Annotated in this window: 84 protein-coding genes, 15 pseudogenes and 1 riboswitch (2 of these 100 cut by a window edge); of the genes and pseudogenes, 57 read left to right on the top strand and 42 right to left on the bottom strand. The window is 55.1% G+C overall.

Annotated elements, in window-relative coordinates; all coding sequences use genetic code 11:
- The 3 genes from dnaK to nhaA form a co-directional block, all read left to right on the top strand.
- Positions 1-667: the 3' portion of a molecular chaperone DnaK gene (gene dnaK, locus O1V66_RS14650; RefSeq protein WP_045048443.1), read on the top strand. 1235 nt of this gene lie to the left of the window's left edge; 667 of the gene's 1902 nt are visible here — the last part of the coding sequence; its start codon lies beyond the left edge, outside the window; its stop codon occupies positions 665-667.
- A 115-nt stretch (positions 668-782) separates the two neighbouring features.
- Entirely contained in the window at positions 783-1919 is a 1137-nt protein-coding gene (dnaJ, locus tag O1V66_RS14645) for a molecular chaperone DnaJ (protein WP_045048444.1), read from the top strand.
- 141 nt (positions 1920-2060) lie between these two features.
- Entirely contained in the window at positions 2061-3233 is a 1173-nt protein-coding gene (gene nhaA / locus O1V66_RS14640; RefSeq protein ID WP_045048445.1) for a Na+/H+ antiporter NhaA, read from the top strand.
- Positions 3234-3299: 66 nt separating this feature from the next.
- Here nhaA and rpsT read toward each other — a convergent pair whose 3' ends face one another.
- Positions 3300-3563, bottom strand: coding sequence for a 30S ribosomal protein S20 (gene rpsT, locus O1V66_RS14635; RefSeq protein ID WP_045048604.1), 264 nt, complete (start codon positions 3561-3563; stop codon positions 3300-3302).
- Between the two features lie 489 nt (positions 3564-4052).
- On the opposite strand from rpsT, the pseudogene ribF reads away from it, so the two are divergent.
- The 5 genes and pseudogenes from ribF (at position 4053) to ispH (ending at position 9798) form a co-directional block, all read left to right on the top strand.
- Positions 4053-4987, top strand: a pseudogene (gene ribF / locus O1V66_RS14630) (bifunctional riboflavin kinase/FAD synthetase).
- A gap of 82 nt (positions 4988-5069) precedes the next feature.
- Positions 5070-7886: an isoleucine--tRNA ligase gene (ileS, locus tag O1V66_RS14625; RefSeq protein ID WP_045048447.1), complete on the top strand. Its 2817-nt coding sequence runs from the start codon at positions 5070-5072 to the stop codon at positions 7884-7886.
- Positions 7886-8392 (top strand): signal peptidase II, encoded by a 507-nt coding sequence (gene lspA, locus O1V66_RS14620; RefSeq protein WP_045048448.1) that lies wholly within the window; start codon positions 7886-7888, stop codon positions 8390-8392. Before ileS ends, lspA begins: the two co-directional genes overlap by 1 nt.
- Before the next feature lie 4 nt (positions 8393-8396).
- Positions 8397-8867, top strand: a complete 471-nt coding sequence (gene fkpB / locus O1V66_RS14615; protein ID WP_045048449.1) for an FKBP-type peptidyl-prolyl cis-trans isomerase — start codon at positions 8397-8399, stop codon at positions 8865-8867.
- Positions 8848-9798, top strand: a complete 951-nt coding sequence (gene ispH / locus O1V66_RS14610; RefSeq protein ID WP_045048450.1) for a 4-hydroxy-3-methylbut-2-enyl diphosphate reductase — start codon at positions 8848-8850, stop codon at positions 9796-9798. The genes fkpB and ispH overlap by 20 nt, the downstream gene beginning before the upstream one ends.
- A 78-nt stretch (positions 9799-9876) precedes the next feature.
- Here ispH and O1V66_RS14605 read toward each other — a convergent pair whose 3' ends face one another.
- Together O1V66_RS14605 and O1V66_RS14600 are read right to left on the bottom strand one after the other, a co-directional pair.
- Entirely contained in the window at positions 9877-10743 is an 867-nt protein-coding gene (locus tag O1V66_RS14605; RefSeq protein ID WP_045048451.1) for an SMP-30/gluconolactonase/LRE family protein, read from the bottom strand.
- Between the two features lie 138 nt (positions 10744-10881).
- Entirely contained in the window at positions 10882-12042 is a 1161-nt protein-coding gene (locus tag O1V66_RS14600) for a porin (protein ID WP_045048452.1), read from the bottom strand.
- A 597-nt stretch (positions 12043-12639) separates the two neighbouring features.
- Between O1V66_RS14600 and dapB the strand changes: the two genes are divergently transcribed.
- The 5 genes and pseudogenes from dapB (at position 12640) to kefC (ending at position 20915) form a co-directional block, all read left to right on the top strand.
- A complete protein-coding gene (dapB, locus tag O1V66_RS14595; RefSeq protein ID WP_045048453.1) occupies positions 12640-13461 on the top strand; it encodes a 4-hydroxy-tetrahydrodipicolinate reductase in 822 nt (273 codons plus the stop codon).
- 499 nt (positions 13462-13960) lie between these two features.
- Positions 13961-15109, top strand: a complete 1149-nt coding sequence (gene carA, locus O1V66_RS14590) for a glutamine-hydrolyzing carbamoyl-phosphate synthase small subunit (RefSeq protein ID WP_045048454.1) — start codon at positions 13961-13963, stop codon at positions 15107-15109.
- Between the two features lie 16 nt (positions 15110-15125).
- Positions 15126-18350 (top strand): carbamoyl-phosphate synthase large subunit, encoded by a 3225-nt coding sequence (gene carB / locus O1V66_RS14585; protein ID WP_045048455.1) that lies wholly within the window; start codon positions 15126-15128, stop codon positions 18348-18350.
- A 160-nt stretch (positions 18351-18510) separates the two neighbouring features.
- Positions 18511-19068, top strand: coding sequence for a glutathione-regulated potassium-efflux system oxidoreductase KefF (kefF, locus tag O1V66_RS14580; protein ID WP_045048456.1), 558 nt, complete (start codon positions 18511-18513; stop codon positions 19066-19068).
- Positions 19061-20915 (top strand): annotated as a pseudogene (gene kefC, locus O1V66_RS14575) (glutathione-regulated potassium-efflux system protein KefC). The gene kefF and the pseudogene kefC overlap by 8 nt, the downstream one beginning before the upstream one ends.
- Before the next feature lie 82 nt (positions 20916-20997).
- On the opposite strand, the pseudogene O1V66_RS14570 reads toward kefC, so the two are convergent.
- Positions 20998-21611, bottom strand: a pseudogene (locus O1V66_RS14570) (LysE family translocator).
- Between the two features lie 422 nt (positions 21612-22033).
- Between O1V66_RS14570 and folA the strand changes: the two are divergent.
- Positions 22034-22522 (top strand): type 3 dihydrofolate reductase, encoded by a 489-nt coding sequence (gene folA, locus O1V66_RS14565; protein WP_045048459.1) that lies wholly within the window; start codon positions 22034-22036, stop codon positions 22520-22522.
- A 79-nt stretch (positions 22523-22601) separates the two neighbouring features.
- On the opposite strand, the gene apaH is transcribed toward folA, so the two are convergent.
- The 6 genes and pseudogenes from apaH to lptD form a co-directional block, all read right to left on the bottom strand.
- Positions 22602-23456 carry a bis(5'-nucleosyl)-tetraphosphatase (symmetrical) ApaH gene (gene apaH, locus O1V66_RS14560; protein WP_045048460.1) on the bottom strand — a complete coding sequence of 285 codons (855 nt, stop codon included), beginning with the start codon at positions 23454-23456 and terminating at the stop codon, positions 22602-22604.
- Between the two features lie 21 nt (positions 23457-23477).
- Positions 23478-23855 carry a Co2+/Mg2+ efflux protein ApaG gene (gene apaG, locus O1V66_RS14555; RefSeq protein ID WP_045048461.1) on the bottom strand — a complete coding sequence of 126 codons (378 nt, stop codon included), beginning with the start codon at positions 23853-23855 and terminating at the stop codon, positions 23478-23480.
- Between the two features lie 13 nt (positions 23856-23868).
- Positions 23869-24723 carry a 16S rRNA (adenine(1518)-N(6)/adenine(1519)-N(6))-dimethyltransferase RsmA gene (rsmA, locus tag O1V66_RS14550; protein WP_045048462.1) on the bottom strand — a complete coding sequence of 285 codons (855 nt, stop codon included), beginning with the start codon at positions 24721-24723 and terminating at the stop codon, positions 23869-23871.
- 65 nt (positions 24724-24788) lie between these two features.
- A pseudogene (gene pdxA, locus O1V66_RS14545) lies at positions 24789-25787 on the bottom strand (4-hydroxythreonine-4-phosphate dehydrogenase PdxA); the annotation flags it as partial.
- Positions 25777-27072: a peptidylprolyl isomerase SurA gene (gene surA / locus O1V66_RS14540; protein ID WP_045048463.1), complete on the bottom strand. Its 1296-nt coding sequence runs from the start codon at positions 27070-27072 to the stop codon at positions 25777-25779. The pseudogene pdxA and the gene surA, both read right to left, overlap by 11 nt.
- 74 nt (positions 27073-27146) lie before the next feature.
- Positions 27147-29471, bottom strand: a complete 2325-nt coding sequence (lptD, locus tag O1V66_RS14535; RefSeq protein ID WP_269127844.1) for an LPS assembly protein LptD — start codon at positions 29469-29471, stop codon at positions 27147-27149.
- Positions 29472-29701: 230 nt separating this feature from the next.
- On the opposite strand from lptD, the gene djlA reads away from it, so the two are divergent.
- On the top strand, positions 29702-30523 hold the full coding sequence (gene djlA, locus O1V66_RS14530; protein WP_045048465.1) for a co-chaperone DjlA: 822 nt from the start codon (positions 29702-29704) through the stop codon (positions 30521-30523).
- 104 nt (positions 30524-30627) lie between these two features.
- Here djlA and rluA read toward each other — a convergent pair whose 3' ends face one another.
- The 3 genes and pseudogenes from rluA to O1V66_RS14515 form a co-directional block, all read right to left on the bottom strand.
- Positions 30628-31314: a bifunctional tRNA pseudouridine(32) synthase/23S rRNA pseudouridine(746) synthase RluA gene (gene rluA / locus O1V66_RS14525; RefSeq protein ID WP_045048466.1), complete on the bottom strand. Its 687-nt coding sequence runs from the start codon at positions 31312-31314 to the stop codon at positions 30628-30630.
- A complete protein-coding gene (gene rapA / locus O1V66_RS14520) occupies positions 31311-34208 on the bottom strand; it encodes an RNA polymerase-associated protein RapA (protein ID WP_045048467.1) in 2898 nt (965 codons plus the stop codon). The genes rluA and rapA overlap by 4 nt, the downstream gene beginning before the upstream one ends.
- 209 nt (positions 34209-34417) lie before the next feature.
- Positions 34418-36813, bottom strand: a pseudogene (locus tag O1V66_RS14515) (DNA polymerase II).
- Between the two features lie 389 nt (positions 36814-37202).
- On the opposite strand from O1V66_RS14515, the gene O1V66_RS14510 reads away from it, so the two are divergent.
- On the top strand, positions 37203-37970 hold the full coding sequence (locus O1V66_RS14510; protein WP_045048469.1) for a DedA family protein: 768 nt from the start codon (positions 37203-37205) through the stop codon (positions 37968-37970).
- Between the two features lie 76 nt (positions 37971-38046).
- Here O1V66_RS14510 and thiQ read toward each other — a convergent pair whose 3' ends face one another.
- The 4 genes and pseudogenes from thiQ to sgrR form a co-directional block, all read right to left on the bottom strand.
- A complete protein-coding gene (thiQ, locus tag O1V66_RS14505; protein WP_045048470.1) occupies positions 38047-38748 on the bottom strand; it encodes a thiamine ABC transporter ATP-binding protein ThiQ in 702 nt (233 codons plus the stop codon).
- Positions 38732-40351 carry a thiamine/thiamine pyrophosphate ABC transporter permease ThiP gene (gene thiP, locus O1V66_RS14500; protein ID WP_269128361.1) on the bottom strand — a complete coding sequence of 540 codons (1620 nt, stop codon included), beginning with the start codon at positions 40349-40351 and terminating at the stop codon, positions 38732-38734. The genes thiQ and thiP overlap by 17 nt, the downstream gene beginning before the upstream one ends.
- Positions 40346-41305: pseudogene (gene thiB / locus O1V66_RS14495) on the bottom strand (thiamine ABC transporter substrate binding subunit); the annotation flags it as partial. The gene thiP and the pseudogene thiB, both read right to left, overlap by 6 nt.
- A gap of 56 nt (positions 41306-41361) precedes the next feature.
- Positions 41362-41483, bottom strand: a riboswitch (TPP riboswitch).
- Positions 41484-41522: 39 nt separating this feature from the next.
- Positions 41523-43184 (bottom strand): HTH-type transcriptional regulator SgrR, encoded by a 1662-nt coding sequence (sgrR, locus tag O1V66_RS14490; protein ID WP_045048472.1) that lies wholly within the window; start codon positions 43182-43184, stop codon positions 41523-41525.
- A 321-nt stretch (positions 43185-43505) separates the two neighbouring features.
- On the opposite strand from sgrR, the gene O1V66_RS14485 reads away from it, so the two are divergent.
- Complete coding sequence (locus O1V66_RS14485) at positions 43506-44675, top strand: MFS transporter (RefSeq protein ID WP_045048473.1); 1170 nt, start codon at positions 43506-43508, stop codon at positions 44673-44675.
- Between the two features lie 40 nt (positions 44676-44715).
- Here the strand turns inward: O1V66_RS14485 and leuD are convergent, their stop codons facing one another.
- The 5 genes from leuD to leuL all read right to left on the bottom strand — a co-directional run bounded on the left by leuD (position 44716) and on the right by leuL (position 49616).
- A complete protein-coding gene (gene leuD, locus O1V66_RS14480; protein ID WP_045048474.1) occupies positions 44716-45318 on the bottom strand; it encodes a 3-isopropylmalate dehydratase small subunit in 603 nt (200 codons plus the stop codon).
- 41 nt (positions 45319-45359) lie between these two features.
- A complete protein-coding gene (gene leuC / locus O1V66_RS14475; protein ID WP_045048475.1) occupies positions 45360-46760 on the bottom strand; it encodes a 3-isopropylmalate dehydratase large subunit in 1401 nt (466 codons plus the stop codon).
- Positions 46760-47851: a 3-isopropylmalate dehydrogenase gene (gene leuB / locus O1V66_RS14470; RefSeq protein ID WP_045048476.1), complete on the bottom strand. Its 1092-nt coding sequence runs from the start codon at positions 47849-47851 to the stop codon at positions 46760-46762. Before leuB ends, leuC begins: the two co-directional genes overlap by 1 nt.
- Positions 47852-47853: 2 nt before the next feature.
- Positions 47854-49443 (bottom strand): 2-isopropylmalate synthase, encoded by a 1590-nt coding sequence (gene leuA, locus O1V66_RS14465; protein WP_045048477.1) that lies wholly within the window; start codon positions 49441-49443, stop codon positions 47854-47856.
- Positions 49444-49532: 89 nt separating this feature from the next.
- Positions 49533-49616 (bottom strand): leu operon leader peptide, encoded by an 84-nt coding sequence (leuL, locus tag O1V66_RS21930; RefSeq protein ID WP_152623640.1) that lies wholly within the window; start codon positions 49614-49616, stop codon positions 49533-49535.
- A 481-nt stretch (positions 49617-50097) separates the two neighbouring features.
- Here leuL and leuO point away from each other — a divergent pair, with 481 nt between their 5' ends.
- From leuO to lpxC, 21 genes and pseudogenes are all read left to right on the top strand, one after another.
- The gene (leuO, locus tag O1V66_RS14460; protein ID WP_045048607.1) at positions 50098-51018 is read left to right on the top strand and encodes a transcriptional regulator LeuO; all 921 of its coding nucleotides are present in this window, start codon (positions 50098-50100) and stop codon (positions 51016-51018) included.
- A 591-nt stretch (positions 51019-51609) separates the two neighbouring features.
- The gene (gene ilvI / locus O1V66_RS14455) at positions 51610-53328 is read left to right on the top strand and encodes an acetolactate synthase 3 large subunit (protein WP_045048478.1); all 1719 of its coding nucleotides are present in this window, start codon (positions 51610-51612) and stop codon (positions 53326-53328) included.
- A 2-nt stretch (positions 53329-53330) separates the two neighbouring features.
- Positions 53331-53822 (top strand): acetolactate synthase small subunit, encoded by a 492-nt coding sequence (ilvN, locus tag O1V66_RS14450; protein WP_045048479.1) that lies wholly within the window; start codon positions 53331-53333, stop codon positions 53820-53822.
- Positions 53823-53987: 165 nt separating this feature from the next.
- Positions 53988-54993: pseudogene (cra, locus tag O1V66_RS14445) on the top strand (catabolite repressor/activator).
- Positions 54994-55697: 704 nt separating this feature from the next.
- The gene (mraZ, locus tag O1V66_RS14440) at positions 55698-56156 is read left to right on the top strand and encodes a division/cell wall cluster transcriptional repressor MraZ (protein ID WP_045048481.1); all 459 of its coding nucleotides are present in this window, start codon (positions 55698-55700) and stop codon (positions 56154-56156) included.
- 2 nt (positions 56157-56158) lie between these two features.
- A pseudogene (gene rsmH, locus O1V66_RS14435) lies at positions 56159-57099 on the top strand (16S rRNA (cytosine(1402)-N(4))-methyltransferase RsmH).
- Positions 57096-57416, top strand: coding sequence for a cell division protein FtsL (gene ftsL, locus O1V66_RS14430; RefSeq protein ID WP_045048483.1), 321 nt, complete (start codon positions 57096-57098; stop codon positions 57414-57416). The pseudogene rsmH and the gene ftsL overlap by 4 nt, the downstream one beginning before the upstream one ends.
- 59 nt (positions 57417-57475) lie before the next feature.
- A complete protein-coding gene (locus O1V66_RS21925) occupies positions 57476-58108 on the top strand; it encodes a hypothetical protein (RefSeq protein WP_414058391.1) in 633 nt (210 codons plus the stop codon).
- Positions 58029-59242 (top strand): annotated as a pseudogene (ftsI, locus tag O1V66_RS14425) (peptidoglycan glycosyltransferase FtsI). The gene O1V66_RS21925 and the pseudogene ftsI overlap by 80 nt, the downstream one beginning before the upstream one ends.
- A pseudogene (murE, locus tag O1V66_RS14420) lies at positions 59229-60716 on the top strand (UDP-N-acetylmuramoyl-L-alanyl-D-glutamate--2,6-diaminopimelate ligase). Before ftsI ends, murE begins: the two co-directional pseudogenes overlap by 14 nt.
- Positions 60713-62074 carry a UDP-N-acetylmuramoyl-tripeptide--D-alanyl-D-alanine ligase gene (murF, locus tag O1V66_RS14415; protein ID WP_045048486.1) on the top strand — a complete coding sequence of 454 codons (1362 nt, stop codon included), beginning with the start codon at positions 60713-60715 and terminating at the stop codon, positions 62072-62074. Before murE ends, murF begins: the two are co-directional and overlap by 4 nt.
- Positions 62068-63151 (top strand): annotated as a pseudogene (mraY, locus tag O1V66_RS14410) (phospho-N-acetylmuramoyl-pentapeptide-transferase). The gene murF and the pseudogene mraY overlap by 7 nt, the downstream one beginning before the upstream one ends.
- 2 nt (positions 63152-63153) lie before the next feature.
- Positions 63154-64470 carry a UDP-N-acetylmuramoyl-L-alanine--D-glutamate ligase gene (murD, locus tag O1V66_RS14405; RefSeq protein ID WP_045048488.1) on the top strand — a complete coding sequence of 439 codons (1317 nt, stop codon included), beginning with the start codon at positions 63154-63156 and terminating at the stop codon, positions 64468-64470.
- On the top strand, positions 64470-65684 hold the full coding sequence (gene ftsW, locus O1V66_RS14400) for a cell division protein FtsW (protein WP_045048489.1): 1215 nt from the start codon (positions 64470-64472) through the stop codon (positions 65682-65684). Before murD ends, ftsW begins: the two co-directional genes overlap by 1 nt.
- A complete protein-coding gene (gene murG, locus O1V66_RS14395; RefSeq protein ID WP_045048490.1) occupies positions 65681-66748 on the top strand; it encodes an undecaprenyldiphospho-muramoylpentapeptide beta-N-acetylglucosaminyltransferase in 1068 nt (355 codons plus the stop codon). Before ftsW ends, murG begins: the two co-directional genes overlap by 4 nt.
- Positions 66749-66823: 75 nt before the next feature.
- The gene (murC, locus tag O1V66_RS14390) at positions 66824-68299 is read left to right on the top strand and encodes a UDP-N-acetylmuramate--L-alanine ligase (RefSeq protein WP_045048491.1); all 1476 of its coding nucleotides are present in this window, start codon (positions 66824-66826) and stop codon (positions 68297-68299) included.
- On the top strand, positions 68292-69242 hold the full coding sequence (locus O1V66_RS14385) for a D-alanine--D-alanine ligase (RefSeq protein ID WP_045048492.1): 951 nt from the start codon (positions 68292-68294) through the stop codon (positions 69240-69242). The genes murC and O1V66_RS14385 overlap by 8 nt, the downstream gene beginning before the upstream one ends.
- Before the next feature lies 1 nt (position 69243).
- Positions 69244-70134 (top strand): cell division protein FtsQ, encoded by an 891-nt coding sequence (gene ftsQ / locus O1V66_RS14380; RefSeq protein ID WP_045048493.1) that lies wholly within the window; start codon positions 69244-69246, stop codon positions 70132-70134.
- On the top strand, positions 70131-71387 hold the full coding sequence (ftsA, locus tag O1V66_RS14375; protein ID WP_009634688.1) for a cell division protein FtsA: 1257 nt from the start codon (positions 70131-70133) through the stop codon (positions 71385-71387). The genes ftsQ and ftsA overlap by 4 nt, the downstream gene beginning before the upstream one ends.
- A 72-nt stretch (positions 71388-71459) precedes the next feature.
- Complete coding sequence (gene ftsZ, locus O1V66_RS14370; RefSeq protein WP_045048494.1) at positions 71460-72614, top strand: cell division protein FtsZ; 1155 nt, start codon at positions 71460-71462, stop codon at positions 72612-72614.
- Between the two features lie 110 nt (positions 72615-72724).
- Positions 72725-73642 carry a UDP-3-O-acyl-N-acetylglucosamine deacetylase gene (lpxC, locus tag O1V66_RS14365; protein ID WP_045048495.1) on the top strand — a complete coding sequence of 306 codons (918 nt, stop codon included), beginning with the start codon at positions 72725-72727 and terminating at the stop codon, positions 73640-73642.
- A gap of 12 nt (positions 73643-73654) precedes the next feature.
- On the opposite strand, the gene O1V66_RS14360 is transcribed toward lpxC, so the two are convergent.
- A complete protein-coding gene (locus O1V66_RS14360; protein ID WP_045048496.1) occupies positions 73655-74200 on the bottom strand; it encodes a DUF721 domain-containing protein in 546 nt (181 codons plus the stop codon).
- Between the two features lie 27 nt (positions 74201-74227).
- Here O1V66_RS14360 and secM point away from each other — a divergent pair, with 27 nt between their 5' ends.
- From secM to O1V66_RS14340, 4 genes are all read left to right on the top strand, one after another.
- On the top strand, positions 74228-74773 hold the full coding sequence (gene secM / locus O1V66_RS14355; RefSeq protein ID WP_045048497.1) for a secA translation cis-regulator SecM: 546 nt from the start codon (positions 74228-74230) through the stop codon (positions 74771-74773).
- 226 nt (positions 74774-74999) lie between these two features.
- Positions 75000-77717: a preprotein translocase subunit SecA gene (gene secA, locus O1V66_RS14350; RefSeq protein ID WP_269127824.1), complete on the top strand. Its 2718-nt coding sequence runs from the start codon at positions 75000-75002 to the stop codon at positions 77715-77717.
- A gap of 81 nt (positions 77718-77798) precedes the next feature.
- Complete coding sequence (mutT, locus tag O1V66_RS14345; RefSeq protein ID WP_082051031.1) at positions 77799-78200, top strand: 8-oxo-dGTP diphosphatase MutT; 402 nt, start codon at positions 77799-77801, stop codon at positions 78198-78200.
- 206 nt (positions 78201-78406) lie between these two features.
- A complete protein-coding gene (locus O1V66_RS14340) occupies positions 78407-79537 on the top strand; it encodes a hypothetical protein (protein ID WP_045048499.1) in 1131 nt (376 codons plus the stop codon).
- Between the two features lie 136 nt (positions 79538-79673).
- Here the strand turns inward: O1V66_RS14340 and yacG are convergent, their stop codons facing one another.
- The 3 genes from yacG to coaE are packed head-to-tail and all read right to left on the bottom strand — an operon-like array spanning position 79674 to position 81258.
- A complete protein-coding gene (gene yacG, locus O1V66_RS14335; protein WP_045048500.1) occupies positions 79674-79874 on the bottom strand; it encodes a DNA gyrase inhibitor YacG in 201 nt (66 codons plus the stop codon).
- 9 nt (positions 79875-79883) lie between these two features.
- Positions 79884-80636, bottom strand: a complete 753-nt coding sequence (zapD, locus tag O1V66_RS14330; protein ID WP_045048501.1) for a cell division protein ZapD — start codon at positions 80634-80636, stop codon at positions 79884-79886.
- Positions 80629-81258: a dephospho-CoA kinase gene (coaE, locus tag O1V66_RS14325; protein WP_045048502.1), complete on the bottom strand. Its 630-nt coding sequence runs from the start codon at positions 81256-81258 to the stop codon at positions 80629-80631. The genes zapD and coaE overlap by 8 nt, the downstream gene beginning before the upstream one ends.
- 268 nt (positions 81259-81526) lie before the next feature.
- Here coaE and O1V66_RS14320 point away from each other — a divergent pair, with 268 nt between their 5' ends.
- Positions 81527-82567 carry a GMP reductase gene (locus O1V66_RS14320; RefSeq protein WP_045048503.1) on the top strand — a complete coding sequence of 347 codons (1041 nt, stop codon included), beginning with the start codon at positions 81527-81529 and terminating at the stop codon, positions 82565-82567.
- Positions 82568-82753: 186 nt separating this feature from the next.
- Here O1V66_RS14320 and hofC read toward each other — a convergent pair.
- From hofC to nadC, 4 genes and pseudogenes are all read right to left on the bottom strand, one after another.
- Positions 82754-83951 (bottom strand): annotated as a pseudogene (gene hofC / locus O1V66_RS14310) (protein transport protein HofC).
- Positions 83932-85386: a type II secretion system protein GspE gene (gene gspE / locus O1V66_RS14305; protein WP_045048609.1), complete on the bottom strand. Its 1455-nt coding sequence runs from the start codon at positions 85384-85386 to the stop codon at positions 83932-83934. The pseudogene hofC and the gene gspE overlap by 20 nt, the downstream one beginning before the upstream one ends.
- Before the next feature lie 2 nt (positions 85387-85388).
- Complete coding sequence (gene ppdD, locus O1V66_RS14300) at positions 85389-85895, bottom strand: prepilin peptidase-dependent pilin (protein ID WP_152623636.1); 507 nt, start codon at positions 85893-85895, stop codon at positions 85389-85391.
- Between the two features lie 202 nt (positions 85896-86097).
- Entirely contained in the window at positions 86098-86991 is an 894-nt protein-coding gene (gene nadC / locus O1V66_RS14295; protein ID WP_045048505.1) for a carboxylating nicotinate-nucleotide diphosphorylase, read from the bottom strand.
- A 91-nt stretch (positions 86992-87082) separates the two neighbouring features.
- Here nadC and ampD point away from each other — a divergent pair, with 91 nt between their 5' ends.
- Together ampD and ampE are read left to right on the top strand one after the other, a co-directional pair.
- The gene (gene ampD / locus O1V66_RS14290; protein ID WP_045048506.1) at positions 87083-87664 is read left to right on the top strand and encodes a 1,6-anhydro-N-acetylmuramyl-L-alanine amidase AmpD; all 582 of its coding nucleotides are present in this window, start codon (positions 87083-87085) and stop codon (positions 87662-87664) included.
- Positions 87661-88515, top strand: coding sequence for a beta-lactamase regulator AmpE (ampE, locus tag O1V66_RS14285; protein WP_045048507.1), 855 nt, complete (start codon positions 87661-87663; stop codon positions 88513-88515). The genes ampD and ampE overlap by 4 nt, the downstream gene beginning before the upstream one ends.
- A 10-nt stretch (positions 88516-88525) precedes the next feature.
- Here ampE and O1V66_RS14280 read toward each other — a convergent pair whose 3' ends face one another.
- The 3 genes and pseudogenes from O1V66_RS14280 to O1V66_RS14270 form a co-directional block, all read right to left on the bottom strand.
- The gene (locus O1V66_RS14280) at positions 88526-89482 is read right to left on the bottom strand and encodes a glycoside hydrolase family 43 protein (RefSeq protein ID WP_045048508.1); all 957 of its coding nucleotides are present in this window, start codon (positions 89480-89482) and stop codon (positions 88526-88528) included.
- Positions 89475-90909, bottom strand: a pseudogene (locus tag O1V66_RS14275) (glycoside-pentoside-hexuronide (GPH):cation symporter). The gene O1V66_RS14280 and the pseudogene O1V66_RS14275 overlap by 8 nt, the downstream one beginning before the upstream one ends.
- A 214-nt stretch (positions 90910-91123) precedes the next feature.
- A pseudogene (locus tag O1V66_RS14270) lies at positions 91124-92501 on the bottom strand (amino acid permease).
- A gap of 437 nt (positions 92502-92938) precedes the next feature.
- Here O1V66_RS14270 and pdhR point away from each other — a divergent pair.
- The 4 genes and pseudogenes from pdhR (at position 92939) to lpdA (ending at position 100183) form a co-directional block, all read left to right on the top strand.
- A complete protein-coding gene (gene pdhR, locus O1V66_RS14265) occupies positions 92939-93709 on the top strand; it encodes a pyruvate dehydrogenase complex transcriptional repressor PdhR (RefSeq protein WP_045048511.1) in 771 nt (256 codons plus the stop codon).
- 209 nt (positions 93710-93918) lie between these two features.
- Positions 93919-96581 (top strand): annotated as a pseudogene (gene aceE / locus O1V66_RS14260) (pyruvate dehydrogenase (acetyl-transferring), homodimeric type).
- A 14-nt stretch (positions 96582-96595) separates the two neighbouring features.
- Positions 96596-98521, top strand: coding sequence for a pyruvate dehydrogenase complex dihydrolipoyllysine-residue acetyltransferase (aceF, locus tag O1V66_RS14255; RefSeq protein WP_045048513.1), 1926 nt, complete (start codon positions 96596-96598; stop codon positions 98519-98521).
- A gap of 237 nt (positions 98522-98758) precedes the next feature.
- The gene (gene lpdA / locus O1V66_RS14250) at positions 98759-100183 is read left to right on the top strand and encodes a dihydrolipoyl dehydrogenase (RefSeq protein WP_187329820.1); all 1425 of its coding nucleotides are present in this window, start codon (positions 98759-98761) and stop codon (positions 100181-100183) included.
- A gap of 57 nt (positions 100184-100240) precedes the next feature.
- On the opposite strand, the gene O1V66_RS14245 is transcribed toward lpdA, so the two are convergent.
- Both O1V66_RS14245 and O1V66_RS14240 read right to left on the bottom strand, forming a co-directional pair.
- Complete coding sequence (locus tag O1V66_RS14245) at positions 100241-100756, bottom strand: hypothetical protein (RefSeq protein ID WP_269127807.1); 516 nt, start codon at positions 100754-100756, stop codon at positions 100241-100243.
- Positions 100665-101078, bottom strand: coding sequence for a glycosyltransferase family 32 protein (locus tag O1V66_RS14240; protein WP_269127805.1), 414 nt, complete (start codon positions 101076-101078; stop codon positions 100665-100667). The genes O1V66_RS14245 and O1V66_RS14240 overlap by 92 nt, the downstream gene beginning before the upstream one ends.
- Before the next feature lie 626 nt (positions 101079-101704).
- Here O1V66_RS14240 and acnB point away from each other — a divergent pair.
- On the top strand, positions 101705-104302 hold the full coding sequence (gene acnB, locus O1V66_RS14235) for a bifunctional aconitate hydratase 2/2-methylisocitrate dehydratase (RefSeq protein ID WP_045048515.1): 2598 nt from the start codon (positions 101705-101707) through the stop codon (positions 104300-104302).
- A 100-nt stretch (positions 104303-104402) separates the two neighbouring features.
- A complete protein-coding gene (gene yacL / locus O1V66_RS14230; protein ID WP_045048516.1) occupies positions 104403-104768 on the top strand; it encodes a protein YacL in 366 nt (121 codons plus the stop codon).
- A 66-nt stretch (positions 104769-104834) separates the two neighbouring features.
- On the opposite strand, the gene speD is transcribed toward yacL, so the two are convergent.
- From speD to O1V66_RS14215, 3 genes are all read right to left on the bottom strand, one after another.
- Positions 104835-105629, bottom strand: a complete 795-nt coding sequence (speD, locus tag O1V66_RS14225) for an adenosylmethionine decarboxylase (RefSeq protein WP_045048517.1) — start codon at positions 105627-105629, stop codon at positions 104835-104837.
- A 1-nt stretch (position 105630) separates the two neighbouring features.
- Positions 105631-106533, bottom strand: a complete 903-nt coding sequence (gene speE, locus O1V66_RS14220; protein WP_045048518.1) for a polyamine aminopropyltransferase — start codon at positions 106531-106533, stop codon at positions 105631-105633.
- 188 nt (positions 106534-106721) lie between these two features.
- Positions 106722-107069, bottom strand: coding sequence for a YacC family pilotin-like protein (locus O1V66_RS14215; RefSeq protein ID WP_045048519.1), 348 nt, complete (start codon positions 107067-107069; stop codon positions 106722-106724).
- A 266-nt stretch (positions 107070-107335) separates the two neighbouring features.
- On the opposite strand from O1V66_RS14215, the gene cueO reads away from it, so the two are divergent.
- Together cueO and hpt are read left to right on the top strand one after the other, a co-directional pair.
- Complete coding sequence (cueO, locus tag O1V66_RS14210; protein WP_045048521.1) at positions 107336-108931, top strand: multicopper oxidase CueO; 1596 nt, start codon at positions 107336-107338, stop codon at positions 108929-108931.
- 154 nt (positions 108932-109085) lie between these two features.
- Positions 109086-109622, top strand: a complete 537-nt coding sequence (hpt, locus tag O1V66_RS14205) for a hypoxanthine phosphoribosyltransferase (protein WP_072045092.1) — start codon at positions 109086-109088, stop codon at positions 109620-109622.
- A 144-nt stretch (positions 109623-109766) separates the two neighbouring features.
- On the opposite strand, the gene can is transcribed toward hpt, so the two are convergent.
- Positions 109767-110420, bottom strand: coding sequence for a carbonate dehydratase (gene can / locus O1V66_RS14200; RefSeq protein ID WP_045048523.1), 654 nt, complete (start codon positions 110418-110420; stop codon positions 109767-109769).
- A 136-nt stretch (positions 110421-110556) separates the two neighbouring features.
- Between can and O1V66_RS14195 the strand changes: the two genes are divergently transcribed.
- Together O1V66_RS14195 and O1V66_RS14190 are read left to right on the top strand one after the other, a co-directional pair.
- Positions 110557-111480, top strand: a complete 924-nt coding sequence (locus O1V66_RS14195; protein ID WP_045048524.1) for an ABC transporter ATP-binding protein — start codon at positions 110557-110559, stop codon at positions 111478-111480.
- On the top strand, positions 111480-112250 hold the full coding sequence (locus tag O1V66_RS14190) for an ABC transporter permease (protein ID WP_045048525.1): 771 nt from the start codon (positions 111480-111482) through the stop codon (positions 112248-112250). The genes O1V66_RS14195 and O1V66_RS14190 overlap by 1 nt, the downstream gene beginning before the upstream one ends.
- Before the next feature lie 91 nt (positions 112251-112341).
- Here O1V66_RS14190 and panD read toward each other — a convergent pair whose 3' ends face one another.
- Genes panD through panB form a run of 3 tightly spaced genes read right to left on the bottom strand, consistent with a single transcriptional unit; the run spans position 112342 to position 114456 of the window.
- Positions 112342-112722 (bottom strand): aspartate 1-decarboxylase, encoded by a 381-nt coding sequence (gene panD, locus O1V66_RS14185; protein WP_045048526.1) that lies wholly within the window; start codon positions 112720-112722, stop codon positions 112342-112344.
- A 56-nt stretch (positions 112723-112778) separates the two neighbouring features.
- Entirely contained in the window at positions 112779-113633 is an 855-nt protein-coding gene (gene panC, locus O1V66_RS14180; RefSeq protein WP_045048527.1) for a pantoate--beta-alanine ligase, read from the bottom strand.
- 28 nt (positions 113634-113661) lie between these two features.
- Positions 113662-114456, bottom strand: a complete 795-nt coding sequence (gene panB / locus O1V66_RS14175) for a 3-methyl-2-oxobutanoate hydroxymethyltransferase (RefSeq protein WP_045048528.1) — start codon at positions 114454-114456, stop codon at positions 113662-113664.
- 181 nt (positions 114457-114637) lie between these two features.
- Here panB and qseB point away from each other — a divergent pair, with 181 nt between their 5' ends.
- Entirely contained in the window at positions 114638-115318 is a 681-nt protein-coding gene (gene qseB / locus O1V66_RS14170) for a quorum sensing response regulator transcription factor QseB (protein WP_045048529.1), read from the top strand.
- A protein-coding gene (gene qseC / locus O1V66_RS14165) for a quorum sensing histidine kinase QseC (protein WP_414058390.1) crosses the window boundary here: on the top strand, positions 115315-115343 show its beginning. The gene runs 1366 nt beyond the window's last position; 29 of the gene's 1395 nt are visible here — the first part of the coding sequence; it begins with the start codon at positions 115315-115317; its stop codon lies beyond the right edge, outside the window. Before qseB ends, qseC begins: the two co-directional genes overlap by 4 nt.

Raw genomic sequence — 115343 nt, 5'->3', positions numbered from 1 at the left:
CACCAAGAACACCACTATCCCGACCAAGCACAGCCAGGTGTTCTCTACTGCCGAAGACAACCAGTCTGCAGTAACCATCCATGTGGTGCAGGGCGAGCGTAAACGTTGTGCCGACAACAAATCTCTGGGTCAATTCAACCTGGACGGTATTCAGGCAGCACCACGCGGCATGGCACAGATCGAAGTGACCTTCGACCTGGATGCCGACGGTATTCTGCACGTGTCTGCGAAAGACAAGAACACCGGCCGTGAGCAGAAGATCACCATCAAGGCTTCTTCTGGTCTGAGCGAAGAAGAAATCCAGAAAATGGTTAACGACGCGGAAGCCAATGCCGAGTCAGACCGTAAATTCGAAGAGCTGGTCCAGACGCGCAACCAGGCGGATCACCTGATCCACGGCACGCGCAAGCAACTGGAAGAAGCGGGCGACAAACTGCCGGCCGAAGACAAAACTGCTATCGAAGATGCGCTGAAAGCACTGGAAGTCGCTGCGAAAGGCGAAGATAAAGCCGATATCGAAGCGAAAACCCAGGCACTGGTACAGGTTTCCGGCAAACTGATGGAAATGGCTCAGCAGCAGGCACAAGCTGAAGGCGGCGACGCCAATGCGCCGAAAGACGACGACGTTGTCGACGCTGAGTTCGAAGAAGTCAAAGACAAAAAATAAGCCCTTGAGGCACAGTAATCAATAGGTTGCCGCAGCTTGCGGTCACCGGTTGATAATTAGCACGGGCGTCGGGGAAACTCTGCGCCCGTGCACGCATGTTGAGGGTAGCAAAAGCATGGCGAAGCAAGATTACTATGAGATTTTGGGCGTCTCCAAAACAGCGGACGAGCGCGAAATCAAAAAGGCTTATAAGCGCCTGGCGATGAAACATCACCCTGACCGCAATCAGGGCGATAAAGATTCCGAAAGCAAATTTAAAGAAATTAAAGAAGCCTATGAAATCCTGACCGACGCGCAAAAGCGTGCGGCCTATGATCAGTACGGTCACGCAGCCTTCGAACAAGGCGGCATGGGTGGCGGCGGTGGGGGTTACGGCGGCGGCGGTGCAGACTTCAGCGACATCTTTGGTGACGTCTTTGGCGATATCTTTGGTGGTGGCCGTCGTCAACGCGCCAGCCGTGGCGCTGACCTGCGCTACAACATGGACCTGACTCTCGAAGAGGCGGTGCGTGGCGTAACCAAAGAAATTCGTATTCCTACGCTGGAAGAGTGTGACGTCTGCCACGGCAGCGGCGCGAAAGCGGGCAGCAAGCCTGTGACCTGTAGCACCTGTCACGGACAGGGCCAGGTGCAGATGCGTCAGGGCTTCTTTACCGTACAGCAGGCGTGTCCGACCTGTCACGGTCGCGGCAGCGTTATCAAGGATCCTTGCAGCAAGTGTCACGGCCATGGCCGCGTAGAGCGCGCCAAGACGCTGTCGGTGAAAATCCCGGCAGGTGTCGACACCGGCGACCGTATTCGTCTTGAAGGTGAAGGCGAAGCAGGCGAGCAGGGGGCACCGGCAGGCGATCTGTACGTTCAGGTTCAGGTCAAGGCGCACAAGATTTTCGAGCGCGAAGGCAACAACCTGTACTGCGAAGTGCCTATCAACTTTGCCATGGCGGCGCTGGGTGGCGAGATTGAAGTCCCGACGCTGGACGGCCGCGTAAGTCTGAAGATTCCTTCGGAAACGCAGACCGGCAAAATGTTCCGCATGCGTGGACGCGGTGTGAAATCCGTTCGCGGCGGTGCGCAGGGCGATCTGCTTTGCCGCGTTGTGGTCGAAACGCCGGTCAGCCTCAGCGAGAAGCAAAAGCAGCTGCTGCGTGATCTCGAAGAGAGCTTTGGCGGCGCATCGGGCGAGAAAAACAGCCCGCGTTCCAAAAGCTTCCTCGATGGCGTGAAGAAGTTCTTTGACGACCTGACGCGCTAATCTTTCAGGCGCAAACCGAACAGGCAAAATCCCCGACCGAGAGGTTGGGGATTTTTATTTGTGCACATTATCAGTACACTTCAGCACTCATTCCGCGCGAATGTTCTTTGCGGACCTTGTCTTCAAAAGGAGTGTTAAAAAGTGACAAACTTGATTCGCCAGTTCCTGCGTATGGAAGCGTCGGGCGGGATCGTCTTAATCGTGGCAGCCCTTGTAGCGCTCATCATGGCCAATACCTCGCTAAGCGGCCTGTACCTCGAATTTCTCAATACTCCCGTCTCTCTGGGGATCGGCCAGCATGGCCTCGACAAACCGCTGCTGCTGTGGATTAACGACGGTCTGATGGCCATCTTCTTCCTGATGGTCGGCCTTGAGGTTAAACGCGAATTAATAGAAGGCGCGTTGTCGAGTCGCGAGCAGGCGCTGTTTCCGGCGATTGCCGCGCTTGGCGGCATGATTGCGCCTGCGCTTGTCTATCTGGCCTTCAACGGCGCGGATGATGTGGCGCGTCAGGGTTGGGCGATTCCGGCGGCCACCGACATCGCCTTCGCGCTCGGCGTGATGGCACTGCTCGGGTCGCGCGTGCCCACCAGCCTGAAAGTGTTTCTGCTGGCGCTGGCGATTATCGATGACCTTGGCGCTATCGTTATCATTGCGGTCTTTTTCAGCCACGATGCGTCCGTGACCGCGCTGGTGCTGTCTGCGATCTCGATTCTGGCGCTGGGCTGGCTCAACTGGCGCGGCGTCACGAATCTGACACCCTATGTGGTGCTCGGGATTTTCCTATGGGTGTGCATTTTGCAGTCCGGCATTCATGCCACGCTGGCAGGCGTCATCCTCGGCTTCCTGATTCCGTTGCGCACTCGGGGAACATCACCGGCGCGGCGCGTCGAGCACGGCATTCATCCCTGGGTCGCCTGGCTGATTCTGCCGCTGTTCGCCTTTGCCAACGCGGGGGTATCGCTACAGGGGGTCTCGAGCGAAGGGTTGTTCTCGCTGTTGCCGATGGGCATTGCGGCCGGGCTGCTGTTTGGCAAGCCGATAGGCATCATGCTGTTCTGCTGGGGCTCGATGAAGCTGAAAATCACCCGACTGCCAAAGGGCGTGAGCTTTAAACAGATTGCGGCGGTGTCGGTGTTGTGCGGTATCGGCTTTACGATGTCGATCTTTTTGGCGTCGCTGGCCTTTGGCGATGCGGATGCCTCGATGATGGTGTATGCCAAGATAGGGATTTTGCTGGGATCGGTGCTGTCGGCCGTATTGGGCTATCTGCTGCTGGGAAGCGTGCTCCCGGTGAAGCGGGTGAAAGGCTAGGCAAAAAATGGAAATAAAAAAACCGGCAGATGCCGGTTTTTTTATCAAGCTCTCAACAAAATGCGATTATTGCATTGCGTTGATTTGCGCAGTCAGGTTTGACTTATGACGCGCAGCTTTGTTCTTGTGGATCAGGCCTTTGCAGGACTGACGGTCCACAATTGGTTGCATTGCGTTGAATGCATTTTGTGCAGCTTCTTTGTCACCAGCTGCAATAGCCGCGTGTACCTTCTTGATAAAGGTACGCATCATTGAACGACGGCTAGCATTGTGCTGACGGCGTTTTTCAGATTGTACGGCGCGTTTCTTAGCTGATTTGATGTTAGCCAAGGTCCAACTCCCAAATATTTTTCTATTGAGGACAATTCGAAGGCCGAGGAATATGCCTTTTCGGACTTCTTTTGTCAACGGATTTGTGCAAATAAGCGCCGTTTCTTTGCTCGAACTTCATCCGAACTTCAAGCGACGCTTGTTACGTTGTGATGGCGCAGGATTTTAACAGCTTCCCGCCTCGGAATACAGTCCATCGCAATAAAATTCAGTTAAGAAGTGATTATTCTTCCAACAGAGATTGTTAAAGCCGAGATTTTTTGAGAAAACAGAAGGGATTGGCGAAAACGGGGTTTCGATGAAGCCTCACTGTTTTACAGCGCCGAGTATAGAGATAATCTACGGCCAAGTCGCCCTGATACCAAAAAAACACCGGTATCGATAAGAGATTCCTGCGATCCCATGAATCGCTGGTTAACCTTATGGGCTGTACAAGGTATAATCCGCCGATTTCCTCAGTTTTGAGCCAGCTATGGATTTGAGCCTGTTATGGAGCTAATTCGCGGGATACACAATATTCGGGCACGTCACCACGGGTGCGTGCTCACTATTGGTAATTTTGACGGGGTACACCGTGGCCATCAGGCCTTGATCGAACAGCTGAAACTGGAAGGTCGTCGCCTGGGTCTACCGACCATGGTGATGGTTTTCGAACCTCAGCCTCTTGAGCTATTTTCGGCAGAAAACGCCCCGGCACGGTTGACCAACCTGCGCGAGAAGGCGAAGTATCTGGCCGAATGCGGTATCGACTACCTGCTGTGCGTGAAATTCGATGCCCGCTTTGCCGCCAACAGTGCAGAAGCTTTTGTCACGCATCTGCTGGTCGAAAAGCTCGGCGTAAAGTTTCTGACCGTCGGCGACGACTTCCGCTTTGGTGCGGCGCGCCTCGGTGATTTTACGCTCTTGCTGCAGGCCGGCGTGGAGTACGGTTTCAATATCGTGAGCACCCGCACCTTCCGCGAAGGCGGGCATCGCATCAGCAGCACCGCCATTCGCGATGCGCTGCGCGATAACGATCTGGCACTGGCCGAAACCCTGCTGGGTCACCCTTACTGCATTTCGGGAAGAGTGGTTCATGGCGACAAACTGGGCCGCACGATAGGCTTTCCGACCGCCAACGTGCCGCTCAAGCGCCTCGTAAGTCCGGTAAAGGGGTTTACGCGGTCGAGGTGGCGGGGCTGGGTCCCGATCCGCTGCCTGGTGTCGCCAACATTGGTACCCGACCCACGGTCAACGGGGTACGCAAGCAGTTGGAAGTTCACCTGCTCGACACCACATTGGATCTATACGGGCGCCACATTGACGTGGTGCTGCGCGCGAAAATTCGCGACGAACAGCGTTTTACATCGCTCGATGCGTTGAAGCAGCAAATTGCCAACGACGAGCAAACAGCCCGCGACTTCTTCGGGCTGAAACCTTTTTGAGCTAAAACCTAGCTTTACGCTAACACCTAGCGCAATACCCAAGTAGCCCGGCTTCTAGCCGAAAAACGGAACCGAGAATCTTATGAGTGACTTTAAGAACACCCTGAACTTGCCGGAAACAGGGTTCCCGATGCGTGGCGATTTAGCCAAGCGTGAACCTGCGATGCTGGACAACTGGTATAAGCAGGATCTGTACGGGATTATCCGCGCTGCCAAAAAGGGCAAAAAATCCTTTATTCTGCATGACGGCCCTCCGTATGCGAACGGCAGCATTCATATTGGTCACTCGGTCAACAAGATTCTCAAAGACATTATCGTCAAGTCCAAAGGGATGGCCGGTTACGACTCGCCTTATATTCCCGGCTGGGACTGCCACGGTCTGCCTATCGAGCTGAAAGTCGAGCAACTGATCGGCAAGCCGGGCGAGAAAGTCACTGCCGCCGAGTTCCGCGCTGCCTGTCGCAAATATGCGGCCGAGCAGGTTGAAGGGCAGAAAGCCGACTTCATCCGTCTTGGCGTGCTAGGCGACTGGGATCACCCGTACCTGACGATGGACTTCAAAACCGAAGCCAACATCATCCGCGCGCTGGGTAAAATCATCGGCAATGGTCACCTGCACAAAGGCGCGAAGCCGGTGCACTGGTGTACCGATTGCGGCTCGTCTCTGGCCGAAGCCGAAGTGGAGTATTACGACAAGGTATCGCCAGCCATCGACGTCGCCTTCAAGGCCGTAGACGCCGAAGCGGTCGCCGCGAAGTTTGGTGCGACTGCATTCAATGGCCCTATCTCGCTGGTTATCTGGACCACCACGCCGTGGACCATGCCGGCCAACCGTGCTGTCGCGCTGAACGCCGAATTCGCCTATCAGCTGGTACAGATTGACGGCCAATGCCTGATTCTGGCGACCGATCTGGTGGCCAGCGTGATGAAACGCATCGGCGTAACCGAATGGACCGTGCTGGGCGAATGCAAAGGCGCCGACCTCGAGCTGCTGCGCTTCAGCCATCCGTTCATGGGCTTCGACGTGCCTGCCATTCTTGGCGACCACGTCACGCTGGATGCCGGTACCGGTGCCGTTCACACTGCGCCGGGCCACGGCCCGGACGACTTCGAAATAGGCAAGAAATACGGCCTCGAAGTGGCGAACCCTGTGGGGCCGAACGGCTGCTACCTGCCGGGCACTTATCCGGCGCTCGACGGCAAGTTCGTGTTCAAGGCCAACGACATCATCGTCGAACTGCTGCGCGAGCACGGCGCACTGGTGCATTTCGAGAAATTCACCCACAGCTATCCATGCTGCTGGCGTCATAAATCGCCGATCATCTTCCGCGCGACGCCACAGTGGTTTGTGAGCATGGATCAAAAAGGTCTGCGTGCGAAATCGCTGGAAGAGATCAAAGGCGTGCAGTGGATCCCTGACTGGGGCCAGGCGCGTATCGAAAACATGGTCGCCAACCGTCCTGACTGGTGTATCTCCCGTCAGCGTACCTGGGGCGTGCCGATGTCTCTGTTCGTGCACAAAGAGACCGAGCAGCTTCACCCGCGCAGCCTCGAGCTGATGGAAGAAGTCGCAAAACGCGTTGAAGTCGACGGCATTCAGGCGTGGTGGGATCTCAACCCCGAAGACATTCTGGGTGCGGAAGCAGCCGATTACGTCAAGGTGCCCGACACCCTGGACGTCTGGTTCGACTCGGGTTCCACCCACTCATCCGTGGTTGACGTGCGTCCTGAATTCAACGGTCACGAACCGGACATGTATCTGGAAGGTTCCGACCAGCACCGCGGCTGGTTTATGTCATCACTGATGATTTCTACCGCCATGAAAGGCCGTGCGCCTTACAGGCAGGTGCTGACTCACGGCTTTACCGTCGATGGCAACGGCCGCAAAATGTCGAAATCCATCGGCAATGTTGTCAGCCCGCAGGAAGTCATGAACAAGCTCGGCGGCGATATTCTGCGCCTCTGGGTGGCTTCTACCGACTATACTGGCGAGATGGCCGTGTCGGACGAAATCCTTAAACGTGCCGCCGACTCTTATCGTCGTATCCGTAACACCGCGCGCTTCCTGCTGGCGAACCTCAACGGTTTCGATCCGGCGCTGCACAGCGTGAAACCGGAAGAGATGGTCGTGCTGGATCGCTGGGCCGTGGGCCGCGCGAAAGCCGCACAGGACGAGATCATTGCCGCCTACGAGCGCTACGATTTCCTGGGTGTGGTGCAGCGTCTGATGCAGTTCTGTTCGGTCGAGATGGGCTCCTTCTACCTGGATATCATCAAGGACCGTCAGTACACCGCGAAAAGCGACGGCAACGCGCGTCGCAGCTGTCAGACCGCGCTGTATTACATCTCCGAAGCGCTGGTGCGCTGGATGGCGCCTATCATGTCCTTCACTGCCGACGAGATCTGGGGCTTCCTGCCGGGCGCGCGCGACAAGTTCGTGTTCACCGAAGAGTGGTATGACGGTCTGTTTGGTCTGGAGCAAAGCCAGCCGATGAACGACGAGTTCTGGGCAGAGCTGCTGAAAGTGCGTGGCGAAGTCAACAAGGTCATCGAGCAGGCGCGTAACGACAAGCGTCTGGGCGGATCGCTCGAAGCTTCCGTGACGCTGTATGCCGACGATGCGCTGGCGGCCAAACTGAACAGCCTGGGCAACGAACTGCGTTTTGTGCTGCTGACCTCGGGTGCGAAAGTTGCGCCACTGGCCGACGCCGACGACACAGCCGTTGCCAGCGAACTGCTGAAAGGCCTGAAAATCGGTCTGGAAAAGGCGCAGGGCGAGAAGTGTCCGCGCTGCTGGCATTACACCACCGATGTCGGTCACAACGCGGCGCATCCGGAAGTGTGCGGTCGCTGTGCCACCAACATCGCCGGTGACGGTGAAGAGCGTGAATTTGCATAATGGGTAAACCTATCTGTTCTACCGGACTCCGCTGGCTTTGGCTGGCGGTTGTTGTGCTGGTGCTGGATCTCGGCAGCAAAGTGTTGGTAATGAATCATTTCCAGCTCGGCGAATCGATGCCGCTGATCCCGTTCTTTAATCTGACCTACGCGCACAATCCGGGCGCGGCGTTCAGTTTCCTGGCGGACAAGGGAGGCTGGCAGCGCTGGTTCTTCGCCGCCATCGCGCTGGTTATCGTCGTCGTGCTGATGGTACTGATGTATCGCAGCAGCGGCCGTCAGAAGCTGAACAACATCGCCTTTGCGATGATAATCGGCGGGGCGCTGGGTAATCTGTTCGATCGTATGGTTCACGGTTTTGTCATCGACTTTATCGATTTTTACGTCAATGACTGGCACTACCCCATTTTCAACCTGGCCGACAGCTTTATCTGCGTCGGCGCAGTGTTGGTCGTCCTTGAAGGTTTCATGACTTCTTCGGACAAAACGGCAAAAAGTAAGGGATAAGAGAATGACCGAGCAGGTGACACACGACAGCGCGGTATTGGTGCATTTCACGCTGAAGCTGGAAGACGGCTCCACGGCGGAATCGACGCTGAGTCACGGCAAGCCGGCGTTGTTCCGTCTTGGTGACGGCAGCCTGTCCGATGCGCTGGAAAACCAGCTGCTGGGTCTGCGCGTCGGCGACAAGAAAGCATTTACGCTGTCGCCCGAGTCGGCCTTTGGAGCAAACAGCCCCGATCTGGTTCAATTCTTCCCGCTGCGTGATTTTATCGAGACGGGCGTGCCGGATGTCGGTACCATCATGCTGTTCACGACCCGTGACGGCAGTGAAATGCCGGGCGTAGTGCGCGAAGTTACCGAAGGTTCGGTTACCGTTGACTTCAACCATCCGCTTGCCGGTCATGATATTGATTTTGATATCGAAGTATTGAAAATTGACCCTGAATTGGAGGCGTCTGATGCAAGTCCTGCTGGCTAATCCACGTGGTTTTTGTGCCGGTGTCGACCGCGCCATTACTATCGTAGAACGCGCGCTCGAGCTTTACGGCGCGCCGATTTACGTCCGTCACGAAGTGGTACATAACCGCTATGTGGTCGACAGCCTGCGTCAGCGCGGCGCGGTATTTATCGAGCAAATCAGCGAAGTGCCGGACGGCTCCATTCTGATCTTCTCGGCGCACGGCGTTTCCCAGGCGGTCAGAACGGAGGCGAAATCTCGCGACCTGACCGTTTTCGACGCCACCTGTCCGCTGGTGACCAAAGTGCATATGGAAGTCGCCCGCGCCAGCCGTAAAGGCACCGAGGCGATTCTGATTGGTCACGCCGGTCACCCGGAAGTCGAAGGCACGATGGGTCAGTACAACAATCCGACGGGCGGCATGTATCTGGTCGAGTCGCCTGCCGATGTGTTGAAGCTCGACGTCAAAGATCCCGACAATCTGTGCTTCATGACGCAGACGACCCTGTCTGTCGACGACACCTCGGAAGTGATCGACGCCCTGCGCGCGCGCTTCCCGAAAATCGTCGGACCCCGCAAAGACGACATCTGCTATGCCACCACCAACCGTCAGGAAGCGGTGCGTAATCTGTCAGACGATGCCGACGTCGTGCTGGTGGTCGGTTCGAAAAACTCGTCCAACTCCAATCGTCTGGCCGAACTGGCACAGCGTGTCGGCAAGCCTTCCTACCTGATTGATTCGGCAGCGGATATTCAGGAAGAGTGGGTGAAGGGCGCGGTCAGTGTGGGTGTGACGGCCGGGGCTTCTGCGCCAGACGTTCTGGTTCAGGAAGTCATCGACCGCCTGAAAACGCTGGGGTGTCTGGGCGTTGTGAACATGGACGGACGCGAAGAAAACATCGTGTTTGAAGTGCCGAAAGAACTGCGTATCGACATCAAAGCCGTAAGCTGACGCTATTGCAGTCAACAATAATCAGGCTCTGCCGCACACTGTGCCGCAGAGCCTTTTTTATCTTTCAGATGCCGAGAATCAGAGTTTGAACTGATATTGCCCTGCGCCGCGCGTCGTGGTTTCCACCTCGAGCAACGCGCCTTCGAGGGAGTGCGGGTCTTTCAGCCCTTTTCGTGCCGAGGTAACAAACAGCTGGTTCATCTGCGCGCCGCCAAACGCACAGCAACTCGGTTGAGTCACGGGCAGCTCGACGGTGTCGAGTGTCAGCAACTCGCCCTGATTGATCTGCTGGCGCAGCAGTACGCCGTCGCCGAAGCAGGCAGTGATCAGCATGCCATCTTCGCTGAGTGTAGAGCCGTCCGGGGTCTTGTCACCGGATGAGAAGCACGAAAGCTTAAGCGGATTAATCCGGCGTGCATTGCCCGAATAAAAGCGCTTTTGCATGCTGTCGGCAAACCACACACGTCCTTCGTACCAGGCGAGCGTATTGGGCGTGCCGACATTGTCCATCATCAGCTGCGCTTGCGCGTCGCCTTTTTCGAAGCGATACCAGGCACCTATTTTGTCTTTCTCCTGCAAATCCATACTGCCGAACCACAGAGAACCGTCCGGCGCGATCGCCGCTTCGTTGGGGCGCGTGCCCGGCGCACCCGGATAGGGGCAAAGCGGAATGCGGGTTTCGGCGTGGTACTCGTAGAGGAAAATGCCGTCCTGCGCGGCGAGCAGGAAAACGTCCTGCTGATCGGTCAGCAGGGCGGCGCTGGTCAGCGAGGGCAGCTCGCGATGCTCGACGACTTTCGTTTCCGGCCAGTAGCGCAGCAGGCGCTGATTATCGATATCCATCCACAGCAGTGACTGAGTACGCTGGCACCAGACCGGCGTCTCACCCAATGTGGCGCGGTAGTCAGTCACCGGCGTAAGTGCGGACTTTAAAAATGCAGGCATGACTTTTCTCCCGGAGGTAAATAATTATTTCAGTGAGATGAGTTTAGCCGCGCAGAGAGGGAACGGGGGAAGGGCAAGGTTTTAAAAGCAAAAAAAGCCTGCCGGGAGAGTCGGCAGGCTGCATGGCACTTGGCAGAATCAGAAATCGTAGGTCAGACGAACGCTGTTGATATCGCCAAGGTTATCGGACGAATGAATAAACATATGTTCGTAGTTGATGCTGAAGTTATAGGCCAGCTTGAACTGGATACCCAGGCCATTGTCGGTACGCGAGTAGTCACGGCCCGTGGTGTATTTCAGGTAATCGCCCATGACGTAAGGCTTGACGCTCTTGACGGCAAAGGTGTCCACCGGAATGCTGTAACTTGCAAAGTACTCTATCCCGTAGGCATCGCCTGCAAAATAGTTCTGCTCGTTGGTGACCTTGTTGCTCAGGAAATTATGATACCAGCCGCCGCCAGCCGAGAAGTTCCACGGACCCGGCGCCCACGTCAGCGCGGTACCCAGAATATGCTGGTCATAGTCTCTGGAATCGCCTTTGGCGCGGTTCTTCACTTCGGCGCTGGTGTAGTTGTACGCCGTACCCCAGCTTAAATCCTGGGTGATGTGCCAGTTGGCTCCCACGGAACCGCCGCCTTTACGCTTGTAGGCGAGGTTGTTGCCCGTGCTGCCCACGTAATAGTCGTCGTCGGAGAACAGGTAGGCAGCGTACAGGTCGACCGGACCCGCCGCATACTTGTATTTCAGCATCTTGCGCGAACGGTAGGACCCATCGTAGTCGCCGTTGATCCCGTTGCCGGGTGCCTGCGCGACCATATCATTGTTCCAGTTATCGGTCTTGATGCCGACCACATCATAGTAAATGCTGTTCTGCTGACCAAAGGTCAACATGCCGTAGGTGTTGCTCTTGAAGCCGGTATACAGCTGACGACGGGTGGTGTTGTTTGCGCCGTTGGCGTGATGATGATCCCAGTCCAGCACCTGCGGAATGTTCACGCCCAGCTCGTAATACCCGACCCAGTGAATGTCATCAAACAGGAAGTAGTCGGCGGTAAAACGAAAACGGGTTCCGGCATCGTAGCCGTTGTTCTTGTAGGAGCCTCTATCCGAATCGCCCATGGTGTTGGACACCTGCGGACGAATACTGCCGCCTATCTTGAAATCCAGACGGCTTAGAGGATAGTTGGGCTGGGGATCCTGTTTCAGCAGGGTAATTTCTGCCTGTGCTGCAAAAGACGCGCTACCCAAAACCAGAGCCGCAACGACCGTTTGTGAAACCCTGTGCATTTTAAAATTCATAACTACTCCAGACACCAATACAATGTTGGCGTCTCTATATTCCCTGATTCAAAAGGGTGATTGACGGGCATTTATTACCGTTGGCACGCTGTCTCTTTTGAATGTCGACTTTTGTGCCTAACCGTTTGTTTATAAATGATTAATTAAATAGCCAATTCAATAACTTATCGCAATTATATTAAAGTATCGATATATATGCTTTTGCAATAGTTCATCGACTTAAAATTAGCTGGCTATTTATTAACATAACCTTTTGGCAAAATCCAATAACCAAAACGGAATAATTTATATCAATACTCATCACTGGATGCGTTTGGACACAAAGGGAAGCAATTCGGCGGGGGAGAATAACGAGTCAAATGAATGCATGATTATTCATAAACTGCATATTGACCATTTATTGAGCGGTTACAACGATTTGTCTTGTCGATGCAGGGTAAAATCCGACATTATCGCGTTCAGGGTAATAGATTTTACTGATACAGGCACGCCTCTATCATAATTTTCTAATTATGAGGCAATTTCACTGGCCCCAATAGGGCAGGGTCGTTAACCTGCTTCTGTTTCTGGCAGCATACATTAATAAAGAGAGAAATTATGAGCAAAGCTGATATCCGCATGGCGATTGCCGGTTCCGGTGGGCGCATGGGTCGCCAGCTGATTCAGGCCGTACAGCAGGCCGAAGGCGTGGTTTTGGGCGCGGCATTGGAGCGCAAAGGGTCTTCACTGGTCGGCACCGATGCCGGTGAATTGGCTGGCGTCGGCGTCCTGAACGTCAAGGTCAGTGACGATCTGCACGCCGTCGCCAATGATTTCGATATTCTCGTCGATTTCACTCGTCCCGAAGGCACGCTGGAACACCTGGATTTCTGCCTCAAGCACGCCAAGGGGATTGTTATCGGCACGACGGGCTTTGATGATGCAGGCAAGGCCGCGATTCAGCAGGCCGCCAACGAAATTCCTGTGGTCTTCTCCGCCAACTTCAGTGTCGGCGTAAACGTCGTGCTCAAGTTGCTGGAAAAAGCCGCCAAGGTCATGGGCGACTACACCGATATCGAAATTGTCGAAGCGCACCATCGCCACAAGGTCGATGCGCCATCCGGCACCGCGCTGGCCATGGGTGAAGCTATCGCCGGGGCGCTGGGTCGTGACCTCAAAGATTGTGCCGTTTACGCGCGCGAGGGTTACACCGGCGAACGCGACCCGATGAGCATCGGTTTTGCGACTATCCGTGCTGGCGATATCGTGGGTGAACACACTGCCATGTTTGCCGATATCGGCGAGCGTGTCGAGATAACCCACAAGGCCTCAAGCCGCATGACCTTCGCAAATGGTGCCGTTCGTGCCGGAAAATGGGTATCTTCCAAGAATAATGGTCTTTTCGACATGCGCGATGTGCTCGGTCTAGAAGATTTATAAGTTTACCTTACAACTGTGATGTGGTTGTTTTGATCATAATGTTTTGATAAAAGGGCATAAATTTTAATGCCCTTTTCTTTTGCCTATAAAATTAGGGTTATCTTTTACTTTTGTATTGTAATGCCTATTTGTCATTGTTTTCTGCCTTTGGATTACCGTATTGGTTAAAATGTCACCGCCCAATATCTATTGGTTCAAGCAAAGTTAATGAAAAAATGAATTTTCCAGACAATCCCCTTCGCAAACGTTTACTATGCCCACTTATCCTGTCCTTTTATCGCTATTCGTGACTCATTTCGCTGAGTGCAGCAAAAAACAGTAAAATAATGGTGCTTTTGGTAGACAAAATCGGCGCTCATCATTAGAATGCGCGCAATTTGCCAAAAATTAGCTTTGGGCCGAAAAAAATAACCGCTCCGAGTGCGATTTTTGCATTGATCAGGTCACCGGATCTGAATTAATATGCAAATATAATGATTGATTATTCTTGGAGGATGCTTTGATAAAGTCAGCGCTATTGGTTCTGGAAGACGGAACCCAATTCCACGGTCGTGCCATCGGGGCAGAAGGAACGGCAGTGGGGGAAGTGGTCTTCAATACGTCGATGACCGGTTATCAAGAAATCCTCACTGATCCCTCCTATTCCCGCCAGATAGTCACCCTTACTTATCCTCATATCGGCAATGTCGGCACCAACGCCGCTGATGAAGAATCCTCTGCAGTACACGCCCAAGGCCTGGTTATCCGCGATCTCCCTCTTATTGCCAGCAACTACCGTAATGAAGAGACCCTGTCGGATTACCTGAAACGCCTGAACATCGTCGGCATTGCAGACATCGATACCCGTAAACTGACTCGCCTGCTGAACGAAAAGGGCGCGCAGAACGGCTGCATCATCGCCGGTGATTCGGTAGATGCCGCACTGGCGCTGGAGAAAGCCAAAGCGTTCCCTGGCCTGAAAGGCATGGACCTGGCGAAAGAAGTGTCTACCCAGGAATCCTATAGCTGGCAGCAGGGCAGCTGGACGCTGGAAGGCGACCTGCCGGAAGCCAAAGAGGCCGAAGCGCTGCCCTATCACGTAGTCGCCTACGATTACGGCGTGAAACGCAACATCCTGCGCATGCTGGTTGACCGTGGCTGCCGCCTGACCGTGGTTCCGGCGCAAACGCCTGCCGAAGACGTGCTGAAACTGAATCCGGACGGTATCTTCCTGTCCAACGGACCGGGCGACCCGGAGCCTTGCGATTACGCCATCGAGGCTATCCAGACTTTCCTGACTACCGAGATCCCGATTTTCGGTATCTGTCTGGGCCACCAGCTGCTGGCGCTGGCCTGCGGTGCCAAGACCTCCAAGATGAAGTTTGGTCACCACGGCGGCAACCATCCGGTGAAGAACATGGACACCAACACCGTGATGATTACCGCGCAGAACCACGGTTTTGCCGTAGACGAAGCGACGCTGCCTGCGACATTGCGTACGACGCACAAATCACTGTTCGACGGTACCCTGCAAGGTTTGCATCACACCACCAAGCCGGCGTTCTGCTTCCAGGGTCATCCTGAAGCCAGTCCAGGCCCGCACGATGCAGCCCCTCTGTTCGATCACTTCATTGAACTGATCGACGTCTACCGTAACAGCGCGAAATAATTAACAGGAGCAGATAATGCCAAAACGTACAGACATAAAAAGCATTCTGATTCTGGGCGCAGGTCCGATCGTTATCGGACAGGCCTGTGAGTTTGACTATTCGGGTGCCCAGGCGTGTAAAGCGCTGCGCGAAGAAGGCTATCGCGTCATTCTGGTGAACTCCAACCCTGCGACTATCATGACCGACCCGGAAATGGCCGATGCGACCTACATCGAACCCATTCACTGGGAAGTGGTGCGCAAGATCATCGAAAAAGAGCGTCCGGATGCGGTTCTGCCTACCATGGGCGGCCAGACTGCACTGAACTGTGCGCTTGAGCTCGAGCGTCAGGGCGTGCTTGCCGAATTCGGTGTGACCATGATAGGCGCGACCGCCGATGCCATCGACAAGGCCGAAGACCGTCGTCGTTTCGACATCGCGATGAAGAAAATCGGCCTGGGTACTGCGCGTTCCGGCATTGCCCACAACATGGAAGAAGCGCTGGCGATTGCGGCCGACGTCGGCTTCCCGTGCATCATTCGTCCTTCCTTTACCATGGGCGGAACCGGTGGCGGCATCGCGTACAACCACGAAGAGTTCGAAGAGATCTGTACCCGCGGTCTGGATCTTTCCCCAACCAAAGAGCTGCTGATTGACGAGTCGCTGATTGGCTGGAAAGAGTACGAGATGGAAGTGGTGCGCGACAAGAACGACAACTGCATCATCGTGTGTTCTATCGAAAACTTCGATGCAATGGGGATTCACACCGGTGACTCCATTACTGTCGCACCGGCGCAGACACTGACCGACAAAGAATATCAAATCATGCGTAACGCCTCGCTGGCGGTACTGCGTGAAATCGGCGTGGAGACGGGCGGTTCCAACGTTCAGTTCTCCGTGAACCCGAAAGACGGCCGTCTGATAGTCATCGAGATGAACCCGCGTGTTTCCCGTTCTTCTGCTCTGGCCTCGAAGGCGACCGGTTTCCCGATTGCCAAGGTGGCAGCCAAGCTGGCCGTAGGTTACACCCTCGACGAACTGATGAACGACATCACCGGCGGCAAGACACCGGCTTCGTTCGAACCGTCCATCGACTACGTGGTGACCAAGATCCCTCGTTTCAACTTCGAGAAATTTGCCGGTGCCAACGACCGTCTGACTACGCAGATGAAATCCGTCGGTGAAGTCATGGCGATTGGCCGTACCTTCCAGGAATCCATGCAGAAAGCCCTGCGCGGTCTGGAAGTGGGCGCAAGCGGCTTCGACCCGGTTGTCAGCCTGGAAGACCCTGAAGCGCTGACCAAAATTCGTCGTGAACTGAAAGACGCAGGCTCCGACCGTATCTGGTACATCGCCGATGCTTTCCGCGCCGGTATGACCGTCGAAGGCGTCTTCAGCCTGACCAACATCGACCGCTGGTTCCTGGTGCAGATTGAAGAGCTGGTCAAGCTGGAAGGCGAAGTGGCGAAAGGCGGCATCAATGCCCTGAACTACGATTTCCTGCGTGTCCTGAAACGCAAAGGCTTTGCGGATCTGCGTCTTGCCAAACTGGCGGGCGTGTCCGAAAGCGAAATGCGCAAACTGCGCCACAAGCTGCATCTGCATCCGGTCTACAAGCGTGTTGATACCTGTGCGGCGGAATTCTCGACCGACACCGCGTACATGTATTCCACCTATGAAGAAGAGTGCGAATCCAACCCTACCAATGACAAGCCAAAAATCATGGTGCTGGGCGGCGGTCCGAACCGTATCGGTCAGGGTATCGAATTCGACTACTGCTGCGTACACGCCTCGCTGGCGCTGCGCGAAGACGGTTTCGAAACCATCATGGTCAACTGTAACCCTGAAACGGTTTCTACCGACTATGACACCTCTGACCGCCTGTATTTCGAGTCGGTAACGCTTGAAGACGTGCTGGAAATCGTGCGTATCGAGCAGCCGAAAGGCGTGATTGTCCAGTACGGCGGCCAGACTCCGCTGAAACTGGCGCGCGAGCTTGAAGCCTGTGGCGTGCCGATTATCGGTACCAGCCCGGACGCTATCGACCGTGCAGAAGACCGTGAACGTTTCCAGCAGGCGGTTATCCGTCTTGGCCTGAAACAACCGGCAAACGCCACCGTGGCGACCATCGAGCAGGCGGTAGAAAAAGCCGTCGGCATCGGTTATCCGCTGGTGGTGCGTCCTTCCTACGTGCTGGGCGGCCGTGCAATGGAAATCGTCTATGACGAAATCGACCTGCGTCGCTACTTCCAGAACGCGGTGAGCGTTTCCAACGATGCACCGGTGTTGCTTGACCGTTTCCTCGACGACGCGGTGGAAGTGGATATCGATGTCATCTGCGACGGCGAGCGTGTGCTGATTGGCGGCATCATGGAGCACATCGAGCAGGCGGGCGTTCACTCCGGTGACTCTGCATGTTCACTGCCAGCCTATACGCTGAGCCAGGAAATTCAGGACGTTATGCGTCAGCAGGTCGAGAAGCTGGCCTTCGAACTGTCTGTACGCGGTCTGATGAACGTGCAGTTTGCGGTTAAAGACAACGAAGTGTACCTGATTGAAGTCAACCCGCGTGCTGCGCGTACCGTGCCGTTTGTTTCCAAGGCGACCGGGATTCCGCTGGCGAAAGTGGCCGCGCGCGTGATGGCCGGTCAGACTCTGGCCGAGCAGGGCATCACCGAAGAAGTGATCCCGCCTTACTACTCTGTTAAAGAAGTGGTGCTGCCGTTCAACAAATTCCCGGGCGTTGACCCTATCCTCGGCCCTGAAATGCGCTCGACCGGCGAAGTCATGGGTGTTGGCAAAACCTTCTCCGAAGCCTTTGCCAAAGCGCAGCTGGGCAGCCTTTCCGGCATGAAGAAAAGCGGGCGCGCACTGTTGTCCGTTCGTGACGGCGACAAGGCACGTGTCGTGATTCTGGCGGGCAAGTTGCTGGAACACGGTTTCGAGCTGGATGCCACGCAGGGTACCGCAGAAGTCCTGACCGCCGCAGGCGTTACCGTGCGTCAGGTCAACAAGGTGCACGAAGGACGTCCGCACATTCAGGACCGCATCAAAAACGGTGAATACGCGTATATCGTCAACACCACCGCAGGTCGTCAGGCGATTGAAGACTCCAAGCTGATTCGCCGCAGCGCGCTGCAATATAAAGTGCATTACGACACCACCATGAACGGCGGTTATGCCACTACCATGGCGCTGTCTTCGGACCCGACCGAGCAGGTGATTTCAGTTCAGGAAATGCATGCACAAATTACAGGTTAATCGCGAAGATTAATCCAGCAGGCGATTGAGAACTGACAAAAGGCGCGGCATCATGCTGCGCCTTTCTTTTTTGTTTTTTTATTTATAACCTAAGTGACTGGTTTTTCCTCTGGCGCAAGTTGCGTATGCTGAACAAAATACGTTTTAAAATGGAAGTTTTATGATCCTGATTATCTATGCTCATCCTTATCCCCGGCATTCTCATGCCAATCGGCGCTTACTCGAAGAGATTAACGATCTCCCTGATGTAAAAATCAGATCTCTCTACGATCTTTATCCGGACTTCAGCATTGACATCAAGGCTGAACAGGCGGCGGTTGAAGAGGCCGATCTGATTGTTTTCCAGCATCCCATGCAGTGGTATGGCTTGCCTCCCTTGATAAAACTGTGGATAGACAAGGTGCTGGAGCACGGCTGGGCCTATGGTCAGGACGGCGACGCGCTCAAGGACAAGGGGTGCCTGTGGGCGGTGACGACCGGCGGCAACGAAGCGCATTTCGAGCTGGGTCAATTCCCGAACTTTGCCGCGCTGGGTCAGCCTCTCGAGGCAACGGCGCTGTATTGCGGCATGAAGTGGCAGCCGTATTTCTCGCTGCACAATACCTTCACCTGCGATGAAGTAACGCTGAAAGCGGGCGCGCAGGCCTATCGCCAGCGTCTGATTGACTGGCAGACCGCGAATCCGGTACAGATCATGGAAGGGCAAGCCAATGGATAATCACAGCATGATGATTGAGGGGCTGATTTATCTCGGCTCTGCGGCGCTGTTCGGTTCCTATCGCCGTGCGTTTCGGACTCGGCTCCGTGCTGGGCTACCTGATTGCCGGCTGTATCATCGGCCCGTGGGGACTCAAGCTGGTCTCCGACGCCGAATCTATCTTGACCTTCGCCGAAATCGGCGTGGTGCTGATGCTGTTTATCATCGGCCTCGAACTTGACCCCAAACGCCTGTGGACTCTACGCGCCTCCGTGTTTGGCGGCGGCAGCATCCAGATGGTCGGCTGCGGGCTGGTGCTCAGCGCCTTCTGCGCCGCGCTCGGGCTGGACTGGAAGATTGCCCTGCTGATTGGTCTGACGTTGGCGCTGTCTTCCACCGCGATTGCCATGCAGGCCATGAGCGAACGCAGCCTGACGCCAACGCCTATCGGTCGCAGCACCTTCGCCGTGCTGCTGTTCCAGGATATCGCCGCTATCCCGCTGGTGGCGATGGTGCCGCTGCTTGCCAGTACCGGTGAGTCGACCACGCTGATGGCCTTTGGTCTTTCGGCCGCGAAAGTCGTGGGCGCGCTGGCGATGGTGATTCTGCTCGGCCGCTATGTCGCCCGTCCGGTGCTGCACTTTGTGGCCCGTTCCGGCATGCGCGAAGTGTTCAGCGCCGTGGCGCTGTTCCTGGTGTTTGGCTTCGGCATTCTGCTGGAAATGGCCGGGCTGTCTATGGCGATGGGCGCGTTTCTGGCGGGCGTTATGCTGGCAAGCTCTGAATACCGCCACGCGCTGGAAAGCGATATTCAACCCTTCAAAGGGTTGCTTCTGGGGCTGTTCTTTATCGGCGTCGGGATGTCTATCGACTTCGGCACGCTGATTCATCATCCGCTGCTGATTGCCGTATTGCTGTTTGGTTTTATGGTATTGAAGGCGGCGCTGCTGTGGATTGTGGCCCCGTGGCTCAATGTGCCTAAACGCCAGCGCGGCATGTTCGCCATTTTACTGGGGCAGGGCAGTGAGTTCGCCTTCGTTATCTTCAGTGCCGCGCAAACGGCGGGCGTGCTGCCAGCCGACTGGGCCAAGGCGCTGACGCTTGCGGTGGCGCTGTCGATGGCGGTGACGCCGGTGCTGCTGGTTATCGCGAGCCGTCTGGAGCGCAACGCGCCGAAAGACGATCGCCCGCAGGATATCATCGACGACGAACACGCCAGCGTGATCATTGCCGGTTTCGGCCGTTTCGGACAGATAGCCGGTCGTTTGCTGCTGGCCAACAATGTGCATACGGTGGTTCTGGATAACGACCCGGATCACATCGAAACCTTGCGCAAATTCGGCACCAAAGTGTTTTACGGTGATGCAACGCGCGCCGATCTGCTGGAATCCGCAGGCGCGGGTCAGGCCAAGGTGCTTATTAATGCTATCGACGACGTGGAAGCCAACCTCGAGTTGACCCGACTGGCGAAGGAGAACTTCCCGAACCTGAAAATCATCGCCCGTGCGCGTGACGTTGACCACTGGTATCAGCTGCGTCAGCTGGGCGTCGAGGCGCCGGAGCGTGAGCTGTTTGAAGGTTCGCTGCGCGTAGGACGTGAAACGCTGGAGATTCTTGGCCTGGATCCGTACGAAGCGCGTGAAAAAGCCGATCTGTTCAAACGCTACAACCTGAAAATGCTCGAAGCGACGCTCGAGAATTACGAGGATACCGAGTTCCGTCTGGCGTCTATCCAGCGTGCTCGCGATATGCTGTCTGCGGCCATCGAGCAGGATCAGGAACGTCTGGGCGAACAGCAGCAGAGCTGGCGCGGCAGTATCGACGGCAAAGCGCCTGAACACGAGGTAATCGAGGCCAAAGAGGGCTAACGCCTTTTGAAAGGTTTCAATAACAAAAAAGCGCATTCAGTGAATGCGCTTTTTTTATGGCGAAACGGCGGGCTTGAGAAAATCAGCTCAGCGCAACCTTGATGCCCAGCGCTATCAATACGCCGCCGAGCAGTTTATCGATAAGCTTCTGTGCCTTGGCCAGCCCGCGACGAACCGGACCGCTCTGGATAAGAATAACCAGCATCGGCCACCAGATAAGGGAGAGTCCGACGATAATCGAGGCATAACCCAGTTTCTCGCTCAGGGTCGAGTTAATCTGCAACACCTGAGTGAACATCGCCAGAAAGAACAGCGTCGCCTTCGGGTTCAGCAGGTTGCACAGATAGCCCTGCACAAACGCCTTGCGCAGCGTGACCTGCTGCGGGGCGATATTCTCGAGGTTCATCTTGCTGTTGGTACGGGAAAACAGCGCCTGAATGCCGACCCAGATAAGGTAGGCGGCACCCACGTATTTCAGCAGATCAAACAGCCACGGCGTCTGGGTTATGACAACTGCCAGACCGGCCACGCAGTAGGACATATGGGTGATAACGCCGCAGATAACGCCCGCAGAGGTCATCAATGCCGCCAGACGCGGATAGCGCGCGGCATTCTTGATAACCAGAAAGAAATCGGGGCCGGGGAGATCATCCCCAACGCGGCGATAGTGGCGACAAACAAGGAGGTTTCGAGCATTAAACTGACCGTCATCAAGGAGCAGGGAAAATTATGGCGGCATCATACGCCAACTGCCGATTTTTAACAGGGGCTGCGCGTAATGGCTTATTTCGTTTGTATACTTTCTCGACCAGAATGTATTGAACAGTTTACATGCGTGACAATCTGGCAGGACGCCCTAGCAGGATCCGCTGGTTATCGGTGTGAGAGTGATGCGTTGGCGCTTGCTCGCAGAGCCGCGTTGGTGCTTTGTGCTGACTAACTGCGCACCCGCTAAGAGGTCTCTTATATCTTTAGCGGAGTATCGACGGCGGAATGGGCTTTCCGTATAGTGTGGCTCTTTTCTGCCCCGACATAGAATGTGTTCCTGGTCTGCTGTATGTCGTCTGCCGGCGGAACCACGAATATGTTCTTATTAGCTCTTCACCAAAGGTTTCATGATGATTATCAGCCTGATCGCTGCAATGGCAGCGGATCGCGTTATTGGTATGGAAAATGCCATGCCCTGGCATTTACCGGCTGACCTGGCCTGGTTCAAGCGCAACACGCTGAACAAACCGGTTATTATGGGGCGCAGGACATTCGAGTCTATCGGCCGACCGTTGCCGGGCCGTCTTAACATTGTTATCAGCAGCCAGCCCGGAAATCACGAAGGCGTTACCTGGGTAACCTCCGTTGACGATGCGCTGCTCGCGGCCGGTCAGGTCGAAGAAGTGATGATCATTGGCGGTGGCCGTATCTATACTCAACTGCTGAGCCGCGCCAACCGTCTGTATCTGACCCATATCGATGCCGAAGTCGAAGGCGATACACAGTTCCCTGACTACGAGCCTGACGAATGGGAAAGCGTGTTCAGCGAATTCCACGATGCAGATGACGCCAATACGCACGGTTACTGCTTTGAAATCCTTGACCGTCGCGGCGAATAATCGCCTCTGACCCTCAAGCAAAAGGCACCCGGTGGGTGCCTTTTTTGTTTAGGACAGTAGAGAGATGCGAAGGGGGACACTACACCGCTTTCGGCACCGCCTCCTGTTCCCTGTCTTTCCTGCGGTTGGAAGGCTGGGTGAAATACGCCTTGTCTTCCCAGCGCAGCAGCGTCATCTCGCCGCCCCAGCAGCAGCCGGTATCCAGTCCGTAAACCCCTTCCGGCGTGCCTTTGCCCTCGAGCGAGGCCCAATGCCCGAAGATGATGCTGTAGCCTTCTTCGCGTACCAGACTCGGCACGTCGAACCACGGTTTCAGCGGACGCGGCGCATCTTCCGGCGCATCTTTGCAAATCATGTCCAGCTGGCCGTTCGGGAAGCAGTAACGCATGCGGGTGAGGGCATTGGTGCTGAAACGCAGACGCGCCAGCCCTGTCAGTTCTTCCGACCAGTTGTTCGGCATATCGCCGTACATGGCGTTGAGGAACAGCGGATAGCTGTCGCTGCACAGGATGGCCTCAACTTCACGGGCGCACATTTTTGCAGTTTCGACGTCCCATTGCGGCGTGATGCCGGCGTGACCCATGATTATCTTGTTCTCTTCATCGACCTGCAACACCGGCTGACGGCGAAGCCAGTTGATCAGCGTATCGGCATCTTCTGCCTCAAGCAGCGGCGTCAGCTTGTCCTTGGCTTTATTCGGCGTAATTCCGGCGTAAATGGCCAGCAGATGCAGGTCATGATTGCCCAGCACCATACGCACGGCATCGCCCAGTCCGCTGACAAAACGCAGAACCCCCAGCGAATCGGGACCGCGCGAGACAAGGTCCCCCGTGAGCCAGAGAATATCTTGTTCGGGGTTGAATTCCACCTGTGCCAGAAGCGCTTTAAGCTCGTCGAGACACCCGTGGATATCCCCGACTAAATATGTCGACATTTTACCTTCTTACGGAACGGCTTAGTTGATAAGCGTAGGGAGTGCGAGACGGAAAACGGGGATGGCGACACGGAAGGCTTCTCCGTTGTGATCGACCATCTCGTAGTGACCTTCCATCGTACCCATCGGCGTCTCGAGGATGGCACCGCTGGTGTAATGGAATTCGCCGCCGGGAACAATCAGCGGCTGTTCGCCAACGACGCCTTCGCCCTGAACTTCGGTCTTGTGGCCGTTACTGTTGGTAATCAACCAGTAACGGCGCAGCAGTTGTACGTTGAAGCGCCCGAGATTGCGGATAGTAATGGTATAGGCGAAAACATATCGCTGTTCTTCAGGTATCGACTGGGACTCGATGTAGATACTTTGGACCTGAATACTGACTCGCGGCGCATCAAGCATAGCGTGACTCCGGTTAAGGTTGCTGGTCGTTGTTGGGCTGCTCTTTACTCTGCTGTTCGTTGAGTTTACGCACTGAAAGCCAGTTTGCCAGTTTGCAATACTGTTCAACGGAGATGTTTTCGGCGCGCATCGACAGATCCAGACCCAGTTCGGTCATCTGTTCCGGAGTAAACAGGTGGCCCAGGCTGTTGCGAATGGTCTTGCGACGCTGGTTGAAAGCATCGGTGGTCAGACGCGCCAGAATGCGGATGTCGGAAACCGGATACGGAATTTCGGCGTGCGGCGTCAGGCGAACCACGGCGGAGTCGACTTTAGGTGCAGGCGTAAAGGATTCCGGCGGCACTTCCAGCACGGGAATAACGTTGCAGTAATACTGCGCCATCACGCTCAGACGCCCGTAGGCCTTGCTGTTCGGCCCCGCAACCAGACGGTTGACCACTTCTTTCTGCAACATGAAATGCATGTCGCTGATAGCGTTGGTGTAGGTGAACAGGTGGAACATCAGCGGCGTCGAGATGTTGTAAGGCAGGTTGCCGAACACACGCAGCGGCTGGCCCAGCTCCTGCGAAAGCTCGCCAAAGTTGACGGTCATGGCATCGGCCTGAATGATCCGCAGCTTGTTGCCGAGCTTTGGATTCACTTCGAGACGGGCCGCCAAATCGCGGTCAAGCTCGATGACGGTCATGCTGTCAAGACGTGCCGCGACAGGCTCGGTCAGCGCCGCCAGACCCGGACCGATTTCAACAACGGCCTGGCCGGGCAGGGGATGGATAGCGGAAACGATACTGTCGATGACAAACTGATCTTTTAAAAAGTTTTGTCCAAAACGTTTACGGGCGAAATGGCCTTGGTGGACTCGATTATTCATTGCTGTGTTTTATCACTACTGTTGTTGTCGGTGCTGACAGGGGTTGTCATGGCAGACAAGGTATTGTCATTACTGACTGAGGCCATGTTAATGGCAAGATTTAAGGCGGTAATAAAGCTGCCTACATCGGCTTTGCCGGTGGCAGCGAGATCCAGCGCGGTACCGTGATCCACCGAGGTGCGAATAAACGGCAACCCCAGGGTGATATTCACGGCTCGGCCGAATCCCTGATATTTTAACACCGGAAGGCCCTGATCGTGATACATGGCGAGCACGGCATCGGCATGTTGCAGATATTTCGGCTGAAAAAGGGTGTCAGCGGGCAACGGGCCAATCAGGTTGATGCCTTTTTCACGCAGGGTATCGAGCGCGGGCGTGATGGTGTCGATTTCTTCACGTCCCATATGACCGCCTTCACCCGCGTGGGGGTTGAGGCCGCACACGTAGATTTGCGGAGACGCGATACCGAATTTGGTTTTTAGGTCGTTATCAAGGATGGTGATGACTTCATGCAGGCTCTGCTGCGTGATGGCATCCGACACGTCTTTCAGCGGCAGATGCGTGGTGGCCAGCGCCACGCGAAGCTCTTCGGTTGCCAGCATCATGACTACCCGCTCGCAATGGCTGCGATCGGCAAAGAATTCGGTGTGTCCGGTAAACGCAATACCGGCATCGTTGATAATACTTTTCTGCACGGGGCCGGTGACCAACGCGGCAAACTCGCCGTTCATTGCACCATCGCAGGCGCGTGCCAGCGTTTCTACAACGTACGGGCCGTTCGCGACATTCAACTCACCCGGCGTCACCGACTCGGCAAGCTGGACGGGCAGTACGGTCAACGTACCGGCCGCCTGCGGTCTGGCCATGCCCGGACGATAGTCGAGCAGGCGAATAGGCAGACCCAGCGCCTTGGCGCGGGCAAGCAGCAAAGACGGACAGGCACAAACGACAAGCTCAACGGGCCAGTCCCGTTGAGCCAGTGCGAGGACTAAATCGGGTCCAACCCCGGCAGGTTCGCCGGGGGTAATGACCACGGATTGCGTCACGTAGGAATTATTGTCCATTGCCATCCAGAATCTTCACGTACGACTGGGCACGCTGTTCCTGCATCCAGGACTGTGCCTCTTCGGCAAATTTGCGGTTGAACAGCAGGCGGTAAGCCTTGTCCTTCTGCACGGCATCGGTTCTGTCGACCTGACGGGTGTCAAGCAACTGAATCAGGTGCCAGCCGAAGGAAGAGCGCACCGGTGCACTGATTTCGCCTTTCTTCAGTTTCAGCAGCGCATCGCGGAAGGCCGGGTCATACATGTCAGGTGAAGCCCAACCCAGATCACCACCCTGATTGGCAGAACCCGGATCCTGTGACAACTGCTTGGCTTCGTCGGCAAAGTTGGCGCGACCGCCACGGATTGCCGCGGCTACCTGTTGAAGTTTAGCCTGTGCCTGCGCATCTGTCAGAACCACGGAGGTTTTCAGCAGAATGTGGCGGGCATGGACTTCAGTCACGGAAACTTTCTGGTCAACGGCACGCATGTCGTTCACTTTCAGAATGTGGAAACCGACACCTGAACGGATTGGACCGACAACCTGGCCTTTCTTCGCGTTGGCCAGCGCCTGCGCAAACAGAGAAGGCAGACCCTGAAGTTTGCCCCAACCCATTTTACCGCCGTCCAGCGCGTGCGGGTCAGCAGAGTAGGTCATGGCGGTCTTGCCGAAGTCCGCGCCGTGGTTCAGATCGCTCACCAGTTTTTTCGCCAGCATTTCAGTCTGGTTGACCTGATCCTGCGTTGGATTCTGCGGCAGTGGCAGCAAAATGTTGCTCAGATTGTACTCGGCTTCATTACCGGTCTGGGCTGCGAGCTGTTTGGACAGCGCATCGACTTCCTGAGGCAGAATGGTCACGCGGCGACGAACTTCACCGTTACGCACTTCGGAAATCAGCATTTCCTTGCGGATCTGGGTGCGGTAGGTGTTGTAGTTCAGGCCTTCGTAAGCCAGACGGCTACGCAGTTGATCGACCGTCATGTTGTTTTGCTGGGCGATGTTGGCAATGGCCTTGTTGACGTCGTCGTCAGTCAGCGTGATGCCCATTTTGGTCGCCATCTGCAACTGGATGTTATCCATAATCAGACGATCGAGGATCTGGCGACGAAGGGTTGTCACATCGGGAAGCTGTTGCTTCGCTTCCTTGGCCTGCTGCTGCACGGACTGCAGCATGTCATTGACTTCGCTTTCCAGAACGACGCCGTTGTCCACAACGGCGGCGACTTTATCAACCTCTTGAGGTGCTGCGATCGCGGTGTTAGCACAAAGCACCACGCCGAGGAGAAGTGTTCTCCAGTTCTTCATACTTTTTCCATTTATTTAATCCGCAAATGCGGGTTCAAGTTTCAAGTCTACTGAATTCAACGTGCTACAGAACATCAGAAGGCACGTTGGTAAGGCAGTATGCCACTGGCCAACATTTCTTTCGTACCCAGGGTTTGATTGCTGCTTAGGCCACGAAGTTCAATGTTAAATGAAATACGGTTGTCATATTCACTGCCTGGATTTTCACGGGTGTAGTCCCATTCAGTGATTCGACGTTCGTACCCGAAGTTAACCGCCCAGCAACAGGTGCTGTATTGCACGCCCAGAAGCTGATCGGCCGTCTGCTTGGCCTTGGTGTCATAGTAGTAGGCGGCGACCACGGCCCAGCGGTCGGCAATCGGCCAGCTACCAATGATACCGGCCTGCGAAATACCCTGCTGATAACCCGGATTGGTCAGGTTAGGCAAGGTTGCCTTGATATATTCAGGGCTGGCATAACGGTAGCTCAACTGAATCATTTTTTCCGCTGCGGAACGGTATTCCAGCACGGCATCGCCAACGGCGAGGGAATCAAGACGCGCGTCGTACTGCAATCCACCGCGGAAAGCCAGCGTATCATTGATTTTATAGTAGGTGTCGCCCGCCCACACCATGCTGCCTGTGTCGTCGTTCTTGTCCAGCGTACTGTTCTCGTCGCCGGTACGCGGAGGCGTGAAGTAGTAAATCTGGCCCGCAGACACGTTGAAGCGCTCAACCAGGCTGTCATCGTAGATACGCGTCGTGACACCGGAGGCCAGCTGGTTGGCTGACGCGATACGGTCAAGGCCGCTATAGCTTTGATCGCGGAACAGGCCGGTGTAGTCGGTCTGCAGCAGCGTCGAGTCATACTGTTGCACGCCGCTCTGATCACGATAAGGAATATAGAGGTACTGCAAACGCGGTTCTAAAGTCTGCGTGTAGCCGGGGTTCCAGTCCATGGCGCGATCGAAGACCATTTTCGCGTCACTCTTGAACTCGGGCATCACACGGTTGTAGGAACTCTTGAGTCTGGAGTCCGGCACCAGATCATAATAGCTGTTCGGGATATCCTGCTCGTAGTGGGTCGCCATGAGCTTGACTTCGTTATCCCAGCTTCCCCAACGGTTGCTCAGCGGCAGATCAAGCTGCGGCGCGATGTGCCAGCGCGTCGCTTTCGGATACGCCGGATTGACGTTGGTGAATTTCGCTATCTGTCCGTAGGTGTGGAAATTAAACGGACCGAGATCGTCTTTATAGTAGTTCATGTCCAGCTGCGGCATGGCGCGATAGACATTGGTCGCCGACGACGTGGTCTGCGGGAAAATCTGGAACTGCTTGGTAGAAAGCGTCGCATCCCAGTTTTCGTCGGCATAACCTACGCTGAATTTCTGGGTCGCGTAGCCGTCGGTCGTCGATCCGAATTTGGAATCCAGATCGTTGAAGTAGTAAGGATCGCTGACCTTGGTGTAGTCGATGTTGAAACGCCACACCTGATCAAAGACGCCGTTATGATTCCAGTAGAACAGCCAGCGCTTGGTTTTGTCCACGCTCGGGTGATCGTCTTCGACCAGCTTGTCATTGGTCAGGAAGTCGAACTCCATCACACCGGCACCCGCAACGGTCAGGTAGCGGAATTCGTTCTGCAACTGGGTACCGCGCTTGCTCATGTAATGCGGCGTAATGGTCGCATCGTAGTTCGGCGCAATGTTCCAGTAATAAGGCAGCATCAGCTCGAAGCCGTTGTTGCTGCCGTATTTTGCATTCGGGATAAGGAAACCGGATCGACGACGATCGCCGATAGGAAGCTGCATATACGGGCTGTAGAACACAGGAACCGGACCGATATGGAAACGGGCATTCCAGATTTCGGCGACTTCTTCCTGACGGTCTTCGATGACCGTTGTACCGACAACGCTCCAGCTATTGTCACCCGGCAGACACGACGTAAAGGTACCGTTGTTCAAAATGGTGTAGCGGTTGTTGTCGCGCTGCTTCATGACATCCGCCGTACCACGACCCTGACGTCCTACCATCTGGTAGTCGCCTTTCTCGACGTCGGTATCTTTGGTATTCAGGTTCGAGAAAGCTTTGGGGCCTTTCAGTTTGACCTGATTGTCGAAGTACAGCACATCGCCCGTAGCCGTTACGGTTCGCAGTGGCGTAGGCTCGTTCGGATGGGTAATCTGATTCAGTTGAACCTGATCGGCTTTCAGGGAACTATTCCCCTGATCGACCGTCACATTACCGGAATACAACGCGCTATCGGGATAGTTACCCTGAAGATTGTCGGCTTGAATCTTGACAGGAAGGTCATTCGGATCGCCCTGTACCAGCGGTTTATCATAGGTCGGCACGCCGAGCATACACTGTTCAGCGAGATCGGCCAGAGCGCCCTGGCTATAGAGTGCCGTCCAAATCATTGTGGCCAGCAGGGTGGGGAAGCTTTTTTCATACGTCTATTTTTCATACGTAAAATGTGTGTTCCGTCATCAGAGGCGTCATGCCGGCAAACGGTCAGAGACTATCTTACTCATCATCGTTGCGCTAGTGTTAAATCCGCAGCGTTAACGCTGTCGCAGTTAGTCACGGCGGTAAATGCCGGTTATGATAAAGCAAATCTTACGCGACGGCATTGTGAATTGAGGAGTATATGCAGTATTGGGGAAAGCTGCTCGGACTTATATTGGGCTACATGTCCGGCATAGGCTTCTGGGGAATCGTATTGGGGTTACTGATTGGACACATGGTAGACAAGGCTCGCGCCGTGAGAAGCCGTGGGTTTTTCTCCGATCAGCAAACGCGTCAGACCATTTTTTTCCGCACCACCTTCGAGGTGATGGGACATTTAACCAAATCAAAAGGAAGAGTGACAGAAGCAGATATCCAGATTGCCAGCCTGTTTATGGACCGCATGCAGTTGCACGGCGCTCAGCGCGAATCGGCACAGCAGGCGTTTCGCATCGGCAAGGGCGGCAATTACCCGCTGCGCGAGAAGATGCGCGAGATGCGCAGCGTCTGTTTTGGACGATTTGACCTGATACGGACTTTTCTGGAAATCCAGATTCAGGCGGCGTATGCCGATGGTTCACTGCATCCGAATGAACGGCAGGTATTGTATGTCATCGCCGAAGAGCTGGGCATTTCACGCCATCAGTTCGACCAGTTCCTGAGCATGATGGAAGGCGGCCAGCATTTTGGCGGCAGCCAGCAGCAGGGCAACTATTCTCAGGGCAGCTATCAGCGCGCGCCGCATGGCCCGACGCTGGCCGATGCCTGCAAGGTGCTGGGCGTGTCGGCGACCGACGATGCCACCACCATCAAGCGCGCCTATCGCAAGCTGATGAGTGAGCACCATCCAGACAAACTGGTGGCAAAAGGCCTGCCGCCGGAGATGATGGAAATGGCCAAGCAGAAGGCGCAGGCGATTCAGGCTGCCTATGACCTTATCAAACGCGAGAAAGGGTTTAGATAACCTGCTGGCTTAAAAAACGTGGCTGTAAAAAAACGCCGTGACTCACATCACGGCGTTTTCTCTTTATAGGTAGGCATTAAAGACGCTATTGGCGGGCAGACGGCCTAAAAATCCGGATCGCAGCTAAACGTCATCGGCTCGTCGGTTATCGGGTGATAAATCGACAGCTCCTGCGCGTGCAGCTGCAGGCGCGGCGCCATGGCCAGCGCTTCGGGGTGGGCGTAAAACTTGTCGCCCAGAATCGGATGGCCCAATGCCAGCAGATGCACACGCAACTGGTGAGAACGGCCCGTCACCGGACGCAGTTTGACCCGCGTGGTGCCGTCTGCATCCCAGGAAAGCACTTCATATTGCGTCAGTGCTTTTTTACCCGTTTCGTGACACACCTTCTGCTTCGGTCGATTGGGGTAGTCGCAGATCAGCGGCAAATCGATAATGCCGTAATCTTCCGCCATGTGTCCCCAGACCCGCGCGATATAAGCTTTCTTGGTTTCGCGCTCGCGAAACTGGCGTTTCAGCTCGCGCTCTGCCTCTTTGGTCAGCGCCACGGCAATCACGCCGCTGGTCGACAAGTCCAGACGATGCACCGATTCGGCAATCGGGAAATCGCGCTGGATACGGGTCATCAGGCTATCATGATGCTCGGCGGCCTTGCCCGGTACGGAAAGCAGCCCGCTCGGCTTGTTCACCACCATCAGATGTTCATCCTGGAACAGCACCCGCAGCCACGGATCGGTCGGCGGATGGTAGTTTTCAAGCGGCAGAATGTTCGACGGTGGTGGCGTTATCATTGATGGCTCACCACGACCAGACGAATGGCATCGAGACGCCAGTTCGCATCATTCAGGCTGTTGAGTACCTGCTGACGGTTTGATTCCACCGACTCCAGCTCGTCATCACGAATATTCGGGTTGACCTCTTTCAACGCTTTCAGGCGTTCCAGTTCCTGCGTCAACTGCTGATCGGCTTCGAGCTTGGCCGCTTCGATAAGCGACTGCGCTTCCACCGCGACCAGCGGTTCGGCCTGTTGCAGCATCGCGTGAACGTCTTGCTGCACGGCATTGACCAGTTTGCTGGAGTTATGGCGGTTGATGGCGTTCAACTGACGGTTGAAGCTTTCGAACTCGACCTGCGCCGCCAGATTGGTGCCATTTTTATCCATCAGCATACGCACCGGCGTTGGCGGCAGGAAGCGGGTCAGTTGCAGATGCTTCGGCGCCTGACACTCCACCACATACAGCAGTTCAACCAGCAGCGTACCGACCGGCAACGCCTTGTTTTTCAGGATCGACACGGCACAGCTACCCGTATCGCCGGAAAGGATGAGATCCAGACCGTTGCGAATAATCGGGTGTTCCCAGCTGATAAACTGCGCGTCTTCACGCGACAGCGCCTGTTCGCGGTCGAAGGTGACGGTACAGCCATCCTGCGGCAGGCCGGGGAAATCCGGTACCAGCATGTGGTCAGATGGTGTCAGAACGATCAGGTTGTCACTGCGGTCTTCCTGATTGATACCCACGATATCAAACAGGTTGAGTGCGAAGTTCACCAGATTGACGTCGTTGTCTTGTTCGCCAATCGCGGTTGCCAGCGCCTGCGCCGGTTCGCCGCCGTTGGAGTGCATTTCAAGCAGGCGGTCACGGCCCTGCTCGAGCTGCTGCTTCAGCGCATCGTGCTGTTCGCGACAGGTCACGATAAATTCGTCGAGGCCTTCCTGCTCGGCAGGCGTGGCGAGGAAACCGATCAGCGCCTGATAGCTGCCGTCATAAATGGTGCGACCGGTCGGGCAGGTATGCTCGAACGCGTCCAGACCTTCATGGAACCAACGCAGAAGAATGGCCTGCGCGGTGTTTTCCAGATAAGGCACCATGATTTCGATGTCGTTTTGCTGGCCGATACGGTCCAGACGGCCGATACGCTGTTCAAGCAGATCGGGGTTGAACGGCAGGTCGAACATCACCATCTTGCTGGCAAACTGGAAGTTGCGGCCTTCGGAGCCGATTTCGGAACACAGCAGCACCTGCGCGCCGTCTTCTTCGGAAGCAAAGTAGGCGGCGGCGCGGTCGCGTTCGATAATCGACAGACCTTCGTGGAACACGGCGGCACGAATAGCCTCACGCTCGCGCAATACCTGCTCGAGCTGCAACGCCGTGGCGGCCTTGGCGCAGATAACCAGCACTTTCTTGTCGCGGTTGGCGGTCAGATAGCCCAGCAGCCACTCGACGCGAGGGTCAAAGTTCCACCAGGTCGCGTTGTCGCCTTCGAATTCCTGATAGATTTGCTCCGGGTACAGCATATCCAGCGCGCGCGCTTCCTGTGACTTCTTGCTGCCCATGATGCCCGAAACCTTAATGGCGGTCTGGTACTGGGTAGGCAGCGGCAGCTTGATGGACTGCAAATGGCGCTGCGGGAAGCCTTTTACGCCATTACGGGTGTTACGGAACAGCACGCGGCTGGTGCCGTGGCGGTCCATCAGCATCGCGACCAATTTTTTGGCGGCGTCTTCATCGCCCTTGTTGGCGGCCGTCAGCAGATTATCGACGTCGGCATTGCCCACGCGCTCGCCAAGCAGCGCCAAGGCGTCCGAGGTTAGCGGCTGCTTGTTGAGCAACAGGGTCACGGCGTCGGCGACAGGCTGATATTGCTGCTGTTCTTCGATAAATTCTTCGTAATCGTGGAAACGATCGGGATCCAGCAGGCGCAGACGGGCAAAGTGGCTTTCCTGACCCAGTTGCTCGGGGGTCGCGGTCAGCAGCAGCACGCTCGGGATAGTTTGCGAAAGCTGCTCGATAACCATGTATTCGCGGCTTGGCGCTTCTTCGCTCCATACGAGATGGTGCGCTTCGTCGACGACCAGCATGTCCCACTCGGCTTCGCCCAGCTCTTCCAGACGCTGCTTGTTGCGGCGCACGAAGTCCAGGGAACAGATAACCAGCTGCTCGGACTCGAACGGGTTGGTCGCGTCATGGCGAGATTCCGCATAACGGTCATCATCAAACAGAGAGAAACGCAGGTTGAAGCGGCGCAGCATCTCGACCAGCCACTGATGTTGCAGCGTCTCGGGCACCACGATAAGCACGCGTTCGGCGCGACCGGACAGCAGTTGCTGGTGGATAATCATCCCGGCTTCGATGGTTTTGCCCAGACCCACTTCATCGGCCAGCAGAACGCGTGGCGCATGACGCTGGCCTACTTCATAGGCGATGTGCAGCTGATGCGGTATCAGGCTCGCGCGCATACCGCGCAGACCGCCGAACTCCAGACGGAACTGTTCACGCTGATATTTACGCGCGCGAAAACGCAGGGCGAAACGGTCCATGCGATCGATTTGACCGGCAAACAGACGGTCCTGAGGTTTGCTGAAAGTCAGCTTGCTGTCGAGCAGCACCTCGCGCATCGTCACACCTTCTTCCTCGGTGTCCAGACGTGTCCCCACGTAGGTGAGCAGACCTTTGTCCTCAACGACTTCTTCAACTTTCAGCTGCCATCCCTCATGACTGCTGATGGTATCGCCCGGGTTAAACATCACGCGGGTGATGGGTGAATCATTTCTGGCATACAGGCGGTTTTCACCAGTAGCGGGGAAAAGCACGGTAACCATACGCGCATCGACCGCGACGATAGTACCTAAACCTAATTCGCTTTCCGTATCGCTGATCCAGCGTTGACCAAGTGTAAAGGGCATAATGTCTCTCTGTGTCTGACTGATTGGGGCCACCTTCGTCTAGCAGGTAATCGGGCCCTTACTGTTAGTACTTAAATTTATGTAATAGCGTTTCTGTCCCCGCCTAAAAGGCGTGGAGTCATTAATTTTGTGAGGTTAGACAAGAAATGGGAAAGGGCGCTATGTTAATTGAAGGTAGGCCGTTCGTCACCTGTCATTGCGCCTTCTGGTCAAAACAATCCCATTTGCCCCGTAATCAGTGTAGCAAAATCGTCATGCAGGAACGGTAAAATGCCGTCCGCGACCGGTTCCAGCTGCTTCTCGATATAGTGATCGTAATCGATGGGCGAAAGCCGATTTTCGAGCGGCTCCGGGCCTGACGTGGTCATCACATAGCTTATCCAGCCGCCGTTCTGGTACTGCAAGGCGCGGCCGTTCGCCTGATTGTACTCATCCGCGAGCCGTGCCGCGCGTACGTGGGGCGGCACATTGCGCTCGTATTCGGTAAGGCGGCGACGGAGGCGTTTGCGATAAATCAGCCGATCGTCAAATTCGCCGTTCATCGTGCGGATTACGTAGTCACGAATGTAGTCCTGATACGGCCGATGATGGAAAATGCGCTGATACAGTTCCTGCTGAAACGTCTGCGCCAGCGGCGTCCAGTCGGTTCTTACCGTCTCAAGCCCTTTATAGACGATATGCTCGCCGTCCTCCTTGACCACCAATCCGGCATAACGCTTCTTGCTGCCCTGATCGGAGCCACGAATCGTGGGCATTAAAAAGCGCTGATAGTGCGTTTCAAACTCCAGTTCAAGCGCACTTTGCAGACCATACTCCTGGTCGAGATGGGTCTTCCACCAGCGGTTGACCTTCTCCACCAGACGCCCGCCGATGTCGTTGGCTTCTTCTGGTTGGTGCGCCCGTTTGAGCCACACAAAGGTCGAGTCGGTATCGCCGTAGATAACGTCAAACCCTTCTTCTTCAATCAACTTGCGCGTCTGCTGCATGATGTCATGCCCGCGCAGGGTAATGGACGAAGCCAGCCTGGCGTCGAAAAAGCGGCAACTCGGTGTGCCCAGCACGCCATACAGCGCGTTCATGATAATCTTCAGTGCCTGCGAAAGCGGCTGATTTTTCTGCTGTTTGGCGGCTTCGCGGCCTTGCCAGATTTGGCGAACGATTTCGGGCAGACAATGCCGTGTTCGTGAAAAGTGGGCACCGCGATAGCCCGGAACGGACTGCGCCTCGTCGGGGTGCTCCAACCCTGTCACCAGCCCGACAGGGTCGATTAAAAAGGTACGGATAATCGACGGATACAGACTCTTGTAATCCAGCACCAGCACCGAATCATACAGGCCGGGACGAGAATCCATGACAAATCCGCCCGGACTGTTCTCTTCGGGGCGATCGCCGCGATTGGGTGCCACAAACCCGATACGGTGCATACGTGGCAGATAGAGATGAGTGAATGCCGCGACCGAGCCGCCGTTGCGATCCGCAGCCAGACCGGTCACTGACGCCCGCTCCAGCAGGAAGGCGAGCAACTCGGTTTTGGCGAATATGCGTGTCACCAGTTCGCAGTCTTTCAGGTTGTAACGGGCCAGCGCAGGCTTGTCCTGACGAAAGCGTTGCTCAATTTCTGCCAGACGCTGATAGGGGTTGTCAATCGCCTTTCCTTCGCCGAGCAGAGTTTGCGAGACGTATTCCAAACTGAAGGAGGAGAAGTTCCAGGTTGCCGATTTTAGTGCTTCAATGCCGTCGACTAACAGACGGCCCGCGGCCAGCGCGAAAAAGTGCCCCTGTTTGAAGCCGTGCTCTCGCCACTCCAGCGCACTGCCATCACGACCAAAGCGTAACGGAATCTTGTAACGGTCGGCGTGTTTCTGCAAAACGCGCAGATCAAATTGCACCACGCTCCAGCCAATGATCGCGTCAGGGTCATTACGTTCGAGCCATTCATTGAGCTTTTGCAGCAGCAGGGGGCGGCTGTCGACGTATTCCAGATTGAAGTCGCCGTGGCTGCCCGGTTTGCCATTTGCAGGCCCGAGCATGTAGACGTCACGCTGGCCACAGCCTTCAAGACCAATGCAGTAGAGTTCGCCGTTGCCGCTTGTTTCGATATCCAGCGAACACAGCTTTAGAGCAGGCCGGTAGTTTTCGGCAGGTTTCATCTTGCCGTTGACCAGCGTTCCGTCGGCGAGGGGGTGCCGGTGAACCAGACGGGCGCGGTTATGTAGCGCTCCATCAGAAAACGCTCCGGCGGGCGGATATCGGCTTCGTAGAGACTAAGACCCCCGTCTTTCAGCGTTTTTTCCATGCGCATGAGCTGGCGATGACTTTGGCAGTAAAGGCCTAAAACCGGACGCAGGCTGAAATCCTTGAGAGGTAACGGACGCAGACTATAATTTCTTTCGCCCGCCAGCAGCTTCTCGGCCGCAGACTGCTGCTCGATTGGCAGAAAGGCAACGGACTCCTGCGGCGGCAGGCGAACCTTTTGCGGGCCAGCGTCTGTCGCCAGCCAGAATTCGACCTCTGTCCCCTGCGGCGTATCGCGCCAGTGGCGGGTCAGTACGAATCCCTGACGTGGTTCAGGTTGCGGGGGCGTTGGGTCTGTGACGTGGTTGATAGCAGCCTCGATAACGGTTGGCTTTGCAGAATAACGGAAACGGAATAACAGCTAAAGCCTGACGCGAACCCGCAGAATGTCGCGGTGCGAATAAAAGTGGATGCACTAAATATAGCATGGTTATTTATACAGTTCGCGCTTTGATAGCGGCTTGCGAAACGAAGGTCGGCGCGGCAGGCGAATAAGATACGCATACAATTGGCGGGTTGACTCGTCTTTACCATTTACCGACAATTCGGGCTCTTTCATTTTTGCTTGAGCCATCAGGGATAATCCATTTGCTATCCTGATACCGTGTCATTCGTCTGTTGTGCATCGACAGTTTTAACCTTGAAAATATAAGGTTTACCGTGCTGTAAGCTGAGTGCGTACCTTTACTCTGGAATTATATGGAAGCCTATCTACAACATTTGGTCGCTCAGTCAGTGGGTTTCGCGCTTGCTCTTGTGTGTGTCGTCGCGTTTTTCGAATCGTTGGCGCTGGTGGGATTACTGCTGCCGGGTACGGTAATGATGGCGACGCTGGGCGCGCTGATCGGCAGTGGTCAGGTTGGGCTTTATGAAGCCTGGCTGGCGGCGGGCGTAGGATGTTTCCTTGGTGACTGGGCCTCCTATTTCATCGGCCGTGGTTTTAAGGAACCGCTGCACAACTGGTCGTTTTTAAAACGTTATCAGGCGTTGCTGGACAAAACCGGCAATGCGCTGGAAAAACACAGCTTCGCGACGGTCATTCTGGGCCGTTTTATCGGTCCTACGCGACCTTTGGTCCCGCTGGTGGCGGGCATGCTGAATCTGCCGCCGTACAAGTTCGCGCCGCCGAATATCGTAGGCTGCATTACCTGGCCGCCAGTCTATTTCCTGCCGGGCATTTTGGCCGGTGTAGCAATAGATATCCCGCACAGCAGTGACAGTACCCTGTTCAAATGGCTGCTGTTTACCACGGTAGTGCTGATTTGGTTAAGCGGGTGGCTGGTATGGCGCTGGGTGCGCTCGAGCAAGGCAAAAGCGGATGCCATGACGAAATGGCTACCGCTGGCAAGACTGCGCATAATAACGGCGATAAGCCTCGCCGCGACGGCATACAGTATTTTCATGCTGAGCAAGCAGCCGCTTATGCCAATCTACGCGCATCTGCTTCACCACGTCATCACCCGCTAACCCGCGTCGTCATTGACGCGATAGCTGCGTTGGCGGCATTCACTCGCCCGAATGACTAACTGATTGTTCGGGCTGCCTATTTCCGGTTGATCCCGAGTATGGCGGCTTCGGGGGCGGTGCCGTCGAGCAGGGCCTGAGTGGTGCCGTCATAATATACGCGGCCATCGACAATGAGCAGGGTGCGTTCGGCGATGCGGGCGGCATCGTCGAGGTTGTGGGAGACCATCAGCAAGGTGAGTTGCTGCTGTCTGCAGACATTGTCGAGCAGGGAGAGCATCTCGTTGCGCAGCGCAGGGTCCAGCGCCGAGAAGGGTTCGTCGAGTAACAGCACCGGTTGGCTGCGCAACAGGCAACGCGCCAACGCAACCCGCTGACGCTGGCCGCCCGAAAGCTGGGAAGGCAACCGGTCCAGATATTCCGCCAGTCCAACCTGTTCCGCAATCTGTTCAAGCCGCTGTTTCTGTTCTTTCGTGAGTTTAAGCCCCGGATGCAGCCCCAGCCCCATATTCTGTCGCACGGTCAGATGCGAGAACAAATTGTTCTCCTGAAACAACATCGACACGGGCCGTTTGGCGGGCGGCGTAAGGGTATGATCCTGCTGATTAATGACAATTTGTCCCATGCCCGGTGAAAGAAAACCGGCTATCAGACTCAGCAGCGTACTTTTACCCGCGCCGCTTGGGCCAAGAATGGCGACACGTTCCCCGGCGGCGATGCGCAGGTCGAAGCGCATGGGCAGATGTTCATATAAATAAGTGACTTTATTCAGTGTCAGCATGGCGACCCGGTAATCTTTCGATAAGCGTAAACAGCAGGAAACACAGGAAAAGCAACAGCATGGCGGTAACGGCACCTTGCTGGCTGCGGTATGACCCCATCTGCTGATAAAGATAGAACGGCAACGTGCGGAAGTTTTCGTTGCCGAAAAGGGCTATCACGCCGAAATCGCCCAGAGACAGCACGCAGGCAAAGGCCAGCGCCTGCGTCATGGGGCGTTTTAGCGCACTCAGCTCAATCCAGCGCAGCCGATGCCAGCCGCGCATATCCAGCGACAGGCACAGCAGCGAATAGCGCTCGGCCACGTCGCGCATCGGGTTTTCCAGCACTTTCAGCGCGTAGGGTATCGCCATCAGCGCGTTGGTGAGAATCACCAGCATCCACGGCGACTGCGGCAGTCCCAGGGTATCGCTGAGCAGCAAAAAGAAACCGGTCGCCAGCACGATGCCCGGCATGGCAAGGATAAGCATGCCGGAGAGTTCCAGCCCCTGGCCCCAGTTCTGCCGCTGGCGAAGACGCAGTTCACGACTGCTCCACAGCAGCATCATGGAAAGCAGCAGACAAAGTAATCCGCTGCCGAGCGCAAGCCGTACCGACATCCACAGCGCCTGCCACAGTGCCGTCTGGTGCAGCACGTCGAGCAGGGAGGGGTTGATGCCGCTCACGACGACGGCCGCCAGCGGCGGTAAAATAAGCAACAAGGCCAGCGCAATCAGCACGGCATCGAATATTTTGCGTAAAAGGGAATCGGCAGGATCGCGCCAGCGTTGGGCATGCGTATGGCCGACCGGCAGAGCCTGACCGAGTTTCTGGCTGAGTAGCACGAGGCCCAGACAGCACACCAGTTGAATCAGCGCCAGCAGCGCCGCGCGCCCGAGATCATAGTCATAACTGAGCGCCTGATAGATAGCGAGTTCGATAGTCGTGGCTTTCGGCCCACCTCCGAGTGAAAGCACGGTGGCGAAACTCGCGAAGCACAGCATGAAAATCAGCGCGCCGGCAGGCAGAATCTGCCTTCTCAAAGCGGGCCATTCAACAAAGCGGAACAGTTGCCTGCCGTTCATGCCAAGTTGCGCAGCGAGTTGGCGTTGCTCGATGGCAATATTTTCAAGAGATTGCAGTAAGAGTCGTGTTGCCAGCGGCAAATTGAAAAATACGTGGGCGAGCAGAATGCCCTGTAGGCCATAGGGTGAAAACTGATAATGCAGGCCGAGCGCGGCGCAGATCTGCGACATCCAGCCCTCGCGGCCATAGACGCCAAGGATGCCGAACACGGCGACTAATACGGGCAAGACCAGCGTCATGGCGCAGAGTCTGAGCAGCCACTCGCGGCCCGGAAAACGCCGTCGATACAGGCTGCGGGCGAGAAAAATGGCAGGCAGCACGGAACACAGCGCCGAAAGCAGCGCCTGCCAGAAAGTAAAACGGATCACGTGCCATAAGTAGCTGTCCTGCCAGACCGCGCCGGGCGACAGCGTGGGCGCGTGACGCAGCAGCGAGCCCAGCGCCAGAAAGGCGACCAGCAGGATGAGCGTTGCAGCAACGACGCCCGGCCAAAGCCAGGCGGGGATTAATGGCTGACGGCGTTTCTGCCATGCCTGAATCCATTTCGTGCGGTTCTCGGCGACCGTTTTGGCGCTGTATTGTAGAGAGATTTTCGGCACCGTGAGTTTGTCATAGCCTGCCGGTAATGCGGTGTTCACCACTGGATACATCCAGTTGCCGGCCGGAATCGCGTTCTGGAAGCCGGAGGTAGTAACAAATTTCATGAATTTGGCCGCCAGTTCAGGCTGTTTGCTGGCCGCGAGTTGGCCTGCCACTTCCACCTGCATATAGTGACCTTCGGAGAAATTCGCCGCTGCGTAGTTGTCTTTCTTCTCTTCAATGATGTGGTAGGCCGGTGACGTGGTGTAACTCAGCACCAGATCGCTTTCTCCTTTCAGGAAGAGACCATAGGCTTCGCTCCAGCCTTTTGTAACGGTAACGGTTTTCTTCGCCAGCTTCTGCCAGGCTTCGGGGGCCTTGTCGCCATAGACTTTCTGCATCCACAGCAGCAATCCCAGACCCGGCGTGCTGGTACGGGGATCTTCATAGATAATTTTCCACGGCTGTGGGCTATCCACCAACTCCTGAAGGCTCTTCGGCGGAGTCTTCAGCTTGTCCTTGTTATAGACGAAAGCAAAGTAGCCGTAGTCATAGGGCACAAAGGTGGTGTCAGTCCAGCCGCCCGGAATGGCGAGCGTCGTCTTATTGACGGCAGGTTTGGCGAAAAGCCCGGTCTGTTCGGCGGCTTGCAGCAGGTTGTTGTCCAGTCCGACCACCACATCGGCCGGGCTGTTTTTTCCTTCCATGCGCAGGCGGTTAAGCAGCGAGACGCCGTCTTCCAGCGGCACATATTTCAGCTCGCAGCCGCAGTCGGCTTCAAAGGCTTTTTTGATGGCAGGGCCCGGGCCCCAGTCGGCAGAGAAGGAGTCATAGGTATACACGGTCAGAACCGGCTTGGCGGCCAATGCGGGCGCCGAGACAATCAACAGGCAGGGCAGTAATTTTTTAAACACTTTGCACTCCAACTTTTACCTTGAAAAGGATAGGCGTGGCAAAGGAGTTTGAGTCAGCAAGGTACTCTCTCAAATCCCTTCGCCGGTATTAACCGGATCAGGTTCGACGGGTTTTTTCTCAGCCTTCCAACCCCTATGCCTTGGCACGTCGAGTCAGTCAGCACCCCGTTGAGAACGCCATTATTGTAGAGATTAAGTCGCAGCGTTGAAAGCAGGTTTATGCATCCGGAGGCGCAAACCAGGCAGATTTAAAGTCAAACCAGCCAAGGGTGTTCATTCTGACTCCGCGCATGCTTCGCTGACCTTGCAGTAACAGCCAATGATGGAAAAGAGGGTGTATATAACCGCCGTTGACCAGCTTTTGCGTCCATTCCGCCAGCGGTAACGCCCCGCTGCGCCACAAGGCTGCCGCGTTGTGAAGCTTGTCGCCCAGACAATATTGCATCAGCGGCAGCTCATACAGCGTGGCAAACAGGGAAAACTCGACCGGCAGGGTGAAGTTGGCGCTGCCGAGCCAGATATCGCTGGTCGCCTCGCCTTTATGCCAGCGGGCATAATCCACGATCTGTACATTCAGTTTAACACCGTGTTCGGCAAGCAGCGGGGTCATGGCCTGACAGATGTCCTGATACTCAGAGTGATCGCTGTAAAACGTGATGGTAATTTCATGAAGAGGAACAGGTTTAGGTTTCTGTACCTGCGGACGGCGATGGTGCCAGCGCGGCAGCAGGCCATAGGCGGGAGACCAGTAACGCTGGTAGGCGGGCGCAGAGGCGTTGAGCAGGGCGATAGGATTGAAGATTTCACACAGCCACTCGCGAAGCTCCGCATTGTTGCCCACCGCCGAACGCTGGTCAAACAGCACGAAATAGCAGCCCTCTTCAAGCCGACTTTCCAGCTCGTCGTTGTCGGTATCGTCGGCTTGAAGCTGCACGCCCGAGTGCACCAGATCTTCGGTCAGTTCTGGCAGCACCCAGATATTCACCTCGTCAATCAGGGCGCGGTATCCAAAATAGTCATCGAAGGCGCGGATTTTTAACTGCGTTGGCTGATTATGCACTACGGCATAGGGGCCGGTGCCGACGGGATGGCGGGCGAAATCGGGCAGCGTTTGCCACTCCTGCGGCAGAACAAGCGCATGAACGCTGCCGAGCAGCCACGGCAGCCAGTTGTCCGGCGTATGCAGATGAATGTCGATCACGTTGGCGGTCGGCGTATTCACCGACGCGACGTGCGCAAACAGCGGATGCGCTTTCAATCGCACAAAGGTGCCTATCACGTCGGCCATTTCCAATTCCCGACCATGATGGAAATGAATAGCGGGACGCAGATAAAAACGCCAGTGCAGCGGTGTAATGACCTGCCAATGGTGCGCCAAATCGCCACGCAGTTCCCCATTTTCCTCTTTTATGCCGACTAGCCCGCTAAAAATCTGTTTGGCGAGATGCGTCTCGGAACGGCGAAGCGGGGTGCCCGGCAGCAGATTGAACAGCGAGCGATAATAGAGCACACGAAGCAGGTGTTTGCCCTGACGAAAGCGGCGGCCCAGCTGGGACAGCAGCATCTGGCGCACCACGGTTTTATCGCCGACCAGTTGCACCAGTTGATCCACCCGATCCTGCTCGATAAGCTCTTCGGCACGTAGGCGCTGGATGGCCAGACCGGTCAGCAGGAAGGTCAGTCGCGAACGTTTGCCTCTGCCGACTTCGGCTTCCCATTTCAGCCAACCTTCACGCTGCATGCTGGCGAGCAGCGATCGCACATGTCTGCGCGAGCAGGTCAGCACTTCCGACAGCGCCTGTAGCGTGGTTTCGGTAGGCTCGCCCCGGCAATATTGCCAGAGACGTAAGAACTGGTGCTGTAGACGCGGTGAGGTCATAAAAGAGGAACTCCGAAGCGTAAAGCCATCAATTTATCTTTCCTCATATTATGCGCATAATTTCCGACATCAAGCGGTTCTGCCAATCGGTGAGGGAGTTTCTCCAGGGCTTTGGCCGTCACGGTTCTACCGCGACGCTGTCCTTACCTGCAAAGTCAGGGCGACATCGGCGTAACGATTTTCTGAGTAATGGTGAAATGTCGCCAGCCAGTGAGGCAACTCACTGGTTTTTTTGTCTTTGCTATCTTGGGCTTTGAGCAGGTACGCTACGCACTTCGCGCTTGCCGCACCACATTGCTTCGCTGTTATCAGGGATGGTTTATGTCTGCTTCTTCACGCCGTTTATCCTTTATTTTTGCCACTTTCTTGCTGGTGTCGTTTTTGACGGGTATTGCCGGTGCACTTCAGGCACCGACGCTGAGCCTGTTTTTGTCCCATGAGGTCAAGGTCAGGCCGCTGTGGGTCGGGCTGTTTTATACCGTCAATGCGCTGGCCGGTATTGCGATAAGTTTCCTGCTCGCCAACTATTCCGACAAGAAAGGCGATCGCCGCATTCTGCTGTTCTTCTGTTCGCTTATGGCTATCGGCAACAGTCTGGTCTTTGCCTTTAGCCGGGATTATTTGGTGCTGATTAGCGTGGGCGTGTTGCTGGCGGCGATTGGCAATGCCTCCATGCCGCAACTGTTTGCTCTGGCACGGGAATATGCCGACCGTTCGGCGCGTGAAGTCGTGATGTTCAGCTCAATGATGCGGGCAACGCTGTCGCTGGCGTGGGTATTGGGGCCGCCGGTGTCCTTTATGCTGGCGCTGAATTATGGCTTTACCTTGATGTATCTCTGCGCTGCCGCAGTGTTTGTCTTCAGCGCGGCCATGGTGTGGTTCTTCCTGCCGTCGGTCGCCCGTATCGAACAACCGGTTGATACCGTTGTGGTTCACACCAGCGCCTGGAAAAACCGGGACGTGCGGCTGCTGTTCTTTGCCTCTCTTCTGATGTGGACCTGTAATATCATGTATATCATTGATATGCCGCTGTATATCACCACCGATATGGGGTTGCCCGAGGGGCTTGCCGGTCTGTTGATGGGGGCGGCGGCGGGGCTGGAAATTCCGGTGATGCTGATAGCCGGTTATCTGGTGAAGCGGACGGGAAAACGCAAACTCATGATCTGCGCAGCCGGATTCGGCGTGCTGTTTTATCTGGGTATGGTGTTTTTCCAGTTCAAGGCGGCGCTGATGATCCTGCAACTGTTCAACGCGATTTTCATCGGGATTATCGCAGGTATCGGCATGCTCTATTTTCAGGATCTGATGCCGGGCAGAGCGGGATCGGCGACGACGTTGTTTACCAACAGTATTTCGACCGGGGCAATTCTCGCGGGCGTATTGCAGGGCAGTATCGTCGAGAATTTTGGACATTTTCCGGTGTATTGTGCGGCGTTGGGGCTGGCGGTTATTGCCTTGATTCTGATGACGAGAGTGAAAAATGTTTAACCCGCCAACGGCGGGTTAAAGGTGAAGCGACATACTGCGGTTATTTCATGAAGGCGGGCTGTTTCTTCTCGTAAGTCGAGATGTTCTCTTCATGCTGTAACGTCAGTCCAATGCTGTCCAGGCCATTCATCATGCAATGGCGGCGAAAACTGTCTATCTCGAAAGGATAGTCTTTGCCGCCGGCACGCACGACCTGATTCTCGAGATCGACGTCGAACTGCATTCCTTCATTTTCTTTTGCCAAGGTGAACAGCTCATCTATCTGTTGTTCACTCAAAGTTACCGGCAAAAGCTGGTTGTTGAAGGCATTGTTATAAAAAATATCGGCGAAACTGGGGGCGATGACGGCGTGAAAACCATAATCGGTCAATGCCCACGGCGCATGCTCACGCGAGGAGCCGCTGCCGAAATTTTCTCGTGCCAATAATATGCTGGCACCCTGATATTCAGGTTTATTCAGAATAAAATCAGGATTCGGCGTGTAACCTTGCCCTTCCAGATAGCGCCAGTCATAAAACAGGAACTGGCCAAAACCGACGCGTGTGACCATTTGCAGGAACTGCTTCGGCACGATGGCATCGGTATCGACATTGGCAACGTCCAAAGGCACAACCAGACCGGTATGGGTAATAAATTTTGCCATGGGCCTTCCTTAATTCAGCGGCGAACCGTCGTTCGCCACGGTTAATTCAATTCACGAATGTCGGCGAAATGGCCGGTGACCGCAGCGGCTGCGGCCATCGCCGGACTCACCAGATGCGTGCGTCCACCGCGCCCCTGGCGACCTTCGAAATTGCGGTTGCTGGTCGAGGCGCAGCGCTCGCCCGGATTCAGGCGGTCATTGTTCATCGCCAGACACATCGAGCAGCCCGGTAAGCGCCATTCAAAACCGGCGTCGAGGAAAATCTTGTCCAGCCCTTCCTCTTCGGCCTGCGCCTTGACCGGGCCGGAACCCGGCACCACAATCGCCTGCACGCCCGCCGCCACTTTGCGGCCTTTGGCAATGGCCGCCGCCGCGCGCAGGTCTTCAATGCGCGAGTTGGTGCAGGAGCCGATAAAGACTTTGTCGATGGCGACATCGGTCAGGCGAATCCCTGGCTGCAAATTCATGTAGGCCAGAGCTTTTTCCGCAGAAGCGCGCTCGACGGGGTCGCTGAAGGAGTCCGGGAAGGGAATGGTCTGATTCACGGCCATCACCTGACCCGGATTGGTTCCCCAGGTTACCTGCGGGGCGATATCGGCGGCATTCAGTGTGACGACGCGGTCAAATACCGCATCCTTGTCGGTCTTCATGGTTTCCCAATAGGCCACGGCCTCGTCCCACTCCTGACCCTTCGGCGCGAACTTGCGGCCTTTGAGATAGGCGTAGGTCGTGGCGTCGGAGGCGACCAGCCCGGCTTTGGCACCCAGCTCGATAGACATGTTGCACAAGGTCATGCGACCTTCCATGCTCAAGGCTTCGACCGCCGGGCCGCAATATTCGACCACATGACCCGTTCCGCCTGCGGTGCCGGTCTTGCCTATCACGGCCAGAATAATATCCTTGGCCGTAATGCCGACCGGCGCTTCGCCGGTGATTTCGATTTTCATCGTTTTGGCGCGACCCTGTTTCAGGGTTTGTGTCGCCAGCACGTGCTCGACTTCGGAGGTGCCGATGCCGAATGCCAGCGTGCCGAATGCCCCGTGCGTCGAGGTGTGCGAGTCGCCGCATACCAGCGTCATGCCGGGCAGCGTCAGGCCCTGTTCCGGTCCCATGACGTGAACGATGCCCTGATAGGGATGTTTCAGGTCATACAGTTCGATGCCAAATTCAGCGCAGTTCTTGATAAGTTCCTGCATCTGAATGCGAGCCATCTCGCCGCTGGCATTGATATCTTTGGTTTGAGTGGAAACGTTATGATCCATGGTGCCGAAGGTTTTATCCGGTCGGCGCACGCCACGATTCATCGCCCGCAGCCCGTCAAAGGCCTGCGGTGTCGTTACTTCATGAATCAAGTGGCGGTCAATGTACAGCAGCGGTGTTTCGCCTTCGGCTTCATACACCACGTGCGCATCGAACAACTTCTGATATAACGTTTTGGACATTACGCCCCCTCGGCGACAACGCGCGCGATGATATCGCCCATTTCGTGAGTACCGATGGCAGGGCCGCCGTTGGCCAAATCACCGGTACGATGCCCCTGATCCAGTACGGTTGTCACAGCCTGTTCAATGGCCGTCGCGGCGTCATCGGCATTCAGGCTGTAACGCAGCAGCAGGGCCAGAGACAGGATCTGCGCGATAGGGTTGGCGATGTTCCTGCCCGCGATATCCGGCGCAGAACCGCCCGCCGGTTCAAACAGGCCAAACGCCTGCTCGTTCATGCTGGCAGAAGGCAGCATGCCCATTGAGCCTGTGATCATCGCGCATTCGTCGGACAGAATATCGCCGAACAGGTTGGAACACAGCATGATGTCGAACTGTGAAGGATCCTTGATCAACTGCATGGTGGCGTTGTCGATATACATGTGGGTCAGGCTGACGTCAGGATAATCCTTTGCCACCTCGCCGACCACTTCACGCCACAGAATCGAGGACTGCAACACGTTGGCTTTATCGATAGAGGTCACTTTGTTGCGGCGTTTGCGCGCCGATTCGAACGCGATGCGGGCAATGCGTTCGATTTCAAAACGGTGATAAACCTCGGTATCGAAAGCTTTTTCCTGCATGCCCTGACCTTCGCGACCTTTCGGCTGGCCGAAATAGATGCCGCCGGTGAGTTCGCGCACACACAGAATATCGAAACCACGCGCCGCAATGTCGCTGCGCAGCGGGCAAAACGCCTCCAGCCCTTCATACAGGCGGGCAGGGCGCAGATTGCTGAACAGCTTGAAATGCTTGCGCAGGGGCAGCAAGGCACCGCGCTCTGGCTGGGAGTCAGGCGGCAGGTGTTCCCATTTTGGACCGCCCACGGAACCAAACAGAATCGCATCGGCTTCTTCGCAGCCGGCAATCGTTTCCGCAGGTAATGGCGTGCCGTGATTGTCGATGGCCGCGCCGCCAATATCGTGTTCGCGGGTGGTGATGTTCAAACCAAAACGCTGACGTACCGCTTCCAGCACCTTGTAAGCCTGAGCCATAACTTCCGGGCCAATTCCGTCGCCGGGCAATACAGCAATATGATGGGTCTTACTCATGTTCACACCGTTTCCTGATTATTATGTTTGCTATTCTGTGTAGGACTTTCATTTTGCAGGCGCTGTTTCTCTTTTTCTACCTGCTTGCTGCGCCAGATACTGTTCAGCACATGTACCATGGCTTTTGCGGACGACTCAACGATATCCGTTGCCAGTCCAACGCCGTGGAAACGACGCCCCAGATAAGACACGACAATATCCACCTGACCCAGCGCGTCGCGGCCGTGGCCCTTCGCCGTCAGCTGATATTTGATCAATTCAATCTGATAACCGGTGATGCGGTTAATGGCCTGATAGACCGCATCGACTGGGCCGTTGCCGGTTGCCGCTTCGGTTTGCACATCGTCGCCACAGCCCAGATTGACTGACGCGGTAGCGGTAATGCTCGACCCAGACTGCACACTGAAGTTGTCCAGACGGTAGAATTCCGGCTCTTCGTGCTGCTTGTTGATGAAGACCAGCGCTTCCAGGTCATAGTCGAACACCTGACCCTTTTTATCGGCCAGTTTCAGGAAGGCGCTATACAGGTGATCCATATTATAGTCGGATTCCTTATAGCCCATCTCTTCCATACGGTGCTTCACGGCGGCGCGGCCGGAACGTGAGGTCAGGTTCAGCTGTACCTGATTCAGACCGATGGATTCAGGTGTCATAATCTCGTAATTCTCACGATTCTTCAGAACGCCGTCCTGATGAATTCCTGAAGAATGCGCGAAGGCGTTGGAACCGACGATAGCTTTGTTGCCCGGGATCGGCATGTTGGTAATCTGGCTGACAATCTGGCTGGTGCGGTAAATTTCTTTGTGATTGATGTTGGTATGGACCTGCATGTAATCGGAGCGGGTCCTGATAGCCATGATAACTTCTTCCAGCGCAGTGTTACCGGCGCGCTCGCCGATACCGTTCAGCGTACCTTCAACCTGACGGGCACCGGCCTGAATGGCGGCAATCGAGTTGCCGACCGCCATGCCCAGATCGTCATGGCAGTGTACGGAGATAATGGCCTTGTCGATATTCGGCACACGTTCGTACAGGTTGGTGATGATGCCGCTGAACTGATGAGGCGTGGTGTAGCCGACGGTGTCCGGAATATTGATGGTGGTCGCACCGGCCTTGATGGCGGCTTCGACGACGCGGCACAGGTTGTCCAGCGGCGTGCGGCCTGCATCTTCGCACGAGAACTCGACGTCGTCGGTATAGTTGCGCGCACGTTTTACGGAGTGCACGGCCATATCCAGCACCTGATCGAAAGAACGCTTCAATTTGGATTCGATGTGCAGGGTAGAGGTCGCCAGGAACACGTGAATACGGAAGGCTTCCGCGACGCGCAGCGCCTCGGCGGCGACGTCGATATCGTTGTCTACGCAGCGTGCCAGACCACAAACGCGGCTGTTTTTGATCTGGCGGGCAATGGTCTGTACGGATTCGAAATCACCCGGAGAAGAAACAGGGAAGCCGACTTCCATGACGTCCACGCCCATTCTTTCCAGCGCAATGGCGATTTGCAGCTTGTCCTTGACACTCAGACTGGCTTGCAGAGCCTGTTCACCGTCACGCAGCGTGGTATCGAAAATAATGACTTGTTCGCTCATGTTTATGTTCCTTGTCCTGGTTACTTTCGCGCTTTGCGGGTAAAAAAACCCGCGCATTTGCGCGGGTTTGCTATTTGTGGAGGTTGAAATCAGTTTTGAATTTCACCCACTGGCATACCGCGCAATGAATCTGCGTTGAGTAGTAGGCCAAGTAGACGGGTGAATTTAAACATGTGTATTTCAGCTTCTCGTAATGGGTTGGCGAAAAAGGGGGTTATCAGTTAACCCGATGCCTGTGCCTTAAATTGATACGTGAATGTGCTGTTGATGTCAACTCTTCCCTGCCGCCTGGACGCAATTAACCGTGTATAAGGTAGGGATGGACGACCGCATAAAATACTGCAGGCGTAGATAAATCTGGTGATAAGGGTTGTCGTCGTCCTCAGGAATTCTTACCCCTAAATTATCAGGTTTTCCTCAGGTTTCAGGTTTCTCTCAGGTTTATTATCACAAATTAATCAGATAGAAGCCTAACCTTTTGGAGTAGTTTATTTAACGGAGTGTTAATAACCCTTGGCAGGCAATTTACCAACATGCGACTCTTTCCAGTGGCTTTTCTTGTTGGTTAATACAGATTTATTTTTCTAATCGGGAGGCGTGATGACTGACATTATTCTAGAGAAAGCCGAGATTAAAAAAGTCGCCGACAAAAAAATGCAGGCCAGCTGTGAAGACAATCATTTACGTCGCGCAGATTTAAATTTATTAACGGTGTTCGATGCCGTCATGAAATTGCAGAATATTACCCGTGCGGCGCGTATGCTCGGCATGTCACAACCGGCCGTGAGCAATGCCGTGGCGCGATTAAAGAATATGTTCAGCGATGAACTGTTTGTCAGGGCCGGACGCGGTATCGAACCCACCGCACGGGCACGCCAGCTTTACGGGCCTATTCGGCAGGCATTGCAGCTTGTCACCAATGAACTCCCCGGACTCTGCTTTAATCCGCTCAGCAGCAAACGCCAGTTTTCGATGACGCTCAGCAGCCCGCTGGATCTCCTGCTTGCTCCCGGCATTCTGGCTGCGCTGCGGGCGTCGGCACCGGGCGTTACGCTGAATATCGAGTCGGTTATCAACGACAACATCGAAAATCAGCTACGTTATCAGGAGTTATCTTTCGCCATTGGCTACCGCAGCATCGAGCGTTCCGACTTTTACAATCAGCGGCTTTTCGAAGACGAACTGGTGCTGGTGTCGTCGCTTTCACACCCCCGCATTCAAAAGCAGACCAGTCAGGCCTATTATTTCAAGGAGAAACACGCGGTCGAAAGATTGAATGGCCAGTCATCTTTTAGTTTCCCTTATTATAATAATCCCGAGACGCAGGAAAAAGTCTGCTATCAGGGCGCAAGCCTGATGAGCGTACTGGAAATTGTCTCTCAAACCGAAATGATTGCCCTCATCCCCAAATCGCTGGCCGTTGCCAATGCGCCAAGGCTACAATTAAAAATCGACAGTTTGCCGTGGCTAAGTAATAAATTGACCAGCTATCTTTCCTGGCATGAATCCGCAGGTAAAGATAACGGCAATCTCTGGCTTAAAGAGTTGTTAACCCAGTGTGTGAGCAATGTATAAGGCGCACTCTAGACAGTGCGGCATTTCAGGGTAAGGCCCAGCGTTAAATAGTAGAGGTTTTAGATTTAACAGATTTTTGTACTGGCAGATATTCTTCCAGAGTTTTTCAGGAAAAAGGGTCAGCATTTTGCCGAAGCTCACTTCAACGCCGCTATTTATAGGAGGTGAGTTTCAGTGAAAGAATGCGAGACTTCAGTGATTTATTTAAAAAGCAATAAAATGCAGCACGTTACATTTTAACTTCGTGATGTAGATCACTTTATCGTGACTAAAAAAATAGGCCCGATGCGGTCATAATTTAATTCTGTAATTCAATCCCCCCTCGCTATATATCTGACTACTCATTAACGTTCGCTGGTTGATTATTCCGTAATGACCCTAAAGCGCAGCGGCTCGGGGCAAACGCCCTTTTCAGGAGGCCTTTTGGCGTTTGCCTGCTCCAAATTCTGACGTTAAGGTAATCAGTTATATTGCAGAACAAGAAAGAATAGTACAGAAGGGTGCCAAGCCCTCTTACCCGAGATGAAACCCCCATACTTCATCCATTAGAAACGAGTCGTCACAAAGAACAAAAAGCCTGGAGGCAAACCCATGGAGATGTTGTCAGGAGCCGAGATGGTCGTCCGGTCGTTAATCGATCAGGGCGTAAAACATGTATTCGGTTATCCCGGCGGAGCGGTGTTGGATATCTATGATGCCCTGCACACGGTCGGCGGGATTGATCATGTGCTCGTCAGACATGAGCAGGGCGCAGTGCATATGGCTGATGGCTATGCGCGCGCAACGGGTGAGGTCGGCGTCGTGCTCGTCACCTCCGGCCCCGGCGCGACCAACGCGATTACCGGGATAGCGACTGCCTACATGGATTCCATTCCCATGGTTGTGCTTTCCGGTCAGGTTCATAGCTCATTGATTGGCTATGATGCTTTCCAGGAGTGTGACATGGTCGGGATATCCCGTCCGGTGGTGAAACACAGTTTCCTGGTCAAGCGCGCCGAAGATATTCCTACCGTATTGAAGAAGGCGTTTTACCTCGCCTCTACCGGTCGTCCGGGGCCTGTTGTCATCGACCTGCCGAAAGACGTGGTCAATCCTCAGGAAAAACTGCCTTATGCCTATCCGGAGCAGGTTGCCATGCGCTCCTACAATCCGACTGTGCAAGGCCATCGCGGGCAGATTAAACGTGCATTGCAGACGCTTATTGCCGCAAAAAAACCGGTCCTGTATGTCGGCGGCGGCGCAATCAACGCCGAATGCAGCGCCGAACTGCTGAAACTGGCCGAAACGCTGAACCTGCCGGTGACTTCTACCCTGATGGGATTGGGCGCGTTCCCGGGCACGCACCGTCAGAGCGTGGGTATGCTCGGCATGCACGGCACCTATGAAGCCAACATGACCATGCACAATGCCGATCTTATTTTCGGCGTGGGCGTGCGTTTTGATGACCGCACCACCAACAATCTCGAAAAATACTGTCCAAACGCGACCATTATGCACATTGATATCGACCCGACGTCGATTTCAAAAACCGTTAATGCCGATATCCCGATTGTGGGCGACGCGAAACAGACGCTGACTCAAATGCTGGAACTGCTCGACGCGGCGAGTGAAAAGCAGGAGTTCGATGCGCTGCGCGACTGGTGGCAGAATATCGAGCAATGGCGTGCCAAAGACTGTCTGGGATATGACAGGCATTCCGGCACCATCAAGCCACAGGCGGTTATCGAAACCCTGCATCGTCTGACCAAAGGCGATGCCTATGTGACTTCCGATGTCGGCCAGCACCAGATGTTTGCCGCCCTTTATTATCAGTTTGATAAACCGCGTCGCTGGATAAACTCCGGTGGTCTCGGCACGATGGGCTTTGGCTTACCGGCGGCACTCGGCGTCAAGCTGGGCCTGCCTGATGAAACCGTTATCTGCGTAACCGGTGACGGCAGCATCCAGATGAACATTCAGGAGCTTTCAACCGCCTTGCAGTACGATCTGCCGGTCGTTGTGGTTAACCTTAACAATGGCTACCTCGGCATGGTGAAGCAGTGGCAGGACATGATCTACTCGGGCCGCCACTCCCAGTCTTATATGCAGTCGCTGCCTGATTTTGTAAAACTGGCCGAAGCCTATGGGCATGTCGGGATCGCCATTCGCCATCCCGACGAGCTGGAGAGCAAGCTGGCCGAAGCGCTGGCGCAGAAAAACCGTCTGGTATTCGTCGATATCAGCGTGGATGAAACCGAGCACGTTTACCCAATGTTGATCCGTGGCGGTGGAATGGACGAAATGTGGTTAACCAAAACGGAGAGGACATAATCATGCGCCGGATTTTATCAGTACTGTTGGAAAATGAGTCAGGCGCACTGTCCCGCGTAGTCGGGCTGTTTTCGCAGCGCGGCTACAATATCGAAAGCCTGACCGTCGCGCCGACCGACGATCCTACGCTGTCGCGCATGACTATCCAGACCGTCGGCGACGCCAAGGTGATTGAGCAGATTGAAAAGCAGCTGCACAAGCTGGTGGACGTACTGCGTGTTACCGAACTGGTGCAGGGTGCCCACGTCGAACGCGAGATTATGCTGGTCAAGTTGCAGGCCTCCGGCTATGGGCGCGAAGAGATCAAACGTTCGGCGGAGATTTTCCGCGGGCAGATAGTTGACGTGACTGCTACGCTTTACACGGTTCAGCTTGCAGGCACCAGCGACAAGCTCGACGCCTTCCTCGACACCGTTCGCGATGTCGCCGAAATCGTCGAAGTGGCGCGTTCCGGTGTGGTCGGCGTCTCGCGCGGTGACAAGGTCATGCGTTAATCCGCTTTGCGCCGGTTTAAGGCATAAACCTGCTCATCATCATGAAAGCTCAACGTCGGTTGGGCTTTTTTGTTAGCTGGCCTAGGGTTATGGTAAAACACCTTGCCGAGTAGGGTCTTCTCGGGTTAGATAATGAGAGTTATTCTTTTAATTAAGGGGTTCTAGGTGAAACTGGATGAAATCGCGAGGTTAGCGGGTGTTTCGCGTACAACTGCCAGTTACGTAATTAATGGCAAAGCGAAGCAGTATCGTGTCAGCGATAAGACGGTCGAAAAAGTCATGGCCGTCGTGAAGGAACATAACTACCACCCAAACGCCGTCGCGGCAGGTTTGCGCGCCGGAAGAACCCGATCGATAGGTTTGGTCATTCCCGATCTGGAGAACACCAGCTACACCAAAATCGCCAATTTTCTCGAACGTCAGGCGCGGCAGCGTGGCTATCAGCTTCTGATTGCCTGCTCGGAAGACCAGCCCGATAACGAGATGCGCTGTATCGAGCACCTGCTCCAGCGTCAGGTCGATGCCATTATCATTTCGACATCGTTGCCGCCCGAGCATCCTTTCTATCAGCGCTGGGCAAAAGGCGACTTCCCTATCATTGCGCTGGACCGCGCGCTCGACCCCGAAAACTTTATCAGCGTAGTCGGAGCCGATCAGGAAGATGCGCAGATGCTGGCGGAAGAGCTGCGCACGTTTCCCTCCGAAAGCATTCTCTATCTTGGCGCGCTGCCCGAGCTGTCGGTCAGTTTCCTGCGCGAGCAGGGGTTCCGTCAGGGATGGGCAGGGGACGCGCGCGAGCCTGACTATCTCTATGCCAACGCCTACGACAGAGACTCTGCGGCGCAGGTCTTTGCCGAATGGCTAAAAACGCACGAGATGCCGAAGGCGCTGTATACCACCTCATTCCAGCTGTTGCAGGGCGTGATGGATGTGACGCTGAAACAGCAGGGCCGCCTGCCGAACGATTTGGCGATCGCTACCTTCGGCGACAACGAGCTGCTGGATTTCCTCGAGTGTCCGGTACTGGCGGTCGCCCAGCGGCATCGCGATGTAGCAGAACCGCGTGCTCGAGCTGGTGCTTGCCTGCCTGGACGAGCCGAAAAAGCCCAAGCCCGGATTGACCCGCCTGCGCCGTAATCTATTTAGACGCGGCCGCCTGAGCCGTAAATGATTGTCGGGTTCGGATAATGCGTAACGGCATTTCCGAACCTGCTTTTTCATTTTGCTCCCTTTCTCTTCCTCGACTTTACAAAACAATACTTTTGCTCGCCGCAACGTCCCCGCAAAGTTTACCGTTATCCAAAAAAGTCATGGCTGATTAAGATTAAGAGCAATCTCACACAAATAATTATTTGAAAATGATTTCCCTCATAAAAAGAGAATAATTGATTTCAAAAATACGTTAATACTGCGGCCTTTTCTGCTGTAGAATTCGCGGCTTAATTTGGCCTGCTATCCGGACTATCGGGCGCGCGAGGGGCGAGAGCCTTGGGGGATGCGGGTTCGGCCGGCAGCAGAGGCCCTTTTGGCAGTTCGGCTTTTGACGGTATCCATCAAGAATCGTGAAAAGTCTGTGGCTTAAGAATTGTGAGATTGATTACAGAAGAATATAAATAGTTAATTAACGATCAAATTGATTTATTTTTGACCGTTATTATTATTTGCTGGATTTTTCCTCAACTAATCATCACGTTATTTTTTGACCTCTCAGATTTAAAACTTCGTTAGCCTGTTTTTACTCCACGCAACGCATGTAAATAATCCGATACCGCCGCCTCTCTTGCTTGACAAGGTTTTAAAAGCATCCGTAAACTCCCTCGAGTGGGAATTTGTGGTGTAAAGTGGTGAAAAGGGTCTTTAGGGGGTAGCTCGGGAATGTTCCGTGGGGCAACGATGGTTAACCTCGACAGCAAAGGACGGCTCGCCGTACCTACCCGTTATCGGGATTTGCTGAGCGAAGAGTCGCAAGGTCAGATGATCTGCACAATCGACCTCCATCACCCCTGCCTGCTGCTTTATACCCTGCCCGAATGGGAAATTATCGAACATAAATTGTCCCGTCTGTCGAGTATGAACCCGGTCGAACGCCGTATTCAGCGTTTGTTGCTCGGGCATGCGAGTGAGTGTCAGATGGATAGCGCCGGGCGACTTCTGATTGCAACAACCTTGCGACAGCACGCCGGGCTGGCCAAAGAAGTGATGCTGGTTGGACAGTTCAACAAATTTGAACTGTGGGATGAACAGACCTGGTATCAACAAGTTAAGGAAGACATTGACGCTGAGCAATCGTCTCGTGAACCACTTTCCGAACGATTACAGGACTTGTCACTATAAGTATGCTTGAAAATTATAAACATACATCCGTGTTACTGGATGAAGCCGTAAACGGGCTGAACATTCGCCCCGACGGCATTTACATTGATGGAACCTTTGGTCGTGGCGGTCATTCGCGACTGATTTTGTCACAGCTGGGGCCGGAAGGGCGTCTGCTGGCAATCGATCGCGATCCGCAGGCTATTGAAGCAGCCAGGGCTATTGACGATCCCCGTTTTTCCATCGTGCACGGCCCGTTTTCCGATCTGGCGCAATATGTCGAAGATCGCGATTTAGTCGGCAAGATCGACGGCGTTTTACTGGATCTTGGCGTATCTTCGCCACAGCTTGACGATCCCGAGCGCGGTTTTTCCTTTATGCGTGACGGACCTCTCGACATGCGTATGGATCCCAGCCGGGGTTATTCAGCCGCAGAATGGTTGATGAAAGCTGAAGCCGACGATATCGCCTGGGTGTTGAAAACCTTTGGTGAAGAGCGTTTTGCCAAGCGAATTGCCCGCGCCATCGTCGAGCGTAACCGCGAACTGCCGATGACCCGAACCAAGAACTGGCCGACCTGATTGCCAACGCCTCGCCTTTTCGCGAGAAGCACAAGCATCCGGCAACGCGCAGCTTCCAGGCCATTCGTATCTATATCAACAGTGAGCTTGAAGAAATTGAACGGGCACTTGAAGGTGCGCATGAAGTGCTTGCCACGGACGGTCGCTTGTCGGTTATCAGTTTCCACTCGCTGGAAGACCGCATTGTGAAGCGGTTTATTCGCCAGCACAGCCGCGGGCCGCAGGTGCCTTCCGGTATTCCGATGACGGAAGCGCAGTTGCAGAGTCTCGGCGGACGTACCTTGAAATCCCTGGGCAAGATGATGCCTTCGGAAGCCGAAATTGCTGAAAACACCCGCGCACGAAGCTCTGTGCTGCGCTTTGCCGCGAGGACCGCGCAATGATAGGAAATGAGCGTCATGGTTTGGTCGGGGTTATTGCTGGCGACATCATGCGCCACGGAAAAATCCCCATGATCCTGCTGATCTCGACGTTGATCAGCGCCATGGCGGTCGTCACTGTCTCGCACAAGACGCGCCTGCTGACCGCTCAACGCGAACAGCTGGTGCTGGAAAAGGATGCGCTGGATATCGAATGGCGCAACCTGATCCTCGAAGAGAACGCCCTCGGCGATCACAGTCGGGTAGAGCGGATCGCTACTGAAAAATTGCAGATGCAACACGTTGATCCTGCACAGGAAACCATCGTAGTGCAGCAGTAAATAAAGAGCGTCCGCCCTCATTTAACCGTCAGTTCTTTCATGGAGATGATAAGCGACAGATGAAGAAAGCGACCAGTGCCGCGAAGTTCAGGCGTCAGGAAGATAAAGCCAGCTTTATAAGCTGGCGTTTTGCGTTGCTGTGCGGAGGTATTCTTCTGGCGCTGCTCGGCCTGATGCTGCGTGTCGCCTATCTGCAGGTCATCAATCCCGACAAACTGGTGAAAGAGGGCGATCTCCGCTCCCTTCGCGTGCAGACCATTCCGACCTCGCGCGGCATGATTAGCGACCGCGCCGGTCGACCGCTCGCGGTCAGTGTGCCGGTCAACGCTATCTGGGCCGATCCCAAAGAGGTGAACGAGCATGGCGGGATCACGGTCGACAGCCGCTGGAAGGCGCTGGCCGATGCGCTCAACATCCCGCTTGATCAGCTGACCTCCCGCGTCAATACCAATCCGAAAGGCCGTTTCGTCTATCTTGCACGTCAGGTCAATCCCGCCATTGGCGATTACATTCGCAAGCTGAAACTGCCCGGCATCTTCCTGCGGCAGGAATCGCGTCGTTACTATCCGGCAGGGCAGGTGACCGCCCATGTGATTGGCGTGACCAATATCGATGGCGAAGGGATTGAAGGCGTTGAAAAAAGCTTCGATCGCTGGCTCACCGGTCAGCCGGGCGAGCGACACGGTACGTAAAGACCGCCGTGGCCGCGTGATTGAAGATATCTCTTCTCTGGACAGCCAGGCCGCCCACAATCTGGTGCTGAGCATCGATGAACGTTTGCAGGCGCTGGTTTACCGTGAACTGAACAACGCCGTCGCCTTCAACAAGGCAGAATCAGGGACCGCCGTGCTGGTCGATGTGCAGACCGGCGAAGTGCTGGCGATGGCCAACAGCCCGTCCTACAACCCGAACAATCTCGCCGACACCCCGAAAGAGAGCATGCGTAACCGCGCGATTACCGATATTTTCGAACCGGGTTCGACGGTAAAACCGATGGTCGTCATGACCGCGCTCAAACAGGGCGTCATTCGCGAGAACAGCGTATTAAACACCCTCCCGTATCGCATCAACGGCCATGAAATCAAAGACGTGGCGCGTTATGCCGAACTCTCAATCACCGGGATCCTGCAAAAATCGAGTAACGTCGGCGTTTCCAAGCTGGCGTTGGCGATGCCGTCCTCCGAGCTGGTAGAAACCTACTCGCGCTTTGGACTGGGTAAACCGACCAATTTGGGACTGGTTGGGGAAAGCAGTGGCTTATATCCCAAAAAACAACGGTGGTCTGACATAGAGAGGGCCACCTTCTCATTCGGCTACGGGCTGATGGTAACGCCGCTCCAGCTGGCGCGAGTCTATGCCACGATTGGCAGCATGGGCATTGCCCGTCCGCTGTCGATTACCAAGGTCGACCCGCCGGTTTCCGGTGAACGCGTCTTCCCCGAACCTCTGGTTCGCACGGTGGTGCGCATGATGGAAAGCGTGGCCCTGCCGGGCGGCGGCGGCGTGAAGGCAGCCATCAAGGGCTACCGCATCGCGATTAAAACGGGTACGGCGAAAAAGTCGGGCCTGACGGCAAATACGTCAATAAATACATTGCTTACACGGCGGGCGTTGCGCCTGCGAGTAATCCGCGATTTGCACTGGTGGTGGTCATCAACGATCCCCAGGCGGGTAAATACTACGGAGGTGCGGTTTCTGCACCGGTATTCGGCGCCATTATGGGCGGCGTACTGCGCACGATGAACGTCGAGCCGGATGCCCTGCCCACCGACGTAGGCAATGACATGGTCAATAATCATAAAGAGGCTTCAGGTGACAGATCGTAATTTACGCGACCTCCTGGCACCCTGGGTGAGCAATGCCCCCACGCGGTGTTAAAAGACATGACACTCGACAGCCGTACTGCGGCTGCGGGCGATCTGTTTGTCGCGATTTCAGGCCATTCAAGCGATGGCCGTCACTATATTCCTCAAGCTATCGCACAAGGTGTCAGTGCGGTAGTGGCAGAGGCGCAGGGACAGGCCGAACACGGCGCTGTCAGCGTTCAGCACGGCGTGCCCGTGGTGTATCTGCAAAATCTGAATGTCTTGCTTTCCGCCATTGCCGGACGTTTTTACGGGCAACCGGGTGAGGCGCTGCGTCTGGTCGGCGTGACCGGCACCAACGGTAAAACCACGACTACGCAACTTCTGGCGCAGTGGGCACAGTTGCTGGGCGAAACCAGCGCCGTGATGGGCACCGTCGGCAACGGCCTGCTCAATCACGTCGTCCCTGCCGAAAACACCACGGGGTCTGCGGTGCAGGTGCAGCAGCTGCTGGGCGATTTGGTGCAGCAGGGCGCAACCTTTGCCGCGATGGAAGTGTCGTCACACGGATTGGTCCAGCACCGCGTGGCTGCGCTGCCGGTTCGCGGCGGCGGCCTTTACCAATCTCAGCCGCGATCACCTGGATTATCACGGGGATATGCAGCAGTACGAAGAAGCAAAATGGCTGCTGTTTTCCTCGCACCAGAGCGCGCGGAAAATCATCAACGCCGACGATGCGGTCGGCCAGCGCTGGCTTGCCAAACTGCCGGACGCCGTCGCGGTCAGCATGGAAAACAGGCTGCCTGCCAACTGGACAGGTCACTGGCTGTCGGCCAGTCAGGTGAGTTATCACGACAAGGGCGCCACCGTCGAGCTGGACTCCAGCTGGGGCAAAGGCACACTTGAAAGCCGTCTGATGGGCGCGTTCAACGTCAGTAATCTGCTGGTCGCGCTCGGCACCCTGCTTGCGCTCGATTATCCGCTGGATGCGCTGCTCAAGGCCGCGCCAAGTCTGCAACCGGTCTGCGGCCGTATGGAAGTGTTCCACGCGCCGAATCGTCCGACGGTAGTGGTCGATTATGCCCACACGCCCGACGCGCTGGAAAAAGCGCTGGCGGCTGCGCGTCTGCACTGTACCGGTCAACTGTGGTGCGTGTTTGGCTGCGGTGGCGATCGCGACAAGGGCAAACGTCCGCTGATGGGCGGCATCGCCGAACAGTACGCCGATCGCGTCGTGATTACCGATGACAACCCGCGCAGCGAAGACTCCCGTGCGATCATCAACGATATCCTCTCCGGTCTGCTTGATGCAGGTCGCGCGCAGGCCATTACCGGTCGCGCAGAAGCGGTCACCAGCGCCATCATGCAGGCGGGCGAAAACGACGTCGTGCTGCTGGCCGGTAAAGGCCATGAAGATTATCAACTTGTTGGCACTCAACGTTTCGACTATTCGGACCGCCTGACCGCCGCGCGTCTGCTGGGGGTTATGGCATGATTTCGGTTTCCTTGAAGCAACTGACCCGTATTCTGAATGCCGAGCTGATTGGCGACGACGTGCAGATAGATGCCGTCACGACCGATACGCGTCAAATCACGGCGGGTTGTCTGTTTATCGCCCTGAAAGGCGAGAATTTCGATGCCCATGACTTTGCTGCCGACGCAATCAACGCAGGCGCTGCGGCGCTGATTGTCAGCCAGCGTCTGCCGGTAAATGCCCCGCAGTTGCTGGTTGCCGATACACGCATTGCACTCGGAAAACTCGGTGCCTGGGTGCGTGAACAGGTGCCTGCCCGTGTCGTTGCGCTGACCGGTTCTTCCGGCAAGACCTCGGTAAAAGAGATGACCGCGGCGATTCTGCGCCAGTGCGGCAACGTGCTTTATACCGCCGGCAACTTCAACAACGATATCGGCGTGCCGCTGACCTTGCTGCGCCTGACGCCGGAGTATGATTTCGCCGTGGTCGAACTCGGTGCCAATCATCAGGGCGAAATTGCCTACACCACGGATTTGACCCGTCCGCAGACTGCGCTGGTGAATAACCTTTCTGCGGCGCATCTCGAAGGTTTTGGTTCGCTGGCAGGCGTTGCGCAGGCCAAGGGCGAAATTTTCGAAGGCCTTCCTGCCGACGGTATCGCGATTCTCAATGCCGATAACAATGACTGGCCGCACTGGCAGGCGCGTATCGGCAACAAAACCGTCTGGCGCTTCTCACCCGATGCTGCCGAAGGCGTGGATTTCTATGCCCGCAATGTGCAGGTCGGCGCTTCTGCGACCACCTTCACGTTGCATGCTCCCGTCGGCCAGATAGACGTCAGTTTGCCTCTGCCCGGCCGTCACAATGTGGCCAATGCACTGGCGGCAACGGCGCTGGCACTGTCTGTCGGCGCAACGCTCGACGCGGTACGCGACGGACTGGCGACACTGCAGGCCGTGAAGGGACGTCTTTATCCCATCAAACTGGCCGAAGGCAAGACGCTGCTCGACGACAGCTATAACGCCAATGTCGGTTCAATGACCGCCGCGGCGCAGGTGCTGGCCGATCTGCCGGGTTACCGCGTGATGGCGCTGGGCGACATGGCCGAACTGGGCAATGAAAGCGAAGCCTGTCATCGTCAGGTCGGCGAGGCGATTCGTCTGGCCGGCATCGATAAAGTCCTGACCGTGGGTCATTTCAGTCGCGCGATAAGCGAGGCGAGTGGCTGCGGCGAACATCTTGAAGATAAAGCGGCTGTAACAGCCCGTTTGGCCAGCTTGTTATCTGAACACGCGGTAATTACCGTTTTAATTAAAGGTTCACGTAGTGCCGCGATGGAGCAGGTAGTACGGGCGTTACAGGAGAATGCAACATGTTAGTTTGGCTGGCCGAGCACTTGGTCAAATATTATTCCGGCTTTAACGTCTTTTCGTATCTGACGTTTCGCGCCATTGTCAGCCTGCTGACGGCCCTGATTCCTGTCACTCTGGATGGGGCCTCGTTTGATTACCTATCTGCAGAAGTTGCAGATTGGTCAGGTCGTTCGCCACGACGGTCCCGAGTCGCATTTCAGCAAGCGCGGTACACCGACGATGGGTGGCGTGCTGATTCTGTTCTCGATCACCGTATCGGTGCTGATGTGGGCTTATCCATCAAACCCTTACGTGTGGTGCGTACTGTTTGTACTGATTGGTTACGGCGCGGTGGGGTTTGTCGATGACTATCGCAAGGTCGTGCGCAAGGACACCAAGGGGCTTATCGCCCGCTGGAAATATTTCTGGCAGTCGGTTATCGCGCTGGTCGTCGCGTTTGTCATGTACGCCGTGGGCAAAGATACGCCCGCGACCGAACTGGTGGTGCCGTTCTTCAAAGACATCATGCCGCAGCTTGGCCTGCTTTATATCCTGCTGAGCTACTTCGTGATTGTGGGAACCAGCAATGCGGTTAACCTGACCGACGGCCTCGACGGCCTGGCGATTATGCCGACCGTCTTCGTGGCCGCCGGTTTTGCGCTGGTCGCCTGGGCAACCGGCAACATGAATTTTGCCAACTACCTGCACATTCCGTATCTGCGTCACGCAGGCGAACTGGTTATCGTCTGTACGGCGATTGTCGGCGCGGGTCTGGGCTTCTTGTGGTTCAACACCTATCCGGCGCAGGTCTTTATGGGCGACGTCGGTTCACTGGCGCTCGGCGGCGCGCTCGGCACCATCGCCGTGCTGCTGCGTCAGGAATTCCTGCTGCTGATTATGGGTGGGGTGTTCGTGGTGGAAACGCTGTCGGTCATTTTGCAGGTGGGTTCATTCAAACTGCGCGGCCAGCGTATTTTCCGCATGGCGCCGATTCACCACCACTATGAATTGAAAGGCTGGCCGGAGCCGCGCGTTATCGTGCGCTTCTGGATTATTTCGCTGATGCTGGTGCTGATTGGCCTGGCGACGCTGAAGGTGCGTTAATCATGACTGACTATCAGGGTAAGAAAGTGGTCATTATCGGGTTGGGGCTTACGGGCCTCTCCTGTGTTGATTTCTTTATTTCACGCGGTGTAACCCCGCGTGTTATCGATACCCGTGTCAGTCCGCCGGGACTGGACAAGCTGTCGGAAAATATCGAGCGCCATCTGGGTTCTCTCAACGAGAGCTGGCTGCTGGACGCCGACCTGATTGTCGTCAGTCCGGGCATGGCATTAGCCACGCCAGCACTGATTGCGGCCGCAGAGGCGGGCGTTGAAATCGTGGGCGATATCGAGCTGTTTTGTCGTGAAGTGACCGTGCCTATCATTGCCATCACCGGTTCCAACGGCAAAAGCACCGTGACCAGTCTGGTCGGCGAGATGGGCAGGGCGGCGGGATGGCGCGTTGGCGTGGGCGGCAACATCGGTCTGCCGGTGCTTGGCATGCTCGGCCAGGACTATCAGCTGTTTGTGCTCGAATTGTCCAGCTTCCAGCTGGAAACCACACACAGCCTGAAAGCGGCAGCGGCGACGATTTTGAACGTCACCGAAGACCATATGGACCGCTATCCGTTTGGTTTGCAGCAGTACCGCGCCGCCAAGCTGAAGATTTATGAAAACGCCAGGCTGTGCGTGGTGAACGCAGACGACGCGCTGACCATGCCCGTTCGCGGGGCAGATACGCGCTGCGTCAGCTTTGGCGTTGACGTCGGCGATTATCATCTTAACCAGCAGCAGGGCGACATCTGGCTGCGGGTGCGGGGTGAAAAGATTTTCAATACCCGTGAAATGCCGCTGACGGGCCGTCACAACTATACCAATGCGCTGGCGGCGCTGGCATTGGCCGATGCGGTGGGCATTCCGCAGGCGTCGAGCCTGAAAGCGCTGACCACCTTCACGGGACTGGCGCATCGTTTCCAGATTGCCCTTATCCATAACGGCGTGCGCTGGATTAACGATTCGAAAGCGACCAACGTCGGCAGTACCGAAGCCGCCTTGAATGGTTTGCAGGTGGAAGGCACGCTGCACCTGCTGCTCGGCGGTGACGGCAAGTCGGCCGACTTCACGCCGCTGCTGCCTTATTTGAAGGGTGACAAGATTCGCCTGTACTGTTTTGGCCGCGACGGTGCCGAACTGGCCGATCTGCGTCCCGACGTGTCCACGCTGTTCGAGACGCTGGAGCAGGCCATGCGCGATATCGCGAAGAAAGTCACCTCGGGCGACATGGTGCTGCTGTCTCCGGCCTGTGCCAGCCTCGATCAATTCAAGAATTTCGAACAGCGCGGCGATGTCTTTACCGCGCTTGCCAAGGAGCTGGGTTGATGCGTATTCCCGGATTAGCCATGTTCGGTCGTCTTGGCTCGAAAGCCAACGACTGGGTGATGGGCGCAAAAGAGAATGACAGCCCGACGCTTGTGCTTTACGACCGCACCTTGCTGTGGCTGACCTTTGGTCTGGCGATCGTCGGTTTTGTGATGGTGACCTCGGCGTCGATGCCGATAGGCCAGCGTCTGGCGAACGATCCGTTCATGTTTGCCAAACGTGATGCCATATATCTGGTGCTGGCGTTTATTCTCGGGCTGATTACGCTGCGCGTGCCGATGATGGTGTGGCAGAAATACAGCAACGTGCTGCTGTTTATCTCCATCATCATGCTGCTGGTGGTCTTGGTGGTGGGAAGCTCGATCAACGGGGCATCGCGCTGGATTTCACTCGGCCCGCTGCGTATTCAGCCCGCCGAGTTCTCCAAGCTGTCGCTGTTCTGTTATCTGGCCAGTTATCTGGTGCGCAAGGTAGACGAAGTACGCAGCAATTTCTGGGGCTTCTGCAAGCCGATGGGCGTCATGGTGATTCTGGCCGTGCTGCTGCTGGCCCAGCCCGACCTCGGTACGGTGGTTGTACTGTTTATTACCACGCTGGCGATGCTGTTTCTGGCGGGGGCAAAAATGTGGCAGTTCCTGGCGATTATCGGCTCGGGCGCGTTTGCGGTTTGCCTGCTGATTGTGGCCGAACCGTACCGTATGCGCCGCGTCACGTCGTTCTGGAATCCGTGGGCCGATCCGTTCGGCAGCGGTTACCAGCTGACCCAATCGCTGATGGCATTCGGTCGTGGAGAATTCTGGGGCCAAGGTCTTGGAAACTCAGTACAAAAGCTGGAATATCTTCCGGAGGCGCACACCGACTTCATCTTCTCGATTCTCGGTGAGGAGCTAGGCTATTTCGGTGTGGTTTTAGCACTGTTAATGGTATTCTTCGTCGCTTTTCGTGCCATGTCCATCGGACGTCGCGCACTTGAGCTGGACCAGCGTTTTTCCGGCTTTCTGGCCTGTTCGATTGGCGTGTGGATAAGCTTCCAGGCGCTGGTCAATGTAGGTGCAGCGGCCGGAATGTTGCCGACCAAAGGTCTGACACTGCCGCTCATCAGTTACGGCGGTTCCAGCCTGCTGATTATGTCGACGGCTATCACGCTGTTGCTGCGAATTGATTATGAAACGCGTCTGGCGAAAGCGCAGGCGTTTGTAAGGAGTGCCCGATGAGTGGCAAGACCCGACGTTTAATGGTGATGGCAGGCGGTACCGGAGGTCATGTGTTTCCCGGACTGGCCGTGGCGCATCATTTAATGGCGCAGGGCTGGGAAGTTCGCTGGCTCGGAACGGCCGACAGAATGGAAGCGGATCTGGTTCCGAAACACGGAATCGACATTGATTTCATAAAAATCGCCGGAATTCGTGGGAAAGGTCTGAAAGCGAAACTCAGCGCCCCCATTCGCATATATCATGCGTGGCGTCAGGCGAAAGCCATCATGCGACGCTTCCAGCCCGATGTGGTGCTGGGGATGGGCGGATACGTTTCGGGGCCGGGCGGTCTGGCGGCCTGGTCGTGTGGAATCCCCGTGGTACTGCATGAGCAGAACGGGATTGCCGGACTCACCAACCGCGGGTTGTCACGCATTGCGACCACCGTGTTGCAGGCGTTTCCGGGCGCATTCCCGAAAGCGGCCGTTGTCGGTAACCCGGTGCGCACCGACGTGCTGGCCCTGCCGCTGCCCGATGCCCGTTTTGCCGGGCGTGAAGGCAAGATTCGCATTCTGGTTATCGGCGGCAGTCAGGGCGCGCGCGTCCTGAATCAGGCGATGCCGAAGATTGCCGCACTGCTTGGCGACCGCGTCACGATTTGGCATCAGGTCGGCAAGGGCGCGCTGGAGTCAGTCAATCAGGCTTATGAAGAAGCCGGACAGACACAGCATAAAGTGGCCGAGTTTATCGATGATATGGCCGAAGCCTATGCGTGGGCCGATGTTGTCGTCTGCCGTTCGGGCGCGTTGACCGTCAGCGAGGTCGCGGCCGCAGGTTTACCGGCTATTTTTGTGCCTTTCCAGCACAAGGATCGCCAGCAGTACTGGAACGCACTGCCGCTTGAAAAAGCCGGTGCGGCAAGAATTATCGAACAGAAAGATTTCAATGCCGGTGCCGTGGCCGACATTCTGGCCAGCTGGGATCGCCAGAGTCTGCTTGAGATGGCGAGAAATGCCCGCGCCGTTGCCATTCCCGACGCAACGGAACGCGTTGCCGCCGAAGTGGTCGCAGCCAGTCTCAAGTGACAGTAGATAAATGAATGAAGCACCGCGGGCGGTTTGCCGTCATCGGTCCATTAAATGAAAAGGTTTAAGAGAAACGTGAATACACAACAATTGGCGAAACTGCGTACCTTCGTGCCCGAGATGCATCGCGTCCGGCACATACACTTTGTTGGCATCGGTGGTGCCGGCATGGGTGGTATCGCCGAAGTGTTGGCCAATGAAGGCTATCAAATCAGTGGTTCAGATCTGGCACCCAATCCGGTGACGCAGCAACTGTCTGCGCTCGGCGCGACGATTTACTTCAACCATCGTCCCGAAAACGTGCTGGACGCCAGCGTCGTCGTGGTGTCGACGGCTATCTCTCCCGATAACCCGGAGCTGATTGCCGCAAGGGAAGCCCGTATTCCCGTGATCCGCCGCGCCGAGATGCTGGCCGAGCTGATGCGTTTTCGCCACGGCATTGCCGTCGCCGGTACGCACGGCAAGACCACCACTACGGCGATGGTCACCAGTATTTATGCCGAGGCCGGACTGGATCCGACCTTCGTCAACGGCGGTCTGGTCAAGGCCGCGGGCACCCATGCGCGTCTTGGCTCGAGCCGTTTCCTGATTGCCGAAGCCGATGAAAGCGATGCGTCATTCCTGCATTTGCAGCCGATGGTGGCAATTGTGACCAACATCGAAGCGGATCACATGGACACCTATCAGGGTGACTTCGAGATCCTGAAGCAGACCTTTATCAATTTCCTGCACAACCTGCCTTTCTATGGTCGCGCAGTGATGTGTATCGACGATCCGGTGATTCGCGAGCTGTTGCCGCGCGTTGGCCGCCACGTCACGACTTACGGCTTTAGCGAAGATGCCGATGTGTTTATCGAAGACTATCGTCAGGTAGGGTCGCAGGGGCACTTCACCGTGCGCCGTCAGGACAAGACACCTATCGAGGTGATGCTGAATTCACCGGGTCGCCATAACGCGCTGAACGCCGCGGCCGCGATTGCCGTTGCGACCGACGAAGGGATAAGCGATGACGCCATTCTGACTGCGCTGGCCGGTTTTCAGGGCACGGGACGTCGTTTCGATTTCCTTGGCGAATACCCGCTTGAACACGTCAACGGCAAAAGCGGCAGCGTGATGCTGGTTGACGATTATGGTCATCATCCGACCGAAGTCGACGCCACCATCAAGGCGGCGCGCGCCGGTTGGGAAGACAAGCGTCTGGTGATGGTCTTCCAGCCGCACCGTTATACGCGAACGCGCGATCTGTATGAAGATTTCGCCAACGTGCTGTCGCAGGTCGATTTGCTGGTAATGCTCGATGTCTATGCAGCGGGCGAAACCCCGATTCCGGGCGCTGACAGCCGTTCGCTGTGCCGCACCATTCGCGCGCGCGGCAAGCTGGACCCGATTCTGGTGTCCGATATCGACGCGGTGCCGGGCATTCTGGCTCCCATCCTCGACGCCAATGATCTGATTCTGGTGCAGGGCGCGGGAAATATTGGCAAGGTGGCTCGCAAGCTGGCCGATCAAAAGTTACAGGCGGCCAAAAAGGGAGATGAGCACTATGTCTAATGCAATCAATACACAATCAGGCAAAGCTGACAAAGTCGCAGTCCTGTTTGGCGGCACTTCCGCCGAGCGCGAGGTTTCACTGCAATCGGGCGCTGCCGTGCTGGCGGGCCTGCGTGAATCCGGCATCGACGCGCACGCGGTCGATACCAAAACGTTTCCCGTGACCCGTCTGAAAGACGAAGGTTACGACAAGGTCTTTATTGCGCTGCACGGTCGCGGCGGGGAAGACGGCACGTTGCAGGGCGTACTCGAGCATCTCGACCTGCCTTACACCGGCAGCGGTGTCATGGCGTCGGCGCTGACCATGGACAAATTCCGCACCAAGCTTGTGTGGCAATCGCTCGGCCTGCCGGTGTCACCTTTTGTGGCGCTGAATAAAAAGCAGCTGGCCGAAGCAGGGCAGGGCGCCTTGCGCGCACGTATCGATGCGCTGGGTCTGCCGCTTATCGTCAAGCCGAGCCGTGAAGGCTCGAGTGTCGGCATGAGCAAGGTCAATGCCCCGGAAGAGCTGCTGCCCGCGCTGGAAGAAGCTTTCCGCCATGATGACGACCTGCTGGTCGAGCAGTGGCTGAGCGGTTCCGAATATACGGTGGCTATCGTTGGCGATAAAGTCATGCCGTCGATTCGCATTCAGCCGGCCGGCATCTTCTATGACTATCAGGCGAAATACATCTCCGACGAGACACAGTATTTCTGCCCGAGCGGCCTTGATGCCGAACAGGAACAGCAACTGGCCGACCTGGCATTGCAGGCCTATCGCGCACTGGATTGCAGCGGCTGGGGACGCGTTGATGTCATGCAGGACGGCGAAGGTCGCTTCAACTTGCTTGAAGTGAATACATCACCCGGCATGACCAGCCACAGTTTGGTGCCGATGGCCGCCAAACAGGCGGGACTCAGTTTCCCGCAGCTGGTTGCCCGTATTCTGGAGCTCGCCGACTGATATGTCTCAAGCTGCCCTAAATGCACGAGAGCGTGCGACGAAGGCTGAAAGCCAAGGCCGTCGCAGTAATGGCAGCCAGCTCGCAGGCATGCTGTTCCTGCTCATGGTGCTGGCCACCATTGGCTGGAGTGCCTGGGCGGTACTGAGCTGGATGGACGACGCCAAGCGTCTTCCGCTGTCTGAACTGGTGGTGACAGGCGATCGTCACTACACCGGCAATGACGACATTCGTCAGGCCATATTGTCGCTGGGCGAGCCCGGCACCTTTATGACGCAGGACGTGAACGTCATTCAGCAGCAGATAGAACGTCTGCCGTGGATAAAGCAGGTCAGCGTGCGCAAGCAGTGGCCGAATGAACTGAAGATTCATCTGGTGGAATACGTTCCGGTCGCGCACTGGAACGATCTGCACATGGTAGACGCCGAAGGCAAGGCGTTCAGCCTGCCGGCCGAGCGCGTCGTGAAGCAGAAAATGCCGATGCTGTACGGTCCGGAAGGCAGTGAACAGGATGTATTGCAAGGTTATCAGACTCTGAGTCAGCAGCTTGCCGCCGCGTCTTCGGTCGGGAAGTTTACGGTGAAGTCCGTCTCGATGACGGCGCGTCATTCCTGGCAGGTCACGCTGGATGACGACATTCGCATCGATTTGGGAAGAGACGATCGTAACGGACGTCTGCAACGCTTCATCGAGCTTTATCCGCGACTGCAACAGCAGGCGGAGGCTGACAACAAACGTATCAGCTATGTTGATTTGCGTTACGAGAGCGGCGCGGCAGTAGGTTGGGCCCCGGCGTTTATCGAACAGGACGGCACGGATGCACAGAAAGCCGGCCAGCAAAACAACACTCAGCAAAACAACAAGCAGAATCAGGCACAGGCTAAACAACAATGATCAAGTCGACGGACAGAAAACTGGTAGTTGGGCTGGAGATCGGTACGGCAAAGGTAGCTGCACTGGTAGGGGAAGTTCTGCCCGATGGCATGGTCAATATTATCGGTGTGGGAAGTTGTCCTTCACGGGGCATGGACAAGGGCGGAGTGAATGACCTCGAATCAGTCGTAAAATGCGTTCAGCGCGCGATTGATCAGGCCGAGTTAATGGCGGACTGCCAGATTTCCTCTGTTTACCTTGCGTTGTCCGGTAAACATATCAGTTGCCAGAATGAAATAGGGATGGTTCCTATTTCAGAAGAGGAAGTAACACAGGAAGATGTAGAGAACGTGGTGCATACCGCTAAATCGGTACGCGTACGTGACGAACATCGCGTGTTGCACGTTATTCCTCAGGAATACGCTATCGACTATCAGGAAGGCATCAAGAATCCGGTCGGACTGTCCGGCGTGCGCATGCAGGCCAAGGTTCACCTGATTACCTGCCACAATGATATGGCGAAGAACATCGTCAAGGCGGTCGAGCGCTGTGGTTTGAAAGTCGATCAGCTGATTTTTGCGGGTCTGGCTGCAAGTTATGCGGTATTAACCGAAGACGAACGTGAGCTAGGCGTTTGTGTCGTGGATATCGGCGGCGGTACTATGGATATAGCCGTTTATACTGGCGGCGCGCTGCGCCATACTAAAGTTATTCCGTATGCGGGTAACGTCGTGACCAGCGATATCGCCTACGCCTTCGGCACACCGCCGACCGACGCCGAAGCCATCAAGGTTCGCCACGGTTGCGCGCTGGGATCGATTGTCGGCAAAGACGAAAATGTCGAAGTGCCGAGCGTGGGTGGACGTCCGCCGCGCAGTTTGCAGCGTCAGACGCTGGCCGAGGTTATCGAACCGCGCTACACCGAATTGCTGAATCTGGTCAACGACGAGATTTTGCAGTTGCAGGAACAACTACGCCAGCAGGGCGTAAAACACCATCTGGCCGCCGGTATCGTATTGACGGGCGGTGCAGCACAAATTGATGGTCTGGCAGCCTGTGCGCAAAGGGTATTCCATACCCAGGTGCGTATTGGTCAACCGTTGAACATCACCGGGCTGACAGATTATGCGCAGGAACCCTACTACTCAACGGCGGTAGGACTTCTGCATTATGGTAAAGAGTCTCACCTGAGCGGTGAGGCAGAAGTGGAAAAACGCGCCTCAGTGGGCAATTGGTTCAAAAGAATCAATAGTTGGCTGAGAAAAGAGTTTTAATGTTTCAACAACGGGATCATAGTGGAGTGTATTGGTGATCCCGAAGCGACAGGCACAAAACGGAGAGAAACTATGTTTGAACCTATGGAACTGACTAACGACGCGGTGATTAAAGTCATCGGCGTCGGCGGCGGTGGTGGTAACGCCGTCGAGCACATGGTGCGTGAGCGCATCGAAGGTGTAGAATTCTTTGCCGTTAACACCGACGCCCAGGCGTTGCGTAAGACGGCGGTAGGCCAGACTATCCAGATTGGTAGCGGTATTACCAAAGGTCTGGGTGCTGGCGCGAACCCTGAAGTGGGTCGCAACTCTGCCGAAGAAGACCGTGAAGCCCTGCGAGTTGCACTCGAAGGCGCAGACATGGTGTTCATCGCGGCAGGTATGGGTGGCGGTACCGGTACCGGTGCAGCGCCTGTTGTCGCAGAAGTCGCAAAAGATTTAGGTATTCTGACCGTGGCCGTCGTGACCAAGCCTTTTAATTTCGAAGGCAAGAAGCGTATGGCTTTCGCGGAGCAGGGTATCGCCGAGCTGTCCAAGCACGTTGACTCACTGATCACCATTCCGAACGACAAGCTGCTGAAAGTGCTGGGTCGCGGGATCTCTCTGCTCGACGCGTTCGGTGCGGCAAACGACGTACTGAAAGGCGCGGTGCAGGGTATCGCCGAGCTGATTACCCGTCCGGGTCTGATGAACGTCGACTTCGCCGACGTGCGCACCGTGATGTCCGAAATGGGCTACGCGATGATGGGCTCCGGCGTGGCGTGCGGTGAAGACCGTGCAGAAGAAGCGGCCGAAATGGCGATTTCCAGCCCGTTGCTGGAAGACATCGACCTGTCGGGCGCGCGCGGCGTGCTGGTCAACATCACGGCGGGCTTCGACCTGCGTCTTGACGAGTTCGAAACCGTGGGTAACACCATCCGTGCGTTCGCATCCGACAACGCGACCGTGGTGATTGGTACTTCACTCGACCCGGAAATGAACGACGAACTGCGTGTTACCGTGGTAGCAACCGGTATCGGCATGGACAAGCGTCCCGAAATCACGTTGGTGACCAACAAGCCTGCCAGCCAGCCTGTTATGGACCATCGCTACCAGCAGCACGGCATGTCGCCGCTGCCGCAGGAATCCAAGCCTGCTGCCAAAGTGGTCAACGAGCCGAGCACGCAATCCAGCAAAGAGCCAGACTATCTGGATATCCCGGCGTTCCTGCGCAAGCAGGCGGACTGATTTGACGATTAGTCCGAATTTGGGTATCTCCGCTCTTTGTGCTAAACTGTCCCGCCGATCTTAAGGTATCCTTAAGTCGGTTGGATGGATAACATTGCGAGATAAAAACGATGATCAAACAACGTACATTAAAACGTATCGTTCAGGCGACGGGTGTCGGTTTACATACCGGTAAGAAAGTCACCTTGACCTTGCGACCTGCACCGGCTAATACCGGGGTCATCTATCGTCGCACTGACTTGAATCCACCGGTAGATTTCCCGGCAGATGCAAAATCCGTGCGTGATACCATGCTCTGTACCTGCCTGGTCAATGAGCATGACGTGCGTATTTCTACGGTTGAACACCTTAATGCGGCACTCGCCGGCCTTGGCATCGATAACATCATTATCGAAGTCGATGCGCCAGAAGTGCCGATTATGGACGGCAGCGCCGCGCCTTTCGTCTATCTGTTGATGGACGCAGGCATTGAACTCCTGAACAGCGCCAAAAAGTTTGTGCGCATCAAGGAAACGGTTCGCGTTGAAGATGGCGACAAGTGGGCTGAAATGAAACCTTACAACGGTTTCCATTTAGACTGGACTATCGACTTCAACCACCCGGCAATTGAAGGTGACGCCAAGCGTTACCAGTTGGAGTTCTCGGCCGAATCCTTTGTTCGCCAGATTAGCAGAGCCCGTACCTTCGGATTCGTACGTGATATCGAGTATTTGCAGTCACGCGGTTTGTGCCTGGGTGGCAGCTTTGATTGCGCGATTGTGGTTGATGACTACCGTGTGCTTAACGAAGACGGTCTGCGTTTTGAAGACGAGTTCGTTCGTCACAAAATGCTGGACGGTATCGGCGACCTGTTTATGTGCGGCTACAATATTATCGGTGCGGTCAGTACCTTTAAGTCAGGCCACGCGCTGAACAACAAGTTGCTGCAAGCGGTATTGGCGAAGCAGGAAGCCTGGGAATTCGTGACCTTCCAGGATGAAGCAGAAGTGCCTTTGGCCTTCAAAGCCCCTTCTACCGTATTCGCATAATCGGTACTGGTATTACTTATTACGACTGGTTGTCCTGGCACCCTCTCCGGCCATCTCGGCCAGTCGTTCTAATGCCTTTCTGAGTTTTTCCGGGCTACGGCTCGCGAGCTGTCGTAATTCATCCGCGCTTTGTCTGCTCAATTGCCTTACCGGTGGTAAGGGACCTTTCGATTCTCCCGTCTTCTCGTCCGTACGATAATAATTTTCGTTTTTCTGCGGCAAGTTTTCACTTTTTGCCATGAGCGAGGGATTAATCCTGATGTCGATTGAAGACAATGATGGTAGTATTTGCGCTCGAAGTGCAGAGAGAAGCGCCGGTTGTTCATAACGTAAGCGCATCATCCAACTGGCATTTGCTATCTCGAGCACCAACACACCCTGGCGATAATTACCGACCCGGCACCACGGTTGCATTTGGGTAGGTAGCAGACCTTTGACAGCGCGATTGAGCTTTTGCAACGCGGCCGCGCGCTGTTGAACTACCCGCAGAGGGCTTTGCCCCGCGGCTGTAGCGTCATCGAACAGGACATCTAATAATTGTGGGCGGCTGTTACGCATTGACGGCTCCGGCGGATTGTAAAACTTGTGATTGGTATTCTAAATCGTTGGCGACAATTTGGCAGAAGGTATTTTTGGCCGCATCTCCTTTTGGGGATGGTCGCGGCCAGCTTCGGCGTGTCGACGAATCTTTCACAAACTGAGCTTGCCAGTGTAACCAATACCTCCTCAAGTCTGAACCGTTTAAATATCGGCAGTCGCGGTTTGACCAATCTGGTGTGGCTACAGGCTCACCGTCGCGCCTCTTTTGGCGTCGATTACTGGCAGCAGCATGCCCTGCGCACGGTCATTCGCCACCTTTCCTTTGCGCTGTCGCCGCAGGTGGTGACCTACAGCGTCGCCAGCCACAATAATGCGTTGGCCGAGGTCGAACCTCTTCACGTTCAGCAACTTGCGCTGCTGGTAACGCTGAATTCGCTGCTGACGCATGAGACACGTTCGCCGGTCACTGTTCGTGACCCAAAACAATTGCGGCTTGCGGCCTCAGACAAGCATCAACCCAAACTCTGGCTTGCCAATACTCTGGGCATTCGCGCCGGACCTGCCCTTAACCCGTCAATGTTCTCGCTGTAGGCGCACTGGCTGCCTTCGCGCATCCCGTCTCCGATGACGGGTAACGCGTTTGGCCCCTGGTTTCCTGCAACGCAGAATCTATTGGGTTTCAATAATCCGATGATCGTTTCTTTTCAGTTTGGTCTTTTTTATTAAGCATGGCACAAGCCCAGTTTTGTGCCGGCAAGATCAACAAGTACCTATAAATAGTGGCCGCCACCAGTGGCTCAAAGAGAAATCAAGAATCATGTTAAGCAAAATTTTAACCAAAGTATTTGGTAGCCGTAACGATCGTACCCTGCGCCGCATGCGTAAAGTGGTGGATCAAGTTAACCGTCTGGAGCCGGAAGTGCAGGCGATGTCCGATGAACAGCTGCGCGCCAAGACCGACGAGTTCCGCGCGCGTCTGGCGAAGGGCGAAGTCCTTGAATCGCTGATCCCCGAAGCCTTCGCCGTAGTGCGTGAGTCGAGCAAGCGCGTCTTTGGTATGCGCCACTTCGACGTTCAGCTGCTGGGCGGTATGGTTCTGAACGAACGCTGCATCGCGGAAATGCGTACCGGTGAAGGTAAAACCCTGACCGCAACGCTGCCGGCCTATCTGAACGCGCTGAGCGGCAAGGGCGTGCACGTCGTGACCGTGAATGACTATCTGGCCCAGCGTGATGCCGAAAACAACCGTCCGCTGTTCGGGTTCCTCGGCCTGACCGTCGGTATCAACCTGCCGAACATGCCTGCACCGGAAAAACGTGCGGCCTACGCAGCAGACATCACCTACGGCACCAACAACGAATACGGCTTCGACTACCTGCGCGACAACATGGCGTTCAGCATCGAAGAGCGCGTTCAGCGCAAACTGCACTATGCGCTTGTGGATGAGGTTGACTCCATTCTTATCGATGAAGCCCGTACGCCGCTGATTATCTCCGGCCCGGCCGAAGACAGCTCCGAGATGTATATCCGCGTCGACAAGCTCATCCCGAAACTGATTCGTCAGGAAAAAGAAGACTCCGACACCTTCCAGGGTGAAGGTCACTTCTCCGTGGACGAAAAAGCCCGTCAGGTGCATTTGACCGAACGTGGTTTGATCCTGATCGAAGAGATGCTGGCGGAAGCGGGCATTATGGAAGAGGGCGAATCCCTGTACTCGCCGAGCAACATCATGCTGATGCACCACGTGACCGCCGCACTGCGCGCGCACGTGCTGTTCACCCGTGACGTTGACTACATCGTGAAAGACGGCGAAGTCATTATCGTCGACGAACACACCGGTCGTACCATGCAGGGTCGTCGCTGGTCGGACGGTCTGCATCAGGCCGTTGAAGCCAAGGAGCGTGTGGATATTCAGAACGAAAACCAGACGCTGGCGTCCATCACCTTCCAGAACTACTTCCGTCTGTACGAGAAACTGGCCGGGATGACCGGTACGGCCGATACCGAAGCCTTTGAATTCAGCGCCATCTACAAGCTGGATACCATCGTGGTGCCGACCAACCGCCCCATGCAGCGTAAAGATTTGCCGGACCTGGTCTACATGACCGAAATGGAAAAAATCGGCGCGATTATCGAAGACATCAAAGAGCGCAGCGCCAACGGCCAGCCTATTCTGGTCGGTACTGCGTCCATCGAGAAGTCTGAAGTCGTCTCTCACGAGCTGACCAAGGCCGGTATCGAGCACAGCGTACTGAACGCCAAATTCCACGCCAAGGAAGCCGACATCGTGGCACAGGCCGGTCAGCCGAGCCGCGTCACCATCGCAACCAACATGGCGGGTCGTGGTACGGATATCGTGCTGGGCGGAAGCTGGCAGGTAGAGATTGAAAATCTGGGCGAAGAAGCAACCCCGGAACAGATTGCTGCCATCAAGGATGCCTGGAGCCTTCGTCACGAAGCCGTACTGGCCTCGGGCGGTCTGCACATCATCGGTACCGAACGCCACGAATCTCGCCGTATCGATAACCAGCTACGCGGCCGTGCCGGTCGTCAGGGTGATGCCGGTTCGTCCCGCTTCTACCTGTCGATGGAAGATCCACTGATGCGTATCTTTGCCTCCGACCGCGTGACCAACATGATGCGCAAGCTGGGCATGAAGCCGGGCGAAGCCATCGAGCACCCGTGGGTGACCAAGGCGATTGCCAACGCGCAGCGCAAGGTTGAAAGCCGTAACTACGACATGCGTAAACAGCTGCTTGAATACGATGACGTCGCCAACGACCAGCGTCGCGCCATCTACACCCAGCGTAACGAACTGCTGGACGTTACCGATGTGAGCGAAACCATCGCCAGCATCCGCGAAGACGTGTTCAAGAGCACCATCGACAGCTTCATTCCGCCGCAGTCTCTGGAAGAGATGTGGGACATTGAAGGTCTGGAACAGCGCCTGAAGAACGATTTCGAGCTGGAGATGCCTATCAAGGAGTGGCTGGACAAAGAGCCTGAGCTGCACGAAGAGACGCTGCGTGAGCGCATTCTGCAAAACGCCAAGGACGCCTATACCGGCAAGGAAGAGGTGGTAGGTCTCGAGATGATGCGCAACTTCGAGAAAGGCGTGATGCTGCAAACGCTGGATTCCCTGTGGAAAGAGCACCTGGCCGCGATGGATTACCTGCGTCAGGGTATTCACCTGCGCGGTTATGCCCAGAAGGATCCCAAGCAGGAATACAAGCGCGAGTCCTTCGCCATGTTTGCTGCCATGCTCGAATCGCTGAAATACGAAGTGGTGAGCGTATTGAGCAAGGTTCAGGTGCGTATGCCGGAAGAAGTCGAGGCGATGGAAGAGCAGCGCCGCGAAGAAGCAGAGCGTCTGGCCCAGCAGCAGCAACTGAGCCATGTGGCTTCGCTGGAAGAAGAGCTGTCGACCACTGCCGGCACTCCTTCTGCGAGCGATCGCAAAGTAGGGCGTAACGATCCTTGCCCATGCGGTTCAGGCAAGAAATACAAACAGTGCCACGGCCGTTTGCAGAACTAATGACACGGCATTGAATCATCAAGGCATAAAAGGGCGGCTAATCACCGCCCTCTTTTTTGAGACGTAATTGAGGGAGAGACAATGACGTTGAAACAATTGAATATCGCAGTCGGGATTATTCGTAATCCAAACCATGAGATTTTTATTACTCAGCGCGATGCCTCGTCACACATGGCCGGTTTCTGGGAATTCCCGGGCGGCAAGATTGAAAGCGGCGAAACACCGGCGCAGGCATTGATCCGCGAACTTCAGGAAGAGGTCGGCATTGATGCCCGCGATCCCGTAATGATCAGAACGCTCGAGCATCGATTTCCCGACCGCGTGGTGAATCTGCATTTCTTTATGGTCGAGACGTGGAGCGGCGAACCTTACGGCAAAGAGGGCCAGCCTAAACGTTGGGTTGCACAGACCGCACTGAAGGAAGAGGACTTTCCGCCCGCCAATGCCGAAGTTGTTATCGCGTTAATTAACGAGGCTATTTAATATATTTTATAAGCCAGGTTATTTCCTTAACCGATTCATCTTTGGATGACGGTATCAATTAATAAAGGTAATATCGCCGTACTCTATTTATACGGACAGAGTAAATATCATGTGCGGCATGTTCTTTGTTATTGTATCTTCAATTTAAATTTATGAAATTAATATCCATGCCGTGAGGGTTAATATTTATAAAGGGAATTAATCTTATGTCTGTCGGCAGTGTCATAGGTGCGCATTCTTTAAACGCTTTGCAGAGTCTTTTTGAAACAGTTAAAAAAGGTGGCGGCAAGATGCTGCACAGTCTGCATAATATCTCTAATTCAACGATTAAAATAAATTCATTTCCCGGCGATAACAAGGTCGATACCAAAGAGAAATATCTACCGCTGAGCGCAATGAATTTTTCCATCAGCGTTTTCCCCGCGAAGACAGAACGACATTCCGCCATCATTATTCCGGTTAAAGAATTAACCCCGAAAACGTTTAACCGTCTGGGATCCGAAAAGCAGGTTTCACAGATTGTCAGCCAGAGCATTCAGGAGAATCTCAGCCAGACAAGCCATAAATCGCCTGATGACCTGCTCTATGGCAGGCCGACGAAACTGGACCCGCTGCTGCTTTCCGCGCTCATGAATGTAAAAGACGGCGTAGAAGGCCTCACCGGCGTTAAAGGTAAAAAAGGGGAGGAAGCGCGGCAGGCGATACGACAGAAATTAACCGCCATCATGAATCTGCCGGACAATCGTTTAATTGAAAGTGAGATAAAAGGGTTGGAAAATAATTTACGCCAGCTCGGCACACAAATTAAAGGGGGTTATACCAAGGCATTCAATACGACTTTCGAGGTGCTTAAATATCGCGCCAGCCAAAACGTCACGGGTTCGCAAAAGCGTGATGCGTATATCAATCAATATCCGCTATTATCGGAACGTATCGAACGTGCAATCAGCGCATTTAAAAATAAAGATCTCGAATCGGCTAACTCTTGTCATCATGAATCGCGCGAAAGGTTGGCCGCCAGCGTAAGAAAGCTTAATGGATATTATAAAACCTTTGTCGGATTTAAAGAGGCTTATCACGAATTGATCAACTTGCGTAATATTGAAAGCAAAGGGTCAAAGGTCGATGTGGCTTTATATGAAAGTATTCTTAATCAGGCGCAAATGCTGAGTAAACTTGACGACCTGACTCAGCTTGAAGCAGATTTCACGGCGCAGTTGCAGGCGTTTCATCAGTTGACACAAGCCGTTGACGAAAGCGCGCTTTACTCTGTCAGCTCGGCCTATGTCGAGGACGATGCATACTCGTTGGGGAGTCTTTATGATGACAATGCCTAACTTCGTTTTGACAGGCAGGGCTTTGGCTATTATCGGTAGAGGTAAAAAAGGTGCCGATAAAAACAGTCGCACTTCAAAACCGTGCCGATAACACGCAGTGCCCATAAAAAAGGGGCAACACATTGCCCCTTTGCTGCTACTTGATGTCGTCTTCGCTCCAGTCGTCGAGATCGTTTATCTCGCCCTTGCTTGGAATGCGTTTTTCTTCATCGGCCCATTCGCCAAGGTCAATCAATTGGCAGCGCTTGCTGCAAAATGGACGATACGGACTCTGCTCGCCCCAAATCACTGATTTACCGCAGGTTGGGCAATTTACTTCAATCACGTCGTTTTCCATTTCCGGCTCCTAGCAGCAGGCAAGTTCAAAATTAAGTCGGGCGGGCACCTGGCCTTTTTCACTGTCGAGCGGCAGGAAACGAATGGCGTAGCGCGTCTTGTGGCCTGACACCTGCGGGTAAAGCTGATGCTCGAGAGAAAGGCGTAATCTCAACAGGTCGGCGTCTTCCGCATTGTCCTGGAAAAAACCGTTGAGGCTAATCTGGTTGCGGAAAGGGCCGGACTGGCGAATGAGATCCAGTACGCGGGTTAACGCGTTGTGCAGCGGGGTCAGTGATGCCAGCCATTTCTGTACATCATTGTCACGCTGCGACTGCGGCATGTGCAGCCAGATATGCAGGGTCGGCAAATCGAAACTGCAACAACCGCCCGGAATGCTCAGCCGCTGTTTGACCAGCGCGATCAGGCGATCTTCCTTCAATGCCTGACCCATTCTCGGCGCACTCATCAACACGGTGCCCGTCTCTTTCAACTCGGCACGCAGCTCTTGGATGCGAGCCATGTCGACACCCGGAACATCGGCCCATAGCAGCAGCTTTTGCTGTTGGCGCTCAAGCTCTTTCAGCAAATCGGTACGGATTTCGCCACGTTCCAGCACATCAAGAAGATCAGACACGGTGCGGAAGAAAGTCAGGGCAGGCGCGATGGCGTTCAGCTGCGAATTGGCATAAAGCTGCTCTAGTAGAAATTCGATACGCAACCAGGTGCGCATTTTCTCATTTAAAGGATGTTCAAAGAGAACGGTAGAAACCACATCACTCATTCTTGTTAATATCCTGTCGGGTCGCTGAAGCCGCTAATTCCAGATAGTGGCTATGTAATGAAGCAACACGCGGCTCGATCGTCTCGGGACCACCGTTGTTATCAATAATGTCGTCCGCGCAATCCAGCCTCTGCTGACGCGGGACCTGCGCGGCGATGATATTTTCTGCCTGCTGACGGCTGACGCCATCACGGCTGACTGTTCGTGCAAGCTGAACATCCTGATTGACGTCAACTACCAGCACCCGATTGGCGCGGGTCTGTAATCCATTTTCAATGAGCAGGGGCACAACCCAAAGCACGTAAGGCGTAGTCGCGTCCTTTATCAGGCGCTGTGTTTCGGCCTGAATCGCCGGATGGAGCAACTGGTTCACCCACGCCTTGGCCGCGCTGTCGCTAAAAATGATTTCACGTAGACGTGAACGGTTTAACGCACCGTCAGGTTGCAGGATCTGTCGACCAAACTTTTCGGCCAGCGCCTTCAGCGCCGGGGTTGCAGGCTCCACGACCTGACGGGCAATCACGTCGGCATCGACCAGTGTCACACCCAGTCTTGCAAACGCATTCGCGACGGTGCTTTTGCCGCTTCCTATTCCGCCGGTGAGTGCAACAATATAGCTCATGCTTTTACTCTGAAATGTTCGATAACGTAAATGATAAAGAGATCGGCAGTAAGTGCAAGCCGCGTTCTCTCTCTCTTTGAGGATGTTTTGGATATTTGAAAATCCCTGCAACATCCCCCATCTAAAATGATGAAGTGTGAAGAGGCATGCAAAACCGCCCCTTGCCGTGCGGCTATTCCTGAGTATGATAAAACCACTGGAAAAGGTGCAAATTGTGACTTGCCTGCTCACCCAAAAGCAGGCTTCTAGCCCAAACCAGGACATATCAATGCGTATTGAAGAAGATTTAAAATTAGGTTTTAAAGACGTCCTCATTCGTCCAAAGCGCTCTACCCTCAAGAGCCGTTCAGAAGTTGAACTCGAACGCACATTCACTTTCAAGCACTCGGGTCATAGCTGGTCGGGAACCCCCATTATTGCTGCCAATATGGATACCGTCGGGACATTCAGCATGGCTGAAGCGCTGGCCTCATTCGGTTTGCTGACCGCCGTTCACAAACACTACAGTGTGGAACAGTGGCAGGCATTTATCGCCTTGAGTAGTGAAAAGGTGTTACAGCACGTGATGGTCTCGACCGGCACCTCGGAAGATGACTTCGCCAAGACGCTGAAAATTTTGGCATTATCGCCGCTGCTGAAATTTGTTTGTCTCGATGTAGCAAATGGTTATTCGGAGCATTTCGTCTCCTTCCTGGTGCGCATGCGCGAAGCCTGTCCCGACAAGGTTATCTGCGCAGGTAACGTGGTCACCGGAGAGATGGTTGAAGAGCTGATACTGTCAGGAGCGGACATCGTCAAAGTGGGCATTGGTCCAGGTTCTGTCTGTACGACGCGGGTGAAAACCGGTGTGGGGTATCCGCAGCTTTCGGCGGTCATTGAATGCGCCGATGCCGCACACGGACTTGGCGGACAAATCGTCAGTGACGGCGGTTGCGCAGTGCCCGGCGACGTTGCCAAGGCTTTCGGCGGCGGTGCGGATTTCGTGATGCTGGGCGGTATGCTGGCAGCGCACGACGAATGTGAAGGCACCATAGTCGAAGAGCAGGGCGAAAAATTCATGCTGTTTTATGGTATGAGTTCGGAGTCGGCCATGAAGCGTCATGTTGGTGGTGTAGCCAAATACCGTGCCGCCGAAGGCAAGACGGTCAAATTGCCGCTGCGTGGGCCTGTCGATGAAACCGTGCGCGATATTCTGGGCGGCCTTCGCTCCGCCTGTACCTATGTCGGGGCAGAGCGCCTGAAAGAGCTGACCAAGCGCACCACCTTTATTCGCGTTGCCGAACAGGAAAACCGTTTGTTTGGTCAATAAGCGCGAGTTTCCACGCTGCGTTTTCAGCCAGCGTAAGGCGTCAACAACCTTACAGACCAAGGCTCATGGATGAGCCTACGTCCGGGTAGACCTGCTAACGCCCTAGCAGCTGGACTCTCAAGTGAACAGCCCTTTTACCCACGTTTCAATCGCCTTTCCATGCCCCTTTCCTCTGTGTAAACGCCATCAGTTCATGGCGGCGCCAAGATTAAAGATGGGCAGATACATCGCGATGACTAATCCGCCCACCACCACGCCCATAAACAGCATCATCAGCGGTTCAATCTTTTGCGCCATGCCATCCGCCAGTTCATTGGCCTGGTTCGGCGTGCCAGTGCGCCAGTTTGTCGAGAAGGGCATCCAGCGACCCTGACTCCTCGCCAATACGCACTAACTGCCGACACAGCGCCGGAAACAGTGGAGACTCGGTCAGCGCCTTATGCAGCGGAATACCCTGCGTCAGTTTCTGCGTCAATTGCCGGACAGCATGCCGGTAATGCAGATTACCTATCGATGTTTCAGCCGCCCGCAACCCATCGCTGAGTGTCATACCGGCATGCTGGGTTAGCACGAGCGTTTGAAACAGCTGGCAGAGGCAGCCGTCGGCAATGAGTTTTTTCACCCACGGCACGCGCAGCCAAAGTGTTTGCTCTCGCCAGCGCCATACCTCCTGCGGATGCAGATAGCGGAAATACACCCCGCCTGCCAAGGCAACAAGCAGAACCAGAAAAGGGCCAAATCGCACTATGTTTTCCGAAGCGCCTATCAGCACACGTGTAAACCAGGGCAGCTCGGCATCGAAAGAGGCGTAAATTTTGGCAAACTCCGGCAGTACCATTGTCAGCATCAGCAGGGTAATGCCCGTGGCTATCAGCATCACTATCAATGGGTAACGCAGCGCCTTTTGTACCTTTTTTTGCAGCGACATGATTTGTTCCTGCTGCACAGCGAGTTGGGCGCAGCAGTTTTCCAGTTGTCCGGTTAACTCCCCAATGGCAATGACCTGCGCATAAATGGGCGGAAAAACTGCCGGATAGTGCCGCATGACGGTGGAAAGCGGCTGTCCTTCGTTAACTTTGGTCACCATCTCACCCAACACGCAGCACCAGGCGGGCAAGGGATGATCGCTTGCCAGGAGCTTAAGGCTCAACGTCAGCGGCAATCCGGTTTGCAGCAGCGTCGCGAGTTGCCTGATAAACGCGATACGTTCCCTGTTTTTCCAATACCCTTTGCCGACGCGTGCAGACTTTTTGATGACAATCGGCTGGAGCCCGCTTTGCACCAGACTCTCAAGCACCGCCTGCGACTGTGACGACAGGCTTTCGCCACAGTGCAGCGTGCCCGGTTCATCCACCGCCTGCCACTTAAACAGATACAGGCTCACCCTGCGCCTCGTCGCCAACGACCCGATATAGCTCGGCCAATGAGGTTACGCCTTCTTTGACAAGCGCCATGCCCGAGGCAAACAGCGTTTTCTGGCTTTGCGAGGCGGCGATGGCGCTTAGTGTGGGCGAATCGGCACCGTTGACCAGCGCCTGTTGCAGCGCAGGGCTGTTCTCCAGCATCTCGTAAATGCCAATACGCCCGTAATAGCCGGAAAAACAGTGTTTACAGCCTTGTGCCTGCCAGACGGCGACATGACAGGCTGCATTGTCGGTGCCATTTTTTATCAGGGCCTGTTCGGGAATTTTGCAATGCGGGCAAAGTTTTCTTATCAATCGCTGGGCGATAACCAGCCTGAGGCTGGCGGCAATCTGATAACCTTCGATACCCATCTGCGCCAGCCGCACCAGCGTTTCTGTGGTGGAGTTGGTATGCAGCGTCGAGAGCACCAGATGGCCGGTCTGCGAGGCTTTGACCGCTATCTCGGCCGTTTCGGCATCCCGGATTTCGCCTATCATGATGACATCGGGATCCTGCCTGAGTAACGCGCGGAGTACGCGGGCAAAGTTCAGCGAGGTCTTGCTGTTGACCTGGGTCTGATTGATGCCGCGCACCGGGATCTCGACGGGATCTTCAACGCTGCTAATATTGCGCCCGACCGTGTTGAGATGCCGCAGTCCGGTATATAGCGTGACGGTTTTTCCGCTTCCGGTCGGGCCGGTGACCAAAACCAGCCCCTGAGGTTTGTCGAGCGCGGCATAGTATTGCTGCTGCTCGATGTCGGAGAAACCCAGCTGGGTCATCGTCAGCTCCTGCTGCGTTCTGTCCAGAATCCGCAGCACAATCTTTTCGCCGTACAAAACCGGCAGCGAGGCTATCCGCAACGAGTAACGCTGGTTGTCACAGCACACGGCCATCTGCCCATCCTGCGGCAGGCGGTGCTCGGCGACGTTGAGCTGACCCATGATTTTCAGACGCGCGACCACGCTTGTCGACAATGAAAACTCGGGCGGCGTAACTTCCTGCAATACGCCGTCAATGCGCAGGCGAACGCGAAGCAGATGTTCGAACGGTTCGATGTGAACATCCGATGCCCGCCGCTGGATGGCTAACCTCAACGTCTGATTAAGGTACTGGACTACCGGTATCTTGCTGTGTTCATCCAGATCGTAATCTTCATTCCTGCGGCCGGGTGCGGCGTTTTCGGCGGGCGTCGCCCCGACCTGGCTCAGCGCCCGTTCGATTTGCGTTTGCGGCCAATATTCCAGACACACCTTTAAATTGCTGGAAAAACGCAGTGAGGTCAGCAAGGCGGCGGTATCGGTGGTTTGCTGATGACAGGCCACCCGCAGGTTGTCGTTGTCGATGCCTATCATGACCGCGCCGTAATGCTGGCACTGCTGCTCAAGCGTTTCTCTTAACGTATTGATATCCATCTTCATGGGCGGCGACTCGCATCGTTGAAGTGGAACACCTGCCTACAGGACTCAACCAGACCCTGATTGCCCGCGTGGGTACATTGGCGCGACCAGTCGATGCTGCCGTCGGTGGTATTGACTCTTGGCGTCATGATGACCTGAAGCCCACTCAGCGCCTGCTGGCCGGAAAGTGTGATAGTACCGCCCTGCACCAGCACATCACTGACATAGCGGGAGGGTTTACTGAGAGGGATGTTCGAGACGCCGTTGTTGCAGTTGGTCAGCTCACCCTGATCGATACTGCAAAGTTCGCTGGCGGTTTTATACGGCACCATGGTTTGCAGCATATCGGTCAGCGCTGCTTTCTGGGTATAGGACTGATAAGCCGGAATGCCGATACCGCTCAGGATGCCGATGATCCCGATGACGACCATCAGTTCTATCAGCGAGAATCCCTGCTGTAAGGCGTACCGATCGCGAGGATGAAAAAAGTGTTCTGCCAGCGTTGTCGAGAAAAAGCGTTGCATGATGCTCTCCATTGCATGAATAAGTTAAGGTCGTGGTGAAAACAGACCCAAACTACCCATCGGCAATGGCAGGCACCAGTGGCAAAAAAGACCCTTCCGCGACGTTGCGCAAAAAGAAATGCGAGCAACGCGCCAGCAGACAAAATAGTGGAATGCAGCCCGCAAAACTTCGCGTCGTCAGGCGGGGTTTTGCGGGAAAGAATCAGCGAAAACGCATCGACAGATCCAGGGCGCGAACGTGCTTGGTCAGGGCGCCGACAGAGATAAAGTCAACGCCGGTTTCGGCAAACTCGCGAAGTGTGTAATCCGTGACGTTGCCGGAGATCTCCAGCAGCGCGCGGCCTGCGGTCAGCGCCACACTCTCGCGCATCATTTCAAGGGTAAAGTTATCGAGCATGATGATGTCGGCACCGGCATCCAGCGCCGCCTCAAGCTCGACGATATTTTCCACCTCGACTTCGACCGGCACATCGGCGTGGATCCACAGCGCGCGCTCGACGGCGGCCTTTATCGTGCCACAGGCGATAATATGGTTTTCCTTAATCAGGAAGGCATCGGCCAGCCCCAGACGATGGTTGCTGCCGCCGCCGCACAGCACGGCATACTTCAGTGCGGTACGCAGACCCGGCAGGGTTTTGCGGGTGTCCAGCAGGCGCGTGTGGGTGCCTTCCAGCAGTTTGACATAGCGGTTTACGACGCTCGCCACACCCGAGAGGGTTTGCACGAAATTCAGCGCAGTACGTTCGCCGGTCAGCAGCAGGCGGGCCGGACCCATGATGTCGAACAGCGGCTGATTTTCTACCAGCGCGTCGCCGTCTTTTACCCGCCAATGCACCTTGACCTTGTCTTTGCCAAGCTGTTTGAAGACTTCGTTAACCCAGGCTTCCCCACAGAACACCCCGGCCTCGCGGGTGATCACGGTGGCATGCGCCTGTTTGTCTGCCGGCAGCAGCTGGGCGGTCAAATCCCGATTGGCATCCACTTCGCCACCAAGGTCTTCGCGCAGAGCCTGTGCAACCGAGAGTGGAATATCATGGTGAATACGGTCGAGCAATTCGGCGCGGCGACTTTCCATACTGTAGCTGCGAGTCGGCATACAAAACTCCAAAATGGCGGGGGGATTATAAAAAAACATGCTACCCTTTTGCCATTACAAGTACCATATTTACGGCGTGTCGAGGTCATTAATGCAGTTAAATCAAGGTTGGATCACAGAGGCGCGGCAGGTGATCTCTCCGCATTGCGATAATCGCCCCGACGATGAAATTCCCTCGCTGCTGGTGATTCACAATATTAGCCTGCCGCCCGGCAAGTTTGGCGGACCTTATATCGACCAGCTGTTCACCGGAACACTCGACCCTCGCGAAGACCCCTTTTTCGAACAAATCCACCAGCTTCGCGTTGCCGCGCACTGCCTGATTCGCCGAGATGGCGAAATTGTGCAATACGTGCCTTTTGACAAACGTGCCTGGCATGCCGGTGTTTCGAACTGGCAGGGCCGGGAGCGCTGCAATGACTTCTCCATCGGCATCGAGCTGGAAGGGACCGATTTCGCGCCCTTTACCGACGCGCAATATCAGAGTTTACTTAAGGTTACTGATTTGATACTAAGGCACTATCCTGTGGATACGCGGCACATTACCGGCCATAGTGATATTGCTCCCGGGAGAAAAACCGATCCCGGCCCGCACTTCGACTGGCAGCGTTATCTTGATGCATTGAAGCAGCACGCCACGAACGCCTCACCAAAAGAGAGTCCTCGTCCATGACGTTATTTACTTTGCTACTGGTACTAGCCTGGGAACGTTTATTCAAACTGGGTGAACATTGGCAACTCGATCACCGCTTCGAGGTGATTTTTCGGCGAGGCCGCGCGGCGTCATTAACCAAAACGCTGGCGATTGTCATTATCTGGATGGCGGCTATCTGGGCCGTGTTGCGGCTGGTGCATGGGGTGTTTTACGGGATCCCGTCGCTGGTGGTGTGGGTGCTGGTCTGTCTGCTGTGTATCGGTGCCGGACTGAAACGTAAACATTACCGTGCCTACCTGAAGTCGGCGCGACAGGGCGATGTCATGGCCTGCTCGGAAATGGCCGAAGAGCTGGCACTGATTCACGGACTCCCGGTCGACTGTACCGATGCCGTGCGTCTGCGCGAACTGCAAAATGCCCTGATCTGGATTAACTTCCGCTACTATCTGGCTCCGCTGTTCTGGTTTGTGGTGTGTGGTCCGTACGGACCCGTTGCGCTGGGAGGTTATGCGGCGTTACGCGGTTATCAGAGCTGGCTGGCGCGCAATACGGCGCCATTGAAACGCAGTCAGTCCGGCGTCGACAATCTGCTGCATATCGTTGACTGGATCCCGGTGCGTTTGGCGGGGGTTGCCTATGCCCTGATTGGACATGGCGAGAAAGCGCTTCCGGCATGGTTTGCCTCGCTGGGCGACCTGCATACGCCGCAATACCAGGTGTTGACCCGTCTGGCGCAGTTTTCGCTGGCGCGGGATCCGCACCTGGATCCGGTACAAACCCCGCGCTCTGCGGTCGCAATGGCGCGCAAAGTCACTATTATCATCCTGATTGTGGTGGCGCTGCTGACCATTTACGGCACGCTGGTTTAAGCGGCCGTCATCACTGATTATCTGCCGGTGGTTCACCGAACACCGGCATGCCGTCATCGTCCCAGTCCAGCGTTTTCAAACGGGTATGACGATTCGGGTCATAGAGTGGGTCGCCCTGAATCTCCGTATAATTTCGCGCGTGATACACCAGCACATCTTCGCCTTTCTCGTTTTGCGTAAAACTGTTGTGCCCCGGTCCGAACTGGCGGTTATCGGCCTGGGTTTTAAACACCGGCGTCTGTGATTTATGCCATTGGGCAGCATCCATAATGTCGCTGTCGATATCCGCCCACAGCAGACCGATACAGTAATTTTCGTCGGTCGCGCTCGCGGAATAAGTGATAAACACTTTGTCGTAGCCGCTTAAAAACGCCGGCCCTTCATTCACCTTAAAACCGATGATTTCCCAAGGCAGTTCGGGTTTGCTTATCATCACGGGCGCGGTTTTCAACGTCCACGGATTGCTCATCTCGGCCAGATACAGATTTGAATTTCCCTCGATGGCAGGGTCTTTCTGCGCCCAGAGATAGTAGTTTTTACCGTTGTGGTTAAAGTGCGTGGCATCGAGCGAGAAGCTGTCAATCGGCGTCGCCACGCGGCCTTTTTCCTGCCATTTACCGCTGAGTGGATCGGCGTCCGAACACTCAAGCACAAACATGCGGTGCTGAAACAGACCGTTGACGATTTTCTCGGACGGCGCGGCGGCGAAATAGATGTACCAGTTACCGTTGATAAAATGCAGTTCCGGTGCCCAGATCAGGGCGCTCATCGGCCCGCCGCCGTGTTTGTGCCAGACAACGCGCGGTCTGACGTCGGCCAGCCCTTCCAGCGTGGCGGCGCGGCGAATTTCGAGACGATCGTACTCCGGCACGGAAGCAATAAAATAGTAATGGCCGTCGGTATGCCGCCAGATATGCGGGTCGGCGCGCTGGGTGATAAACGGATTCGGGTAAACGGTATCATTCATGTTTGGGTTCCTTGCCAACAAACACCGGTAATTCGGCTTCACCCTGTTTAGCCGCAGGGTAATCATTGAGTTCACTGAAGTTGCGACGGCGAACCGTCGAGATCGGCCTGAATTCTTTTCATCATCTCGCGGTCAACCTTCAACAGTTTTACCACCCCGGCGGTAATCAGATAACCGATCCCCGGAATGACGGTGAACAACAGCACGATACCGTTAAGTGCCTGAGGAGTCTGTGATGTAGCCCCGGCCTGATAACCATAAACCGACAGCAGAAAGCCGACAATTGCACCCGCCACCGCCAGTCCGCATTTCAGGAAGAACAAATTGCCCGAGAAGCTGATGCCGGTGCTGCGTTTGCCGGTCTTCCATTCGCCGTAGTCATCGACGTCGGCCATCAGCGACCAATGCAGCGGGGAAGGGAGTTGATGCAGGATATTGAGCAGGAAATAGGCCACCAGAATCAGCGTCGTCAGATGCGGATTAAGGAAATAGAAACCGCAGGAGAACACGGTCAAAATGATGTTGGTCCAGAAAAAGACTTTCAGCTTGCAGAATTTATCGGTAAGCGGTTTTGCCAACGCGCTGCCAATCATCATGCCGACAACGCCGAGGCTGATAAACAGGCTGGCGAAAGAGGTGGATTTCTCCATCACCCAGGTGACGTAATACATCGTCGCCGCCATGCGGATAAATCCGGGACAAACGTTGCAGAAGGTCAGCAGCAGAATACGTACCCACTGGTCATTCTTCCACACATCCTTCAAATCGCTTTTCAGCGCCCGTTTGGTCGGCACGGCAGGCTGAATGCGCTCTTTCACCGAGCTAAAGCAGAACAGGAACATCGCAAGCGCGATCACCGCCATCACGGCAATCGACATTTGATACCCCTTGGCTTTATCCGCGCCGCCGAACCACTGCGCCATCGGCAGCAGGGAAGAGGAGAGAATGAGCGTGGCAATACCGACCATAAAGAAGCGGTAGGACTGGCAGGACACGCGCTCTTTCGGGTCGGCGGTGATGACGCCGCCCAGCGAACAATAGGGGATATTGATGGCGGTGTAGGTCAGCGACATCAGAAAGTAGGTCACAAAGGCGTAGATGACTTTGTGGGTATAGCTCCAGTCCGGCGTGGAGAACATTAAAATGCTGAACAGGGCAAAAGGTACGGAAATCCACAGTAGATAAGGGCGGAAGCGACCCCAGCGGGTTTGGGTTCGATCGGCGATAGCCCCCATAATCGGATCACTGATGGCATCGACGACGCGAATCGACAGCAGCATCACGCCGACCAGCGCGGGAGCCAGTCCAAAAACGTCGGTATAGAAATAGCTCAGGAACAGCGTGATGGTGCCCCAAATCATGTTGCAGCCCGCGTCCCCCATGCCGTATGCAACTTTTTCCTTGAAAGACAGTGCGCCTTGACTCATGGATGTTCTCTCCAAGCCGATGACAAATAACCAAGTGCCTGAAGTATTGACGCAGGTTATGGGTTTCAGTCAGGAGATTAAGGTCGTAGAGATGGACAAACTGGTTACACAGAGCAAAGTGTGAGCCAGCCTGCAATTCCGGGGCAGAGGCGGGGCAATAAAAAACCCGGCAGCAGGGCCGGGTTTGTCGCTTTATTCAGGCTTTCGCCACCGCTTATTTGCTGGTGGCGTCGGCAATCTTGTTCCTGTTGCCTTTAAGCTTGTAGGTCACGCCCAGCACCACGAGCCAGACCGGGATCAGAATGACTGAAATCTGGATGTCTGGCGTCATGTACATGATGACCAGAATCGCGGCCAAAAACAGCAGGCAGAGATAGTTACCCACCGGATAAAGCAGCGCCTTGAACTTGGTGGTTACGCCCTCGCGCGCCTTCGCCTGACGGAATTTCAGGTGCGCCAGACTAATCATCGCCCAGTTTATCACCAGCGCCGAAACCACCAGCGCCATCAGCAGGCCAAACGCCTTGCCCGGCATCACATAGTTGATGACCACACACAGCGCCGTTGCCAGCGCCGAGATGCCGATGGCGACATAAGGCACGCCGCGACGGTCAACCTTCAACAGCGATTTCGGGCCGTTACCCTGTTTCGCCAGACCAAACAGCATACGGCTGTTGCTGTAGACACAGCTGTTGTACACCGACAGCGCGGCGGTCAGCACCACGATATTCAACAGTGTCGCAACCAGATTGCTGTCCAGCGCATGGAAAATCAGCACGAACCGGGCTGCCGCCTTCCACCACTTTGCCCCACGGATAAAGTGACAGCAGAATAGACAGGGAACCGATATAGAAGATAAGGATGCGGTAGATGACCTGATTGGTGGCCTTCGGAATGCTCTTCTCCGGGTTGTCGGCTTCGGCGGCAGTAATGCCGACCAGCTCGAGTCCACCGAAGGAGAACATGATAACCGCCATCGCCATCACCAGTCCTTTTACGCCGTGCGGGAAGAATCCGCCCTGCGCCCACAGGTTGCTTACCGAGGCTTCCGGACCCCCATGACCGCTTGCCAGCAGCCACGCGCCAAAGACAATCATGCCGACAATCGCGACCACTTTAATGATGGAGAACCAGAACTCCATCTCGCCATAGACTTTGACGTTGGTCAGGTTGATGGCGTTAATCAGCACGAAGAACACCAGCGCCGACACCCACGTCGGGATCTCCGGCCACCAGTATTGAACATAGATACCGACCGCAGTGAGTTCCGCCATCGCCACCAGCACGTAGAGCACCCAGTAGTTCCAGCCAGACGCGAAGCCCGCGAAGTTGCCCCAGTATTTGTAGGCGAAATGGCTAAAGGAGCCTGCTACCGGCTCTTCTACTACCATCTCGCCCAGCTGGCGCATGATAAGGAAGGCGATAATACCGCCGATGGCATAACCCAGCAGCACGGAAGGCCCTGCCATCTTGATGGTTTGCGCGATACCCAGAAATAGTCCGGTGCCAATAGCGCCACCTAATGCGATCAACTGAATGTGGCGGTTTTTTAATCCGCGCTTCAGCTCTTCGCCTTGTTGTCTGTCATCCATTTCCCGATCCTCTGTGTAAGGGAAAAGCGAAAAAATCAGCGTTACGCCCTGGCTGTAAGCTGAAAATTACGTGTTTTGTATCTAATTATTTACGGCTGCGATGCAGAGAAAATTCAGCACGAACTACCGTTTGCGCAAGAATAGTGTTAAGCGAAAAAGTTTGCACCTGGTTTATGTCGTGGGCGCATAAGAATCGAGCAAAGTGAGCAAAAGTTTGGCTGAAAACGGTTAAATGTGATCCAGAACACATAATAAAAAGAAATGCTAAATATTTGTTAAAATGTGCGGGAATAGGCCTTTTCAGACCGGGGTGATATGGACACCGCGTGAATACTTTGTTACTTTACCGCCACGTTTTTTGAATTGGTATTACCAATTTACTCCGAGCTCGTCACCATTGTTAATGGTAAATAACTTAAGGGCAGATAAACGTTCCCATGGCCTACAGTAAAATCAGACAGCCAAAGTTATCTGACGCGATCGAAAAGCAGCTCGAATCCCTGATCCTCGAGGGCACGCTGCGGCCCGGTGAAAAACTTTTACCTGAACGTGAACTGGCCAAACAGTTTGATGTATCGCGGCCTTCTCTGAGAGAAGCCATTCAGCGCCTTGAAGGTAAAGGGCTGTTGTTACGTCGTCAGGGCGGGGGCACATTTGTTCAAAGCAACTTATGGCAAAGCTTCAGCGACCCTCTTACCGAATTACTTTCCGACCATCCCGAATCGCAATTCGATCTCCTTGAAACCCGTCATGCACTCGAAGGTATCGCCGCATACTATGCTGCGCTGCGAGGAACGGAAGAAGATCTACAGCGCATTCGCGACTGCCATCTGGTGATTCAGACGGCGCAGGACAGTGGCGATTTAGACGCCGAAGCCGATGCCGTCATGCAGTATCAGGTGGCGGTCACGGAAGCGACGCACAATATGGTGCTGCTGCATCTATTGCGCTGTATGGGACCGATGCTGGAAAAGAACGTCCGGCAAAACTTTGAGTTGCTTTACTCGCGTCGCGAAATGCTGCCGCTGGTGAGTAACCACCGCGCCGGGATTTTTGCGGCGATTGTTGCCCGCGAACCGGAAAAGGCGCGCGAAGCATCACACCGTCATCTGGCGTTTATTGAGGAAGTATTGCTGGATATGAGCAGGGAGCACAGCCGTCGTGATCGTTCACTACGCCGACTCCAGCAACGTAAAGAAGAAAATTAAACTCTGGGTAATGATGGCTGTCTGCATACCTGTAGCCTGTGCTTCATGGCTGTGAGAATAATTTTGGAAGCTTTTATGCTCTCTCTGGGGGCGAAATAAAACTGACGGGCCTGTCTTCGTGCACTCTTGCCAGCACGGTTTTCGGCGAGAATGCAGGAAGACAGGCTCCAGATAAACCAACGTATTAGATACAGATAAGGAAAAGCACCATGTCAGAACGTGTAAATAATGACGTGGATCCGATCGAAACTCGCGACTGGCTACAAGCGATCGAATCGGTCATCCGTGAAGAAGGTGTTGAACGTGCGCAGTTCCTGATCGATCAGGTCCTGAACGAAGCGCGCAAAGGCGGCGTGAGCGTTGCAGCGGGTGCTGCAAGCCGTAATTACATCAACACCATCGCTGTTGAAGACGAACCTGAGTATCCGGGTAACCTGGAGCTGGAACGCAACATCCGTACCGCAATCCGCTGGAATGCGATCATGACCGTTCTGCGTGCGTCCAAAAAAGACCTGGATCTGGGCGGCCACATGTCCTCCTTCCAGTCTTCCGCAGCAATTTATGAAGTGTGCTTTAACCACTTCTTCCGTGCGCGCAACGAGAAAGACGGCGGCGATCTGGTTTACTTCCAGGGCCACATCTCTCCGGGCGTGTACGCGCGTGCTTTCCTTGAAGGCCGCCTGACCGAAGACCAGATGAACAACTTCCGCCAGGAAGTGCACGGTAAAGGTCTGTCTTCCTATCCGCACCCTAAACTGATGCCTGAATTCTGGCAGTTCCCGACCGTTTCCATGGGTCTGGGTCCAATCGGTGCCATCTATCAGGCCAAGTTCCTGAAATATCTGGAACACCGTGGTCTGAAAGACACCTCCGCCCAGCGCGTTTACGCGTTCTTGGCGACGGCGAGATGGACGAGCCGGAATCCAAAGGTGCCATTACTATCGCAACGCGCGAGAAACTGGACAACCTGTGTTTCATCATCAACTGTAACCTGCAGCGCCTTGACGGCCCGGTGACCGGTAATGGCAAAATCATCAACGAACTGGAAGGCATTTTTGCAGGCGCCGGCTGGAACGTTATCAAGGTGATCTGGGGCAACCGCTGGGACGAACTGCTGCGTAAAGACACCAGCGGCAAGCTTATCCAGCTGATGAATGAAACCGTTGACGGCGACTACCAGACCTTCAAGTCACGCGACGGCAAATACGTTCGCGAGCACTTCTTCGGTAAATACCCTGAAACGGCCGAGCTGGTCAAAGACATGACCGACGAGCAGATCTGGGCGCTGAACCGTGGCGGTCACGATCCGAAGAAAGTCTTTGCTGCCCTGAACAAGGCGCAGAACACCAAAGGCCAGCCGACTGTCATCCTCGCGCATACCATCAAAGGTTATGGCATGGGCGAAGCGGCCGAAGGCAAGAACATTGCCCACCAGGTCAAGAAAATGAACATGGATGGCGTGCGCTATATCCGTGACCGTTTCAGTGTGCCGGTGGCCGATGAAAACATCGAAAAACTGCCGTACATCACGCTGGAAAAAGATTCTGCCGAGTACAAGTATCTGCACGAACGTCGTCAGGCGCTGAAAGGCTACCTGCCAACGCGTCTGCCGAACTTCACCCAGAAACTGGAAATGCCGAAGCTGGAAGACTTCTCTCAGCTGCTTGAAGAGCAGAAGAAAGAGATCTCGACGACCATCGCCTTTGTTCGTGCGCTGAACGTGATGCTGAAAAACGATTCCATCAAAGACCGTCTGGTGCCTATCATCGCCGATGAAGCGCGTACCTTCGGTATGGAGGGTCTGTTCCGTCAGATTGGTATCTACAGCCCGAACGGTCAGCAATATACCCCGCAGGACCGCGAGCAGGTTGCCTACTATAAAGAAGACGAGAAAGGCCAGATTCTGCAGGAAGGGATCAACGAACTGGGTGCCGCCTCTTCATGGCTGGCTGCGGCCACGTCGTACAGCACCAACGACCTGCCGATGATCCCGTTCTACATCTACTATTCCATGTTCGGTTTCCAGCGTATCGGCGACCTGTGCTGGGCTGCGGGCGACCAGCAGGCGCGCGGCTTCCTGGTCGGCGGAACCTCCGGTCGTACTACCTTGAACGGCGAAGGTCTGCAGCACGAAGATGGCCACAGCCACATTCAGTCGCTGACCATTCCTAACTGTATCTCCTACGACCCTGCCTACGCCTATGAAGTGGCGGTCATCATGCATGACGGTCTGGTGCGTATGTACGGCGAAGCGCAAGAGAACATTTACTACTACATCACCACGCTGAACGAAAACTACTTCATGCCGGCGATGCCTGAAGGTGCCGAAGAAGGTATCCGCAAAGGTATTTACAAGCTGGAAAGCATCGAAGGCAGCAAAGGTAAAGTGCAGCTGCTGGGCTCGGGTTCCATCCTGCGTCACGTACGTGAAGCGGCACAGATCCTGGCCAACGACTACGGCGTAGGCTCCGATACCTACAGCGTGACCTCGTTCACCGAACTGGCCCGCGACGGTCAGGACTGCGAGCGCTGGAACATGCTGCACCCGGCCGAAGAACCGCGTATTCCGTATGTTGCGCAGATCATGAACGATGCACCGGCGGTAGCCTCTACCGACTACATGAAGCTGTTCGCCGAGCAGATCCGCAACTTCATTCCGGCCAGCGAGTTCCGCGTACTGGGCACCGACGGTTACGGCCGTTCCGACAGCCGCGAAAACCTGCGTCACCACTTCGAGATCGATGCATCTTACGTGGTTGTGGCAGCACTGGGCGAATTGGCCAAGCGTGGCGAGATCGATGTGAAGGTTGTGGCTGATGCCATCACCAAGTTTGGCATCGATGCCGACAAAGTTAACCCGCGTCTGGCGTAAGAGGGTAAAGACAGATGGCTATTGAAATTAATGTACCGGACATTGGTGCCGATGCAGTAGAAGTCACCGAAGTGCTGGTGAAGGTGGGCGACAAGGTTGAAGCCGAGCAATCACTGATTGTGGTCGAAGGCGACAAGGCCTCGATGGAAGTCCCTTCCCCGCAGGCCGGTGTCGTGAAAGAAATTAAAGTTTCGGTGGGCGATACCGTCGAAACCGGCAAGCTGATTTTTGTCTTCGACGATGCGGACGGTGCTGCGGCACCGGCTAAAGCCGAAGAAAAACCGGCCGCCAAAGAAGAAGCGAAAACCGAAGAGAAACCTGCGGCGGCGGCTTCCAGCGAAAGCAGGGAAGTCAACGTACCGGACATCGGCGGCGACGAAGTTGAAGTCACCGAGATTCTGGTGAAAGTGGGCGACAAGGTTGAAGCCGAACAGTCCGTCATCAACGTTGAAGGCGACAAGGCCTCAATGGAAGTGCCTGCGCCATTCGCGGGTACGGTTAAAGAGATTAAAATCGCTGCGGGCGACAAAGTCAGCACCGGCTCTCTGATCATGGTCTTTGAAGTCGCAGGCTCCGGCGCTGCGGCGCCAGCGGCCAAAGAAGAAGCGAAAGCCGAAGAGCAACCTGCGGCGGCGGCACCTGCGGCTTCCGGCAGCAAGGAAGTCAGCGTACCGGATATCGGCGGCGACGAAGTTGAAGTCACCGAAATCATGGTGAAAGTGGGCGACAACGTGGCTGCCGAACAGTCACTGATCACCGTTGAAGGCGACAAGGCCTCAATGGAAGTCCCTGCGCCGTTCGCCGGTAAAGTTAAAGAAATTAAAATCTCTGCGGGCGATAAAGTCAGCACCGGTTCTCTGATTATGGTCTTTGAAGTAGAAGGCGCTGCGCCTGCTGCTGCACCGGCCAAGAAAGAAGAAGCGGCTGCGCCTGCGAAACAGGAACAAAAAGCGGCGGCTCCGGCCCCTGCTGCTGCTGCCGAGAGCAAAGGCGAGTTCTCCGAGAACGATGCCTACGTGCATGCAACGCCGGTTATCCGTCGTCTGGCGCGCGAATTTGGCGTAAACCTGTCCAAAGTGAAAGGCACCGGCCGTAAAGGTCGTATCCTGCGCGAAGACGTTCAGGCTTATGTGAAAGACGCCGTCAAGCGTGCCGAAACTGCTCCTGCCGCCGCTGCACAAGCGGGTGGCGGTCTGCCGGGCATGCTGCCTTGGCCGAAAGTGGATTACAGCAAATTCGGTGAAATCGAAGAAGTCGAGCTGGGTCGTATTCAGAAGATCTCCGGTGCCAACCTGAGCCGTAACTGGGTCATGATCCCGCACGTTACGCAGTTCGACGAAGCCGATATCACCGAAGTCGAAGAGTTCCGCAAACAGCAGAACGTGGAAGCAGAGAAGAAGAAACTCGACGTGAAAATCACGCCGCTGGTCTTCATCATGAAAGCCGTTGCCAAGGCGCTGGAAGAGTTCCCACGCTTTAACAGCTCAATCTCTGCCGACGCGCAAAAACTGACGTTGAAAAAGTACATCAACATCGGTGTGGCGGTTGATACGCCAAACGGTCTGGTTGTGCCGGTATTCCGCGACGTGAACAAGAAAGGCATCGTCGAGCTTTCACGCGAACTGAGCGTGATTTCCAAGAAAGCGCGCGACGGCAAGCTGACGGCATCCGACATGCAGGGCGGCTGTTTCACCATCTCCAGTCTGGGCGGCATCGGCGGCACGGCGTTTACGCCAATCGTCAATGCGCCGGAAGTGGCTATCCTGGGCGTGTCGAAATCGTCCATCAAGCCTGTTTGGGATGGCAAGGCGTTCCAGCCACGTCTGATGTTGCCGCTGTCTCTGTCCTTCGACCACCGCGTGATCGATGGTGCGGCCGGCGCACGATTCGCTGCCTATATCGGCACGATAATGTCAGATATTCGTCGTCTGGTTATGTAATTGTTATGAGGCCGGCTCATGCCGGCCTTGTTTTTGACACGGATCTTGCGACCCGGCGGGTCGACAAGGTTGTTGAGACACAGGTCACCCGAAGTTTGTTTGCAGAATTTTAACAATTCTGTAAACTTCTGGCGGTGTATGCGTCCCGGTGGATGAAGGGCGTTGCGTACTGCATTCTGCATTTGAATGCGTTTTGACAGACGTCTGACCCGCCGGACAAACAATTAAGAGGTCATGATGAGTACAGAAATTAAAACTCAGGTCGTGGTACTTGGGGCTGGTCCTGCAGGCTATTCTGCCGCTTTCCGTTGTGCTGACTTAGGTCTTGAAACCGTTCTGGTCGAGCGTTATGCCACTCTCGGTGGTGTTTGCCTCAACGTCGGCTGTATCCCTTCCAAAGCGCTGCTGCACGTAGCCAAAGTGATTTCAGAAGCCAAGGCGCTGGAAGCACACGGTATTGTGTTCGGCGAGCCGAAAACCGATATCGACAAGATTCGTTCCTGGAAAGAGAAGGTGATCAACCAGCTGACTGGCGGTCTGTCAGGCATGGCGAAAGGCCGCAAGGTCAAGGTGGTCAACGGTCTGGGCAAATTTACCGGTGCCAATACGCTGGTGGTGGAAGGTGAAGGCGGCGCGACCACCATCAACTTCGACAATGCGATTATCGCAGCGGGTTCTCGTCCTATTACTCTGCCTTTCATTCCTCATGATGACCCACGCGTCTGGGATTCTACCGATGCGCTGGAGCTGAAAACCGTTCCCGAGCGTCTGCTGGTCATGGGTGGCGGTATCATCGGTCTGGAAATGGCGACCGTATATCACGCTCTGGGTTCAAGCATCGACGTGGTCGAAATGTTTGATCAGGTGATCCCGGCGGCCGACAAAGACGTGGTGAAAGTCTTCACCAAGAAAATCAGCAAGCAGTTCAATCTGATGCTGGAAACCAAAGTCACCAATGTAGAAGCCAAAGAAGACGGCATCTATGTGACGATGGAAGGCAAGAAAGCACCGGCCGAACCTCAGCGTTATGACGCGGTGCTGGTGGCTATCGGTCGTGTGCCGAACGGTAAATCTCTGGAAGCGGGCGCGGCTGGCGTTGAAGTCGACGATCGTGGTTTCATCCACGTCGACAAGCAGATGCGCACCAACGTGCCACACATTTTCGCTATCGGCGATATCGTGGGTCAGCCAATGCTGGCGCACAAGGGTGTGCACGAAGGTCACGTGGCGGCGGAAGTCATCTCCGGCAAGAAACATTATTTCGATCCGAAGGTCATTCCTTCCATCGCCTATACCGAGCCGGAAGTTGCCTGGGTGGGTCTGACCGAAAAAGAAGCCAAAGAGAAGGGTATCAGCTATGAAACGGCGACCTTCCCCTGGGCGGCATCAGGTCGCGCAATCGCGTCTGACTGCGCTGAAGGCATGACCAAGCTTATCTTCGACAAAGAGTCCAACCGTGTTATCGGCGGCGCGATTGTCGGCACCAACGGCGGCGAGCTGCTGGGTGAAATCGGTCTGGCAATCGAAATGGGTTGCGATGCCGAAGACCTGGCGCTGACCATTCATGCGCACCCGACGCTGCATGAATCCGTGGGTCTGGCTGCCGAGATTTACGAAGGTAGCATCACTGACCTGCCAAACGCGAAAGCCAAGAAAAAGTAATTTTTTGACGCGATATCGCAATAAAACGGCGCCTGAAAAGGGGCCGTTTTTTTTGTTTTATCGACTTAATCCGGAAGCCCGAAGAGAAAGGATTTTTCTTTTTATACCCACGGCACGGCGATACCAGATGAGAATGAGGGAAGGGGAGCCATGAATGTAGGACAGGATGTTATGCCCTAAACCCGAGTCCACAATATAGGAGAACCGTTGGGAGTAGTGGGTCCCCTTCACTCGCCTGATGGTTTCGTCCATATAGACGATGCCGTTTGCCTCGTGATTTCCTGCCAGCCTTATTCCAATCCCGTCATTGACCGATTCGATGGCATTGGTATAGACAATAGGTCCCGTGGTGACAATCACGCCCTTCCAGCCCACGCCCTGCCTGGAATAGTGGTAATTTTCGATATTCGACAGCACGCCTTTCACCACGGCATCAATGTACTTGTTGCCGGGCGTCGAGATGATATTCCACTGCTGATATTCACCGCCGGGTCTGGCAATTTCCGCATGGGCACCGTGATTTTCGTATTTGCCTTGTGGATGACCATTCCACTCGAACCACCACGAACTCATCGTCTTCGCGGATAATCTCGTCGAGCGGTTTGATGCAGTAACTTTTGACATCCAGATAGACGCCACCCACTTTATTCATTACCAGATACCGGAAGAAATCGGCCTGGGCGGCTCCATAATGGGGATTGATACGCAGGAAGGCTTTCAGGTATCGCGCTTCATAATGTTCCTTGATGAAGGCCACCATGCCGTTGTAATCATAAAAGCGATGTTCCCAGCCCGGATTGATATCTTTGTTTCTCGCAATCGTATTCAGAATGTCCGGCCTGAACTTGTCCATACCTAGAGTGTGAACCTGGTGAATTATTCGAGGTATTTTCATCTGCGCATTCCTGTAAAGATTTTCCTGCTTTAATGCATTCTGGATTGAGCGGATTCCTACCTGCTGGTATAAAAAAACCTCAATCATTTAATATAAATCAGCACGTTAGACTGAAATTTGGTGGTTCTGCACAATTTGCGAAAATTGTAAACTTTGGGTAAGTATTGTGACAAGACCAGGGCGGGATTTTCAGAGAGATACGAATTTCAGCCGACAAAGAAACTAACGGGGAATCGTGCCGTGTGATAGGGTAATTCCGCACTTTATGAGGGGATAAAGCGCATGGCGGTCGGATGTCATCAAAATGAGCAGGAGATGAGCCGACGAAGGGGAGTGGATCTCACTGTGCTTAACGATTCAGCAAATATTTTATGTTGCTTTTTTGTGAACGAATTAACAAGTACGTTAAACCCTGCTATGCTGCCACAGCGCAACCGGGGACTGTCGTCGCTAAGCGTTCAGGATGTTTCGCTTCGCCTCATACAAGACATACCCGCCGTGATCCGGCATTGACCACATTTAAACCTGTTTTCAGGCCGCGTTGACCTACGGGTTTTTCGCTGATTGATGTCGGAACCAGGCCTGTCCTGGACATAATAAATGACAATGAGAGCGAGGAGAGAGTCGTGCTAGAAGAATACCGTAAGCACGTAGCCGAGCGTGCCGCAGAGGGTATCGTCCCTAAGCCGCTTGATGCTTCACAAATGGCCGCACTGGTTGAATCCCTGAAGAACCCGTCTGAAGGTGAAGAAGAAACGCTGCTGGACCTGCTGATTAACCGCGTACCGCCGGGCGTTGACGAAGCCGCCTATGTCAAGGCCGGGTTCCTGGCAGCCGTTGCCAAAGGCGAAACCACATCTCCGCTGGTCACTCCCGAGAAAGCTGTAGAACTGCTTGGCACGATGCAGGGCGGCTACAACATTCATCCGCTGATCGAAGCACTCGAGAGCGAAAAGCTGGCACCGATTGCCGCAAAAGCGCTGTCGAACACGCTGCTGATGTTTGATAACTTCTACGATGTAGAAGAAAAATCCAAGGCGGGCAACCCCTTCGCCAAACAGATTATTCAGTCCTGGGCCGATGCCGAATGGTATACCTCGCGTCCTAAACTGGCTGAAAAACTCACCGTTACCGTTTTCAAGGTAACCGGTGAAACCAACACCGATGATTTGTCGCCTGCGCCTGATGCCTGGTCTCGTCCCGACATCCCTCTGCACGCGCTGGCCATGCTGAAAAACGAACGTGAGGGTATTCATCCCGATCAACCCGGCAGCATTGGTCCTATCAAGCAAATCGATGAACTGAACAAGAAAGGCTTCCCGCTGGCGTATGTCGGTGACGTGGTCGGTACCGGTTCTTCGCGTAAATCCGCGACCAACTCCGTACTGTGGTTCATGGGCGATGACATCCCCTACATGCCGAACAAGAAAGGCGGCGGTGTGGTGCTCGGCGGCAAGATTGCGCCTATCTTCTTCAATACCCTTGAAGATGCCGGTGCGTTGCCTATCGAAGTGGACGTTTCCAACCTGAATATGGGCGATGTTATCGACATCTACCCTTATCTTGGCGAAGTGCGTAACTACGAAACCCAAGAGATCCTTGCCAACTTCGAGCTGAAAACCGACGTACTGCTTGATGAAGTGCGTGCAGGCGGTCGTATCCCGCTGATTATCGGCCGTGGTTTAACCACGAAAGCCCGCGAATCTCTGAAGTTGCCGCCAAGCGATGTCTTCCGCGTTGCCAAGCCTGTCGCCGACAGCACCAAGGGCTTCTCGCTGGCACAGAAAATGGTGGGTCGTGCCTGTGGCGTCGAAGGTATTCGTCCAAACGAATATTGCGAACCGAAAATGACCTCGGTAGGTTCTCAGGACACCACCGGTCCGATGACCCGTGACGAGCTGAAAGACCTGGCCTGTCTGGGCTTCTCCGCCGATCTGGTCATGCAGTCGTTCTGCCATACTGCAGCCTATCCAAAACCGGTTGACGTCACCACGCACCACACGCTGCCTGACTTCATCATGAACCGCGGCGGTGTGTCGCTGCGTCCGGGCGACGGCATCATCCACTCCTGGCTGAACCGTATGCTGCTGCCTGATACCGTAGGCACCGGCGGTGACTCCCACACCCGTTTCCCTATCGGCATCTCCTTCCCGGCGGGTTCCGGTCTGGTTGCCTTCGCGGCCGCCACGGGCGTGATGCCTCTGGACATGCCCGAGTCGGTATTGGTGCGCTTCAAGGGCACCATGCAGCCCGGCATTACTCTGCGCGATCTGGTTCACGCCATTCCTTATTATGCGATTCAGGAAGGGCATCTGACCGTCGAGAAAAAAGGCAAGAAAAACCTCTTCTCGGGCCGTATTCTTGAAATCGAAGGATTGCCGGATCTGAAAGTCGAGCAGGCGTTCGAACTGGCCGATGCCTCGGCAGAACGTTCTGCGGCGGGCTGTACCATCAAGCTTGATCAGGCGCCTATCAAAGAGTACCTCAGCTCCAACATCGTGTTGCTGAAGTGGATGATCTCCGAAGGTTATGGCGATCGCCGCACCATCGAGCGCCGCATCACCGGCATGGAAGAGTGGCTGGCGAACCCGACACTGCTCGAAGCCGATGCCGACGCCGAATACGCAGCGATCATCGAAATCGATCTGAACGAGATAAAAGAGCCTATCCTGTGCGCGCCAAACGATCCCGACGATGCCCGTCTGCTGTCGAGTGTTGCCAACAGCAAGATTGACGAAGTGTTTATCGGTTCGTGCATGACCAACATCGGTCACTTCCGTGCGGCCGGTAAGTTGCTCGACAGCCATAAAGGTGCCTTGCCAACCCGTCTGTGGGTTGCTCCGCCAACCAAAATGGATGCCGCGCAGCTGACCGAAGAGGGCTATTACAGCGTCTTCGGCAAAAGCGGGGCGCGTGTCGAGATCCCGGGCTGTTCACTGTGCATGGGTAACCAGGCGCGTGTCGCCGACGGTTCAACGGTCGTTTCGACGTCGACGCGTAACTTCCCGAACCGTCTGGGTAATGGCGCGAACGTGTATCTGGCGTCGGCCGAGCTTGCCGCCATCGCATCGCTGCTGGGTCGTTTGCCAACGCCGGAAGAGTATCTGAGCTACATGGCAGAAGTCGACAAGACGGCGGTAGATACCTATCGTTATCTGAACTTCGACAAGTTGAGCGAATATACCGATAAAGCTGACGGTGTGATCTTCCAAACCGCCCTTTAAATCGCTATATTGCGCGACAGAACAATAAGGAGGCTTCGGCCTCCTTTTTTTATTGATGTGTTTCTATAATAAGTCTTAATGCCAATCGGGAGATGAGACCATGGATTATGATTTCCTGCGTGATATCACCGGGCAAATAAAGGCCCGTTTTTCAATGGGTCATGAAGTGATTGGCCACTGGCTGAATGAAGAGATCGATGGCGATCTCGGCCTGCTTGACAAAATCGAAGCCGCCGCCGCCGAGTTGAAAGGCAGTGAACGTACCTGGCAGATGGAAGGTCGCGAATACACGCTTTGGCTGGATGGCGAAGAGGTTATGGTGAGAGCCAACCAGCTGGATCTCGAAAGCGACGGCATGGAAGAAGGCATGAATTATTACGACGAAGAGAGCCTGTCTTTCTGCGGTATCGAAGATTTTCTGCGGGTTCTTGAGAAGTATCGCGCCTTTATCGTCACTTATCGCTAACGCCCCTCGCTGCCTGAATCATCGTCTGAAAAAGGCCGCACTCTCGAAAGACAGGCGGCCCGGATTCTAGAGATGTGGAATGTTTCTTCCGTAGTAGATTTCCTGCATCTCCTTGTACAGCAGATCGGTAATCTCCTTGCGTTCCGCCGCGCTCAGTTCATCGGGCCTGGCGTTGAACAGATAATGTTCCAGATCGAAATCCTTCAGCATCATCTTGGTATGGAAAATATTTTCCTGATAAACGTTTACGTCCATCATGTCGTAGAGTGATTTCATGTTTTCGGACATGAAGTTCTGAATCGAGTTTATCGAGTGATCGATATAGTGCTTGACGCCGTTGATGTCGCGGGTAAAACCACGCACGCGATAATCGATGGTCACGATATCCGATTCAAGCTGATGAATCAGGTAGTTAAGCGCTTTAAGCGGTGAAATGACCCCACAGGTCGACACTTCGATATCGGCACGGAAGGTGCAAAGTCCGCCTTCCGGATGACTCTCCGGATAGGTGTGCACGCAGATGTGACTCTTGTCGAGATGCGCGACCACTGAGCTTGGCAGCGGACCCGGATGCTCGGAAGTGTCGACGTCTTTGGGGTCCATCGGCTCTTCGCTCACCAGAATCGTCACGCTAGCACCCTGAGGTTCATAGTCCTGACGCGCAACATTGAGGATGTTCGCACCAATAATCGAGCAGGTTTCGGTGAGAATTTCCGTCAGGCGGTTAGCGTTGTACTCTTTGTCTATGTAAGCGATATAGCCGTCGCGGTCGTCTGCGGTCTTGGCATAGCAGATATCATAGATACAAAAACTCAGGCTTTTGGTCAGGTTATTGAAACCGTGCAGTTTCAGCTTTTGCAATTTAGTTCACCTCCTTGTGGATACCGTCCTGGCATGAAGCCGAAAGCGCATTCAGCAGATATTGCGGCAGGGCAAAGCTGCCGTAATGAATGGCCGGATTGTAATAACGGCTGACAATACCGGAGGCGGCAAAGCGCGCCTGAAGTTCGGTGGAATCAATCTGGCGATACGCGGGATTGTTGGTCGCCCAGGCAAAGGTCATGATGCCGCCGTAATAGGTCGGGATCGCCGCCTGATAGAAGCTGACGTCTTCAAAATAGTGACTGAGCTTCTGATGGCTGTTGACCGCTTCATCCTGCTGCAGGAAGCAGACGCCGTTTTGCGCCACGAAAATACCGCCCGGATTCAGACAGCGCGCGCATCCTTCATAGAAAGCCGAGGTAAACAGGCTTTCGCCTGGCCCGATAGGGTCGGTGCAGTCGGAGATGATCACGTCGAAGGTCTGCTCGGTCTGATTGACGAAATTAACGCCGTCTTCAATCACCAGATTGAAACGGGCATCGTCAAAGGAACCGGCATTATGGTCGGGCAGATACTGGCGGCAGAACTCGACCACACCGGCATCTATCTCCACCATCGTGATATGTTCTACCGTATTGTGTCGGCAGACTTCGCGCAGCATGCCGCCGTCGCCACCGCCGATAATCAGCACCTTGCGCGCATTACCGTGCGCGAGCAGCGGAACGTGGGTCATCATCTCGTGATAGATAAACTCGTCACGTTCGGTAGTTTGTACCACGCCGTCGAGCGCCATCACGCGACCCAGCGCGGCGTTCTCGAAAATCACCAGATCCTGGTGTTCGGTTTTATCGCGGTATAACTCTTTTTCAACACTGAAATACTGGCCGAAACTGTCGTGCAGCGTCTCATACCAAATTTCTTTCCCGGATACCTTTTGAGACATAGTCTTACCCTTCTCCTGAGTACTCGCAGCCATGAAAATTGGCGCGGTATGATAGCTAACTCGAACGCGGCATGCACGGTCAAATTCCCGCCATGAAAGCCACGATGGCCAGCGTTTTATTGGGATAGATGGGGCACAACTAGAGATTTTAGCTCACCCCCGGGGAAACAGGGGCGAGGCGGGAGATATTAATTGGTGTAGGTCAGAAGGCCGAGGGAGTCGCGCGCCAGAGATTTGCATTTAACCGGTTTGGCGATAGCAATGCCGCTGAGGTCGCGGTAGCTGTCTTCACCCAGAGCCTGCATGTCATAGGCGCTGTAATTGGTCAAATCCCAATGATTCTGCTGGGCAAAATAGATGATTGCCCGTTTTATCTGGGTGTTGGGCAACTGCTCGTAGCCGCAATTATTTTTAAGATAGACAAACACGGCGGTCAGATCGGCGAGATCTTCCGCTTCGGGTTCGGTAAGTGCCTGGCTGGCAGAGGAGAATCCAAGTAAGGTCAGCAATAGCAGACTCAGGGTGGTTTTTTTCATGCTCTGCCTTGTTTTTGCGGATGAATTTTTCTTTGCCAGCGTCCGGAAACTGGCAAGCAACAGTGTCTTAACGACATTAAAAGTATTCGTCATAATGATGATTAGGCCCGTAATTTATCCAATTGACGTTACCATATTTGCTACAGCGCACATAAATTTCTTTTACATTGGTTTTTGACTTACCGAGTTCGACTTGACCTTAACCTTGGGTAAAGGTTTAGTCTAATGCTATCTGGACACTCTTCCGACACCCAAAAGGACCGACTATGCATCGTCGAGATTTTATCAAGCTGGCGGCGCTCTATGGCGGTGTGGCTACGCTGCCCACGTGGAGCCGCCCGGCTTTTGCCGCCTCGCGTCCTGCATTGCCGATACCCGAAATTCTGCAACCCGATGTCAGAGGAACCTATCGCCTTACGTTGCAGCAGGGGAAAAGCCCGTTCGTGCCGGGAGTGATGACCTCGACCTGGGGCATCAACGGCAACCTGCTGGGGCCCGTCATCCGATTGCGCCGCGGCAAGTCGGTCGGCGTCATCGTTAAAAACGCGCTGCCCGATGCCAGCACGGTGCATTGGCACGGTCTCGAAATTCCGGGCGAAGTCGACGGCGGCCCGCAGGCGATGATTGCACCCGGCGCCAGCCGCGAGGTGCACTTCAAGGTGGATCAGCCTGCGGCGACCTGCTGGTTTCACCCCCATCCTCATCAAACCAGCGGTTATCAGGTGGCCAAGGGGCTTGCTGGAATGGTGGTTATCGATGACGAGGAAGGCGACAAGCTCAAGATTCCTTCGCGCTGGGGCGTGGACGACATTCCCGTCATTCTTCAGGACAAACGCCTCGACGAGGCCGGTCAGATTGATTATCAGCTCGATGTCATGACCGCCGCCACCGGCTGGTTTGGTCAGCACATGATGACCAACGGCGTTATCTATCCGCAGCACGGCGTGTCGCGCGGCTGGCTGCGCCTGCGGTTGCTGAACGGCTGTAATGCGCGTTCCCTGCATCTTGCGACCAGCGACGGTCGGCCGCTTTATGTTATCGCAAGCGACGGCGGATTCCTTGCAGAGCCGGTCAAGGTCAGCGACCTGCCGATGCTCACCGGCGAACGTTTCGAGGTGATGGTCGATTGTTCCGACGGTAAAGCCTTTGATTTACAGACCTTGCCGGTGACTCAGATGGGCATGACGCTCGCGCCGTTCGACAAGCCGCTGGCCGTGTTGAAAATCCAGCCCACGCTGACACAGTCGGGCGGACAGTTGCCAGACTCGCTGATTGCCCTGCCTGCGCAACCGGCGCTGGACGGGCTGCCGACGCGCTGGCTTCAACTGATGATGGACCCGCAGCTTGACCGGCAGGGCATGCAGGCGCTGATGGACAAATACGGGCACGGCGCGATGGCCGGGATGAGCATGGATCACGGCGACGCAGGCATGGCGGCGATGCCCGGCATGTCTGCGCATTCGCAGGGAGACATGTCGTCGATGCCGGGCATGACGCATGACGCCGCGAAGCTGGACCTGATGACGGCCAACAAGATTAACGGCAAGGCCTACGACATGCATCATCCGGCGTTTGCGGTGAAGCAGGGTCAGTACGAGCGATGGACGATTTCCGGCGAGGGCGACATGATGCTGCATCCTTTCCACATTCACGGCACGCAGTTCCGCATTCTCGGCGAAAACGGAAAGCCGGTCGCGGCGCATCGTCAGGGCTGGAAAGATACTGTGCGCGTTGAGGGCGGGCGCAGCGAGGTGCTGGTGCGCTTCAACCATCTCGCCGACGCGAATCACGCCTACATGGCGCACTGCCATCTTCTGGAACATGAAGACACCGGCATGATGCTCTCGTTTACGGTGGCCTGAGTCCGCGTCACTGCGCGGCGGTCATTCTGCGTAACGCGCAAGGGAAGAGGTTCTTGTTGCGCAACGTTCTTTGCTATACTCCCCGCGCGCTAAAGACTGCCATCGATCATACTGGTGGCAGGACTCATTTTATTTTCAGGTAGCCAGGTTTTATATGAAACACACTGTAGACGTAATGATTTCCGAGCAGGAAGTAAAAACCCGTATTGCCGAGTTGGGCCGCGAGATAACAGAACATTACCGCGACAGCGGCAGTGAGATGGTGCTGGTCGGGCTGTTGCGCGGATCCTTTATGTTTATGGCCGACCTCTGCCGCGCCATCGACGTGCCGCATGAAGTCGATTTCATGACAGCTTCGAGCTACGGCAACGGCATGTCTTCCACGCGTGACGTGAAAATCCTGAAAGACCTGGATGAAGATATTCGCGGCAAGGATGTGCTTATCGTCGAAGACATCATCGATTCGGGCAACACGCTGAGCAAGGTGCGCGAGATTTTCAAACTGCGGGGACCTAAATCGCTGGCCATCTGTACGCTGCTCGACAAACCCGAGCGCCGCGAAGTGGATGTGACGGTGGAATATGTAGGTTTCACCATTCCCGACGAGTTTGTGGTCGGCTATGGCATTGACTATGCGCAGCGTTATCGCCACCTTCCGTACGTCGGCAAAGTCACCATGCTCGAAGAGTAAGCCCCGCTTTCAGGCTTGACGCCTCGTGTTATCTGCTACGCTTGTGGGCAGAAAGATAAGGCACAGAGTGGAAAGGTTTAACGCCCCGATTGTAATACAATTCGGGGCGTTATTATTGGCACGTGCGGGTAGGTCAGGCCGCGTTTATCGGGTTTGATCAACCAGCGCAGCGACACCCTGATGATAGCGCTGTTCAAGCATGTCGCGGCTGGTGGACGTGATGTCCAGGTCGCGCAGACGCCCGTCCTGAAGTCCGTAGACCCAGCCGTGCAGAGTGATATTCTGCCCGCGTTTCCACGCGCTGCGCATCACGGTGGAGTGACCCAGGTTATACACCTGTTCAACCACGTTGAGTTCGCAGAGTTTATTCAGTCGGTCATCCGGTTCCAGTTCGCTCAAGGCATTGCCGTGTTTGAAATAGATGTCGCGAATGTGCAGCAGCCAGTTGTCGATTAGCCCCAGTTCAGGGTTTTCGATTGCCGCCTTCACACCGCCGCAGCCGTGGTGGCCACAGATAATGACGTGTTCGACTTCCAGTACGTCGATAGCATATTGCACGACGGACAGGCAGTTGAGGTCGGTGTGAATCACCAGGTTGGCCACGTTGCGGTGAACGAAAAGTTCGCCGGGTTCGAGTCCGGTCAGGCGTTCGGCGGGAACACGGCTGTCGGAGCAGCCAATCCACAGAAAGCGTGGTTTTTGAGCAAGAGAGAGGCGTTCGAAGAAGCCAGGATCTTCCTCTTCCATAATTTTTGACCAGGCAGCATTGTTGCTGATCAGCGTTTCGATATCTTTCATGAAAGTTAATAGCCTGTAAGAAAGCGTCTACGTTGGGGTAATATAGGACAACTCCAATGAAAATCAAAAGGGTTCTGTATAACCCAATCGTTAAATAAAGATAACTATTCGTTTAAAACAAGGTAAGACTTCACTTATGACATACGCATTGGAACTGGAGAAGTTAACCAAGACTTACGCAGGCGGTGTGCAAGCCCTGCGCGGCATTGACTTACGCGTGGAAGCGGGCGATTTCTACGCCCTGCTGGGCCCGAACGGTGCCGGCAAGTCCACGACGATAGGCATTATCAGCTCGCTGGTAAACAAGTCTGCCGGTAAAGTCAGAGTCTTTGGTTACGATATCGACAAGGATATTGTCAACGCCAAGCGCCAGCTCGGGCTGGTCCCGCAGGAGTTCAACTTCAACCCTTTCGAAACCGTGATGCAGGTTGTCGTGAATCAGGCCGGATACTACGGCGTGAAGCGCAGCGATGCCCTGAGCCGCGCCGAAAAATACCTGACCCAGCTGGATCTGTGGGGTAAACGCAACGAGCGCTCCCGCATGTTGTCCGGCGGGATGAAACGCCGTCTGATGATTGCCCGCGCGCTGATGCACGAGCCCAAGCTGCTGATTCTCGACGAACCTACCGCCGGTGTCGACATCGAACTGCGCCGCTCGATGTGGGGCTTTTTGAAAGAGCTGAACGCGCAGGGCACGACGATCATTCTGACAACCCATTACCTTGAAGAAGCCGAGATGCTGTGTCGCAATATCGGCATCATTCAGGGCGGCGAGCTTATCGAGAATACCTCGATGAAATCCTTGCTGGCGAAACAGAAATCCGAAACCTTCGTGCTGGATCTGGCCGCAAAAAGTTCGATTCCCAAGCTCGAAGGCTATCACAGCACGCTGCTGGATACCTCGACGCTGGAAGTCGAAGTGATGCGCGAACAGGGGCTTAACTCGCTGTTCAGTCAATTGAGCAAGCAGGGCGTGCAGGTGCTCAGCATGCGTAACAAGGCCAACCGTCTGGAAGAGCTGTTTGTCACCCTGGTAAACGGCAGTGAGGATAAAAAATAATGTCGCAACTGTATTGGGTGGCACTGAAAAGTATCTGGATGAAAGAGATCAACCGTTTTGGACGTATCTGGGTGCAGACCCTCGTCCCGCCGGTGATTACCATGTCTCTCTACTTCGTCATCTTCGGCAATCTGATTGGTTCGCGCATCGGCGATATGCATGGTTTCAGCTACATGCAGTTTATCGTGCCCGGTCTTATCATGATGTCGGTGATTACCAACTCCTACGCCAACGTCGCGTCGTCGTTCTTCAGCGCCAAGTTCCAGCGCAACATTGAAGAGCTGCTGGTCGCGCCGGTGCCTACGCACGTCGTTATTGCCGGTTATGTTGGCGGCGGTGTGGCGCGCGGTATCTGTGTCGGCATTCTGGTCACCATCATCTCGCTGTTCTTCACGCACCTGCAGATTCATTCCTGGTGGGTGATTGCGCTGACACTGCTGCTGACGGCTATCCTGTTCTCGCTCGGTGGATTGCTGAATGCCGTGTTTGCCACGAGCTTCGATGACATCAGCCTGATCCCGACCTTTGTGCTGACGCCGCTGACCTACCTCGGCGGGGTGTTCTACTCGCTGACGCTGCTGCCGCCAATCTGGCAGGCGGTGTCCAAGCTGAACCCGATTGTCTACATGATAAGCGGATTCCGTTACGGGTTCCTCGGCATCTCCGACGTGCCCCTGATGTTCACCATGCTGGTGCTGGTTGCCTTTATCGTGGTGTTCTATCTGCTGGCCTGGTATCTGATAGAACGCGGTCGCGGTTTGAGAAGCTAACCGTTTTGCCAGACGCCTCTTGAGGCGGCAATAGAAAATATAAAAGAAAACGGGAGCTTGAGGCTCCCGTTTTCTTATGCAGAGAAGGCGGTCAGGCGACCTGAACCGGCACCGCTTTCGCCGTGCGTTTTAGCTGGTTTGCGCCTTCGAAATAGGCCACTTTTGGCTGATGCAGACGAGCATCCGCATCGGGCATCTGCACGTAGGAGCAGATAATCAGCAGGTCGTCGACGCTTGCGCAGTGCGCGGCCGCGCCGTTGACGGAGATAATGCGTGACCCGCGCTCGGCGGCGATGGCGTAGGTCGAAAAGCGTTTGCCATTGGTCACGTTATAGATATCGATAGCCTCGTATTCCAGAATGCCGGAAGCGTCGAGGAAATCCTGATCGATGGCGCAGGAACCTTCGTAATGCAAGTCGGCATGGGTCACGTGGACGCGATGCAATTTACCCTGCAACATGGTACGTATCATATTTTCCCCTTTGTTACCGTAATCAACCTAGCCTTTACATGCCGAACCGTTAAGGGCTAGACCGTTAAATCGACTTCCTGATTATCTATCAGTCGCGCCTTGCCCAGCCAGGCGGCCATCAGGATAACCGCCGACGTGCTGTCGACAGACAAGTCACGCAGCGTTTTCGCGTCGCGGATGAACAGTTCGTCGGGCTGGAAACCGGCGTCACGCAGCTGTTGCGCGCAGTCGGCCAGCAGCTCGTCGACGTGGCGTTCACCCTGCGTCAGTCGCGCGGCCAGCTGGTTCATGATTTTGGCGAGGCGCGGCGCGATTTTTCGCTCGTCGGCCGTGAGATAACCATTACGCGAACTCAGCGCCAGACCGTCTTTCGCGCGGACAGTCGGCACGCCCACGATTTCCAGATCGTATCCCATATCTTCTACCAACGCGCGGATCAGCGCCAGCTGTTGATAGTCTTTTTGCCCGAAACAGGCGACGTCGGGCTGCACGAGATTAAACAGCTTGCTGACGATGGTCGAGACACCGCGAAAATGGCCGGGACGGCTTGCGCCTTCCAGCATGGTCGACAGACCGGGCACGTCGACCTGCGTTTGCAGGGCCAGGCCTTTAGGGTAGATTTCGGCGGGCGCAGGCGCAAACACCAGATCTACGCCGCGCTTGGTCAGCTTCTCGCAGTCTTCCTGCAAGGTGCGCGGATAACGTTCGAGATCGTCGGCGCGTTCGAACTGCATGGGATTGACGAAAATGCTGACGATAACGATGTCGGCCCGCGCCCTGGCTTCATCGACCAGCGTCATGTGGCCCTGATGCAGATTGCCCATCGTCGGCACCAGCGCAATGCGCTTGTTGTTCTGCTTGTAGAAGCGAATTTCGCGGCGCAGCAGCGGAAGAGTTTCAATAATTAACACGATAATGCCTCTGTCTGGTTAATCGAATTTACTGATAACTGTGCTCGATGCCCGGATAAACGCCTTCTTCGACCTCTTTCACATACAAACGCACGGCATCGCGGATGTCACCGGCTTCGGCCAGAAAATCTTTGGCGAACTTGGGAATATGGCCGCCGGTAATGCCGAAGGCGTCGTGCATCACCAGAATTTGTCCGTCGGTCACATTGCCTGCGCCGATGCCGATGACAGGAATGCTCAGCTCTTCGGTGACGCGGCGCGCCAGCTCAACCGGCACACACTCGAGCACCAGCAGTTGCATCCCGGCTTTTTCGAGCGCCAGCGCGTCTTGCAGCAGCTGATTGGCCGCCACTTCGCCACGCCCCTGAATCTTGTAGCCGCCGAAAATATTGACCGACTGCGGGGTCAGGCCGAGATGACCACAGACCGGCACGGCTCTTTCTGTCAGCATGGAAACGGTATCGCACAGCCAGCTTCCGCCTTCGAGCTTGACCATGTTGGCACCTGCGCGCATCAGTTGCGCGGCGCTGTCAAAGGTCTGTTCCGGCGTGGAGTACGTCATGAAAGGCAAGTCGGAAAGCAGCAAGGCCCTGGGCGCGCCACGGCGCACACAGCGCGTGTGATAAACGATATCTTCAAGCAGCACGGGCAGGGTGGAATCGCGCCCCTGAACGACCATGCCGAGGGAATCGCCTATCAGCATGACCGGAATACCCTGCTCGGCAAAGAGTTGTGCAAAACTGGCGTCGTAGGCCGTAATGGTCGCAAATTTGTGCTTGTCGCGTTTCCACTGACGCAGCTGACTCATGGTTGTTGCTTTCATCTTGATGTCTCAACCTTGTATACATTCCAAAAACCTGGCGACTATTCTACAGGAAGGCCCATCAATCACGTAACACCTTTAAAGAAGATGAGAGTTATCGCACAACTTAAGAACAAGCTAAGAAGCGGCGGGTATACTGATTCAAACACGGAACGGCAGACACCACGGGAGCAGGAAGACGATGCGTATCCTACTGATTGAAGACGACAACATGATTGGCGACGGCATCAAGGCGGGCTTGACCCGGCTCGGATTCACCCTCGACTGGTTCAGGGATGGGATCACCGGAAAAAACGCCCTCGACAGCGCGCCCTACGATGCGGTTATCCTGGATTTGAGTCTGCCGGGCATGGACGGTATGCAGTTGCTGCGCGAATGGCGGCAGAGCGGCCGAGACATTCCCGTGCTGATTCTGACCGCGCGCGATGCGCTGGAGCAGCGGGTTGGCGGCCTGCAGGCCGGTGCCGACGATTATCTCTGCAAACCCTTTGCGCTGGTGGAAGTCGCCGCCAGACTCGAAGCGCTGATTCGCCGCCGCCATGGTCAGGTCACGCCCAAAATCAGCCACGGCGCACTCGAATTCGATCCCGCCTCGCGTAGCGTCAGTCTGGATAGCGAGGCGGTGGTGCTGACCTCGCGCGAAGTCGCCGTGCTGGAGCTGTTTCTGCGCAATAAAGGCCGCGTACTGCAACGCCAGACCCTCGAAGAGAAGCTTTACAGCTGGGATCAGGAGGTCAGCAGCAACGCCGTCGAAGTTCACATTCACCATTTGCGGCGCAAGCTGGGCAACGGTTTTATCCGCACGGTTCACGGCGTCGGCTATGTGCTGGGCGATGAAGTGCCGAGCGGTAAGAACCCGTGAAATATTCCCTGAACCTGCGGGCGTT

This window comes from Rouxiella chamberiensis (assembly GCF_026967475.1).
Lineage (GTDB): Bacteria > Pseudomonadota > Gammaproteobacteria > Enterobacterales > Enterobacteriaceae > Rouxiella > Rouxiella chamberiensis.
This window is presented reverse-complemented; position numbering and strand designations above follow the sequence as displayed.

Bases quoted from the DNA above. Each gene is read 5' to 3' on its own strand.
- dnaJ (WP_045048444.1), top strand. From the start codon at position 783: ATGGCGAAGCAAGATTACTATGAGATTTTGGGCGTCTCCAAAACAGCG.
- ileS (WP_045048447.1), top strand. From the start codon at position 5,070: ATGAGTGACTTTAAGAACACCCTGAACTTGCCGGAAACAGGGTTCCCG.
- lspA (WP_045048448.1), top strand. From the start codon at position 7,886: ATGGGTAAACCTATCTGTTCTACCGGACTCCGCTGGCTTTGGCTGGCG.
- fkpB (WP_045048449.1), top strand. From the start codon at position 8,397: ATGACCGAGCAGGTGACACACGACAGCGCGGTATTGGTGCATTTCACG.
- ispH (WP_045048450.1), top strand. From the start codon at position 8,848: ATGCAAGTCCTGCTGGCTAATCCACGTGGTTTTTGTGCCGGTGTCGAC.
- O1V66_RS14605 (WP_045048451.1), bottom strand. From the start codon at position 10,743: ATGCCTGCATTTTTAAAGTCCGCACTTACGCCGGTGACTGACTACCGC.
- O1V66_RS14600 (WP_045048452.1), bottom strand. From the start codon at position 12,042: ATGAATTTTAAAATGCACAGGGTTTCACAAACGGTCGTTGCGGCTCTG.
- dapB (WP_045048453.1), top strand. From the start codon at position 12,640: ATGAGCAAAGCTGATATCCGCATGGCGATTGCCGGTTCCGGTGGGCGC.
- carB (WP_045048455.1), top strand. From the start codon at position 15,126: ATGCCAAAACGTACAGACATAAAAAGCATTCTGATTCTGGGCGCAGGT.
- kefF (WP_045048456.1), top strand. From the start codon at position 18,511: ATGATCCTGATTATCTATGCTCATCCTTATCCCCGGCATTCTCATGCC.
- folA (WP_045048459.1), top strand. From the start codon at position 22,034: ATGATTATCAGCCTGATCGCTGCAATGGCAGCGGATCGCGTTATTGGT.
- apaH (WP_045048460.1), bottom strand. From the start codon at position 23,456: ATGTCGACATATTTAGTCGGGGATATCCACGGGTGTCTCGACGAGCTT.
- apaG (WP_045048461.1), bottom strand. From the start codon at position 23,855: ATGCTTGATGCGCCGCGAGTCAGTATTCAGGTCCAAAGTATCTACATC.
- rsmA (WP_045048462.1), bottom strand. From the start codon at position 24,723: ATGAATAATCGAGTCCACCAAGGCCATTTCGCCCGTAAACGTTTTGGA.
- surA (WP_045048463.1), bottom strand. From the start codon at position 27,072: ATGAAGAACTGGAGAACACTTCTCCTCGGCGTGGTGCTTTGTGCTAAC.
- lptD (WP_269127844.1), bottom strand. From the start codon at position 29,471: ATGATTTGGACGGCACTCTATAGCCAGGGCGCTCTGGCCGATCTCGCT.
- djlA (WP_045048465.1), top strand. From the start codon at position 29,702: ATGCAGTATTGGGGAAAGCTGCTCGGACTTATATTGGGCTACATGTCC.
- rluA (WP_045048466.1), bottom strand. From the start codon at position 31,314: ATGATAACGCCACCACCGTCGAACATTCTGCCGCTTGAAAACTACCAT.
- rapA (WP_045048467.1), bottom strand. From the start codon at position 34,208: ATGCCCTTTACACTTGGTCAACGCTGGATCAGCGATACGGAAAGCGAA.
- O1V66_RS14510 (WP_045048469.1), top strand. From the start codon at position 37,203: ATGGAAGCCTATCTACAACATTTGGTCGCTCAGTCAGTGGGTTTCGCG.
- thiQ (WP_045048470.1), bottom strand. From the start codon at position 38,748: ATGCTGACACTGAATAAAGTCACTTATTTATATGAACATCTGCCCATG.
- sgrR (WP_045048472.1), bottom strand. From the start codon at position 43,184: ATGACCTCACCGCGTCTACAGCACCAGTTCTTACGTCTCTGGCAATAT.
- O1V66_RS14485 (WP_045048473.1), top strand. From the start codon at position 43,506: ATGTCTGCTTCTTCACGCCGTTTATCCTTTATTTTTGCCACTTTCTTG.
- leuD (WP_045048474.1), bottom strand. From the start codon at position 45,318: ATGGCAAAATTTATTACCCATACCGGTCTGGTTGTGCCTTTGGACGTT.
- leuC (WP_045048475.1), bottom strand. From the start codon at position 46,760: ATGTCCAAAACGTTATATCAGAAGTTGTTCGATGCGCACGTGGTGTAT.
- leuB (WP_045048476.1), bottom strand. From the start codon at position 47,851: ATGAGTAAGACCCATCATATTGCTGTATTGCCCGGCGACGGAATTGGC.
- leuA (WP_045048477.1), bottom strand. From the start codon at position 49,443: ATGAGCGAACAAGTCATTATTTTCGATACCACGCTGCGTGACGGTGAA.
- leuL (WP_152623640.1), bottom strand. From the start codon at position 49,616: ATGTTTAAATTCACCCGTCTACTTGGCCTACTACTCAACGCAGATTCA.
- leuO (WP_045048607.1), top strand. From the start codon at position 50,098: ATGCAGGCCAGCTGTGAAGACAATCATTTACGTCGCGCAGATTTAAAT.
- ilvI (WP_045048478.1), top strand. From the start codon at position 51,610: ATGGAGATGTTGTCAGGAGCCGAGATGGTCGTCCGGTCGTTAATCGAT.
- ilvN (WP_045048479.1), top strand. From the start codon at position 53,331: ATGCGCCGGATTTTATCAGTACTGTTGGAAAATGAGTCAGGCGCACTG.
- mraZ (WP_045048481.1), top strand. From the start codon at position 55,698: ATGTTCCGTGGGGCAACGATGGTTAACCTCGACAGCAAAGGACGGCTC.
- ftsL (WP_045048483.1), top strand. From the start codon at position 57,096: ATGATAGGAAATGAGCGTCATGGTTTGGTCGGGGTTATTGCTGGCGAC.
- O1V66_RS21925 (WP_414058391.1), top strand. From the start codon at position 57,476: ATGAAGAAAGCGACCAGTGCCGCGAAGTTCAGGCGTCAGGAAGATAAA.
- murF (WP_045048486.1), top strand. From the start codon at position 60,713: ATGATTTCGGTTTCCTTGAAGCAACTGACCCGTATTCTGAATGCCGAG.
- murD (WP_045048488.1), top strand. From the start codon at position 63,154: ATGACTGACTATCAGGGTAAGAAAGTGGTCATTATCGGGTTGGGGCTT.
- ftsW (WP_045048489.1), top strand. From the start codon at position 64,470: ATGCGTATTCCCGGATTAGCCATGTTCGGTCGTCTTGGCTCGAAAGCC.
- murG (WP_045048490.1), top strand. From the start codon at position 65,681: ATGAGTGGCAAGACCCGACGTTTAATGGTGATGGCAGGCGGTACCGGA.
- O1V66_RS14385 (WP_045048492.1), top strand. From the start codon at position 68,292: ATGTCTAATGCAATCAATACACAATCAGGCAAAGCTGACAAAGTCGCA.
- ftsQ (WP_045048493.1), top strand. From the start codon at position 69,244: ATGTCTCAAGCTGCCCTAAATGCACGAGAGCGTGCGACGAAGGCTGAA.
- ftsA (WP_009634688.1), top strand. From the start codon at position 70,131: ATGATCAAGTCGACGGACAGAAAACTGGTAGTTGGGCTGGAGATCGGT.
- ftsZ (WP_045048494.1), top strand. From the start codon at position 71,460: ATGTTTGAACCTATGGAACTGACTAACGACGCGGTGATTAAAGTCATC.
- lpxC (WP_045048495.1), top strand. From the start codon at position 72,725: ATGATCAAACAACGTACATTAAAACGTATCGTTCAGGCGACGGGTGTC.
- O1V66_RS14360 (WP_045048496.1), bottom strand. From the start codon at position 74,200: ATGCGTAACAGCCGCCCACAATTATTAGATGTCCTGTTCGATGACGCT.
- secA (WP_269127824.1), top strand. From the start codon at position 75,000: ATGTTAAGCAAAATTTTAACCAAAGTATTTGGTAGCCGTAACGATCGT.
- mutT (WP_082051031.1), top strand. From the start codon at position 77,799: ATGACGTTGAAACAATTGAATATCGCAGTCGGGATTATTCGTAATCCA.
- O1V66_RS14340 (WP_045048499.1), top strand. From the start codon at position 78,407: ATGTCTGTCGGCAGTGTCATAGGTGCGCATTCTTTAAACGCTTTGCAG.
- yacG (WP_045048500.1), bottom strand. From the start codon at position 79,874: ATGGAAAACGACGTGATTGAAGTAAATTGCCCAACCTGCGGTAAATCA.
- zapD (WP_045048501.1), bottom strand. From the start codon at position 80,636: ATGAGTGATGTGGTTTCTACCGTTCTCTTTGAACATCCTTTAAATGAG.
- coaE (WP_045048502.1), bottom strand. From the start codon at position 81,258: ATGAGCTATATTGTTGCACTCACCGGCGGAATAGGAAGCGGCAAAAGC.
- O1V66_RS14320 (WP_045048503.1), top strand. From the start codon at position 81,527: ATGCGTATTGAAGAAGATTTAAAATTAGGTTTTAAAGACGTCCTCATT.
- gspE (WP_045048609.1), bottom strand. From the start codon at position 85,386: ATGGATATCAATACGTTAAGAGAAACGCTTGAGCAGCAGTGCCAGCAT.
- ppdD (WP_152623636.1), bottom strand. From the start codon at position 85,895: ATGCAACGCTTTTTCTCGACAACGCTGGCAGAACACTTTTTTCATCCT.
- nadC (WP_045048505.1), bottom strand. From the start codon at position 86,991: ATGCCGACTCGCAGCTACAGTATGGAAAGTCGCCGCGCCGAATTGCTC.
- ampD (WP_045048506.1), top strand. From the start codon at position 87,083: ATGCAGTTAAATCAAGGTTGGATCACAGAGGCGCGGCAGGTGATCTCT.
- ampE (WP_045048507.1), top strand. From the start codon at position 87,661: ATGACGTTATTTACTTTGCTACTGGTACTAGCCTGGGAACGTTTATTC.
- O1V66_RS14280 (WP_045048508.1), bottom strand. From the start codon at position 89,482: ATGAATGATACCGTTTACCCGAATCCGTTTATCACCCAGCGCGCCGAC.
- pdhR (WP_045048511.1), top strand. From the start codon at position 92,939: ATGGCCTACAGTAAAATCAGACAGCCAAAGTTATCTGACGCGATCGAA.
- aceF (WP_045048513.1), top strand. From the start codon at position 96,596: ATGGCTATTGAAATTAATGTACCGGACATTGGTGCCGATGCAGTAGAA.
- lpdA (WP_187329820.1), top strand. From the start codon at position 98,759: ATGAGTACAGAAATTAAAACTCAGGTCGTGGTACTTGGGGCTGGTCCT.
- O1V66_RS14245 (WP_269127807.1), bottom strand. From the start codon at position 100,756: ATGAGTTCGTGGTGGTTCGAGTGGAATGGTCATCCACAAGGCAAATAC.
- O1V66_RS14240 (WP_269127805.1), bottom strand. From the start codon at position 101,078: ATGAAAATACCTCGAATAATTCACCAGGTTCACACTCTAGGTATGGAC.
- yacL (WP_045048516.1), top strand. From the start codon at position 104,403: ATGGATTATGATTTCCTGCGTGATATCACCGGGCAAATAAAGGCCCGT.
- speE (WP_045048518.1), bottom strand. From the start codon at position 106,533: ATGTCTCAAAAGGTATCCGGGAAAGAAATTTGGTATGAGACGCTGCAC.
- O1V66_RS14215 (WP_045048519.1), bottom strand. From the start codon at position 107,069: ATGAAAAAAACCACCCTGAGTCTGCTATTGCTGACCTTACTTGGATTC.
- cueO (WP_045048521.1), top strand. From the start codon at position 107,336: ATGCATCGTCGAGATTTTATCAAGCTGGCGGCGCTCTATGGCGGTGTG.
- hpt (WP_072045092.1), top strand. From the start codon at position 109,086: ATGAAACACACTGTAGACGTAATGATTTCCGAGCAGGAAGTAAAAACC.
- can (WP_045048523.1), bottom strand. From the start codon at position 110,420: ATGAAAGATATCGAAACGCTGATCAGCAACAATGCTGCCTGGTCAAAA.
- O1V66_RS14195 (WP_045048524.1), top strand. From the start codon at position 110,557: ATGACATACGCATTGGAACTGGAGAAGTTAACCAAGACTTACGCAGGC.
- O1V66_RS14190 (WP_045048525.1), top strand. From the start codon at position 111,480: ATGTCGCAACTGTATTGGGTGGCACTGAAAAGTATCTGGATGAAAGAG.
- panD (WP_045048526.1), bottom strand. From the start codon at position 112,722: ATGATACGTACCATGTTGCAGGGTAAATTGCATCGCGTCCACGTGACC.
- panB (WP_045048528.1), bottom strand. From the start codon at position 114,456: ATGAAAGCAACAACCATGAGTCAGCTGCGTCAGTGGAAACGCGACAAG.
- qseB (WP_045048529.1), top strand. From the start codon at position 114,638: ATGCGTATCCTACTGATTGAAGACGACAACATGATTGGCGACGGCATC.